At 50.3% G+C, this 115,343-nt stretch carries 109 protein-coding genes and 3 tRNA genes (2 of these 112 only partly in view); 33 read left to right on the top strand and 79 right to left on the bottom strand.

The window, feature by feature from the left end; genetic code table 11:
• The 8 genes from ACLPHM_RS06470 to ACLPHM_RS06505 form a co-directional block, all read left to right on the top strand.
• On the top strand, positions 1-491 hold the 3' end of the coding sequence (locus ACLPHM_RS06470; RefSeq protein WP_430220758.1) for a glutamate-5-semialdehyde dehydrogenase. The gene continues 748 nt to the left of window position 1, outside the view; the window shows 491 of its 1,239 coding nt (coding positions 749-1,239); its start codon lies off the left edge, out of view; the stop codon is at positions 489-491.
• 12 nt (positions 492-503) lie between these two features.
• Positions 504-920 carry a CopD family protein gene (locus ACLPHM_RS06475; protein ID WP_430220427.1) on the top strand — a complete coding sequence of 139 codons (417 nt, stop codon included), beginning with the start codon at positions 504-506 and terminating at the stop codon, positions 918-920.
• A gap of 9 nt (positions 921-929) precedes the next feature.
• Positions 930-2,576: a THUMP domain-containing class I SAM-dependent RNA methyltransferase gene (locus ACLPHM_RS06480; protein ID WP_430220428.1), complete on the top strand. Its 1,647-nt coding sequence runs from the start codon at positions 930-932 to the stop codon at positions 2,574-2,576.
• A gap of 102 nt (positions 2,577-2,678) precedes the next feature.
• A complete protein-coding gene (locus ACLPHM_RS06485; protein ID WP_430220429.1) occupies positions 2,679-2,813 on the top strand; it encodes a hypothetical protein in 135 nt (44 codons plus the stop codon).
• 109 nt (positions 2,814-2,922) lie between these two features.
• Entirely contained in the window at positions 2,923-3,462 is a 540-nt protein-coding gene (locus ACLPHM_RS06490) for an RDD family protein (protein ID WP_430220430.1), read from the top strand.
• A gap of 43 nt (positions 3,463-3,505) precedes the next feature.
• Entirely contained in the window at positions 3,506-4,423 is a 918-nt protein-coding gene (hslO, locus tag ACLPHM_RS06495) for an Hsp33 family molecular chaperone HslO (protein ID WP_430220431.1), read from the top strand.
• Between the two features lies 1 nt (position 4,424).
• Positions 4,425-4,805: a diacylglycerol kinase gene (locus tag ACLPHM_RS06500; protein WP_430220432.1), complete on the top strand. Its 381-nt coding sequence runs from the start codon at positions 4,425-4,427 to the stop codon at positions 4,803-4,805.
• 160 nt (positions 4,806-4,965) lie between these two features.
• Positions 4,966-5,826: a hypothetical protein gene (locus ACLPHM_RS06505; RefSeq protein ID WP_430220433.1), complete on the top strand. Its 861-nt coding sequence runs from the start codon at positions 4,966-4,968 to the stop codon at positions 5,824-5,826.
• Here ACLPHM_RS06505 and ftsB read toward each other — a convergent pair.
• The 6 genes from ftsB to ACLPHM_RS06535 form a co-directional block, all read right to left on the bottom strand.
• Complete coding sequence (ftsB, locus tag ACLPHM_RS06510) at positions 5,823-6,107, bottom strand: cell division protein FtsB (RefSeq protein WP_430220434.1); 285 nt, start codon at positions 6,105-6,107, stop codon at positions 5,823-5,825. The genes ACLPHM_RS06505 and ftsB overlap by 4 nt on opposite strands.
• A 50-nt stretch (positions 6,108-6,157) precedes the next feature.
• Positions 6,158-7,444 carry a phosphopyruvate hydratase gene (gene eno / locus ACLPHM_RS06515; protein WP_430220435.1) on the bottom strand — a complete coding sequence of 429 codons (1,287 nt, stop codon included), beginning with the start codon at positions 7,442-7,444 and terminating at the stop codon, positions 6,158-6,160.
• Between the two features lie 198 nt (positions 7,445-7,642).
• Positions 7,643-7,927 (bottom strand): DUF1330 domain-containing protein, encoded by a 285-nt coding sequence (locus tag ACLPHM_RS06520; RefSeq protein WP_430220436.1) that lies wholly within the window; start codon positions 7,925-7,927, stop codon positions 7,643-7,645.
• A gap of 9 nt (positions 7,928-7,936) precedes the next feature.
• Entirely contained in the window at positions 7,937-8,794 is an 858-nt protein-coding gene (gene kdsA, locus ACLPHM_RS06525; RefSeq protein ID WP_430220437.1) for a 3-deoxy-8-phosphooctulonate synthase, read from the bottom strand.
• A gap of 90 nt (positions 8,795-8,884) precedes the next feature.
• A complete protein-coding gene (locus ACLPHM_RS06530) occupies positions 8,885-10,522 on the bottom strand; it encodes a CTP synthase (protein ID WP_430220438.1) in 1,638 nt (545 codons plus the stop codon).
• A 101-nt stretch (positions 10,523-10,623) separates the two neighbouring features.
• Complete coding sequence (locus ACLPHM_RS06535) at positions 10,624-12,429, bottom strand: M24 family metallopeptidase (RefSeq protein WP_430220439.1); 1,806 nt, start codon at positions 12,427-12,429, stop codon at positions 10,624-10,626.
• A gap of 226 nt (positions 12,430-12,655) precedes the next feature.
• Between ACLPHM_RS06535 and ACLPHM_RS06540 the strand changes: the two genes are divergently transcribed.
• Positions 12,656-14,305 (top strand): electron transfer flavoprotein-ubiquinone oxidoreductase, encoded by a 1,650-nt coding sequence (locus ACLPHM_RS06540; protein WP_430220440.1) that lies wholly within the window; start codon positions 12,656-12,658, stop codon positions 14,303-14,305.
• 133 nt (positions 14,306-14,438) lie between these two features.
• On the opposite strand, the gene ACLPHM_RS06545 is transcribed toward ACLPHM_RS06540, so the two are convergent.
• The 4 genes from ACLPHM_RS06545 to ACLPHM_RS06560 form a co-directional block, all read right to left on the bottom strand.
• Positions 14,439-15,326, bottom strand: coding sequence for a DMT family transporter (locus ACLPHM_RS06545; RefSeq protein ID WP_430220441.1), 888 nt, complete (start codon positions 15,324-15,326; stop codon positions 14,439-14,441).
• Position 15,327: 1 nt separating this feature from the next.
• Positions 15,328-16,632, bottom strand: a complete 1,305-nt coding sequence (locus ACLPHM_RS06550) for an MFS transporter (protein WP_430220442.1) — start codon at positions 16,630-16,632, stop codon at positions 15,328-15,330.
• A 101-nt stretch (positions 16,633-16,733) separates the two neighbouring features.
• The gene (gene fghA / locus ACLPHM_RS06555; RefSeq protein ID WP_430220443.1) at positions 16,734-17,585 is read right to left on the bottom strand and encodes an S-formylglutathione hydrolase; all 852 of its coding nucleotides are present in this window, start codon (positions 17,583-17,585) and stop codon (positions 16,734-16,736) included.
• Positions 17,586-17,609: 24 nt separating this feature from the next.
• A complete protein-coding gene (locus tag ACLPHM_RS06560) occupies positions 17,610-18,716 on the bottom strand; it encodes an S-(hydroxymethyl)glutathione dehydrogenase/class III alcohol dehydrogenase (RefSeq protein ID WP_430220759.1) in 1,107 nt (368 codons plus the stop codon).
• Between the two features lie 272 nt (positions 18,717-18,988).
• Here ACLPHM_RS06560 and ACLPHM_RS06565 point away from each other — a divergent pair, with 272 nt between their 5' ends.
• Positions 18,989-19,639: a C40 family peptidase gene (locus tag ACLPHM_RS06565; protein ID WP_430220444.1), complete on the top strand. Its 651-nt coding sequence runs from the start codon at positions 18,989-18,991 to the stop codon at positions 19,637-19,639.
• Positions 19,640-19,712: 73 nt separating this feature from the next.
• Here the strand turns inward: ACLPHM_RS06565 and ACLPHM_RS06570 are convergent, their stop codons facing one another.
• The 3 genes from ACLPHM_RS06570 to lptF all read right to left on the bottom strand — a co-directional run bounded on the left by ACLPHM_RS06570 (position 19,713) and on the right by lptF (position 22,366).
• Entirely contained in the window at positions 19,713-20,045 is a 333-nt protein-coding gene (locus tag ACLPHM_RS06570) for a DUF2325 domain-containing protein (protein WP_135862881.1), read from the bottom strand.
• Positions 20,046-20,224: 179 nt separating this feature from the next.
• Positions 20,225-21,172, bottom strand: coding sequence for a CysB family HTH-type transcriptional regulator (locus ACLPHM_RS06575; protein ID WP_430220445.1), 948 nt, complete (start codon positions 21,170-21,172; stop codon positions 20,225-20,227).
• Between the two features lie 90 nt (positions 21,173-21,262).
• On the bottom strand, positions 21,263-22,366 hold the full coding sequence (gene lptF / locus ACLPHM_RS06580) for an LPS export ABC transporter permease LptF (RefSeq protein WP_430220446.1): 1,104 nt from the start codon (positions 22,364-22,366) through the stop codon (positions 21,263-21,265).
• A gap of 53 nt (positions 22,367-22,419) precedes the next feature.
• On the opposite strand from lptF, the gene ACLPHM_RS06585 reads away from it, so the two are divergent.
• From ACLPHM_RS06585 to ACLPHM_RS06595, 3 genes are all read left to right on the top strand, one after another.
• Positions 22,420-23,922, top strand: a complete 1,503-nt coding sequence (locus tag ACLPHM_RS06585; protein WP_430220447.1) for a leucyl aminopeptidase — start codon at positions 22,420-22,422, stop codon at positions 23,920-23,922.
• A complete protein-coding gene (locus tag ACLPHM_RS06590; RefSeq protein WP_135861721.1) occupies positions 23,919-24,356 on the top strand; it encodes a DNA polymerase III subunit chi in 438 nt (145 codons plus the stop codon). Before ACLPHM_RS06585 ends, ACLPHM_RS06590 begins: the two co-directional genes overlap by 4 nt.
• Positions 24,357-24,425: 69 nt before the next feature.
• Positions 24,426-25,136: a Bax inhibitor-1/YccA family protein gene (locus tag ACLPHM_RS06595; RefSeq protein ID WP_430220448.1), complete on the top strand. Its 711-nt coding sequence runs from the start codon at positions 24,426-24,428 to the stop codon at positions 25,134-25,136.
• A 638-nt stretch (positions 25,137-25,774) separates the two neighbouring features.
• On the opposite strand, the gene rarD is transcribed toward ACLPHM_RS06595, so the two are convergent.
• The 19 genes from rarD to ACLPHM_RS06690 form a co-directional block, all read right to left on the bottom strand.
• Entirely contained in the window at positions 25,775-26,677 is a 903-nt protein-coding gene (gene rarD, locus ACLPHM_RS06600; RefSeq protein WP_430220449.1) for an EamA family transporter RarD, read from the bottom strand.
• Positions 26,677-27,291: a PIN domain-containing protein gene (locus tag ACLPHM_RS06605; RefSeq protein WP_430220450.1), complete on the bottom strand. Its 615-nt coding sequence runs from the start codon at positions 27,289-27,291 to the stop codon at positions 26,677-26,679. The genes rarD and ACLPHM_RS06605 overlap by 1 nt, the downstream gene beginning before the upstream one ends.
• Positions 27,288-27,881: a DNA repair protein RecO gene (gene recO / locus ACLPHM_RS06610; protein ID WP_430220451.1), complete on the bottom strand. Its 594-nt coding sequence runs from the start codon at positions 27,879-27,881 to the stop codon at positions 27,288-27,290. The genes ACLPHM_RS06605 and recO overlap by 4 nt, the downstream gene beginning before the upstream one ends.
• The gene (era, locus tag ACLPHM_RS06615; protein WP_430220452.1) at positions 27,874-28,767 is read right to left on the bottom strand and encodes a GTPase Era; all 894 of its coding nucleotides are present in this window, start codon (positions 28,765-28,767) and stop codon (positions 27,874-27,876) included. The genes recO and era overlap by 8 nt, the downstream gene beginning before the upstream one ends.
• A complete protein-coding gene (rnc, locus tag ACLPHM_RS06620) occupies positions 28,764-29,522 on the bottom strand; it encodes a ribonuclease III (RefSeq protein ID WP_430220453.1) in 759 nt (252 codons plus the stop codon). Before rnc ends, era begins: the two co-directional genes overlap by 4 nt.
• Complete coding sequence (gene lepB, locus ACLPHM_RS06625) at positions 29,522-30,406, bottom strand: signal peptidase I (protein ID WP_430220454.1); 885 nt, start codon at positions 30,404-30,406, stop codon at positions 29,522-29,524. The genes rnc and lepB overlap by 1 nt, the downstream gene beginning before the upstream one ends.
• Positions 30,407-30,426: 20 nt before the next feature.
• The gene (gene lepA, locus ACLPHM_RS06630) at positions 30,427-32,220 is read right to left on the bottom strand and encodes a translation elongation factor 4 (protein ID WP_430220455.1); all 1,794 of its coding nucleotides are present in this window, start codon (positions 32,218-32,220) and stop codon (positions 30,427-30,429) included.
• A 134-nt stretch (positions 32,221-32,354) separates the two neighbouring features.
• Complete coding sequence (locus ACLPHM_RS06635; protein WP_430220456.1) at positions 32,355-33,848, bottom strand: DegQ family serine endoprotease; 1,494 nt, start codon at positions 33,846-33,848, stop codon at positions 32,355-32,357.
• Positions 33,849-33,868: 20 nt separating this feature from the next.
• Complete coding sequence (locus tag ACLPHM_RS06640; protein ID WP_430220457.1) at positions 33,869-34,858, bottom strand: MucB/RseB C-terminal domain-containing protein; 990 nt, start codon at positions 34,856-34,858, stop codon at positions 33,869-33,871.
• Between the two features lie 56 nt (positions 34,859-34,914).
• The gene (locus ACLPHM_RS06645; RefSeq protein ID WP_430220458.1) at positions 34,915-35,412 is read right to left on the bottom strand and encodes a sigma-E factor negative regulatory protein; all 498 of its coding nucleotides are present in this window, start codon (positions 35,410-35,412) and stop codon (positions 34,915-34,917) included.
• Between the two features lie 12 nt (positions 35,413-35,424).
• A complete protein-coding gene (rpoE, locus tag ACLPHM_RS06650; protein ID WP_430220459.1) occupies positions 35,425-36,027 on the bottom strand; it encodes an RNA polymerase sigma factor RpoE in 603 nt (200 codons plus the stop codon).
• Positions 36,028-36,519: 492 nt separating this feature from the next.
• Positions 36,520-37,752, bottom strand: coding sequence for a beta-ketoacyl-ACP synthase II (fabF, locus tag ACLPHM_RS06655; protein ID WP_430220460.1), 1,233 nt, complete (start codon positions 37,750-37,752; stop codon positions 36,520-36,522).
• 147 nt (positions 37,753-37,899) lie between these two features.
• Positions 37,900-38,139, bottom strand: a complete 240-nt coding sequence (gene acpP, locus ACLPHM_RS06660) for an acyl carrier protein (RefSeq protein ID WP_135861708.1) — start codon at positions 38,137-38,139, stop codon at positions 37,900-37,902.
• A 187-nt stretch (positions 38,140-38,326) separates the two neighbouring features.
• Positions 38,327-39,067, bottom strand: a complete 741-nt coding sequence (gene fabG, locus ACLPHM_RS06665; protein ID WP_430220461.1) for a 3-oxoacyl-ACP reductase FabG — start codon at positions 39,065-39,067, stop codon at positions 38,327-38,329.
• 3 nt (positions 39,068-39,070) lie between these two features.
• A complete protein-coding gene (fabD, locus tag ACLPHM_RS06670; RefSeq protein WP_430220462.1) occupies positions 39,071-40,003 on the bottom strand; it encodes an ACP S-malonyltransferase in 933 nt (310 codons plus the stop codon).
• A gap of 69 nt (positions 40,004-40,072) precedes the next feature.
• On the bottom strand, positions 40,073-41,047 hold the full coding sequence (locus tag ACLPHM_RS06675) for a beta-ketoacyl-ACP synthase III (protein WP_430220760.1): 975 nt from the start codon (positions 41,045-41,047) through the stop codon (positions 40,073-40,075).
• Positions 41,048-41,068: 21 nt separating this feature from the next.
• A complete protein-coding gene (gene plsX / locus ACLPHM_RS06680) occupies positions 41,069-42,151 on the bottom strand; it encodes a phosphate acyltransferase PlsX (protein ID WP_430220463.1) in 1,083 nt (360 codons plus the stop codon).
• 42 nt (positions 42,152-42,193) lie between these two features.
• Positions 42,194-42,376, bottom strand: coding sequence for a 50S ribosomal protein L32 (gene rpmF / locus ACLPHM_RS06685; RefSeq protein ID WP_430220464.1), 183 nt, complete (start codon positions 42,374-42,376; stop codon positions 42,194-42,196).
• 73 nt (positions 42,377-42,449) lie between these two features.
• Complete coding sequence (locus tag ACLPHM_RS06690; RefSeq protein ID WP_430220465.1) at positions 42,450-42,968, bottom strand: YceD family protein; 519 nt, start codon at positions 42,966-42,968, stop codon at positions 42,450-42,452.
• A gap of 91 nt (positions 42,969-43,059) precedes the next feature.
• Here ACLPHM_RS06690 and ACLPHM_RS06695 point away from each other — a divergent pair, with 91 nt between their 5' ends.
• Complete coding sequence (locus ACLPHM_RS06695; protein WP_430220466.1) at positions 43,060-43,641, top strand: Maf family nucleotide pyrophosphatase; 582 nt, start codon at positions 43,060-43,062, stop codon at positions 43,639-43,641.
• Positions 43,642-43,658: 17 nt separating this feature from the next.
• Entirely contained in the window at positions 43,659-44,372 is a 714-nt protein-coding gene (locus ACLPHM_RS06700; RefSeq protein WP_430220467.1) for an SAM-dependent methyltransferase, read from the top strand.
• A gap of 14 nt (positions 44,373-44,386) precedes the next feature.
• Here ACLPHM_RS06700 and ACLPHM_RS06705 read toward each other — a convergent pair whose 3' ends face one another.
• Both ACLPHM_RS06705 and ACLPHM_RS06710 read right to left on the bottom strand, forming a co-directional pair.
• Positions 44,387-45,040, bottom strand: coding sequence for an HAD family hydrolase (locus ACLPHM_RS06705; protein WP_430220468.1), 654 nt, complete (start codon positions 45,038-45,040; stop codon positions 44,387-44,389).
• A complete protein-coding gene (locus tag ACLPHM_RS06710) occupies positions 45,037-46,005 on the bottom strand; it encodes an RluA family pseudouridine synthase (protein ID WP_430220469.1) in 969 nt (322 codons plus the stop codon). The genes ACLPHM_RS06705 and ACLPHM_RS06710 overlap by 4 nt, the downstream gene beginning before the upstream one ends.
• 489 nt (positions 46,006-46,494) lie before the next feature.
• Here ACLPHM_RS06710 and ACLPHM_RS06715 point away from each other — a divergent pair, with 489 nt between their 5' ends.
• Entirely contained in the window at positions 46,495-49,737 is a 3,243-nt protein-coding gene (locus tag ACLPHM_RS06715; protein WP_430220470.1) for an Rne/Rng family ribonuclease, read from the top strand.
• A 423-nt stretch (positions 49,738-50,160) separates the two neighbouring features.
• On the opposite strand, the gene accD is transcribed toward ACLPHM_RS06715, so the two are convergent.
• From accD to ACLPHM_RS06735, 4 genes are all read right to left on the bottom strand, one after another.
• Complete coding sequence (gene accD, locus ACLPHM_RS06720) at positions 50,161-51,036, bottom strand: acetyl-CoA carboxylase, carboxyltransferase subunit beta (protein WP_430220471.1); 876 nt, start codon at positions 51,034-51,036, stop codon at positions 50,161-50,163.
• A gap of 112 nt (positions 51,037-51,148) precedes the next feature.
• Positions 51,149-51,967 carry a tryptophan synthase subunit alpha gene (trpA, locus tag ACLPHM_RS06725; RefSeq protein ID WP_430220472.1) on the bottom strand — a complete coding sequence of 273 codons (819 nt, stop codon included), beginning with the start codon at positions 51,965-51,967 and terminating at the stop codon, positions 51,149-51,151.
• Between the two features lie 16 nt (positions 51,968-51,983).
• Entirely contained in the window at positions 51,984-53,183 is a 1,200-nt protein-coding gene (trpB, locus tag ACLPHM_RS06730; RefSeq protein ID WP_430220761.1) for a tryptophan synthase subunit beta, read from the bottom strand.
• Positions 53,184-53,269: 86 nt separating this feature from the next.
• Positions 53,270-55,516, bottom strand: a complete 2,247-nt coding sequence (locus ACLPHM_RS06735) for a RelA/SpoT family protein (protein ID WP_430220473.1) — start codon at positions 55,514-55,516, stop codon at positions 53,270-53,272.
• Between the two features lie 110 nt (positions 55,517-55,626).
• Between ACLPHM_RS06735 and ACLPHM_RS06740 the strand changes: the two genes are divergently transcribed.
• The 5 genes from ACLPHM_RS06740 to nth all read left to right on the top strand — a co-directional run bounded on the left by ACLPHM_RS06740 (position 55,627) and on the right by nth (position 59,476).
• Positions 55,627-56,115, top strand: coding sequence for a flavodoxin family protein (locus ACLPHM_RS06740; RefSeq protein WP_430220474.1), 489 nt, complete (start codon positions 55,627-55,629; stop codon positions 56,113-56,115).
• 241 nt (positions 56,116-56,356) lie between these two features.
• Positions 56,357-56,680, top strand: coding sequence for a ferredoxin FdxA (gene fdxA / locus ACLPHM_RS06745; RefSeq protein WP_430220475.1), 324 nt, complete (start codon positions 56,357-56,359; stop codon positions 56,678-56,680).
• A gap of 207 nt (positions 56,681-56,887) precedes the next feature.
• On the top strand, positions 56,888-58,126 hold the full coding sequence (locus ACLPHM_RS06750; protein ID WP_430220476.1) for a polyhydroxyalkanoate depolymerase: 1,239 nt from the start codon (positions 56,888-56,890) through the stop codon (positions 58,124-58,126).
• Positions 58,127-58,185: 59 nt separating this feature from the next.
• Complete coding sequence (locus ACLPHM_RS06755) at positions 58,186-58,827, top strand: RnfABCDGE type electron transport complex subunit B (protein ID WP_430220477.1); 642 nt, start codon at positions 58,186-58,188, stop codon at positions 58,825-58,827.
• 7 nt (positions 58,828-58,834) lie between these two features.
• A complete protein-coding gene (gene nth / locus ACLPHM_RS06760; RefSeq protein WP_430220478.1) occupies positions 58,835-59,476 on the top strand; it encodes an endonuclease III in 642 nt (213 codons plus the stop codon).
• A 115-nt stretch (positions 59,477-59,591) separates the two neighbouring features.
• Here the strand turns inward: nth and ACLPHM_RS06765 are convergent, their stop codons facing one another.
• The 4 genes from ACLPHM_RS06765 to ACLPHM_RS06780 all read right to left on the bottom strand — a co-directional run bounded on the left by ACLPHM_RS06765 (position 59,592) and on the right by ACLPHM_RS06780 (position 64,523).
• On the bottom strand, positions 59,592-60,365 hold the full coding sequence (locus ACLPHM_RS06765; protein WP_430220479.1) for an ABC transporter ATP-binding protein: 774 nt from the start codon (positions 60,363-60,365) through the stop codon (positions 59,592-59,594).
• The gene (locus ACLPHM_RS06770) at positions 60,365-62,209 is read right to left on the bottom strand and encodes a branched-chain amino acid ABC transporter ATP-binding protein/permease (RefSeq protein WP_430220480.1); all 1,845 of its coding nucleotides are present in this window, start codon (positions 62,207-62,209) and stop codon (positions 60,365-60,367) included. The genes ACLPHM_RS06765 and ACLPHM_RS06770 overlap by 1 nt, the downstream gene beginning before the upstream one ends.
• A 5-nt stretch (positions 62,210-62,214) precedes the next feature.
• Positions 62,215-63,252, bottom strand: a complete 1,038-nt coding sequence (locus ACLPHM_RS06775) for a branched-chain amino acid ABC transporter permease (protein ID WP_430220481.1) — start codon at positions 63,250-63,252, stop codon at positions 62,215-62,217.
• A 104-nt stretch (positions 63,253-63,356) separates the two neighbouring features.
• Complete coding sequence (locus ACLPHM_RS06780; RefSeq protein WP_430220482.1) at positions 63,357-64,523, bottom strand: ABC transporter substrate-binding protein; 1,167 nt, start codon at positions 64,521-64,523, stop codon at positions 63,357-63,359.
• Positions 64,524-64,700: 177 nt separating this feature from the next.
• Between ACLPHM_RS06780 and msrB the strand changes: the two genes are divergently transcribed.
• Genes msrB through ACLPHM_RS06800 form a run of 4 tightly spaced genes read left to right on the top strand, consistent with a single transcriptional unit; the run spans position 64,701 to position 66,736 of the window.
• Entirely contained in the window at positions 64,701-65,105 is a 405-nt protein-coding gene (msrB, locus tag ACLPHM_RS06785) for a peptide-methionine (R)-S-oxide reductase MsrB (protein ID WP_430220483.1), read from the top strand.
• Positions 65,102-65,662, top strand: coding sequence for a septation protein A (locus ACLPHM_RS06790; protein WP_430220484.1), 561 nt, complete (start codon positions 65,102-65,104; stop codon positions 65,660-65,662). The genes msrB and ACLPHM_RS06790 overlap by 4 nt, the downstream gene beginning before the upstream one ends.
• Before the next feature lie 18 nt (positions 65,663-65,680).
• The gene (locus ACLPHM_RS06795) at positions 65,681-65,947 is read left to right on the top strand and encodes a BolA family protein (protein WP_430220485.1); all 267 of its coding nucleotides are present in this window, start codon (positions 65,681-65,683) and stop codon (positions 65,945-65,947) included.
• A 12-nt stretch (positions 65,948-65,959) separates the two neighbouring features.
• On the top strand, positions 65,960-66,736 hold the full coding sequence (locus tag ACLPHM_RS06800; protein WP_430220486.1) for a peptidylprolyl isomerase: 777 nt from the start codon (positions 65,960-65,962) through the stop codon (positions 66,734-66,736).
• 64 nt (positions 66,737-66,800) lie between these two features.
• Here the strand turns inward: ACLPHM_RS06800 and ligA are convergent, their stop codons facing one another.
• From ligA to smc, 3 genes are read right to left on the bottom strand one after another with little or no spacing between them, the layout of a single operon-like run.
• Positions 66,801-68,891, bottom strand: coding sequence for an NAD-dependent DNA ligase LigA (gene ligA / locus ACLPHM_RS06805; RefSeq protein WP_430220487.1), 2,091 nt, complete (start codon positions 68,889-68,891; stop codon positions 66,801-66,803).
• Entirely contained in the window at positions 68,888-69,916 is a 1,029-nt protein-coding gene (locus ACLPHM_RS06810) for a cell division protein ZipA C-terminal FtsZ-binding domain-containing protein (RefSeq protein ID WP_430220488.1), read from the bottom strand. The genes ligA and ACLPHM_RS06810 overlap by 4 nt, the downstream gene beginning before the upstream one ends.
• 38 nt (positions 69,917-69,954) lie before the next feature.
• The gene (gene smc / locus ACLPHM_RS06815) at positions 69,955-73,473 is read right to left on the bottom strand and encodes a chromosome segregation protein SMC (RefSeq protein WP_430220489.1); all 3,519 of its coding nucleotides are present in this window, start codon (positions 73,471-73,473) and stop codon (positions 69,955-69,957) included.
• A 262-nt stretch (positions 73,474-73,735) separates the two neighbouring features.
• On the opposite strand from smc, the gene lplT reads away from it, so the two are divergent.
• Positions 73,736-75,055 (top strand): lysophospholipid transporter LplT, encoded by a 1,320-nt coding sequence (gene lplT, locus ACLPHM_RS06820; RefSeq protein ID WP_430220490.1) that lies wholly within the window; start codon positions 73,736-73,738, stop codon positions 75,053-75,055.
• A 15-nt stretch (positions 75,056-75,070) separates the two neighbouring features.
• Here lplT and ACLPHM_RS06825 read toward each other — a convergent pair whose 3' ends face one another.
• The 3 genes from ACLPHM_RS06825 to tsaB are packed head-to-tail and all read right to left on the bottom strand — an operon-like array spanning position 75,071 to position 77,276.
• Positions 75,071-76,015, bottom strand: coding sequence for a uracil-DNA glycosylase (locus ACLPHM_RS06825; protein WP_430220491.1), 945 nt, complete (start codon positions 76,013-76,015; stop codon positions 75,071-75,073).
• A gap of 2 nt (positions 76,016-76,017) precedes the next feature.
• On the bottom strand, positions 76,018-76,479 hold the full coding sequence (gene rimI / locus ACLPHM_RS06830; protein ID WP_430220492.1) for a ribosomal protein S18-alanine N-acetyltransferase: 462 nt from the start codon (positions 76,477-76,479) through the stop codon (positions 76,018-76,020).
• Positions 76,480-76,499: 20 nt separating this feature from the next.
• Positions 76,500-77,276 carry a tRNA (adenosine(37)-N6)-threonylcarbamoyltransferase complex dimerization subunit type 1 TsaB gene (gene tsaB / locus ACLPHM_RS06835; RefSeq protein WP_430220493.1) on the bottom strand — a complete coding sequence of 259 codons (777 nt, stop codon included), beginning with the start codon at positions 77,274-77,276 and terminating at the stop codon, positions 76,500-76,502.
• A 222-nt stretch (positions 77,277-77,498) separates the two neighbouring features.
• On the opposite strand from tsaB, the gene ompR reads away from it, so the two are divergent.
• Both ompR and ACLPHM_RS06845 read left to right on the top strand, forming a co-directional pair.
• The gene (gene ompR / locus ACLPHM_RS06840) at positions 77,499-78,233 is read left to right on the top strand and encodes an osmolarity response regulator transcription factor OmpR (protein ID WP_430220494.1); all 735 of its coding nucleotides are present in this window, start codon (positions 77,499-77,501) and stop codon (positions 78,231-78,233) included.
• 14 nt (positions 78,234-78,247) lie between these two features.
• On the top strand, positions 78,248-79,639 hold the full coding sequence (locus tag ACLPHM_RS06845; RefSeq protein WP_430220495.1) for a sensor histidine kinase: 1,392 nt from the start codon (positions 78,248-78,250) through the stop codon (positions 79,637-79,639).
• Between the two features lie 3 nt (positions 79,640-79,642).
• On the opposite strand, the gene ispF is transcribed toward ACLPHM_RS06845, so the two are convergent.
• Both ispF and ispD read right to left on the bottom strand, forming a co-directional pair.
• Positions 79,643-80,122, bottom strand: coding sequence for a 2-C-methyl-D-erythritol 2,4-cyclodiphosphate synthase (gene ispF, locus ACLPHM_RS06850; protein WP_135861445.1), 480 nt, complete (start codon positions 80,120-80,122; stop codon positions 79,643-79,645).
• Positions 80,123-80,125: 3 nt separating this feature from the next.
• Positions 80,126-80,842 (bottom strand): 2-C-methyl-D-erythritol 4-phosphate cytidylyltransferase, encoded by a 717-nt coding sequence (ispD, locus tag ACLPHM_RS06855; RefSeq protein ID WP_430220496.1) that lies wholly within the window; start codon positions 80,840-80,842, stop codon positions 80,126-80,128.
• 13 nt (positions 80,843-80,855) lie between these two features.
• On the opposite strand from ispD, the gene mfd reads away from it, so the two are divergent.
• The 3 genes from mfd to ACLPHM_RS06870 all read left to right on the top strand — a co-directional run bounded on the left by mfd (position 80,856) and on the right by ACLPHM_RS06870 (position 85,499).
• Positions 80,856-84,329: a transcription-repair coupling factor gene (mfd, locus tag ACLPHM_RS06860; RefSeq protein WP_430220497.1), complete on the top strand. Its 3,474-nt coding sequence runs from the start codon at positions 80,856-80,858 to the stop codon at positions 84,327-84,329.
• A gap of 79 nt (positions 84,330-84,408) precedes the next feature.
• Positions 84,409-84,558 (top strand): hypothetical protein, encoded by a 150-nt coding sequence (locus ACLPHM_RS06865; RefSeq protein WP_430220498.1) that lies wholly within the window; start codon positions 84,409-84,411, stop codon positions 84,556-84,558.
• 89 nt (positions 84,559-84,647) lie between these two features.
• Positions 84,648-85,499: a DMT family transporter gene (locus tag ACLPHM_RS06870; protein WP_430220499.1), complete on the top strand. Its 852-nt coding sequence runs from the start codon at positions 84,648-84,650 to the stop codon at positions 85,497-85,499.
• Positions 85,500-85,572: 73 nt separating this feature from the next.
• Here ACLPHM_RS06870 and serB read toward each other — a convergent pair whose 3' ends face one another.
• The 25 genes from serB to rpsO form a co-directional block, all read right to left on the bottom strand.
• Positions 85,573-86,424: a phosphoserine phosphatase SerB gene (gene serB / locus ACLPHM_RS06875; protein WP_430220500.1), complete on the bottom strand. Its 852-nt coding sequence runs from the start codon at positions 86,422-86,424 to the stop codon at positions 85,573-85,575.
• A 102-nt stretch (positions 86,425-86,526) separates the two neighbouring features.
• Entirely contained in the window at positions 86,527-87,078 is a 552-nt protein-coding gene (locus ACLPHM_RS06880) for a DUF2818 family protein (protein WP_430220501.1), read from the bottom strand.
• Positions 87,079-87,088: 10 nt separating this feature from the next.
• The gene (gene nuoN, locus ACLPHM_RS06885; protein WP_430220762.1) at positions 87,089-88,579 is read right to left on the bottom strand and encodes an NADH-quinone oxidoreductase subunit NuoN; all 1,491 of its coding nucleotides are present in this window, start codon (positions 88,577-88,579) and stop codon (positions 87,089-87,091) included.
• A 9-nt stretch (positions 88,580-88,588) separates the two neighbouring features.
• Positions 88,589-90,091: an NADH-quinone oxidoreductase subunit M gene (locus ACLPHM_RS06890; RefSeq protein ID WP_430220763.1), complete on the bottom strand. Its 1,503-nt coding sequence runs from the start codon at positions 90,089-90,091 to the stop codon at positions 88,589-88,591.
• Positions 90,088-92,094, bottom strand: coding sequence for an NADH-quinone oxidoreductase subunit L (nuoL, locus tag ACLPHM_RS06895; RefSeq protein WP_430220502.1), 2,007 nt, complete (start codon positions 92,092-92,094; stop codon positions 90,088-90,090). Before nuoL ends, ACLPHM_RS06890 begins: the two co-directional genes overlap by 4 nt.
• Positions 92,095-92,110: 16 nt before the next feature.
• Positions 92,111-92,419 (bottom strand): NADH-quinone oxidoreductase subunit NuoK, encoded by a 309-nt coding sequence (gene nuoK, locus ACLPHM_RS06900; RefSeq protein ID WP_430220764.1) that lies wholly within the window; start codon positions 92,417-92,419, stop codon positions 92,111-92,113.
• Positions 92,419-93,054, bottom strand: a complete 636-nt coding sequence (locus ACLPHM_RS06905) for an NADH-quinone oxidoreductase subunit J (RefSeq protein WP_430220503.1) — start codon at positions 93,052-93,054, stop codon at positions 92,419-92,421. Before ACLPHM_RS06905 ends, nuoK begins: the two co-directional genes overlap by 1 nt.
• 18 nt (positions 93,055-93,072) lie before the next feature.
• Positions 93,073-93,561 carry an NADH-quinone oxidoreductase subunit NuoI gene (nuoI, locus tag ACLPHM_RS06910; protein ID WP_135861454.1) on the bottom strand — a complete coding sequence of 163 codons (489 nt, stop codon included), beginning with the start codon at positions 93,559-93,561 and terminating at the stop codon, positions 93,073-93,075.
• Between the two features lie 20 nt (positions 93,562-93,581).
• Positions 93,582-94,655 carry an NADH-quinone oxidoreductase subunit NuoH gene (gene nuoH / locus ACLPHM_RS06915; protein ID WP_166407822.1) on the bottom strand — a complete coding sequence of 358 codons (1,074 nt, stop codon included), beginning with the start codon at positions 94,653-94,655 and terminating at the stop codon, positions 93,582-93,584.
• Positions 94,656-96,986, bottom strand: a complete 2,331-nt coding sequence (gene nuoG, locus ACLPHM_RS06920) for an NADH-quinone oxidoreductase subunit NuoG (RefSeq protein ID WP_430220504.1) — start codon at positions 96,984-96,986, stop codon at positions 94,656-94,658. It abuts the gene before it with no gap.
• 15 nt (positions 96,987-97,001) lie between these two features.
• Positions 97,002-98,366: an NADH-quinone oxidoreductase subunit NuoF gene (gene nuoF, locus ACLPHM_RS06925; RefSeq protein ID WP_430220505.1), complete on the bottom strand. Its 1,365-nt coding sequence runs from the start codon at positions 98,364-98,366 to the stop codon at positions 97,002-97,004.
• Positions 98,363-98,857 (bottom strand): NADH-quinone oxidoreductase subunit NuoE, encoded by a 495-nt coding sequence (nuoE, locus tag ACLPHM_RS06930; protein ID WP_135861485.1) that lies wholly within the window; start codon positions 98,855-98,857, stop codon positions 98,363-98,365. Before nuoE ends, nuoF begins: the two co-directional genes overlap by 4 nt.
• Positions 98,858-98,887: 30 nt before the next feature.
• Positions 98,888-100,141 (bottom strand): NADH-quinone oxidoreductase subunit D, encoded by a 1,254-nt coding sequence (locus ACLPHM_RS06935; RefSeq protein WP_430220506.1) that lies wholly within the window; start codon positions 100,139-100,141, stop codon positions 98,888-98,890.
• A gap of 5 nt (positions 100,142-100,146) precedes the next feature.
• Positions 100,147-100,758, bottom strand: a complete 612-nt coding sequence (locus ACLPHM_RS06940) for an NADH-quinone oxidoreductase subunit C (protein WP_430220507.1) — start codon at positions 100,756-100,758, stop codon at positions 100,147-100,149.
• Between the two features lie 33 nt (positions 100,759-100,791).
• On the bottom strand, positions 100,792-101,268 hold the full coding sequence (locus ACLPHM_RS06945; protein WP_135861460.1) for a NuoB/complex I 20 kDa subunit family protein: 477 nt from the start codon (positions 101,266-101,268) through the stop codon (positions 100,792-100,794).
• A gap of 50 nt (positions 101,269-101,318) precedes the next feature.
• Complete coding sequence (locus ACLPHM_RS06950) at positions 101,319-101,678, bottom strand: NADH-quinone oxidoreductase subunit A (protein ID WP_430220508.1); 360 nt, start codon at positions 101,676-101,678, stop codon at positions 101,319-101,321.
• 743 nt (positions 101,679-102,421) lie between these two features.
• Entirely contained in the window at positions 102,422-103,552 is a 1,131-nt protein-coding gene (locus ACLPHM_RS06955) for a porin (RefSeq protein WP_430220509.1), read from the bottom strand.
• A gap of 460 nt (positions 103,553-104,012) precedes the next feature.
• Positions 104,013-104,097: transfer RNA gene (locus ACLPHM_RS06960), tRNA-Leu, on the bottom strand.
• A gap of 131 nt (positions 104,098-104,228) precedes the next feature.
• Positions 104,229-104,717 carry a preprotein translocase subunit SecG gene (gene secG / locus ACLPHM_RS06965; protein ID WP_430220510.1) on the bottom strand — a complete coding sequence of 163 codons (489 nt, stop codon included), beginning with the start codon at positions 104,715-104,717 and terminating at the stop codon, positions 104,229-104,231.
• 16 nt (positions 104,718-104,733) lie between these two features.
• A complete protein-coding gene (gene tpiA, locus ACLPHM_RS06970) occupies positions 104,734-105,477 on the bottom strand; it encodes a triose-phosphate isomerase (protein WP_430220511.1) in 744 nt (247 codons plus the stop codon).
• Positions 105,478-105,613: 136 nt separating this feature from the next.
• The gene (locus tag ACLPHM_RS06975) at positions 105,614-106,588 is read right to left on the bottom strand and encodes an NAD(P)H-quinone oxidoreductase (RefSeq protein ID WP_430220512.1); all 975 of its coding nucleotides are present in this window, start codon (positions 106,586-106,588) and stop codon (positions 105,614-105,616) included.
• Between the two features lie 98 nt (positions 106,589-106,686).
• A tRNA-Leu gene (locus tag ACLPHM_RS06980) sits at positions 106,687-106,773 on the bottom strand.
• Positions 106,774-106,786: 13 nt separating this feature from the next.
• Positions 106,787-106,876: transfer RNA gene (locus ACLPHM_RS06985), tRNA-Ser, on the bottom strand.
• Positions 106,877-107,100: 224 nt separating this feature from the next.
• A complete protein-coding gene (gene pnp / locus ACLPHM_RS06990; RefSeq protein ID WP_430220513.1) occupies positions 107,101-109,260 on the bottom strand; it encodes a polyribonucleotide nucleotidyltransferase in 2,160 nt (719 codons plus the stop codon).
• Between the two features lie 92 nt (positions 109,261-109,352).
• A complete protein-coding gene (gene rpsO / locus ACLPHM_RS06995) occupies positions 109,353-109,619 on the bottom strand; it encodes a 30S ribosomal protein S15 (RefSeq protein ID WP_135861467.1) in 267 nt (88 codons plus the stop codon).
• Between the two features lie 174 nt (positions 109,620-109,793).
• Here rpsO and ACLPHM_RS07000 point away from each other — a divergent pair, with 174 nt between their 5' ends.
• Positions 109,794-110,303: a hypothetical protein gene (locus ACLPHM_RS07000; protein WP_430220514.1), complete on the top strand. Its 510-nt coding sequence runs from the start codon at positions 109,794-109,796 to the stop codon at positions 110,301-110,303.
• Here the strand turns inward: ACLPHM_RS07000 and pssA are convergent.
• The 4 genes from pssA to ilvB all read right to left on the bottom strand — a co-directional run bounded on the left by pssA (position 110,300) and on the right by ilvB (position 114,508).
• Complete coding sequence (gene pssA / locus ACLPHM_RS07005; RefSeq protein WP_135861469.1) at positions 110,300-111,064, bottom strand: CDP-diacylglycerol--serine O-phosphatidyltransferase; 765 nt, start codon at positions 111,062-111,064, stop codon at positions 110,300-110,302. The genes ACLPHM_RS07000 and pssA overlap by 4 nt on opposite strands.
• 152 nt (positions 111,065-111,216) lie before the next feature.
• The gene (gene ilvC, locus ACLPHM_RS07010) at positions 111,217-112,233 is read right to left on the bottom strand and encodes a ketol-acid reductoisomerase (RefSeq protein ID WP_430220515.1); all 1,017 of its coding nucleotides are present in this window, start codon (positions 112,231-112,233) and stop codon (positions 111,217-111,219) included.
• A 50-nt stretch (positions 112,234-112,283) separates the two neighbouring features.
• A complete protein-coding gene (gene ilvN, locus ACLPHM_RS07015; RefSeq protein ID WP_430220516.1) occupies positions 112,284-112,775 on the bottom strand; it encodes an acetolactate synthase small subunit in 492 nt (163 codons plus the stop codon).
• On the bottom strand, positions 112,772-114,508 hold the full coding sequence (ilvB, locus tag ACLPHM_RS07020; protein WP_430220517.1) for a biosynthetic-type acetolactate synthase large subunit: 1,737 nt from the start codon (positions 114,506-114,508) through the stop codon (positions 112,772-112,774). Before ilvB ends, ilvN begins: the two co-directional genes overlap by 4 nt.
• A gap of 421 nt (positions 114,509-114,929) precedes the next feature.
• Between ilvB and ACLPHM_RS07025 the strand changes: the two genes are divergently transcribed.
• Positions 114,930-115,343: the beginning of an FUSC family protein gene (locus tag ACLPHM_RS07025; RefSeq protein ID WP_430220518.1), read on the top strand. Its footprint extends 1,851 nt past the window's final position; the window shows 414 of its 2,265 coding nt (coding positions 1-414); the start codon lies at positions 114,930-114,932; the stop codon falls past the right edge of the window.

Below are 115,343 nucleotides of genomic sequence, written 5' to 3' on the forward strand. Positions count from 1 at the left end.
GCATTTGTGGCACCACAGAAACCTTGTTGGTACACAATGATGTCGCACCAGCCCTGCTCCCCGATATCGCTAAAGCATTAGCTGATAAAGGCGTAGAGCTACGCGGTTGCGAACGCACCTGTGCTCTTATTAGCCAAGCCATCCCAGCCACCGAAGATGACTGGGAAACCGAGTTCTTGGCCCCCATCCTGGCGATACGCATTGTAGATTCGCTAGACGAAGCTATGGAACACATCAACCGCTACAGTTCCGAGCACACTGAATCCATCGTCACTGAAGATCTGCATGCGGCACGTCGCTTCCAACGCGAAGTCGACTCCAGCTCCGTTTATGTGAATTTACCCACCTGCTTTGCGGATGGTTTTGAATATGGTCTGGGTGCCGAGATTGGCATTTCCACCAACCGTTTGCATGCCCGTGGCCCCGTAGGTCTAGAAGGCCTGACCACACAAAAATGGGTACTCATGGGAGATGGCCAGCTTCGTGGCTAAACGCGCATGTTAATGCTCTGGACTAAAGTTTTTCATATTCTTTTTGTGATGTCCTGGTTTGCAGGGCTGTTTTATCTGCCCCGCATTTATGTGAACCTTGCACAATCACAAGAGCCCGCCGCTACTGCTGTGCTGTTGGGCATGGCTAAACGTTTATACCGTTTCATGTTCCCGCTGGCCGTGTTAACCATTGCCACCGGTCTTGTACTGTTTCTGTATTACGGCATAGGCACTGGCCAAGGTTGGATTCATGCCAAGCTGCTGTTAGTTGCCATACTGGTGATCTACCATTTCTGGTGTGGACGACTGTTGCAACACTTTCAAGCGGGTACTAACCGTCATTCGCACGTGTACTACCGCTGGTTCAACGAAATCCCTGTACTGCTATTGTTGCTCGTGCTGATACTCGTTGTGCTAAAACCTTTTTGATCTTCCTACATGTCAGAACAAGACAAACCTAAAAAAACGCTGTCACTCAAGAAAACCGTTACGGCTGACGTTGACCCTGCTGCGCCCCCAAAACTGCGTAGCGGCGCACGCGCCAAAGTGGCCTTGAACAGACTGCGTCAACAAGCTGCTGATGCGCCTGCTCAAGAAGAGCCTACACGCCCAGCATCGCGCTCCGCCGCAAGCAAACGCCCTACTGGTCGTCCTAATAGCGGCCCGCAAGGTGACAGGGACCGTTCAGACCGCCCTCGTCGTCCTGCAGCAACCGGTGAACAACGAGATCGCTTTGAGCGTCCCAATCGTCGCCCTACTGAGGGAGCATCCTTCAGCCGCCATGATCGCAACGAAGAACGCCCTCAACGACGATCCGCTGCTTACGATGCCCCAGCACGTACACGCAATGATGATGAGCGCCCTGCTAGACGTGCAAGCTCGCGTGATGAGACTCCTCGTTCTAGCGGTGGTTTCCGACGCAAACCAGAGTCCGGTTTCTCTACTACTCAACAATTTCCTGTGTTTGCCCCTTGCCCACAAGGCATGGAAGAAGTATTAGAAGCCGAGTTGCAAGCCTTGGGCTATGAGAATGCCAAAATGGGTAAAGGTGGCTGTCATTTCACCACCGACTGGCAAGGCGTACTCAAAGCCAACTTGTATTCCCGTATCGCCACGCGCATCCTGATACAGCTGGCCAAAGCCCCTGTACATAACGAAGACGATATTTATGCCTTGGCTCACGCTACACCTTGGGAACAATGGTTTGGGCCTGATGACACCTTGCGCGTAGACACCTCCGCCATTCGCAGCCCTATGCAAAGCTTGCAGTTCTGCAACTTGCGCACCAAAGATGCCATTTGCGACCGCTTACGTGAGCGCGAAGGCGCACGCCCCAGCATTGATACCGTACGCCCAGACGCTAAAGTACATCTATTTTTAGATGCCACCAGCGCTACGCTGTACTTGGATACCAGCGGCGAGTCTTTATTCAAACGCGGCTGGCGCCACAACAAAGGTGAAGCACCTTTACGTGAAAACTTGGCTGCTGGCCTGTTAGCACTGTCAGATTGGGACCCTTCTGCCCCATTGATGGACCCATTCTGCGGTAGCGGTACTATCTTGATTGAAGCCGCCTGGATTGCCTTAGGAGCGCCTCCCGGCATCTGGCGTCCTTTCCATTTTGAGCGTCTGCGCATACACGATGACCGTATGTGGCGTGATCTTAAAGAAGAGGCGCGCTCGCGCATTGCCCCTAAACTGGAAGCCCCACTGGTAGGTTACGACCTAGACCCAGCGGTTATTGATGCAGCCAAACGCAACTTAGAACGCGCCCACCTTACCCCCGATACCGTACGTTTCGAGGTAGGTAACGCATTAGAAGCCCTACCTATAGCCGAAGAAGGCTGGCTGATCAGCAACCCCCCTTACGGTGAACGTTTAGAAGGCAACCAAGAAGCCTTCTGGCGTGATTGGTCCGCCTGGTTGAAACAGCATTATGCTGGCTGGAACATCAACGTCATCACGAGTGACCTCACTCTACCCAACCAAATGCGCCTCAAGCCAAAACGCCGTATTCCTCTGTATAACGGCTCGCTGGAGTGCCGCTTGTTCTCGTTTGAAATGGTGGCAGCAGGGTATCGGTAACAAAGCATAGCGGTTGTACAACAACTGCTCTCATAAGACTTGAGCGAAGTTAAGGGTTAACCCTATAATAGGGTTAACCCTTAACCAACTGTGAGTACTATCATGACTCATTACAACGCTCAAGCCGCTATGTCCGACGAACTGGAACGCCAACTGCTAAACGATGCAATGGCAGAGCAAATGCGTTTTCGCCCATTGTTGGCATTGAAAAACCTGTTCCGCTTCTTCTTCAAGTAATCAGAACACGGATGTTTGGGTGACAGTAAATTGCTATTGTCACCGTACTCCCTTTAGTGCCATATTTGCGGGATAATAGTGTTTTACGCTTATTAGGTTACACCGTGTAATGGCCTCCTCAGCAGTACCCGTTTCGCTTCCTGTTCCTAGCCGTCGCCGTCTCTTTGCCTCCATGATGTATGAAAGCATTTTGCTTTTTGGCATCGTTTTTTTGGTTGGCTTAATCTTTGACTACGCGACCAAGAGCTATCACGCTCTGTATTTGCGACATAGTCGGCAATTCCTCATATTCCTCGCTATTGGCCTCTATTTCATGTTGGCATGGCGTCGTGCGGGCCAGACCCTCCCCATGAAAACATGGTATATCAGACTGGAAACCAAACAAGGTACCAAACCTGGCTATGTACAGTTGCTGCTACGCTACCTGCTGATGTGGCCCATTCCTTTGGCCTGTGCACTCTTTGTACAGTATTTGTCCACGCTAACCGGTTACGCCTCCACAGATCTTCTTATTGTTGCCGCTCCTTTCAGCATTTTTGTATGGAGTTGGTTCGACAAAGACGGGCTTTTCATGCATGACCGCCTAGCCGGCACACGGTTGGTAGACCTGCAAGCCAGGATCACCCAACAACAAGCCCAGACAGCCTAATCTCACACGCATTCACCTGCTTTACCCCATTCTGAGCACTTTAATGAACGACGAGTTAAAAAAATATCTATTTGCCGACCGTAGCACCCGAGTACAAACTGTCTATGTAGAAGAAGCCTGGAAAACAGGCATGGAACACCAAGACCTACCCGTTGCGGTACGTACGCTGCTAGGCGAACTGACCGCTGCTGCCATTTTGCTGGCTAGCAACCTTAAGTTCGACGGCTCGTTAGTCCTGCAAGTTCAAGGGGATGGTCCTGTAGCGTTGCTGGTTGTTGAATGCACAGACGAACTGAACATCCGTGCTACTGCCTCATTGCGTGAAGATGCGGTCATTACCGATCAAGCCACCATGCAAGATCTGATCAACCAAACAGGCCAAGGGCGTTTTATTGTGGTGCTGGACCCGTCCGCCCACAACCCGCACATGCAGCCCTATCAAGGTATAGTGCCGCTGACTGGCGAAAGCATCGCTCAAGCGCTGGAAGACTACATGCTGCACTCAGAGCAGCTAGACACACGCATTTGGCTAAATGCATCCGACCATCGCTTAGTAGGCCTATTGCTACAAAAGCTGCCAGGTCAAGGTGGTACACCTGCTGAAGCCAATGTAGAACAAAGCTGGGAACGCGCCCAACACTTGGCTGCCACGATACAACCCGAAGAATTACGCGACTTACATCCACAAACTCTGATTCATAGACTGTTCTGGGAAGAAGAACTACTAGAACTAGAAGGGCTGTCCATACAATGGCATTGCCCCTGCTCCAGAGAAAAAGTCGCCAATATGCTGCACATGCTTGGCAAAGCAGAAGTCGAAGACATACTGCGTGAACGTGACGTAGTGGAGATCTCTTGCAACTTCTGTGGCAAACCCTACCAGTTCGATCCAGTAGATTGCGCCAGCCTTTTCATTGATAATCCAGACAGCTTACAGTCTGGCGATAACACTCTGCATTAACATGAATTCTCCTTATAAAAGCAGCGGTGGATTGCAACGCGTATTCAAAGCCTTTATGTATTCCATACAAGGTTTGCGCGCTGCCGTTCAATATGAAGCCGCCTTCAGGCAAGAGTTGGTCTTAGCCATCATCTTGCTACCCACAGCATTTTTCTTGGGCCGCAACGTCACCGAAGTATTCCTTCTGTGTGCCTGCGTGGTCATCGTATTGGTAGTTGAACTAATCAACAGTGCCATCGAAGCCCTGGCCGACAGCATTAGTCTTGAGCAAAACCCCTTATTGGGCCGCGCCAAAGACTTAGGCAGCGCAGCCGTACTATTAAGCCTCATCCTTACTGCCGCATGGTGGTTATATGTGGTGTGTGACCGTTTCTTTTTCTAAGCAGTATTAGCCAAGGCTAAAACTCACCCTCGCATCACCCGGCTATGATCGTTGCAGGAATACTGAATAGGCGTTTGTCTATTTCACTATTCCTGCCATGACTCCCCTACTTTCCCCATCGAGCAAACAGTCTGGCGCCAGCAGCGTAGAGTTCCTGCTTATGGCAACGGTAATCTGCACCCTGTTAGTCCTTAGCTATGACGCCACCCGTGCATGGATGCTGCGTCAGGTATTGCTGCTGTCCCTACAAGAAAGCGCCAGAGTAGGTGTGACGCTCAACCTGCAACCTACAGCCATGCAATCCCAGTTTGATCGCACCGCAAGCGCCTGGTGGGGCTCTGAAGCACGTCAACAGCACTATTACAAACGATTCTCATCACGCTATGGATTTGACGCGTGGCGACTGTGGCAGCTATCTCCTAGTGACCATGACTTTGCCCAGCATGAAGACAAAACGCTGACCCGGCGCAGCACAACGGGTTACAAGCACATTAGTGTGCGGCATCAGTTGGTACAACACATCAATAACAAGGGGCGTCATACTCAACAAAGCATCTTTGCGGCCAATACACTGCACGCCCAACTCATCTTTTGGTATGAACCTTCTTTAGCGTTTAGCCGCGCTCTGGTACGTCTGTTGTGGCCGACTGACCCCAACCCCTATCTACAACAAGGAAAGACGCAAGGACTAGTGCCTATACGCCTGCATATCAGTTTACCCATGCAAAGCCACCCCATTCAGTGGCCTTTATCTCAACACAGCGCCATACAGCGTGTCAGCAACGCAGCAATAGGTTCGCTCGCATGGCATCCAGAACTGCCGCGTAGCTTTATGACTGGTGAGCACCAAAACACCCCGCCCACACCGGGAAAAGAAACAGGAGCAGAAACGCACCCCTCTACACCCTCATCACCTGAACCCACCATAGATGAGCCCACGCTCACGCCTTCCGTGCCTGAGGAATCCGGTGATTTACTATCAGAAGAAAAAGCCTGTGAAGGCGCAGCGTGCTGCTATTAAGGCGTATTGTCTGGTGGCAGGATTTGCACGTAGATTTCATTATTGTGCAGCAAACCCAGCTCTGACCTGGCACGCTCTTCAATCGCTTGCGTACCACTTTTAAGATCTTGAACTTCGGCCAATAGCGCATTGTTACGCGCTTGTAGTGCAGCATTAATTTCTTGCTGCTCTTCTAATCTGGCCTGCATATCATGCACCCGCTCCCAACCACTCTTACCAAACCACAACGCATATTGCGTAACGAGGTTCAGCACAATCAGAATAAGCAGAAGCAGGCGCATGGGTGTTTCCTATAAGGGGAATGAGAGTGTACCTCATCCCCTTGTGGCGCTTAACGCAAGTTGTAGAAAGCGCTACGACCTGGGTAGGAAGCCACATCAGCCAGTTCTTCTTCGATACGCAGCAACTGGTTGTACTTAGCCATACGATCGGAACGAGACAAGGAGCCTGTTTTGATCTGCATAGCGTTAGTGGCTACAGCGATATCGGCAATGGTGGAGTCTTCGGTTTCACCGGAACGATGAGAGATCACCGCTGTGTAACCATGACGTTTTGCCATTTCGATAGCGGCAAACGTTTCTGTCAGTGTACCGATCTGGTTGATTTTGATCAGGATGGAGTTAGCCACGCCCAGATCAATACCTTCTTTCAGAATTTTGGTGTTGGTCACGAATAGATCATCACCTACCAACTGTACTTTTTTGCCCAGTTGGTTAGTCAAGATTTTCCAACCCTCCCAATCGTCTTCAGCCATACCATCTTCGATAGAGATGATGGGGTACTTGTCGCACCAGCTTTCTAGCAGGTCAACGAACTCTTGTGCTGTCAACGACACGCCGCCTTCGCCTGCCAGATGGTATTTACCATCACGGAAGAACTCAGAGCTTGCGCAGTCCAGACCCAAAGCGATTTGTGAACCAGCTTCGTAGCCAGCATCGTTGATCGCTTGCAGAATCATTTGGATAGCCGCTTCGTGGTTAGCAACGTTAGGGGCAAAACCACCTTCGTCGCCCACCGCTGTGGACATACCTTGTTTGTCGATGATTTTTTTCAGTGCGTGAAATACTTCAGCACCCATACGCAGCGCATCACGGAAACTACGAGCACCTATAGGCAGAATCATGAATTCTTGCATATCCAAGGTGTTGTTAGCGTGTGCACCACCGTTGATCACGTTCATCATCGGTACAGGCATTTGCATTGGGCCGCTACCACCGAAGTAACGGTACAAGGACAAACCTGAATCGTCTGCAGCAGCACGTGCTACAGCCATACTGGCTGCCAACATGGCGTTAGCGCCCAAACGGCTTTTATCTTCAGTGCCATCCAAATCGATCAGAGTACGGTCGATGAATGTTTGCTCTTGCGCATCCAAACCGATCAACGCTTCGGAAATCTCTGTATTCAGGTTTTCAACAGCGCGCAATACGCCTTTACCCAAGTAACGGCTAGCATCGCCATCACGCAGCTCCAGAGCTTCACGCGCACCAGTAGAGGCGCCTGATGGTACGGAGGCACGCCCCATAGCACCAGATTCTAGTAATACGTCACATTCAACGGTTGGGTTGCCACGTGAATCCAGAATTTCACGGCCGATAATATCTACGATAGCACTCATGTTTTGACAGTCCTGCTTTGGTGTTAGCGATAACGCTGATAAAAACGAACCGGACCTGTTGCTGTTGCCACAAATCCGGCAAGAATGTTCATGCTCAGTAATAAGAATTATAAAGTACCTGACTCACCAATCTCTTTATGGTGTGTATGTATTAAAAGTACCTACCCTGTCAGATTCTTTCATCTTATAGTGGGATGGTTACACCCCTTGCACCACATACATAGTCATGTGTGCGGCGCTTTCCCGGGCCTGGCGAGCTGCCAAGTACTCGGGCGAGTTATAGAAAGCTTCAGCAGCTTCCATCGTTTCAAACTCAATGATTACTGTACGCGTAGGGGTGTTGCCTTCCAAGGCCAGAGTTTCCCCACCTCGCGCCAGCAACTTTACGTTATGCGTTGTCATCGCATGCGTAGAAAGCTGCTTGTAAACGTTGTACTGCTCCGGATCTGTTACATCCACATTGGCAATAATATAAGCTGCCATGTTGTCTCCTTACTTCCAGTTGGCTTCCAACAAGCCACCTTCCTGCTTCACGATCTGGTCAATTTCTTTAAGGCTACGCAACAACGCTGGCATTAAATGCAAGGGCACAGCATTAGGGCCATCCGACAGCGCTTTACTTGGATCAGGATGTGTTTCCATAAACAACCCTGACACCCCAACCGCTACTGCCGCACGAGCCAGCACAGGCACAAACTCGCTCTGGCCACCCGATTTACTGCCTTGCCCACCGGGCAACTGTACCGAGTGCGTTGCATCAAACACTACCGGACACGCTGTTTCACGCATGATCGCTAATGAACGCATATCAGACACTAGGTTGTTATACCCAAATGATGCCCCGCGCTCACACACCATAATGGTGTCACCATCACCACCCACTTCTCGGGCAGCCGCGCGCGCTTTTTCTACCACATGCACCATGTCATGCGGTGCCAAAAACTGGCCTTTTTTGATATTGACTGGCTTTAAGGTCGCTGCACAGGCTTGAATAAAGTCTGTTTGGCGGCACAAAAATGCAGGCGTTTGCAGCACATCCACAATGGCGGCCACATCGTCCACTTGCTCTTTATCGTGTACATCGGTCAGTACAGGCACGCCGTAGTGCGCACGTACATCCGCCAGAATCTGCAAACCTTCTTGCATACCTGGGCCACGAAACGAACTGCCGGAGCTGCGGTTCGCTTTATCAAACGAACTTTTATAAATGAATGGAATCCCCAGCTCATCTGTGATTTCTTTCAGCACACCGGCTGTATCAAACGCCATTTGACGTGACTCAATCACACATGGACCAGCGATCAGGAAGAAAGGCCTATTGAGACCAACCTGAAAACCACATAATTCCATAGCAGCTCCTGATAAACAAAACTTGACTCACTAGACGTAGTCCAGTGACGTCTGTTAGCCCGCCATGCAAGCTAACAGACACCTACCACCTTAGCGTGAATTTGCCAAAGCAGCCTTAACATAACTGATGAACAGCGGGTGACCATCGCGTGGTGTAGAGGTGAACTCTGGGTGGAACTGCACACCCATGAACCATGGATGCGTCGGGATTTCCATGATTTCAGGCAGGTTCTCAGTAGGAGTACGTGCACTGATCACCAAACCAGCCTCTTCCAGTCTAGGCACATAAGCGTTATTCACCTCAAAGCGGTGACGGTGACGCTCGTTAACCTCTGGGCCGTAGATGCTCGCAGCACGAGTACCCTCTTTCACTGGGCAACGCTGTGCGCCTTTACGCATCGTGCCACCCAAGTCATCTTCTTGACTACGGTGCTCTACTTTGCCATCACGATCTTGCCATTCGGTGATCAATGCCACTACTGGGTGTGCTGCGGAAGGATCGAACTCTGTACTGTTCGCACCACCCAAACCAGCCACATGACGAGCAAACTCGATCACGGCCAATTGCATACCCAAACAAATACCCAAGTAAGGCACCTTGTTTTCACGGGCATAACGGATTGCCGTAATTTTGCCTTCTGTACCACGCTTACCGAAACCACCAGGTACCAGAATGGCGCTCAGGCCTTCCAAGCACGCTGTGCCATCACGCTCGATGTCTTCGGAATCGATGTACTGAATTTTAACTTTGGTACGTGTGTGTATACCGGCGTGAATCAACGCCTCGCTTAGCGATTTGTAGGACTCTGTCAGCTCCACATACTTACCTACCATACCGATGGTAATTTCGTGCTCTGGGTGCTCCAACGCATCAACCAAGTTATCCCACATGGTCAAATCGGCTGGTGGTGGAGAAATTGCCAACGCATCACATACCAACTGATCCAGACCTTGCTTATGCAACATAGCTGGAATCTTGTAGATGGAAGTGGCATCCCATACGGAGATCACGGCATCCAATGGCACATTGGAGAACATGGAGATCTTGGCACGCTCATCATCTGGAATTTCGCGATCAGCACGACACAACAAAGCGTTAGGGAACAAACCAATTTCACGCAGCTTTTGTACAGAATGCTGTGTAGGTTTGGTTTTCAGTTCGCCTGCAGATTTGATGAATGGCACCAATGTCAGGTGCACCAATGCAGTGTGGTTACGTCCCAGACGCAAGCCCATTTGACGCACAGCTTCCAAGAACGGCAAGGATTCAATATCCCCTACAGTGCCGCCAATTTCAACAATCGCCACATCAGCCTCACCGTTGTAGGCCGCTTTGGCGCCACGCATGATGAAGTCTTGAATTTCATTAGTGATATGAGGAATAACCTGAACGGTTTTACCCAGGTAATCGCCACGACGCTCTTTGCGCAGAACGGATTCATAGATCTTACCGGTGGTGAAGTTATTCACCTTACGCATTTTGGTAGAGATGAATCGTTCGTAGTGTCCTAAGTCCAGATCAGTTTCCGCACCGTCTTCGGTCACGAAGACTTCGCCGTGCTGGAAAGGGCTCATGGTGCCTGGGTCCACGTTGATATAAGGATCCAGCTTGAGCATGGTGACACGCAAACCGCGAGATTCGAGTAACGCGGCCAGTGATGCCGCTGCAATGCCTTTACCCAGAGAGGAGACTACCCCCCCTGTTACAAATACATATTTGGTGGTCATTTCGATAGACGCCTGAGGGTTAGATCAGGCAGTAGCGGGAAATTTGGATTATAACGGCAACCATGGGTCAATTGAAACAAACTGACCCGGCTGCACCTGTTTTACAACAAGGCTTGCGTCTGCTGTTGCAGCCACTCTAAAGCCTCGCCTTGCAAGAGCGGAGACAGGCGTTCACGTACCTCATCGTGGTACGTATTTAGCCACTGCACTTCCTCTTGCGTTAATAAAGAACGTTCGATACAACGCGTATCAATGGGGCATAGCGTTAGGGTCTCAAAACGCAAGAAATCGCCAAACTCTGTGCTGAGCGCTGGCTGCGCTACCACCAAGTTTTCGATACGAATACCCCACTGCCCTGCCCTATATAAACCGGGCTCGTTGGAGGTCACCATGCCCTGCTGCATGGCTACTGGTTTCGCCGGCCTACCACGCCATGAAATGGATTGAGGGCCTTCGTGTACGTTCAAGAAATAGCCTACGCCATGCCCTGTTCCGTGCCCGAACTCCAGCCCCTCACGCCACAACGGCAGTCGAGCCAAAACATCCAGCTGTTGACCAGTTAGCCCCGTAGGAAATACCGCCTGAGACAACTGAATCATGCCTTTCAGCACAAGGGTGAAATCCCGTTTTTCGGCGGCATTAATCTGGCCCACTGGCACCACGCGTGTGATATCCGTAGTACCGCCCCAATACTGACCACCAGAGTCTATCAGCAACAAGCCATCACCTTGAATCCACGCATAGCTTTTCTCTGTGGCTTGGTAATGGGGCATAGCACCATTTGGGCCAAATGCCGCAATAGTACCAAAGCTTGGACTGACAAAACCTGGCTTCGCCGCACGTCTGGCCGTTAGTTCTACGTCCACCTCAATTTCAGATACGGGACGCTCACGCACGGTGCGCTCAAACCATGCAAAAAACTCGCACAATGCCGCACCGTCTTGCTCCATGGCGTCACGTATATGAGCAATCGCTTGTTCGCCTTTAATGGCCTTCAAACTTTGCGATGGGTTCAACGCTTGCAGCCACTGGGCTTGCGGTGCAGCCAACAACGTACCTACAGTGACGCGCTGAGGGTCTACCAAGATAGCAATGTCGTCAGGCAGGTGCGCCAAATCATCAGCCACTTGGGCGTAATCACGCAGCTCAATACCATCTGCACGTAATGCCTTAACCAATGCTGGTGGTACTTTTCCTGCGGCCACATACAAAATAGCACGATCAGCATCTAGCCAGAAATGCGCTAAAAACACCGGGTTGTACGGCACATCACCACCGCGCAAATTCAGCAGCCACGCAATGTCATCCAAACTGGAAATCAAATGGCCATCTACCGCCAAGGCCTGCATCTGCTCACGCACTTGCTGCAACTTCTGGGTACGTGATTCAATCGCATACTCCAACGCATGTTCATACACAGGCGCATGGGGCAATGCGGGGCGCTCAGCCCACATTTGTCCCGGTAAGTCCAACGAGGTTTCTAGACGCAAACCGCTGTCATGAATACGGCTCCAGCTATCAAAACTCTGCATAGACAACACATTGCCGTCTATCGCAACTACATCACCTTCTGCCAAGTGCGCTTCCACCCATGGCAGTGGGTCCAACACACCGGTATCACCTTGGCGCATGAGTGCTATGCCTGAATCACGCAGATCACTCTCGGCTTGCACCCAGTAGCGGCTGTCAGTCCAAAGACCTGCAAAATCTTGGGTGACGAGCAAACTGCCTGCAGAACCGCCAAAACCACTCAGCCACGCTCGTGCTTGCCAATGTTCTGGCAAATACTCGGACAGATGGGGATCAGCAGAAGGGATAAAACATGCCTGCACAGCTGCCTGCTGCATCACGGCACGTAGCGCCTGAATACGGTCACTAATAGAGTGGGAAGCCTTGAGTTTATTCATTTTCCTGACAATCTTGTGCGCTCTGGTAACGAAGTAATGTATACGTTACGCTTAAACCAACAGTATAGCGTTCTAAAACAAACTGTTTGACGATTCTGAAGTTGCTTTTAGACCCGCAAACGGCTGCCTACCCTATAATTGGCAGCATCCTAATATTTTTGTTGCATCGCCGCGTACTTTGCTACGAACGTTGCAACACCATACCTATATCCGGAGGACCTCTTACATGTCTGAACGCGAATCGATGGAATACGATGTGGTCATCGTAGGCGGCGGGCCTGCTGGCCTAGCCACTGCTATCCGCATCAAACAACGTGCCGCCACAGCCAACCAAGACATCAGCGTTTGCGTGTTGGAAAAAGGTGCTGAGATTGGTGCTCACATCCTATCCGGCGCGGTGATGGACCCTCAAGCCCTGACTGAGCTGATTCCAGACTGGAAAGACAAAGGTGCACCCTTAAATATAGAAGTCAACGCAGATAAGTTTGTTTTTTTGGATGAAAAAGGCGCCAAAGAAACCCCCATGTGGATGCTGCCTGACTGTTTTAAAAACCACGGCAACTACATCGTACGACTGGGTGATGTCACCAAATGGTTGGGCGAACAAGCCGAAGCACTGGGCGTGGATATTTTCCCCGGCTTTGCCGCTGCCACCCTGCTTTACACCGAAGATGGTTCAGCCGTTCGTGGCGTCATCACCGGCGATATGGGTGTAGCCCGCGATGGCACACACACCGCGCATTACCAACCCGGTATGGAACTGCTGGCGAAATACACCATTTTCGCAGAAGGTTCTCGTGGTCACCTAGGCCGTCAACTCATCGAGAAATACAAACTTGATGAAGGCAAAAACGCCCAAAGCTACGGTATTGGCATTAAAGAAATGTGGGAAGTTGATCCTTCCCAATCCCAACCCGGCTTGGTAATGCACTTGGCTGGCTGGCCACTGGATTCCGACACTTATGGCGGCGCTTTCTTGTACCACTTGGATAACAATATCGTTGTCGTAGGGTTGGTCGTGGGCTTGGATTACGCTAACCCATGGTTGTCGCCATTTGAAGAGTTCCAACGCTTCAAAACTCACCCATACGTACGCTCTACCTTTGAAGGCGGCAAACGTTTGGCCTACGGCGCTCGCGCCTTGACTGCTGGCGGCCTGCTGTCCTTGCCTAAACTGGTATTCCCCGGTGGCGCACTGGTTGGCTGTGAGGCCGGTTTCTTGAATGCGTCACGCATCAAAGGAAGCCACGCTGCAATCAAATCTGGCATGATGGCCGCTGATGCCATCGTTGACGCTCTGAGCAACAACCGCGAGTACGACGAGCTTAGTGCTTATCCTGCGGCCTTTGAAGACTCTTGGTTGCACGCTGAACTGAACAAAGCTCGTAACTTTAAGCTGTGGTTCAAAAAAGGCCGCACGATGGGTACGTTGATGACAGGTATAGAGCAGTTGGTACTGAAAGGTAAGATGCCTTGGTCACTGCGTAACACCAAACCTGATCATGCATTCCTGCAACCTGCCGCATCGTGTCAGCGTATCGAGTACCCTAAACCAGATGGCAAACTCACCTTTGACCGCCTAAGCTCCGTCTTTATCTCTAACACCAACCACGAGGAAGACGAGCCTATTCACCTGACCCTTAAAGATGCCGCGATTCCAGTCAAACTGAATCTGGCCACCTACGCTGGTCCAGAAGCCCGCTACTGCCCAGCTGGTGTATACGAGTTCATCAAAGGTGACTCAGGCGAAGACCAACTACAAATCAATGCACAAAACTGCGTGCACTGTAAAACCTGTGATATTAAAGACCCTTCCCAAAACATCGTTTGGGTACCACCTCAAGGTGGTGAAGGGCCTGTTTATAACGGGATGTAAGACCTTATTGTCCTAGACGGCTGTACTACGCGACTACGACAAACACTCAGGGGGCGGTGAGAGTAGATTATTTATATCTACCTTCACCGCCCCCTGTTTTATCAGCCATCACCACACAGCCATAACGGCATCGCTAAGCGCTACGCTTTTTACGCCTCGGTAGGTTAATCACCACCAACCCTGTTATCACCAAGACCACACCCAGCTTCGTTAAGGTATCGGGTACTTCGCCCAAAATTGCCCACGCCAACAAAATCGCTAGCACGGGCACACCTAAACTAGACATGCCCGCAACGGTCGCTGATACACGCTGGATCACACTTAGCCATAGCAACCAGCCTACTCCCGAGGCCAACGCCCCCATGTACAGCAAACCTATCACGAGCTCAGGGCCAACCACCCACGGCTGTTGTGGTACGAGCAGCCCCATAGGGATAGTAATCAACGCCCCCATCAGCAACTGCCACACCGTCAGGTTAATAATGTTGGGCTGATGTTTCTCAAACATCACTTTGGACCATACCGCACCGATCCCCCAGCATGCACCTGCTAACAACGCCAACAGCGAGCTTGCCATACCACCCATGCCCTGCCACGGCTTTAACACCATCAACAACCCCACCAAGCCAAAACCTAGCGCGATGAGATACTTGGCATCGGGTTTGTTACCCATGATGCGCCATGAGAAAAACACCACCCAAAATGGCATGGTGTAAGCCAGCAGCACCACCTGTCCTGCACCGCCACTCATCAGCGCAAACTGAGCCAACACTTGGAACCCTACCGTTTGCATCACGGCTATACCAAAGCACAGCCAAAAGGGTGGCATGCTAAAAGGAATACGCCGCCAATACTGCACCGCAAATAAAAAGAAAAATGCGATGACATAACGCGTAGCCACCAAATCAATGGGACCGATGAGTTTGGTCATGGATTTCATCACAATCCAACTCACCCCCCACAGCACTATCGTTAGCCCCATCAACAATAGGGCATTACGGCTTGACTCACTTTGTTCCAACCTAGTCTCCTGTATGCGCGGCTTGTCGCACACCACGCACAAAATCTACTTGTCTCAACCACATCAACGCAACAATAAAAAACAATCCTGTAAACAGCAATGCCAAGCGTTGATTACCTTGGCTTACCCACGCCACAATGCCATACGACAAAGGCCCTACTACCGCTGCCAACTGCACTGCAAAGCTCCACAGTGCATAGAACTCACCTTGCCTACCCGGTGGGGTTAAACCACCCACCATCGCCCTGCCCGCGCTTTGGCTACTCCCTATACATACGCCGGCCAGTGCTGCCGCTATCCAAAACCCCGTCACCGAGGTAGTCACACTGGCTACCACCACCATCACCAACCACCCAAACAACGTGAGTGTCAGCGCTATTTTGTGCCCAATCGCATCTTGTACTGAACCGAAAGTCAGCGCACCAATGGCTGCCGCAATGTTGACTGTAAAAATCAACATCATGGTCTGCCCCATGTTAAAGCCCATAACCTGCGTGGCATACACCGACGATAAGGTGATCACTACTGAAATACCTGCTTGATAGCAGGCACAACAACAAAGCAATCGGTAGAGATCAGGAAAGTGCTCACGACTTTCTATATACGCTCGCCGTATGTGTGCAAACCAATTGTGTGATGCGATGGTTTCCGTTGCCGCTGCGGGCTCTTTTAACCACAGAAAAGCAGGTATGGCCGCCACACTAAACACAGCGGCTGTCAGCACCATCACCCACGGCACATACTGCGACGCTAGCCACCCTTTATCTTCGCCCATTACCACCACAAACAGCGATAACCCCAAGGTCAGCATGCCACCAAAATAGCCAAAACCCCAGCCCCAACCCGACACCCTACCCAGCGCCCCAGGCTTAGCAATGGTAGGCAAAAAAGACGCTACAACGGCTTCGCCTACGCAGTAACAATAGTTGGAGAGCACTAAAAACACCATTGCCCACCACAAGGCACCCGGCCCGGCCCCTGCCAAAAACAGCGTTCCCACCACGCACCCCACCGTGCTGGCGAACAATAAGAAACGTTTACGAGCCCGCCTATCTACCCAAGCGCCCAATGCAGGCATGCTCAGCATGATCAACAGATAAGACAGCGATAACGTGAGTGTCCACGCCAAAGTGCCCCATGCAGCACCCTCAGCCACTACCCCCACAAAATACGCACCAAATACGGAGGTCAATACAACGGTGGTGTAACCCGAGTTAGCAAAGTCATACATTGCCCATGCCCAGAACTCGCGCTTTCTCACCTGTGGCTGAAGGGTATGCGCCAAGCGCCCTGTGGTGTTTTGCATGCCTGCTCGTTGTATGTGAAGTAATAGGACTATATTGCCTGAAAACAGAACACCCTGTTGGCTACAGCATCGTGCCAACAGGGTGTTTAGCCTGCACAGAATCAGGTTAAGCGTTCAGCGTGAAAACGCAAATGATCATCCATAAAGGTGGCAATAAAATAATAGCCATGATCATAGCCAGCATGCCTACGCAAGGTCAGCGGCTGACCTGCTGCTTGGCACGCTGCTTCGAATGCTTCTGGGTACAGTTGCTCAGCCAGAAACTGGTCGCTTAAACCTTGATCTATTAAGATTCCGGCTGGGAAAGGTTGTTGCGACTGCCGCATCAACGCCGACGCATCATGCTGCTCCCATGTTGCACGGTCATCACCTAAATAACCGCTAAAGGCTTTATGCCCCCACGGGCACTTAGTGGGTGCAGCAATAGGAGCAAAAGCAGATACGCTACGGTATTTCTCTGGATGACGCAGTGCCAATACCAATGCCCCATGCCCCCCCATAGAGTGACCAAAAATGCCTACCTTTTTAGCATCACCCGATAACTGCGTTGTAACGATAGTAAATAACTCGTCAGCCACATAGCTTTCCATACGGTAATGCGTAGACCAGGGTGCTTGCGTGGCATCCACATAGAAACCAGCACCCGTGCCGAAATCCCAATGATCGGCCTCGCCAGGTACTTCTGCCCCACGAGGGCTAGTATCCGGCGTAACCAACATCACGCCCAACTGTGCAGCCAAGCGCTGGGCCGCACCTTTGATCATGAAGGTTTCTTCTGTGCACGTTAACCCGGCCAGATAAAACAGCACCGGTACTTTGCCCTGTTTGGCTTGTGGCGGCTCAAACACCGAGAACCGCATAGGTAGCCCAATTGCTTGGGATGCATGTTTATAAAAGCGTTGCACTCCGTCAAAACAACGGTGCTCGCTAATTACTTCAAGCTCTACCGACATAAGGCCATACCCTCCAACTACAAATTAGTACACCACTACTGAGCGAATAGACTCACCACGCTTCATTAAATCGAAGCCCTCGTTGATTTGATCCAACGACAACTTATGCGTGATCAGGTCATCAATATTCAGCTTACCTTCCATGTACCAATCTACCAGTTTAGGTACATCAGTACGACCACGAGCACCACCAAACGCCGAGCCTTTCCATACGCGGCCTGTAACTAGCTGGAATGGACGCGTAGAGATTTCTGCACCAGCTTCCGCCACACCAATAATGATGGACTGGCCCCAACCACGGTGGCAGCACTCTAAGGCTTGACGCATAACTTTGGTGTTACCTATACACTCGAATGAGTAATCGGCACCGCCATCGGTCAATTGGATAATATGATCCACAACGTTTTCTACTTCACTAGGATTAATGAAGTGGGTCATGCCGAACTGTCTAGCCATGGCTTCACGCTCAGGGTTCAGATCTACACCGATGATCTTATCGGCACCTACCATTTTGGCACCCTGAATCACGTTCAGACCAATACCGCCCAAACCAAACACCACCACATTGGCACCGGCTTCTACATTGGCTGTAAACAAGACCGCCCCGACGCCCGTCGTGACACCACAACCTATGTAGCAAACTTTATCAAAAGGTGCGTCAGGACGAATTTTTGCCAATGCAATCTCAGGCACCACAATGTGGTTTGCAAAGGTGGACGTCCCCATGTAGTGGAAAATAGGTTTGCCATCAATAGAGAAACGCGATGTGCTGTCTGGCATCAAGCCTTTACCTTGTGTAGCACGAATGGCTGTACACAAGTTTGTTTTGCGGGACAGACAGGATTTGCACTGACGACACTCAGGGGTATAGAGCGGCACAACGTGATCACCGGCTTTCAGCGACGTCACGCCAGGACCTGTTTCCAACACTACGCCTGCACCTTCATGCCCCAAAATCGCAGGGAACAACCCCTCTGGATCAGCACCCGATAACGTGTAGTAATCCGTATGACAAATACCGGTAGCTTTAATTTCTACCAATACCTCGCCTGCCTTAGGACCTTGCAGGGTGACTTCTTCTATAGTTAGTGGCTCCCCCGCCTTCCAGGCTACGGCTGCGCGTGTTTTCATCATTTTTTCAACTCCAATGTAATGCTAGTGTCAGCTGTTCAGGCAGTCTATTCTGCCCCTGCCTTGAGCACAAGCCCTATAGCCAGCCTGTCAAAAAGGCTTTTTGCTGCGCATTGTCAACGCACTGAAATTTTTATTACGTAATATCTCATTACTAACTGATCTCAGACTACGGTTTACTCGCCCCTAATCTTTGGCTAAACTCTTTTTTCGTTGCTTGTTCAATTTGCTGCACCCCACCAATTGCGGTAAGCCATAACAATACAGCCATCATGTCTACTAAAAAAAATAGCTACTCTCAAATTCGCTCACTGCTCCCTAATCGTGTACTTGGCGCTGCTGCTGTAGGCGCTATGGTATTACTGAGCGGATGTGCAACCCAACAAACCACCTCTAATGATCAAGCCAGTCTAGACGAGCTATTCGTTAGTCTGAGCGCGACGGATAACCAACGTTACCGTACGCAATCTGATCCGCTAGGTGCCTACCTCAAGAATCGAGCGCAAAGCGATATTTATCTAGCTGAACGCCAAGAGCAACCTAGCACAAGTGATTTTGCTGAAGCGGCTCTAGATTTTCTAGGTACTAAATATCGTTATGGTGGTTCGGTTCCTGAAACCGGTTTTGATTGCAGTGGCTTGGTGGGCTACGCCGCTGAAAAATCGCTAGGGCTGAAACTACCTCGACAGTCGGTTGAAATCGCCAAAGAAGGCGAATCAGTACGCCGCAGTGAACTACAAAAAGGCGACTTAGTCTTTTTCAACACACGCGGTACACGCTTCTCTCATGTGGGCATTTACATCGGCAACAATAAATTTGTGCATGCACCCCGTACCGGTGCAGTGGTTCGTGTAGAAGATATGAGTGTTTCGTACTGGACTAAGCGTTATAACGGCGCTCGCCGTCTTACTGCCAGTAACTAACCTGTGTTAGCGCACTAAAAAGCCAGCTCGATTGAGCTGGCTTTTTTGTTTCCGGAGCAAACGTTGTCAGGACTTAGTGCGTCTTCCCACTGTATGGGCATGACTCACAAAAGCCGCCCTGCGTGAGTGCCAACTTCATGCTACATACTGAGCGCCTACAAGCAACGACTTTTACGCCAGAGCGCTGTGCAGCAGCCCTGAAAGTCTTCATGACGTTGTGGCCCAAGAAGTCAGTCAGAAGAATCAGCAACTCAGTGCCTGAAGGCAGTTGCAAAGTCTTTTTTTGATGAGAGGGGTCTCTACCACTTATATGTTGTTTAATCTTGATATTGTGCAGGTTGAGCAGGTCTGGAATGTTCCCTAACCTATCTGCTCCTACCACCACGGCTGTTACCTGATTAGACATGCTTACTCCTTAAAATTGAAAACATGATAAACGATAATCATTATCATTAAGATTGTCAATCTTGAGTATGTAAGAACCGTTACACACTGCCATTATTTTGCTATATACATATAAAAAAACCCCTGGTGTATACACATCAGGGGTTTATCGTACGCAGTCTCATCGCAAAAAGCTCACTCTTACACGGAGCTTTCGCCATCCAAAGCATCTTGCACGACATCACGTGTTAGCGCTGGCGCTAGCATCTCTAGCAGCACATACACATAATCACGCAAGAAAGACCCTGCCTTCACCGCTACACGCGTTTGGTGCTTGCCAAACAAGTGTCCTGCCGACAAACCAACCAACCCTTTGTCACGGCGCGGGTCAAATGCAACGCCAGCGATAATCCCAATACCTAACCCCACATCCACGTAAGTTTTGATCACGTCGGCGTCCAACGCTTCCAACACGATATCAGGGGTGAGGTTTTCATTGGCAAACGCCTCATCGATAGAACGTCTACCCGAGAACGCATGGTCATAGGTCACGATAGGGTATTTAGCCAGCAACTGCAGATTCAAATTCTTAGAGGCTGGTGTGGGAAGCTCAGCCAACTCATGCTCTGGGCTAACAACAATCGTGTGCTCCCACTCGTATACCGGCAATGCCACCAAACCAGGCGTTTTAGACAAGGTCTCCGTCGCTATCGCCACATCCGCTTGTTCGTGTAACACCATGGATGCCAAGTGCGCTGGGCTACCTTCTGCCAACGACAAATGCACCTTAGGAAAGCGTTTTCTGAAAGCAGGAATCACTTTGGGCAGCAAATAACGCGCTTGGGCGTGGGTACATGCAATCACCAACGTACCTTCGTCATCACGGGCAAAGTCATCACTGACTTTTTTCAGATTATCCACTTCGAGCATGATGCGCTCGATGATTTTGGCGACGTCCGCACCTGGGCGAGTAAGCCCCTTAATACGTTTGCCATGTCGTTCGAAAATTTTGATGCCCAGTTCATCTTCAAGCTCAATAATAGCTTTGGAGACACCTGGTTGTGAGGTATAGAGTGAACGAGCCGCTTCAGTCAAATTGTACTGACGGCGTATTGTCTCCCGCACAAATCGGAATTGTTGAAGATTCATAGTAAGCCCCTGTTGTTAGCTTATTATATGGAATAAGGAAGGGGCTTAATATTAATTATAGTTATATACTTAGAGTGTAGAACTAGAAGCCTACGACTGCTTCGGGCGCTTAATACGCATTTTTTGCCAGAACAAAAATACCGCCAAAAGGCTAAACGCACCGTGCACTAATAGCGTCCCCACTGGAAAGCTCAAGGCACCGCTCGCAATCCAGCCGCGCGACAAGTTAATCAAGTTCATATAGAGCAACGCCAACAAACCCGCAATCAAGATATTGCCGGAACGCCCCAGACGCGGGTTCACCGCCCCCAAGGGGATTGCTAACAACGCCAAATTTAAAGCAGCCAGAGGCAAGGCCGAGCGCCACATCACTTGCGATCGCGCCCTATTCGTATCGTCACCGAGCAACTGCGTGGTAGGACGTGCCTTAATTTGCTGCTCGGCACGAGCACGTATCTGCTCACTACTAGTACCTTGTTCGTCACGGTTTTCTAGCCGTACACCGTAATTCTCAAACTCGGTAATGCGGAACCACGGCGTTTTGGGCTTCATGTCATAACGGTAGCCTTCATTCAACACCAAGAAGCGGTCACCATTATCTTCATTTTGTACGTGTGCACTTTTAGCCGTAATGACACTAAACCACTGCGGATCAATCACGCGGGCGACGACCTTACCTAATTCCTCACCCTCACCTAACGGCTCTTCCGTAAAGAACACACGGGCACCGTCTTCCACTTCAATAAACTCACCGGGAGACACTTTACTTAGGTCAGAGCGCAGCTCAAAACGTTGGCGGTATTCAGATATTTGCAGGTAGGCCCATGGGGATGCAAAAAATGTCAGTACCGCAATGAGCAGTGCAATAGGAATCGCACAGGACAGCACCGGGCTAATCCAGCTACGCAATGACAGCCCACTGGCAAACCACACCACCATCTCAGATTCTCTGAAACAGCGCGTGATGGTTGTGAGTACGGCAATGAATAACGAGACCGACAAAATCACCGGCAACGCCGTGATGGAAGAGAACAGCGCCATGCCCAGCACCACGTCGGCACCAATACTGCCACCAGCCGCCTCGCCTACTAGCCTAACCAGCAGTACACTAAGCCATACCACTAGCAAAGTGGATAGCACGACACCTGCGTGGCTCAGGATTTCGGATATAGAACTACGTTTGAACAAAAACATGGGACAATAAGCAGGTTAATGCGACAACAGGCCTGTACTCATAGGAAAATCGTATGGAATTTAGCACACAAAGTTCAGCTTCTTTACATCAGATCAAAACTTCAGCCTTAGCGATAGGTGTATTTACCAATCAGGTTCTTACCCCCGCTGCGGACATTATTGATCGCGCCTCTAATGGTGCCATCCGTAAAGTCCTCAAAAGCGAGTTTAGCGCAAAGTCTGGCTCACACTTGGTATTGCGCAATCTAGAAGGCATCAAAGCCGAGCGTATCGTACTGATTGGCCTGGGTGATCAAGAGAAATACCAAGCTGCACAGCATAAAACCGCTGAAAGCACATTTGCCCAGTACTGCATCCAAGCAAAACTGAGTGAAGCTGTATCCACACTAGCCGGAGTAGACTGCAACGGCACCACACTGCGTCAACGCAGCAGCGGTGCAGCACAAGCTGTTCTGGCCGCCAGCTACCGTTTTGATGCCACATTGAGCACCAAAGCAGAAGCTCTGAAACTTACCAAATACCTACAGTGGGTACCTCGCACGCTGGTTAGCGAATCCAAAGCAGGTTTGGAAGAAGGCACCGCCATCGGTAAAGGGGTTAATTTTACCCGTTTGCTGGCAGATCTGCCTCCCAATATCTGCACTCCTACCTATTTAGCTGAACAAGCCAAGCAATTAGGCAAAACCTACCCTTCACTTAAAGTGGAAGTGCTACAACGCAAACAGATGGAAGCGTTGAAAATGGGCTCTTTCCTTTCCGTGGCTAAAGGCTCTGTAGAACCACCAGTCTTTATCATCATCAAACACAAACCTGCCAAAAAAGCAGCCGCTGAATCTGCTCCACTGGTATTGGTAGGTAAAGGTCTGACGTTTGATGCAGGTGGTATTTCGCTGAAACCTGCTGCCAACATGGACGAAATGAAGTACGACATGGGTGGTGCAGCCAGCGTTATGGGCAGCATGATGGCCGTGGCTGAGTTGAACGTGGATCACGAAGTGATTGGCGTGATCGCCTCGTGCGAAAACATGCCTAGTGGCGCAGCCAACAAACCTGGCGATGTAGTCACCAGCATGGCGGGTAAAACCATCGAAATCCTGAACACCGACGCGGAAGGTCGTTTGGTATTGTGCGATGCCCTTACCTACGTTGAACGCTTCAAACCTGCTGCAGTAGTCGATATCGCTACGCTGACAGGTGCTTGCGTTGTGGCACTGGGTCACATCAACAGTGGTTTGTTCAGCCCAGACGACAGCTTGGCCGAAGAACTGCTCAACGCTGCTAAACAAAGTGGTGACAGCGCATGGCGTATGCCTTTGGATGAACGCTACCAAGAGCAGCTGAAATCCAACTTTGCAGACATCGCCAACATTGGTGGCCCTGCTGCAGGTTCCGTCACAGCTGCATGCTTCTTGCAACGCTTTACCTCAGCCTACCCATGGGCTCACCTGGATGTGGCCGGTACAGCATGGCGCAGCGGCAAAGATAAAGGCGCTACAGGCCGTCCTGTACCTCTGTTGGTACAGTTTGTGCTGGATCGTTGCCAACAGGCCAAATGATTCGCGTAGATTTCGCCTTTGATGCCAGAGACAGGCTACGCACTGCTTGCGATGTGATTCGCAAGCACTATGTGCGTGGCCGACGAGTCATCGTTTATCTCAACGATGACCGTGCTCTGGCACGCTTTGAACACTTGCTGTGGGGTTTTGAGCCCACGGCGTTTATCCCGCATGTGCGAGCAGAAGACCCACTAGCTAGTACCACGCCGGTGATACTCTGCCACACAGACCCCGACCCTTCGCTTAGTCAGGCTGGTAGTGAACCGGCATGGCTGATCAACCTTGCAGCCACCTGCCCACCTAACAGTGAGCAATTCACCCGTATTCTTGAAATTGTGTCCGATGAACACAAAGATAAAGAAGCCGCACGGAACCGTTGGCGCTGGTACCAATCTAAAGGTTATGACCTGCATGCACACAGCTTGCAACGCTAAAAATCTTGCGTGTTCAGGTAATTGTCAGTTAATCTTTACCCATTTCTCTTAATTACTTAAGGATGCATCATGAGCGACTTTCGTCAATCAAGCCTGCCTGAGCATTCCGGCTCAAGGGCTTCGCAGTCCGCACAGGCTCAAAACCGTGTACTGCGTAATACCTACATGCTGCTGGCAATCTCCATGGTCCCCACTATTCTGGGCGCCTTGATTGGCCTGCGCACTGGCATTAACCAAATCATGGGCAGCAGCCCAGGCATGAGTGCCGTCGTATTCCTAGTTGGTGCGTTCGGTCTGATGTTCATGGTAGAACGTAACAAAAACAGCTCATTGGGCGTAGTGTTCCTGATGGCCTTCACCTTCTTCATGGGCTTGATGCTGTCTCGCTTGCTAGGCTTCGTGCTGGGCATGCAAAACGGCTCGCAACTGATCATGATGGCTTTCGGTGGTACTGCCGCTGTATTTGCCGTAATGGCCAGCGTTGCTGCTACAGCCAAACGTGATTTCAGCGGCATGCAGAAGTTTCTGTTTATCGGCGCAGTGATCCTGATCTTGGCCGCTCTGGGCAACATCTTCTTTCAGATGACAGCTCTGACCTTGGTGGTATCCACCATGGCCATTGGTATCTTCTCTGCTTTCTTGCTGATCGACTTGCAACGCATTATGCGTGGCGGCGAAACCAACTACATCAGCGCAACCTTGGCGGTTTATCTGGATGTGTACAACATCTTCAGTAACCTGCTGGTACTGTTGGGTATTACCGGTGGCAACAACGACTAATCATCGTTGAGACTCACCGCAGAGGCTATGACTAGCCTCTAGAAAACCCTCCCGTAAAACGGAGGGTTTTTTGTTGTATGTATGATGAGGTATGGCCTGCTATACACATGTGAAAGCATCACAGAACCGGACGATGACAGGAGTGTTGTAAGTGAAAGGAAAACTCATACGTGCCACACCCCACATATCAACGATCGACTGCTGTAGCTAGCACTGCGAAAAGTATTTTTTAATTTGACCACCAAATAAAAAAATACTTTCCTCCGTTTTCCCTTCATCGCTTGCAACAGTTTTTAGCATAGTTGCTGTTGAAGATGGTGAGTACTTCTGTAGCCAACGAAAGAGGCATGTTTACCAATTTCTGAAGATGCCTACTTATCCTGTGTTCTGATAATCTCGGCTCTTTCTGCCTTCATCAAACTAACTAAGCTGTATTTTCTGATGGTACAACTGACATTACAGGCAGTCTAAAAGTTTGCTTTTCAACTGAATTAGCCAAGCCAACACCCGACAAGAAAGGGCTGTAAACCTCACCACATTCAAAACAATCGGGGGACGGAGAGGAAACTTTTTTGATTTGGTGTCTCAAATCACAAAAAGTATTCCTGCAGTTCCCAGCGCATGCGATGAATACCGCCTCAACCTACAGCCTCTTTAGCTTTCTGATCTTTACGCCACGCCAAGAAGCCCTCTACGGCCACCAATAGCACCGCTAGCCAAATAGGTATGTAGGTGTACCACTCGTGGCTTTGCACAGGCTCTCCTAGCAGCAAGAAGGCCACCCAGAACAGTAAGACCGGCTCTACATAGCCCAAGATGCCAAATAAGCCCAACGGCAGCAGCCGGCTTGCTGTCAAATAGCCCAACAACGCCAAGGCACTGATGGCACCAAAAACAGGCACCTGCCAATACAAGCGCGCATACTCACCAAACTTCTGCGCCACGCTAATGTCTTGGGTGTACAGAATATAAAAAGAAGGAATCAGCAGAAAGCCGAAATCAAAGAATAGCGAGCTAAGCGAGCCCACCTTCAAATAACGGCGAATCACAAAGTATGGTGGATACCCAAATGCCACCAAGGCTGTTGCCCATGAAAAAGAATAGGTGCGCAGCAACTCGTGTAGCACGCCCACAAACGCTAATGCCACAGCAATACGCTGCAACGTACTGAGCTGCTCTTTGTAGAAAACACGGCCAGTTAACACCATCATCAAGGGCAACAAAAAGTAGCCCATGGAGACTTCCAAAGCCTTGCCGTGCAAAGGCGCCCATACAAACACCCACATTTGCAAACCAAACAAGATGGCGCATATCACTTGCAAGACCATATAACGTATGTCGCTAAACATACGTCGTAGCATCAGCCCTACTTCTGACCAACGCTGTAAGCGCGTGATAAAAATAGCCAGCACAGGAAATCCCAGCAATACACGCCAGGCAAAAATCTCAGTGCCCTCTAGTGGTCGCAGCAGCGTTGCATAGTAATACAGTAGCGCAAACAAAACGGATGCGCCTACCGACAACCCTACCCCTTTTTTCATTACTCACCTATGAGAATCTGTTGCTCATAACAGCGGTTAAAGCGATATAAACGCTCACGCTTTAGTAACGCACTCACACTCAATAACGGCTTATCCGGTGCTCGCACTGCCTCCGGCATAGCCTCTAGCAAGGGCAATAGTAAATGCGCAAATTCAGCCCATAGCCCTTCTAGAAATTGATCGGGCGCCCATAACACTAACCCTAAGCGCCGTAGTTCTGACTTATTAAAATCTTTGAGATTTTTTGTTAATACACCAACTGTTCGCCCAGCAAAGTTTTCTTGCGCTGCTCTGGCCGCTGCAATGACATGCCAGTCTTTAGGATCACTGTAGTGCAAGCCTTCTTTGAAGAGCTGCACATTACCTTGATCCGCCAACGGAAACTCAAGCTGCCATGCATCCCAATCCAACTGTAGCTGCGCCTCAGGCACTTCCCACAGCCTAGAGGCGTTACGTCGCCATTCATCGGCGATGACAGGGCTCCACGCAGGTTGGAATACCTTTGCCCGCGCCAACCCCAAACACAAGTAGCGCAGCACATTGGAAATCATGACACATGCATCCAACACCACCACAGGTGTTGAATCAGTAGTTGATAGGTTTTCTGTAATCATGACTGCAAGTGCAGTAGATCCATCATCACCCCACGCGTACGCAGAGGGCGTCCTAACAACTCATCTAGCCGTTCACGTAACAACGTACGCAAAAAAGGCTCTTGTTCTGCATCATCAAAATCGGGGTACTGCTGATCCAAGCCATAACCCGTTTCTTGAAGCAAAATCCATTCAAATTTTCGCAAAGCCAACGAGGCCTGTTTGGGGTGTCGTGCTAGCTGCGTTAACGCCTGCTCATAGGCTTCAAACAGTACATTATGTGGGTCTTCTTTAGGCAATAAACGTAACAGTAATTCGTTCATATACCAGACCGACATCATGGCTCGACCAGAAAGCACATGCAACCCAGCGCACTCAGCCTGAGTCAGCGTTTTGACTTCATTCGCGCCAGACCAACCCACCTGCAGGGGTTGAAAAACAGACAGTACGGCTCGTAATGCCGAATAGGGGCGCTTGGCCCCTTTGGCTACCAACGACACCGTACCGTATTGTTGGGTAAAAACCTGTATTAATAATGAGGTTTCGCGCCAGGCCATGCTGTGCAGCACATACGCCCGTTCATGCTGCACACGCTGACGCTGTCTACTCATACCCTAGCTCGCGTAGCGATGCCTCCCGGTCAGACCAGCCTTTGCGTACTTTCACGTACACATTCAAAAATACGGGCTTTTCTAACATGCGCTCTATATCTTGACGTGCTTCACTAGCAATACGTTTCATGTGCTCACCACCCGCCCCCAACAAGATGGGCTTATGGCCTTCGCGCTCTACCAGTACACAAGCAGAAATACGAGCACCTTTCTCGTTTTCTTCCCATTCCTCAATCATGACGGTACAGCTATACGGCAGTTCGTCCCCCACCAAGCGGAAGATTTTCTCGCGCATTAATTCTGCCGCGATGAACTTCATGGAACGGTCGGTAAGCGTGTCCTCTTCGAACATAGGCTCACCTTCAGGCAAGTGTGCAGCCACCTCATCCAGCAGCACATCTAACTGCAACCCCTTGGCTGCACTCAGCGGAACCACGGCGGTATAGCTGAATTTTTGGCTAACTTGCGCGATAAACGGCAGTAAGTCAGCCTTATTTTTCAACATATCAACTTTGTTGATCACCAAGATCACTTTGGCATTTTTAGGTAGCAAAGGAATCAACTGCTCATCACCCGGCGTCCACTTACCGGCTTCTACTACCTGAATCACTACGTCCACATCAGCCAAGGCTTGTGTCACCACACGATTCATCATGCGGTTCATGGCACCACCATGACGCGTTTGAAAACCGGGGGTATCCACAAACACAAACTGCGCATCATCGCGTGTTAGCACGCTATGAATACGATGGCGTGTGGTTTGCGCTTTACGCGAAACAATAGAAACTTTGGCGCCAACCAGAGCATTCGTTAACGTAGACTTGCCCACGTTGGGACGCCCTACTACGGCGATAAAACCGCAACGATAGTCTTGCGTAGTGTTCATGATTGCTCCTGACTAACAGCAACCGGCAGGCTCAACTGCGGATTACGGCTGCGTTTTTGACGTCCGGCCTTGCTATCCAAGTAGGCGGACACATGTTCTATGGCCTGCACGGCGGCGGCTTGTTCAGCGGCGCGTCTGCTGCTTCCACTCGCCATAATCGTGATATCCAGTTTTTCTATATAGCACTGCACATCAAAAGTTTGATTGTGTGCGGCACCATGCGTAGCAACCACGGTGTAGAGCGGCAAGGCCAACCTATGGCCTTGCAGTAGCTCTTGCAACAGGGTTTTGGGATCTTTACCCAATGTCTTGGGGTCTATATCCACCATGATGTTCTCAAACTGCCCAGTAATCACTTTAGCCGCTTGATCGAAACCACCATCTAGGTACACAGCACCAAAAATCGCCTCTACGGCATCAGACAAAATGGAGGGACGTCTGAATCCACCACTTTTTAGTTCGCCTTCACCTAAACGCAGGTATTCGGATAGCTCAAGTGTTTGGGCGATATCAGCCAACGTTGCCTGTTTCACCAAATTGGCGCGCAATCTGGACAAGTCACCTTCATCGATTTTCTGAAAGCGTTTGAACAGCAGAGATGCCACCACAAAGTTCAGCACCGAGTCACCTAGAAACTCTAGTCGCTCGTTATGCTTTGCACTATGACTGCGATGCGTCAGCGCCTGTTCAAGCAACGCCTGATCAGAGAACTGATAGTTAATCCGCTGTTCTAGCTTTTGCAATCGTGCTGCCATTATTGAAATCTTCCTATACGGCCAAACTCACCGAAGTTCATCCAGATTAGGAAAGCTCGGCCCACAATGTTTTCATCTGGCACAAAACCCCAATAGCGACTGTCTTGACTGTTATCACGGTTGTCACCCATCACGAAGTAATTACCTTCGGGCACTGTACAGCGCAGACCTGCTGGGAAGTACTCACAGCGATCACGATAAGGGAAGTCAACAATAGGTCGGTAATACTGAGGCGCACGCTTATCCAGCAAGATGTCGTGCTTTACTTTACCCAACTGCTCAACGTACTTACCGGTATAGCGACTGTGATCGGGTTCAAAATAATCACCATCACGCACCTCACTGACTTTATTGCCATTGATGTACAGCGACTTGTCACGATACTCCACCACATCGCCCGGCAAACCTACCACACGCTTGATGTAATCGGTTTCGGGTTCTACAGGGTAGCGAAACACCAAAACATCACCACGCTCAGGCGAACCGGTATCGATGATTTTCTTATTGAGTATGGGCAACCTAATGCCGTACTCGTATTTATTCACCAGAATAAAGTCACCGTTTTGCAACGTAGGCAACATAGAACCTGATGGAATGCGGAACGGTTCAAAAATGAACGAGCGCAAAATAAATACAAACAAGATAACGGGGAAAAAGCTCACACCATACTCTACCCACCATGGCATTTTCATGGCTTTGGCATAAGCATCTTTACGCAGCTTTTCGATCTCGGCAGCGTCCACACCCGGCAAATCGGGAATGGACGACATGGCCTCGCGTGCGCGCTGACGGCGCTTTGCAGACAAGGAAAACTTATTCCATGCCCACACCACACCGGTCAACAATAACAAAATGAATAAAATCAGGGAAAAATCCCAGCGCATGGTTAGTAATCCTTTGTTTATTACTTTTCTTCAACTTGCAGAATTGCCAAGAACGCCTCTTGAGGAATCTCTACGTTCCCCACTTGCTTCATGCGTTTCTTACCTGCTTTCTGTTTTTCCAGCAGTTTTTTCTTACGGGAAATATCACCACCGTAACACTTGGCCAACACGTTTTTACGCAAGGCTTTCACGTTTTCACGGGAAATAATTTCCGCACCAATCGCTGCTTGAATTGCGATATCAAACATCTGACGAGGAATCAGACTACGCATTTTAGAGACCACTTCACGGCCACGGAAACGCGCATTTGCACGGTGCACAATAACTGACAACGCATCAACTCGGTCGCCGTTAATCAGCACATCTACTTTCACCACATCGGCCGAACGGTACTCGATGAACTCGTAGTCCATGGAGGCATAGCCGCGAGAGACTGATTTCAATCTGTCGAAGAAATCCAGAACGATTTCCGCCAAAGGCATTTCATAGACCAGACTGACTTGACGCCCTAAGTACGTCATGTTCTTCTGCACGCCACGCTTGTTATTACAGAGGGTCATCACTGGGCCTACGTAGTCTTGGGGCATCAATAACGACACCTCAACAATAGGCTCACGTATCTCGGCAATATGCCCTACCTCTGGCATGCGTGACGGGCTTTCAATCATTAAGATTTCGCCATCGTTACGCTGAACTTCGTACACAACCGATGGAGCGGTTGTGATGATGTCCATGTCGAACTCTCGTTCTAAGCGCTCTTGCACAATTTCCATGTGCAACAGCCCCAAGAAACCGCATCGGAAACCAAAACCCAATGCTTGAGAAACTTCAGGCTCAAACATCAACGAGGCATCGTTTAACTTCAGCTTTTCTAGCGAATCACGCAGTTGATCGTACTCACTGCTTTCCACAGGGTACAAACCAGCAAACACCTGCGGCTTCACCTCAACAAAACCAGGCAATGGAGCACTAGCAGGCTTACCCGCATGTGTCACCGTATCACCCACTTTGGCATGTTCTAACTCTTTCATGCCCGTGATAATGAAACCTACCTCACCTGCTGACAGCACATCACGAGGTGTGGATTTAGGGGTAAACACACCAATTTGATCTGCATGATGCGTTGCTGCGGTAGACATCAACAGCACTTTATCCTTTTGTCTGAGCGTGCCGTTCACAATACGAACCAGCATCACTACGCCTACGTAGTTATCAAACCAGGAGTCAATAATCAATGCCTGCAATGGCGCATCTGGATCACCTGTAGGTGCCGGAATTTTGTGAACCACCGCTTCTAAAATTTCGTCAATCCCCATACCTGTTTTAGCACTGGCAGGGATAGCTTCAGACGCATCTATACCGATAACGTCTTCTATTTCTTGACGAGCAGCTTCTGGATCTGCAGAAGGCAAATCCATTTTATTCAGTACTGGAATCACTTCCAGATCTTGTTCCAGAGCGGTATAGCAAGTTGCTACCGTTTGCGCTTCCACACCTTGTGATGCATCAACGACTAGCAACGCGCCTTCACACGCTGATAACGAGCGAGAAACTTCGTAGGAGAAGTCAACGTGCCCGGGGGTATCAATCAGGTTCAGATTGTAGACCTTGCCGTCTTTGGCTTTGTAGTGCAAGGCAGCCGTCTGGGCTTTGATCGTAATCCCCCGCTCACGTTCAATATCCATGGAGTCCAAAACCTGTGTGGACATTTCACGATCTTCCAGGCCACCACAACGCTGGATCAGTCTGTCTGCCAACGTGGATTTACCGTGATCGATGTGAGCAATAATGGAGAAGTTGCGAATATGGTCCATAGGCCCAAAAACAAAAAAACAGCGGTTAAAGAAATGCTGCCCGAAACTCAAGATGACCTTGTTTCATGGCAAAAAAGAGGGGCGCTCAGGGCGCCCCCATCTGCATAACAGTTATTTTACCTTTTTACGGCACATTATTCTTCTGGCGTGATTAATACCCATTGTGAGTTGCTGTCACGCACCACCAACACCGCAGCAGCCTTGCCTTTAGCAAGCGCTTTCACCACTTTGTTGTACTGCGAAGGGCTATCAATATCTTGATCATTGATGCGAACAATCACATCACCTTCCATGATACCTGTTTCAGCCGCTGCGCCAGAAGCCTCCGCCACAATCACGCCCGTTTCCAGACCCAACTGCTCTGCCTCAGCTTTGCTCATTGCTTTTACGCTTAAGCCCAAGCGGTCTACATTGCTAGGTGCTGGTGTATTGGTATCGCTGGTTGCAGGTGCACCCGGAATCTCTTCCACGGTGGCTTTGACCGTCATGGATTTACCTTTACGCCATACCTCAACGGGTACTTCAGTGCCTGGTTTTACCGCACCCACAATACGTGGCAAGTCACTCATCTGCTCTACGCGTCTGTCACCAAACTTCAGAATCACGTCACCAGAACGAATGCCGGCTTTCGCTGCTGGGCCATCAGGCTCTACCGCACTGACCAGTGCGCCTTTACCGTCTTCCAAGCCCAACGCTTTAGCAACACCCTCATCAACCTGAGTGATTTGTACACCAATGCGGCCGCGAGTCACTTTACCGTGCTCTTTCAATTGTGCAACAACCTGCATCACTTCATCGATAGGAATGGCTAAGGAAATACCCATGAAGCCACCACTGCGGGAAACAATCTGGGAGTTCATCCCCACCACTTCACCGTGCAGATTGAGCAAAGGACCACCAGAGTTACCTGGGTTCACCGCCACGTCAGTTTGAATGAAAGGCAGGTAATCGCCCGTATCACGATTGATCGCACTCACCACCCCCACCGTGACGGTTGAGTCCAAACCAAAGGGTGAACCAATCGCTACCACCCACTCACCTTTCTTCAAGGCACCTGGGTCACCAATAACCAATGAAGGTAATGACTTGGCTTCAATTTTGATCAGCGCCACATCAGTACGCTCATCGCGACCTACTACGGTGGCTTTGTATTCTTTGCCATCGGTCATGGTCACGAAAATATCATTCGCATCCGCAACCACGTGGTTATTTGTCAGAATATAGCCATCATCCGAGATGATAAAACCTGAGCCCACACCACGAGGTACTACGCGCTCACGCTGTTGAGGTGGCACGGCTTGTCGAGGAGCACCACGCTGTTGCGGAGGAGCCATTCCTGGAGGCGCCATATCAGGGCCAAAGAACCAACGGAACAAATCGTAAGGATCACCCTCGCCGCCTGCACCTTGATACACAGGCACAATTTCTGTGGTGCGAATGTTAACTACGGATTTCTCTGTTTTTTCTACGATGCTAGAGAAATCAGGCAGACTGATGGTGGGAACGGGGCGAGACGCTTCAGCTTCTGCGAAGGCCTGCGGCGTCACCATTGCCACCGCCAGTCCAGCTGCTACAGCAGCCAAAGGAGCGGCCAATTTTTGGTATCCAGAACGAATGACTTGCATCATTAACTCCTATTGAATGAGCGTCAATTTTTTTTGTTAAATGGCACATATTCCACGTTTGCTGCCAAATCGCGCAATGTACTCAACGGGACTTCACCCGTAGCCGTGACCCAATACTCGGCCACTTGCGTACGGTATAAATTCATACTGCCACGGCTAGAGCCGTGATCCTCTTTCATGTATGAACCGTGGTTAGTCACGGGTTCAATAAACACTGAAATAGCAGCCAAGCCATCAGACATCACCAGTTGCACCACTTTCCTGGTAGCCCGCATGGAACGCACGACTTGCGTCACTGGCTCAAAACCGTTGGGATAAGGAATAGCCCATCCCTCAGACACCAAGTCTATATCTTCCATGTAGGCATTTAGCGTGCGCCAACCATCGGTATTGAAGGCTGACTCTAATCCCGACATGGGCATGCGACTGCCATAAGCAATATTGGCAAACGCAATCTGATTGATCACATCACCATTAGCATTCAAGGTTTCAGCCTGCAGCAACAACGAGTTGACCACATCCGCACAAAAACGATAGCCGTATCGTAAGGCATCTTTAGGTTGCAACTCATACACGCGACATTCACGGCCTGCGATACGCTGCACCTCATCAATGACACTGGCAGAATAGTAGGTAGGTAGATTGTCTACGCTTCCCAACAAGATAGCGGGAAAACGATCGGGTCTACGCTTTTCCACAACAATCAGCTTGCGCTCAGGTACGAGGCATAGCACTTCATCGTTATGGCGTAAGTATTCGCGTGGCGTACCATCTAATAGCTCTAAACGTTCACGCTCGCCCGTGCCATCCACCATATGCACCACATTGATGGCTTGCGTAGAGCCATCTTGGGTGTAGGTCACAATGCCGGCGTAATCCAGATTACGTGCCGCTTGTTGAATGTCTTGCAAAAAGAGGAAGCTCTCTGGTGTAGATACACCACCTTGCTCTAGTGCAGCATGCGCTGCCTGCGGCATGAATGAAAGGCCCAGCACGGCCGAGTAGAGCAACATGCCCATACCACGCGCCGTACGTCCTGATCTGGCAGAAAAAACCCAGCCCCTCACCATTACTGCAATGCTCCTTGATCGTAGGACACCTGACGCACAGGCCCCAAACCAGACATATCGCGGTGAGCATCCATGTAATCCCACCATACATCATCAGCGGCAATAGCCAGAACCGGCTCAGACGGCGTGTCACTCAACATACTAGTTGGTGTAGCTATCCATGCAACTGCGGCCACAGCGGCGGCTGCCGCTAGACTGGATAGCCCCACACTGACCGACTTTCTAAAGCGTTTGTGCTGTGGAGCAAAAACGATAGGCTCTTCGTCAATAGCCTTAGAAAGTCGTGCATAAAATTTATCGGAGGGAGTAAGCGCTAATTCTTCGCTACGTAACACATCACCAATCAAGTGATAGGTATCCCAGAGTTGTCGCCCATAAGGCGTATCCAGTTCATCAGCGCGAACTTCTCCCTCGCCGTCCACCCAAGAAGAAACCGTGGCTTCCCAACTAGCCGTTTCTGTCTCTTCTGTAATGATCAACTGTGAATTCTTCACCATGACGTATTCCTTCTACCAACCTCGATCTGTACTACCCGCTTCCCGCACTGGGCGCAATTGATTTGCAATTGCTTCCCTTGCACGGAAGATCCGTGAACGCACCGTACCAATAGGACAGCCCATCGTTTGAGCAATATCCTCGTAGCTCATGCCTTCTATCTCACGCAGAACAATGGCAGTACGCAACTCTTCAGGTAAGGCTGCAATTGCGGCATTAACCGTCTCTACAACCTGCTTGCTTACCATTTCAGACTCAGGGGTGCTGATGTCTGTTAGGTTCTCAATTTGGTCAAAAGTTTCACCTTCGTCGTTTTCTGCAGGATTAATTAACAAAGGTCTACGATTGGCCGACGCCTGCCAGTTGCGTGCCGTATTAATAGCAATACGATATAGCCACGTATAAAACGCACTTTCACCACGAAACTGGGCGAGTGCTCTATAGGCTTTTATAAACGTTTCCTGCGTCACATCTTCGACTTCCGCCGGGTCACGTACCATTCGTGACAACAAACGCATGATGCGACGCTGATACTTCAGCACCAACAAATCAAACGCACGTTTATCGCCTTGTTGTACCCGCTTGACTAGATCAGCATCGACATCACGTTCACTCATGTCGCATCCTTTGATGTGGCTATGTGTCCAAGCATCAAATCACGGTTCAGCTTTTTATTTAAAGCGCGCCATAACGCAGGGCTACAGGTAGAACGCCACACGCTGAAACAGCCACGTTCGGGCTTTGCATCGCACTTATTCAGAGAAAAACTCAATACTATCCACCACGGTGTTCGCCATACTCGCTGCAGGGAACCCATACAATTTTCCGTATGATGTTGTCGCTGTAGCAGCAATTGCCACTGCATACCCTGCCATCCCATCTCTACTATATGGGCATCGTTTTCACGCAAACAATAGCCATATACCACTGCAGCTGCTATAAAAGCCGCCGCTAAGGCATACTCTACCGCAGCGACCTGCCACACAACAGTGAATACACAATAGGACACAAAAGCAGGCAACAAAAAACCCGAGCACCACACCCAGACCGGAGTCTGGGATGCAATAGCTCGGGTTTTAGAGATAACCGACGTTGCCCGTGGCACGGTGTTAGGCGAGACGCTTCACAATCATCGAACCGTTGGTTCCACCGAAACCAAAAGAGTTCGACAACGCAACATCAATCTTCATCTCACGCGCTACGTTCGCGCAGTAATCCAGATCGCAAGCCGGATCTTGATTAAAGATATTGATAGTAGGCGGAGAGATTTGGTTATACACAGCCAAAGTTGTGAATACTGCTTCAATACCACCCGCAGCACCCAACAGGTGACCGGTCATGGATTTAGTCGAGTTCACTACCAGTTTCTTAGCGTGATCACCAAAAGCCAGCTTAATCGCTTCGCTTTCGTTCAAATCACCCAGTGGTGTGGACGTACCATGAGCATTCACATAATCCACAGCAGATGCATCTAAGCCTGCATTACGCAACGCATTTTGCATACCACGTTTAGGACCGTCTTTGTCTGGTGTAGTGATATGGTGAGCATCAGAGCTCATACCGTACCCTACAAACTCACCATAAATGCGAGCGCCACGACGGCGTGCGTGTTCGTACTCTTCCAGCACCAACACACCAGCACCTTCACCCAGCACAAAGCCATCACGATCCTTATCCCATGGGCGAGAAGCCGTTGTAGGATCATCGTTACGTGTGGACAGTGCGCGCATGGCAGCAAAGCCACCAATACCCAGTGGGGACACTGTGGACTCAGCACCACCAGCCACCATCACATCAGCGTCACCGTACTCGATCAAACGAGCGGCATCACCAATGGAGTGCAAGCCTGTTGTACATGCAGACACTACCGCATAGCTTGGGCCTTTAGCACCCAAGATAATAGATAGTTGACCTGAAATCAGGTTAATCAAAGAACCTGGCACAAAAAACGGCGAAATGCGTCGTGCACCACGTTCCAAATAATCTTTTTGTGTATCTTCAATGCGGGGTAAACCACCGATACCGGAGCTCACGATAATACCGATACGTTCGGCGTTTTCCTCGCTAAGCTCTAATCCGGAGTCTTTCCATGCCTGCATACCTGCTGCCACACCATAATGGATAAAGGTATCCATTTGTTTGGCTTCTTTAGCAGTCATGTAATCGGTAACGTCAAAATTCTTAACTTCACCTGCAATCTGAGCATTGATTTCGGATGCATCAAAACGGCTAATGCGCCCAATACCGGAACGACCGTTAGTGATGTTATCCCATGCAGTAGCAATATCGTTGCCGACTGGGGAGATAATGCCCAGTCCAGTAATCACGACACGTCGCTTCACGGATGACTCCTAAAAACAAAAAAAGCGGTCTGGCCAGAACATCAGTGATGTTCTGAGCTGGTTACCAGTACAGAACTGCTCAGCGATGTCCGCCAAAAACCGCCTAAGCGGGGCAAGCAGCTACCTGCCCACACCCTTGATTGTAAATTACTGCTTGCTGTTAGCGTTGATGTAGTCAACAGCTTGCTGAACCGTCGTGATTTTCTCAGCTTCTTCGTCTGGGATTTCGGTTTCGAATTCATCTTCGAGCGCCATCACGAGCTCGACCATGTCGAGCGAGTCGGCACCGAGGTCGTCAAGAAAAGAAGATTCGTTCTTGATCTCGGCTTCGTTAACGCCAAGTTGTTCAGCGACTATCTTCTTGACGCGCTGTTCGATGCTTTCCATGCGGATTCTCCAATTTGGGGATTGCTACCCACGAATTATAGTCAAACACTATGTAAATGTGGGTGTAGGCTATGATAAAAAAATGGCAGCACTAGTAGTGAATAATCAAAATACAGCTTCGATATCTACTAACACGCCCCTTACAAATCAAATAATTTTACCTTAGAACTGAGAACTTCCAAGCTCTTTACATGTACATTCCGCCATTTACATGGACTGTTGTCCCTGTAATGTAGGCTGCATGCGGGCTAGCAAGGAAACTCACAGCGTGGGCAATATCTTCTGGAGCACCTAAACGGCCCAGAGGAATTTGGCTACGTAGTGCGTCAGTTTGTGTTTCACTCAACGCTTTAGTCATATCGGTCTCAATGAAACCTGGCGCTACGCAATTCACCGTAATATTACGACTGCCAAGCTCCCTTGCCAAGGCTCGGGACATTCCTGCCACACCTGCTTTAGCTGCAGCATAATTTGCTTGACCTGCGTTGCCAGAGTAACCCACCACCGACGTGATATTGATGATGCGACCCCAACGTGCTTTAACCATAGGTTTGATTACTGCACGACTCAAGCGGAACACCGCTTTCAGGTTGGTGTCCATCACCACATCGTAATCTTCATCTTTCATGCGCATGGTGAGGTTATCACGCGTAATACCGGCGTTATTCACCAGAATATGCGGGCCACCATACTGCTCGGTCAGCTCTGCAATCAAAGCATCGCAAGCTTGCGCATCAGTCACATCCAACACCACACCACGACCGCCGCCAGCAGCTAGGTTTTCGCTAATTGTTTTAGCACCGGCCTCGGATGTGGCTGTACCAATAACAATCGCGCCTTGTGCTTGCAGTTGCTCGGCAATCGCTTTACCCAAGCCACGAGTTGCCCCAGTGACCAGTGCTACTTTGGATTCTAACAATGCACTCATGATTTATCCTTTTAATGTCGCAATAGCCTGAGCCAGCGAATCGGGGTCGTTCACAGACAGCACTTCCAAGTCACGATCAATACGCTTGATCAGACCAGCCAGCACTTTACCTGGACCGCACTCCACCACATGGGTAATACCCATGGCTTTCATTTTCTGAATAGTTTCTACCCAACGTACAGCGTGCCATGCCTGACGCACCAACGCAGAACGGATAGCGGCAACATCAGCCGGCTCTTCTACGTCTACGTTGTTAATTACCGGCACAGAAGGCGCTTGCATGACCACATCAGCCAATGCACCTTCCAATACGTTTGCAGCAGGTTCTAGCAAGCTAGAGTGGAAAGGAGCGGAAACCGGCAGCAACAGCGCACGTTTAGCGCCTTTTGCTTTAGCCAACTCACATGCACGTTCAACCGCCGCTTTATGACCAGCAATCACTACTTGCGCAGGAGCATTGAAGTTAACGGCCTCTACCACTTCAGACTGAGCCGCTTCAGCACACACTTCGCGCACGGTATCGTCATCCAAGCCCAAAATAGCCGCCATCGCACCCACACCTACGGGTACTGCATCTTGCATGGCGTTAGCACGTACACGTACTAGACGCACCGCATCAGCCAAGCTGAACACGCCAGCCGCTGCCAATGCAGAGTACTCACCCAAGCTGTGACCAGCCATGACTGCTGGAACTGGACCACCCTCTTCTACCCACGCTTTGTACATCGCCAATGAGGCGCTTAACATGGCGGGTTGAGTATTAGTAGTCAGGTTTAAATCTTCTGCAGGACCTTCTGCGATCAAGGCACTCAATGACTGCCCTAGCGCCTGATCCGCTTCTGCCATAACCGCTTGCACAGCAGCGTTATCACGCCACGCGTCTAGCATGCCCACAGTTTGCGAACCTTGTCCGGGAAAAACCAAAGCAAATTTCATAGTTGTTTGTCGTAGAGAGTAGTTATTCACTGCGCGTACAGCACGCCGCACGCGCATCTTATTATAGGTTTACATGCGCACCAGCACAGAACCCCACGTAAAACCACCGCCCACGCCTTGCAGCAAGGCCAGTTTACCCGGCACTAGACGACCATCTTTACGGGCCACATCTAACGCCAACGGTACACTGGCAGCAGAGGTATTCGCATGCTTGTCCAGTGTCACAACTATCTTATCGTCCGACACACCCAACTTGCGACCCAAGAAGCTCAGGATACGCAGGTTTGCTTGGTGAGGGATCATGTAATCGATTTCTTCTAGCGATACACCCGCTTCCTCGCACACTTGATGTGCGGATTGGGTTAACGCATTCACGGCAAATTTAAATACCGCTTGCCCATCCATGCGCAAGAAAGGATCGCCTACCACTTCACCGTAGGAGACATTACCTGCCGCACTCAAAATAGGCATTTTGGTACCATCAGCATGCAATTTAGCCGCCAAGATACCAGGCTCTTCGCTGGCGCTTAATACAACCGCACCCGCACCATCACCGAACAACACGCAGGTACTGCGGTCATTCCAATCGAGGATGCTAGAGAAGGTTTCTGCGCCAATCACCAATACGTTCTTAGCTCTACCCGCTTTGATGTAAACCTCAGCAGTGGTCAATGCATACACAAAACCACTACATACAGCTTGCACATCAAAAGCAGCAGCATTCACAGCGGCAATATTGGCTTGCACCAAACAAGCTGTGCTAGGAAATACAAAATCAGGCGTAGAAGTGGCCAACACGATGAGATCAATATCTGCGGCTTGAACCCCAGCATCCTCTAAAGCGGCCTTAGCTGCCAGTGTCGCCAACTCACTGGTTTTTACACCCCGTTCTGCCAAATGACGCTGCTGTATCCCAGTGCGTTCACGTATCCACTGGTCGGATGTTTCCACGCCACGGGTAGCCAGATCGGCCGCCAAATCATCGTTGGAAACCACCTTGGGAGGCAGATAGCTACCTGACCCAATTATTTTGGCATAGGGCATATACATAAATTCCTGAATACGTTACTGAGGACTTACCGTAGATGAGTGTACATCAAGAACAGGCTCATCCATCTTGTCTTCATTTGAACACTGTAGACGCGCAATTGCTGCTGTCGTCCCTTCCAATAAACCGTTTTTCACGGCTTGGCGTGCTCGCTCTAACGCATAGCCATAGGCATAAGCATCTGCCGAGCCATGGCTTTTAATAACAATACCGCGCAAACCTAGCAAGGCCGCGCCATTGTACTGCCGATTATCAACCCGTTTACCCAAACGTTTCAATACCGGTTTGGCAACTAGACCTGCCGTCATGCTCAGAGCATCGCGCGTAAATTCCTCGCGCAACATACTGGCCACCATTTTAGCCAGCCCTTCCATGGACTTCAGAACCACATTCCCAACAAAACCATCACAAACCACGATATCAACGCTACCTTTACAGATATCGTCACCTTCCACGTTACCTTGGAAGTTCAGTCCGCTATGGCGTAGCAACTCTGCCGCTTGCTTCACGACATCGTTACCCTTAATAACTTCTTCACCAATATTGAGCAGCCCTACAGTAGGACGCTCACGCCCCTCTACTGCAGCGACTAATGCTGTACCCATGATGGCAAACTGCAATAAGTGTTCTGCACTGCAGTCCACGTTCGCACCCAAATCCAATACAGTGGTTGCCCCACCTTTGGAGTTTGGAATAGGCGCTGCGATTGCAGGCCTATCAATGCCTTCTAGGGTTTTCAGCACATACCGGCTGATTGCCATCCACGCACCCGTGTTTCCTGCAGATATACAGGCACCGGCCAGACCATCTTTAACAGCCTGAGCAGCCACTCGCATGGAGGAATCTTTTTTACGACGCAAGGCGACCTCAACAGAATCGTCCATCGTGACGACTTCTGAAGCAGGCAGGATTTGATACCAGTCATCCGACCGGTTACCGTCAGCAGCGAGCTGAGCTTTAATAGCATCAGCATCGCCCACTAGCAGGCATAGAGTATCCGAGTGCCGTTGCGAAAACTGCATGGCAGCAGGAATAGTGACAGGTAAACCTGTATCCCCGCCCATGCAGTCAATGGCGATACGTATTGTTTTTTGTGACATCAAGCGCGCAAACTAGGTGATTGCGAAGCACTCAACAACGCATTAATCGTCGTTTTTAGTATTCAGAACTTTACGGCCACGGTATACGCCGTTAGGGCTGATGTGGTGACGCAAGTGCATTTCACCTGTAGTTGGCTCGATAGCCGTTGCTGGCCCAGCCAACGAATCGTGTGAACGACGCATGCCACGACGTGAAGGGCTCTTTTTGTTTTGCTGAACAGCCATGATAACTCCTGTATACAGGGCAAACCATAAAAAGGCGGCTTACCCTACAAAAAAAATAAATACAAAAAATGAGCTAAGACTTTTTAAGCTTGCCCAACACTGCAAATGGATTGGGTTTCTCTGTTTCCAGCCCAGACGCATCCTCTTCGGACAACGCCCCAGGTAAAGACGGACATACATCATGGCGCGGGATATACGGCAACGCCAAAATAACCTCGTCTTCAATCAATCCAAACAAATCCAGATTTAGTGACGCCAAGACACGATCAGGTGTCTCTACATCATCCTCACCTTCATCCAGCTCGGCTTCTGTGTTCACCACTTCAAAAAGGGTGTCCACCACCACTGGACATTCGTAATCTTGCAGACAACGTTGACACTGCAAGAACATGGAACCGTTCACACTCAAACGAATAAAACGGCGTTCCGTAGTGTCTACACCACCCGAAGCAGACCAATTAAACACCTGGCCCCGCTGCGGCACAAGACCTTCTATGGCGCGAGCAAGCTTTTCTGCTGCTATTTGCCCCGTTCTAGTCTCGTGTTGTTGTGTAAATGTAAAGGTATCCAGAAGGTATTGCTCAGTACTCACAACGGCCTCCGGCATTCCAATAGTAAGGAAAACGTTAGATAATACAGTGCGTAGAGCAGAACCGTCAAACTTTTCACACCAAAAACCACTTATGCGTCTGATTCTGGCATCCAGTTCCCCCTATCGTCGCGAGATGCTTCAACGACTCGCCCTGAACTTCGATATTATCGCACCAAACATAGACGAAACACCACTATCAGGCGAACTTCCCCTTGCCTTGGCATTACGCCTTGCCAAAGAGAAAGCCTTGGCCGTCGCTCAACAACACCCTGACGCGGTGGTTATAGGCTGTGACCAAGTTGCGACGCTAGACACATTGCCCATAGGCAAGGCTGGCTCACATGACAAAGCCTTTGCGCAACTGCAGCAACTGAGCGGAAAAACCATTGCCTTCCACAGCGCCCTCTGCGTTGTACACCGTGACACTATACTGATTGATAGCGTGCCTACACATTGCGCATTTCGCACGCTAAGCGATGACGAAATTACACATTACTTACTGCATGACAAACCCTACGATACCGCTGGCAGCGCCAAAGCCGAAAGCCTAGGCATCGCGCTCATGGAGAGCATGCAATCTGACGACCCTACTGCCATTATTGGTTTGCCACTGATTAGGTTAAATCAATTCCTGCGCCAAGTAGGCATTAACCCTCTTAACCCCACACGCTAACTTACTGGGAATTTATTGTGACTACAGGTCAACTTCACCTCATCCCCGTCGGTTTAGGCGACAGCCCCATACAGAATTGGCTGCCGGCTCAAACCCAGCAGCTTGCTCAATCGCTGACTACGTATATCGCCGAAAATGCCAAAACGGCCCGTGCTTTCCTGAAGCAAGTGGAAACCACCACGCCCATACAAGAAATCACCATTCACACACTGGATAAACGCGGCACATCCGCGCAACAAATTCGTGAGTGGCTACAACCACTCAAAGACGGCGCAAATATAGGCTTGGTATCCGAGGCCGGCTGCCCTGCTGTCGCAGACCCTGGCGCAGCAGTTGTGGCTGCAGCACACGCCATGGGCATTGAAGTCGTGCCCCACGTAGGACCGTCCTCGATTTTGCTAGGCCTCATGGCCAGCGGCCTAGATGGACAGCAATTCGCCTTTCATGGTTACCCACCCGTTAACGCCGCGGAACGCAGCAAAACACTGAAGGACTGGGAGGCCAATTCGCGCAAACACCACCAGACCCAGCTGTTTATTGAAACCCCTTACCGAAACGAAGCGGTATTCAGCGCCCTACTCAGCACACTACAGCCCACGACGCGTTTGTGCATAGGTCGCGCGCTCACCACAGCTGATCAATGGATTTGCACACGCACTGTTGCGCAGTGGGCCAAAGCCAGCCCACCCGAGTTCAATAAACAGCCTACTATCTTTTTGTTTCTAGCTTAGGCAGACATTCCGTCTTAAACGCGCGCCAGCAACAACTCACGCATCGCGGCTACCTTATCCACTTGGAAAGTAGGAGTCGCTTTGCTAAGCGTATCGGGATCATGCGCCCCGTAACTCACGGCTAGGCTATCCATACCCGCATTTTGTGCCATATGCACATCATGCGTGGTATCCCCCACCATAATGACCTGCTCCACTGGCAATTGCATTTCGTCCAATAGCTCATGCAACATTTGCGGATGCGGCTTGCTTTGCGTTTCGTCTGCACAGCGTGTAGCGTAGAAATACTGATCCAGACCCACATTCACCAGCAATCTATCTAAGCCAGGACGACTTTTACCCGTCGCGACAGCCAGCAACACATCACGCTCTTTAAGCTCATCCATCATGTTTTGCATGCCATCAAACAACTTCAACTGCAAATCACGTTGAAAGAAGTGATGGCGATAGCGTTCGATAAAATCAGGCATTTGTTCGGCATTCAGGTCTGGCACCACTCTATATAGTGCCGCCTCTAGCGAGAGCCCAATCACCCAACTCGCAATAGCGCCGCTAGGCACTGGCAGACCCAGATCAGCACTTGCCAACTGAATAGCCGTCACAATGGCGTGGGTAGAATCCATCACCGTACCATCCCAATCGAACACCACTGCACGGTACTGCTTCATTCTGCTTTCTCCAAAATTTTCATAATTTCCACACACTCAGCAGGTAACGGAGCCTCCAGCTTCAATAACTCACCCGACACCGGATGCGCCATTTCTACCCTACCAGCATGCAAGAACATACGTTTAAAGCCCAACCTAGAGAAATGCTCACGCACTTCGTCTGAGCCGTACTTATCATCCCCCACCAGGGGGTAACCCGCGTTAGCCAAGTGCACCCGTATCTGGTGCGTACGTCCTGTACGCAAATCAGCCTCTACCAGACTATAGCGCCCAAAGCGTTTCAATAAATTGACAATGGTGTGCGAAGGCTTACCTTCAGGGTCCACACGTACACGTCGCTCACCGGATGCCGTCATCCATCGCAACAAAGGCTCGCGCAGGTGCTGCCTATCATTGACCCAATCACCGGTGACCAGCGCTTGATAGTGTTTACGCACCACACCTTCACGGAACATGTCGTGCAAACGCACCAATGCCTTTCGACTTTTTGCAATCACCAGCAACCCAGAGGTGTCCCTATCTAATCGATGCGCCAACTCCAACACGCGCTCCTCAGGACGTGCTGACCGCAACTGCTCAATCACACCAAACGACACCCCACTCCCGCCGTGCACTGCCACACCTTCTGGCTTATCAATCACCAGAATATCGCGATCTTCATACACGATAGGAAACACGGCTGGAGGAACATGCCTAGGCGCATCCACTTGCGGTAAACGCATGGGGGGCACACGCAACACATCGCCTGCCTCTAACCTGTACTCGCTGCTTATTCTACCTTTGTTCACGCGCACTTGCCCACTGCGTATAGCGCGGTAAATGTGGCTTTTAGGGACACCTTTACAAAGGCGCAGCAGATAATTATCAACGCGCTGCCCTGCTTCCTCCGCTTCAATTTCTACGAAACGGACGGCTACAACGCCTTTTTCACTATCTAATGGTTTGCTCATGCACAAAAGAGGCATATAATCGCCTCAGCCTATGAAAACTGTGACACCGTCATACGTAGAGATGCAAAGGGTGCGTCTCCGTAGACGACAAAGGTCTAATTGTACTGCCTTAGTGCCAGTTTTCGGGGTCATTTAGTCGCCGGGGCGAGCTCACTGTTCCTGCAAGCATAGAATCTGCATGGCAAACATGACTGCTTGTGTCCCGCGTGCGGCACTGAATTATCTGCGAAAAGTCGTCGCTCTTTAGAATTTAGCACCAGACACGAGCAAAACCCGGGTCTGGCCATTGTTCCAGCAAATATTTTTTGTCAACCACACACGTGATTCTGACCATCCTGCTGCCTGAACCTCGCTCATACATGGGCTCATTGCCCCCACGACAGATTATGGTGGGCACGGCCTGATTGTTCTTGGCCCAAGCCCCCAAGCAGTGACAGTGCTACACACTGAGTGACCCGCGGTCGTGCGTTAGCAATAGCGCACCATGACTACGGAGAATTACTCATGAAACGCATGTTGTTCAATGCAACGCATCAAGAAGAATTACGCGTTGCCATTGTCGACGGTCAGAAACTGATCGATCTCGACATAGAAGCCGCTGGCCGCGAACAGCGCAAAGGCAATATCTACAAAGGGGTTATCACCCGCATTGAACCCGGTCTGGAAGCTTGTTTTGTCAGCTACGGGGAAGAGCGTCACGGTTTTCTGCCCTTCAAAGAAGTTGCCCGCACCTACTTTAAGGAAGGTGTAGACGTACGTACAGCCCGCATTCAAGATGCGCTGCACGAAGGTCAAGAACTGATCATCCAAGTAGAGAAAGAAGAGCGTGGTAACAAGGGTGCAGCCCTCACCACCTTTATCTCTCTGGCCGGTCGTTACTTGGTCTTGATGCCTAACAACCCTCGCGGAGGCGGCGTTTCCCGTCGCGTGGAAGGCGAAGATCGTCAAGAGTTGCGCGAAGCCATCGACCAACTGTCTATCCCTGGCGGCATGAGCATCATCGCTCGTACAGCCGGTATTGGCCGTAGCGTCGAAGAACTGCAGTGGGACTTAAACTACCTGCTGCAACTCTGGACTGCCATTGACACAGCTGCACGCGATAACCGTGCCCCTATCCTGATTTACTTGGAATCCAGCTTGGTAATCCGCGCCATCCGCGATTACTTCTCCCAAGATATCGGCGAAATCCTGATCGATACCGATGACATTTACGAGCAAGCCACTGCCTTTATGAGCGTAGTGATGCCCGATAATGTGCAGCGTGTAAAACGCTACCGTGATGACATCCCGCTGTTCTCCCGTTTCCAAATCGAGAACCAAATCGAAACCGCGTACTCTCGTACCGTGCAGTTGCCATCTGGTGGCGCCGTGGTTATCGATCACACCGAAGCGCTAGTAGCCATCGACGTCAACTCGGCACGCTCTACGCGCGGTGCTGACATCGAAGAAACTGCCTTGCGCACTAACCAAGAAGCCGCTGATGAAGTTGCTCGCCAACTGCGTTTGCGTGACTTGGGTGGCCTGATCGTTATCGACTTTATCGATATGGAAGACAGCAAAAACCAGCGTGCTGTAGAGCAACGTCTGCGTGATGCGCTGCATCTGGATCGCGCCCGTGTACAAATGGGCAAGATTTCGCGCTTTGGTTTGATGGAGCTTTCCCGTCAACGCTTGCGTCCAGCCCTGAACGAAGGCTCTCACATTACTTGCCCACGCTGTACAGGTACTGGCGTGATTCGCGATGCCGAATCTAGCGCCTTGCACGTACTGCGCCTGCTGCAAGAAGAGGCCATGAAAGAAGGTACCGCCGCCATCAACGCCCAAGTGCCTGTTGATGTGGCCACCTACTTGCTGAACGAAAAACGTGCTGATGTTTCCAAAATCGAATCTCGCTTGAATATCAAGCTGACACTGATTCCAAACAAAAACCTGGAAACACCTCACCACATTATTGAGCGACTGCGCCACGATGACGCACGCCTTGATGATGTCGTGTCTAGCTACCAACAAGTACAACAGGCTGAGCAAACCACTGCCCAACCTGCTGCACGCCCACAAGAGGTCAAGAGCCGTCCTGAGGCACTGGTAAAAGGCATCACCCCTGCACAACCAGCACCTACACCAGCTCCTGTCGCAAAAGTAGCCCCTAGCTTCTGGAAGCGTTTGGCTACATGGCTGTTTGGTGAAAAAACACCTGAGCCTGATACCAGTGCTGGCAAAAATGCCAAAAAACCAGGTCGTCGCCCAGCAAACGCCTCCACCAAAGGTGGCGAGCGTAACCCTGAGCAACAACGCCAGCGTCAACGTCAACGTCGCTCATCTCGCCCAAACAGCGACGAGCGCGCCGACAAAACAGTAAGCTCCACTGCGAACCATAACCCTCAAGGTCGCCGCAACGCACCTAAAGAAGAGAAAAACGATGAGCAGTTGGCCGCACCAGTAGCCGCCGTCAGCGCACAAGCCGCTGATCAAGCCTCTGGCGAAACCTCTACCGGCTCACGTCGTCGTCGTGGTAGCCGTGGCCGTCGTCGTGACAACAACGCCGAAGCAAACAAAGCGAATGAGCAAGAGTTGGATCTGCAAGAAGGCGCATCTGCCGAAGCAGACACCACAGCCGCTCCTAGCCCTGTAGTTGCTAAAGACACCACACAAGACGCTGCCGCTAATACAGAAGGCATGGATAACGAAGAAGGTGCAGAAGGCGATGGTAGCGATACTGAACGCCGTCGCAGTCGTCGTCGTCGTAGCCGTCGTAGCCGTCGCGGTACAGAGCAAAGCGCAAACAGCACAGACACCGTTGAAAACGAAGACAGTGCCGCCGCTGAAGATGAAACTGTGGTGACCTATGTGCCACATCAAACACCAAGTTTTGATGCCAATGCATTGCTGGAAACACCACAAGGCGAAGCAGAACAGCCTAGCGAGAGCAGTGCTGCAGTAGTGGCCACACAACAAGCCGAGTTGCCTTTGGCTACAGAAGCTACCAGCGCAGTCGTTGCTGATGAGCCAACTGAGACACAAGCAGCGCCTGTTGCCGTAACCGAGCTAGCGCAATCATCTGGGTTGACCATGATTGAAACCCGCGCAGAAAGCGTGGCTGACGCAGCCAACGCACACACCGAGGCTGAGCCTGCTCCTAAACGTGCGCCACGCACTCGTAAAGTCGCTGCTGTTGCGGCTGAGCCTTTGGTACAGATCGAAACACAAGCCGATGCGCCTGCTGCAGAACATAACGCTGAGCCAGTCAATACGGCTGACGACGTTACACCTGCTGAAGTCGTCGAATCTGTTGAAGCCAATGCGGCGACAGAAGTGGCTGCCGCCCCTGAAGCTACTATCGTTGCGGATGAGCCAGTTGCTGCTGTAGAGCACTCTACTGACGTTACAGAAGCTGCCCACACAACGGTAGAGACTACCGAAGAAAGCAGCACGGTAGTTGAATCCGTTCAAGCAGAAGCTATTGAGGTAGACAGCCCAGCCGTTAGTACTGACGCTGCACCTACTGTTGCTGAAGTGCAAGAAGTAGAAGTACAACACGCTGAGGTAACAGAGACAGCCTCCGTTACTCACAACCACGTTGCTTTGGATGCTCAGCTAGAACAAGCTGGCCTGCAGTTGGTGGAAACATCTGCCACCACTAGCTTCACTTACCAAGCAGCCCCAGTCAAACTGGGCCGCCCACGTAAAGCAGTTGCACAAGCATCTGCTGCGGAACCACTGGAGCAGGTTGAGACCAGCAACTCCTAAGCCGTAGTACGCTATACAAAAAACCCTCTTTGCAAAACAAAGAGGGTTTTTTATTGGCTATGTAAAACCATGCACTCAGCCAACTAGACATAGAAATAAAGATAAAGACAGAACAGGCCCTACCCCATCATTACTCTTGGTACACACTCTTTTCCCTGCTGCTGCTGCGGCGGCGGCTGCCACAACAACAACCCAGAGGCTAGTGACTAGGGGTTATGAGTACTCGCTTTGCACACGAACATCTGACTCTCCTGATGGCATTACCTACCTCTCATCACCAAACAAACATAAAAACCCTCTGGCCAGCATAAATACAAAAAGGGCTGAGAAGCTCAGAATCACGCTCTACACGTATTCTTCACTTACTCAACCCTTTGGGTGTAGCAGAAGCTTAACGCCTCGCTACGGCATTCTTATCGGCGTTTAGGCCTTATGCACAGACTCGGCTGGTTGACGCATCAACAGCGCAACCAAACTAGCGATCTCGTTCTGCATCTCGCGTCTGTCTACAACCATATCGATAGCGCCTTTTTGCATCAAGAACTCAGCACGCTGGAAACCTTCAGGCAGTTTCTCACGCACAGTTTGCTCAATCACACGTGGACCAGCAAAGCCGATCAATGCATTAGGCTCAGCCATTACCACGTCGCCCATAAAGGCAAAACTGGCCGACACACCACCCATGGTTGGGTCGGTCAGAACGCTGATGAATGGCAAACCTGCTTCAGACAATTTGCACAACATGGCATTGGTTTTTGCCATCTGCATCAACGAGAACAAACTTTCTTGCATACGTGCACCGCCTGAGGCCGTCACACATACAAATGCAGAACGGGACTCAATAGCTGCCTGAACACCGCGCACGAAACGCTCACCCACTACAGACCCCATGGAACCAGCCATGAAATCAAAGTTAAATACTGCAGCGACGGCTGGCACGCCCAAAATCGTACCTTGCATAACTACCATGGCTTCGCTTTCGCCTGTATCACGGGTAGCTTGAGTAATACGATCGGGGTATTTTTTGGAATCGCGGAATTTCAGCGGGTCCATTGGACGGGTATTGGAACCGATTTCCACTCTACCGTCTGCATCCAGCAGTACGTCTATACGATCGCGTGCATTGATGCGCATATGGTGCGAGCACTTAGGACATACATGCGATGTGGCCTGCAAGTCTTCTTTGTACAGCACTACCTCACACGACGGGCATTTCACCCACAGCCCCTCGGGAACCCGACGGCTACTTTCGTTGTTACGATTAATGCGTGGAGGCAGAATTTTCTGGAGCCAACTCATGGTGTGATCCTGATAGTAGACGACGCCGCTCACGCCGCCAGCAAATTTTTAACAACATGCACGAATGCAAAAACACAAGTGCATGATTCTATACGGAGAAGCCCTTGTTACGCTAGTTCAATGCTTGTCGAACTTGCGCTAACCACTGTGATGCCGCCTGAATAGCCTGGTCATCACTGTTGTTTTGGGCGTAAGCCGCTTCCATGGTTTCAATCAGCTTACTGCCAATCACCACCGCGTCCGCACACTCCCCTACTCGCTTGGCGCTTTCGGCATCGCGTATACCAAAACCTACACCTACAGGAATATGCACGTGCTTGCGAATAACTTCTAGCTGACGTGCCACCGCATCGGTATCCAAACTACCCGAACCGGTCACACCTTTTAGAGAGACATAATACACATAACCCCGTGCTACCTTAGCGGTGCTTTGCATACGCGCTTCAGTAGACGTAGGGGCTAATAAGAAAATAGGATCCACACCCGCTTGGCTTAACATGCCAGCAAACTCTTGGCATTCTTCGGGTGGATAATCGACGGTCAATACACCATCCACCCCAGCTTCGCCAGCCGCTTGCGCAAAACGCTCTTGCCCCATGGCTTCTATAGGGTTGGCATAGCCCATCAAGACTATAGGCGTGGTGTTATCGTGTTGGCGGAACTCGCGCACCATATCCAGAACCATGCTCAAGCTTACGCCGCGCGCTACAGCACGTTCAGCAGCACGTTGGATAACGGGGCCATCGGCCATAGGATCCGAGAAAGGCACGCCCATCTCGATCACATCAGCACCTGCTTTTACCAGCGCATGCATCAATGGCACGGTAACCGTGACAGATGGATCACCCGCCGTGATATAAGGAATCAAGGCTGCGCGGTTTTCCAGCTTCGCAAAGCAATTGGCCAGTCGTATATTTTTTGTTTCTGACATAGTTAAATCCCGAACCTTACAGGGTGATACCGCTGAACTCAGCAACGGTATGCATATCTTTATCACCACGGCCGGACAAGCTGACCAAAATGATTTTGTCGGACGACAGTGTAGGCGCCATACGTGCGGCACATGCCAAAGCATGTGAGGACTCTAACGCAGGCATAATGCCTTCTACACGGCAGCAATGGTGAAAAGCCTGCAATGCTTCGTCATCGTTCACAATTTGATAAGCAGCACGACCACTATCTTTCAACCATGCATGCTCTGGCCCCACACCGGGGTAGTCCAAACCAGCCGAGATAGAGTGTGTTGCTTGAATTTGCCCGGCGGCATCTTGCAGCACATAAGTACGGTTACCGTGCAACACGCCCACTGTGCCAGCATTTAAGGACGCTGCGTGCTCTGGAGTATCAATACCACGCCCCCCGGCCTCTACACCGACTAGTTTCACATCGTCGTAGTTGATGTAAGGGTAGAAAATCCCCATGGCGTTAGAACCACCGCCCACTGCAGCCACCACGTAATCAGGCTGACGACCCGCATCTACTGGCATCTGCTCAATACACTCTTCGCCAATCACGCTTTGGAAATCACGAACCATCATGGGGTAAGGGTGTGGACCTGCCACAGTACCAATGATGTAGAACGTGTTTTCTACGTTGGTGACCCAATCGCGCATGGCTTCATTCAGCGCATCTTTAAGCGTACGGGAACCGGACTCTACAGGCACCACAGTTGCCCCTAGCAACTTCATGCGGTAAACGTTGGCAGCTTGTCGGCGTATATCTTCGCTACCCATGTACACCACACATTCCAAACCATAGCGAGCTGCAACCGTAGCAGTGGCAACGCCGTGCTGGCCTGCGCCCGTTTCGGCAATGATGCGGGTTTTACCCATACGCTTGGCCAACAAAATTTGACCAATACAGTTGTTTACCTTGTGTGCACCGGTGTGGTTCAAATCTTCGCGTTTAAACCAAATCTGTGCACCACCAAGCTCTTCCGACCATCGACGTGCGTGATACACCGGAGACGGACGCCCTACAAAGTGTTTAAGCTCGTAAGCAAACTCCCGTTGGAACTCGGGATCTTCTTTGTAACGGTCGTAGGCCTCGCGCAATTCATCCAGCGCATGTACCAATGTTTCAGAGACGAAAGAACCACCAAACTTGCCAAAATGGCCGGTGCTGTCAGGTAAGGTATACGATTTCAAGGGTTTACTCGCTTTTATCAGAACCACAGCAATACGAGCCTGCTCCAGACTCGTAGCCAAACAATTATTCTACCAGTACAACCGCACTATTGCCGCACCGCTTCTACGCCGGGAATCTCATTCAGGGCGGTTAGGGCACGTTGAATCTGCTCACCACTGTTTACTTCTACGGTAAAAACCATTTGGCTGAGCGATCGGCGGCTTTGTGTGTTCACACCCACTACGTTTAAACGCAAGCGAGCGAATACTTCGGACACATCTCTAAGCAGGTTAGGATTTTCTTGTGCCTGTATAAAGAGGTCAATGGGGTACAAGGCTTCGCCTGTTGCTCCCCAGGTCACATCTATCACGCGTTCGGGTTGCGTGGCTGACAGCCCTAAAAATGAATGGCAATCGCGTCTATGTATAGACACTCCACGCCCTCGAGTCACGAACCCCACGATCTCATCGGGCGGCGCTGGACGGCAGCAACGGGCTAACTGAGTGAGCAATGAGTCTACACCCACCACTAACACACCACTTTTACCGGTGCGCGTCACACTGGACGTCGCACTATTAAATACCCGCGATGAGTTGTCTTCTTGTACTGCCGCGTCAGAGGGCTGCTTAAAAGCCTGCTCTATCTGGCGCAGACTAAACTCATCTTTCGCAACCGCAACGTATAAGTCATCGGCTTGAGCAAAACCCAAACGTTGAGCCAATTGCTCTAAATTTGTGGCTGTCTTGCCCAACCGCTGCAATTCTTTTTCGACCATAGTCTGGCCTTGGCTCATGCGCTGCTGCAGTTCTACAGCATTAAACCAGGCCCTCACTTTGGCTCTAGAGCGGGGGCTAGCCAAGAAACCTAATTGAGCATTTAACCAATCACGCGAAGGCCCGCCTGATTTGGCTGCAATAATCTCTACCGTTTGCCCCGTTTGCAAACGCGTCAACAACGGCACCATCAGCCCATCAACCTTAGCGCCACGGCAACGGTGGCCCAAGTCTGTGTGCAAGTGATAAGCAAAATCGACGGGGGTCGCCCCCACCGGCAGCTCAATCACACGCGCTTGTGGTGTTAACACATAGACATGCTCAGCCTGCAGGCTTTCCGTTGCGGGTGCGGCCTCTGGCGCAGTTGTAGCACCATCGGCAGTGGGGGTGCTTTTATCCCAGGCCAGCAGTTGGCGCATCCACGCAATTTTCTGCTCATCTGCGGTCGCCGCAACTTTGCCACCAGCGGCACCCGCTTCTTTATAGCGCCAGTGTGCCGCCATCCCGTATTCGGCAAATTCGTGCATTTCTTGCGTACGAATCTGCACCTCAAAACAACGCCCCTGCGCGTCTGCCACAACGGTGTGCAGCGAACGGTAGCCATTAGGCTTAGGACGGGAAATGTAATCATCAAACTCTGCTGGTACCGGCGTCCACATCGCGTGAATCAATGCCAAGGCCGCATAGCAGCTACGCTCGTCCTCTACGATCACACGCAACGCGCGCAAATCAAATAGCTGATCAAAGTCCAGATGCTTATTACGCATCTTGTTCCAAATGCTGTAGATGTGTTTTGGTCTGCCATACACTTCGGCATCCACACCCTCAGCCTTGAGTGCTTCTGACAGTTGCTGCACCACATTTGTGATGAAAATCTCACGTTCTGTGCGTTTTTCTTCCAACTGTTTTGCTATTTGCTTATACACATCTGGCTTGAGAAAACGGAAGGCGAAATCCTCCATCTCCCATTTCACCTGCCAAATCCCTAACCTATTGGCTAAGGGGGTGTACAACTCCATCGTCTCTTTAGCAAAAGCCTCAGGACAGGGTGTTTTGCTAATGGCATACCAGCTTAGGGATTGCAACCTAGAGGCTAGACGCAGCAACACAATACGCAAGTCAACGGCCATCGCGAGCAACATGCGTCGTTTCATTTCTTTTTGATCGCTACCGGGCGCACCGATGTCGCCGGACTGCGCTGTCAACGTACCTAATCGGTATAAGGCGCGCGTGCCTTGCACGAGTTTGGCGACTTCAGGACCAAACTCACGTGATAGGGTTTCGGGACGAGTGTTGTTTTCGTTATCTTCTAGCTCAGGCATCACGGCTAGCAAAGCGCTGGCTCGCGTTACCGCATCTGAGCCTAGCCCGACCAACACCGTCACCATCATGGCCGCGTGGCTATCCAAAGGTTCGCCTGTACTGGCGATACGCCCTGGCAACACCTTGACCACCTTATCCCTCGCTGCAGTTACCAGTTTCTTACCGGCCTCATCCAAATCTGCCGTGCAGGATTCTAACCACACAGCATCAGATAATAGATCGTGAGTATCAGCAGAAGGGAGTAACGGGGAGTGCATAAAATGGGGCCAATGTTCAGAAGCACACTTAAGACCCATATACTAGCGTGGATACCGTTTCACCGCGAGACCCCCTGATGTTATATAGCCCTAAAAAAAAGACATTACTGATGGTCTGGCACTCTAGGACAGGCGCCAGTCAACAAGCCATGCAAGCCGCCTACGATGCTGCCCAACGCGCCCTACATGCGCTTGAAAGCACGGACCACGTTCAGGTACGCAGTGTGCCTGCGGCTGAAGCCACCACTGAAGACTTTCTACTCGCTGATGCCTACCTGTTTTGTGCTCCAGAGAATCTGGCTAGTCTAAGTGGCACAATGAAGGAATGCTTTGATAGGCTGTATTACCCATTACTAGAGCAACTTAATGGCCGCCCTTATACCGCAATCATTAGTGCAGGCACAGACGGGCAAAACGCTTTAAAGCAATTACAACGCATTTGTACTGGATGGCGATTAGAGCAAGCCTGTGACCCCATCATCGTTCTCATGAACGCCAGCAGCACTGACGAAATTTTGGCACCCAAACAATTAACGAGTGCGCAACTCGCTTCTGCTGAACACTGCGGAGAGAACCTAGCGGCCCTACTGTGCTTATAATGGCGGATGCTCTAGATCTTATGACCCAGAGCAAAGACATGCTTAGTCAGATACATTACGCTTGCAAGTAATTTATAGCTATGTACTTACTACCCATAATCTAGGTATGTTGCGCGGGGTTTTGCAGGCTTATTGCAAAATTTTCGTTAAAATCGATCCATTCACCTTATGACACCATAAAACAAGGCGCTTTTATCGCCCGGTGTCCAGTTTCGCTTTCTCTAGCCGGAGTCTCATTACCATGACCCACGTTGTCACCGAAAACTGTATCAAATGCAAATACACTGACTGTGTTGATGTCTGTCCGGTAGACTGTTTTCGTGAAGGTCCGAACTTCTTGGTAATTGATCCAGATGAGTGTATTGACTGCGCTGTCTGTATCCCAGAATGCCCAGCCAACGCTATTTTTGCAGAAGAAGACGTACCAGAGGATCAAGTAAGGTTTATTGCACTGAATGCCGAGCTCAGCCCCGAGTTTGGTATGATCAACCGCTCCAAGAAGCCTTTGGAGGACGCCGACGACTGGAATGGCGTTGAAGGCAAACTGGAGCATTTAGAGCGATAAACTGTTGTTTGAAAACAGCTTTTAAGCCCCTAAAAGAAGCCTATGGCTTCTTTTTTTTGCCTCTAATATTGCTGCAATGCAGCACAAGGATAATACTAAGTATCACAGCAGATAAGCTTCGCATACACTGGCAACTTATCGCCCAGCGGACCCGCCACAAGGTCCATAAAGTGCACAAGCGTTTTACCTCAATAAAAAAGAACATCTATGCTTTACGACCTACATGAATGGCAAAGGTCCATGCTGGCTCCACTGGTGAATCTCTCCAGTCAGGGCTCTGAGTTGTTTTCCAGCCCCTATAGCCCTTGGTCCTACACCCCTGTCTCGCGTCAAATTGCCGCAGGCTATGAATTACTTTATAGACTGGGCAAAGAGTATGAAAAGCCTCAATGGCAAATTCCCGAGGTTAAAGTAGGCAATAAGGTAGTTGCCGTCAGCGAAACCACCGTTTTGCGCCTACCTTTTTGCCAGTTGGTGCATTTTGAGCGCGAGGGCATTACCGAACCTGCACCTAAAATGCTAGTGGTCGCCCCCATGTCTGGCCACCACGCTACGCTATTACGCGATACCGTACGTACCCTACTGCGTGATCACGATGTGTACGTGACTGACTGGATAGACGCCCGTATGGTGCCGCTGTCTGCCGGCTCATTCCATTTGAATGACTATGTGCATTACGTACAGCACTTTTTGCACGAATTAGGTCCTGACACCCACGTCATCGCTGTGTGCCAACCTACGGTTCCGGTATTAGCCGCTGTATCGTTAATGGCAGCTGCCCGCGATGCTAGCCAACCTCGTAGCATGATCTTGATGGGCGGCCCTATTGACCCCCGTCAGTCTCCAACAGCGGTGAACTCGTTAGCGACTACCAAGCCATACTCATGGTTTGAGAACAACCTGATTCATCGCGTCCCGCCTCGTTACGCTGGTGTAGGCCGTAAGGTGTACCCAGGCTTCTTGCAACACACTGGGTTTATTTCCATGAACCCAGACCGACACATGATGTCGCACTACGAGTTCTATCAACACCTGCTTAAAGGTGACGATGAGGACGCCGAAGCACACCGTCGTTTCTATGATGAATACAATGCTGTCATGGATATGAGCGCCGAGTTCTATCTGGACACCATCAAAACCGTGTTCCAAGACTACGCCCTACCGCGTGGCCTATGGGAAGTCGATAACGTTGCTGTACAGCCAGAAAAAATCCAGAACCTGCACCTGCTTACCATTGAAGGTGAGTTAGACGACATCTCTGGCTTGGGACAAACTCGTGCGGCGCAAAAACTGTGCTCCGGCTTGAATGAAGCGCATAAGCAACACTACACTGTGAGTGGCGCAGGACATTACGGTATATTTTCCGGTCGTCGCTGGCGTAATCAGGTATATCCTAAAATACGTGACTTCGTAAAAGCCGCAGAGGCTCACGCCAAAAGCGTCTGACCCAATACTCCTTCTATGCCACACACTTCCAGGGGCCTAAGGGCCCCTGATTGATGTCTATGACCGATCAAATACTCACCCTTACTGAGCGTATTAATGCGCTGCTGCCACAAACCCAATGCACGCGCTGCGGCTACGATGCCTGTTTGCCTTATGCCGAAGCCATTGCCCAGAAAGGTGAAGCCATTAATCGCTGCCCTCCGGGTGGCGAATCAGGCATAGAACAGTTAGCCGCACTCACAGGCCAAGCTGTACAAGCGCTCAACCCAGAATGTGGCACCCATGAAGCACCTACGGTGGCATGGATTGATGAAAAACACTGCATAGGCTGTACGCTCTGTATACAGGCCTGTCCGGTGGATGCCATCCTGGGCGCAAACAAACGCATGCACACCGTCATTAGCGACCGCTGCACCGGCTGTGACCTGTGTTTAGCCCCCTGTCCGGTAGATTGCATCACGATGCTGCCCGCCAACCGTGAGTGGACGTCCGAACTCGCCTCTCAAGCCAAACAACACTACGAAACCCGTAGTAGACGCCTGCAACACAAACACGATGAGTCTGGCTCTATGGCTAGCCGTCTGTTGGCCAACAAACCCAAGGTCGCACTGGAAGCGGACGACCCTGAGCGTCGCAAAGCCAGTATTGCTCAAGCCTTGGCACAAGCACGAGCACGCCGCGCCCAACAACCTACTTCGTGAGTGCTGCATGAATAACGCTATTCGTACTGAGATTTTCACGCGCTTACAAGCAGCTAACCCTCACCCCACTACAGAGCTGGAATACGAAAGCACGTTTCAGCTGTTGATTGCGGTGATCCTATCTGCTCAAGCAACCGATGTATCAGTAAATATTGCTACGCGACGCTTCTTCCCCACGCACGGTACGCCTGCAGGTATTTTAGAGCTGGGTGAAGAAGGCTTAATGGACAAGATCAAAACCATTGGCCTCTTTAGAACCAAAGCCAAGAACGTAATCCGTACCTGTGAGATCTTGCTGGAAAAATACCAAGGCGAGGTTCCAGCAGACCGAGACAGCTTAGAAGCCTTACCCGGCGTAGGTAGAAAAACAGCCAACGTAGTGTTAAATACCGCCTTTGGCTTTCCCACCATTGCTGTAGACACCCATATTTTCCGTGTTAGCAATCGTACTGGTATAGCCAAAGGCAAAAACGTAGTAGAAGTGGAACAGCGTTTAGAGCGATTGATTCCTAAACAGTTTTTGCTAGATGCCCATCACTGGTTGATTTTGCATGGCCGCTATATTTGTGTGGCCCGCAAACCCAAATGCCCGCAGTGCGGTATTTCGGATTTGTGCGAGTTTAAAGAGAAGACATCAATTGGGAAGTAAAGGCTGCAAACCCTTCTATTGCCACCGAAAGACTACTGTCTCGCAACAACGACCAAAGTAAAAACCCTCCATTTTAGTGGAGGGTTTTTACGTTTACACAGCTATCACAAGCTGCTTACTGCTCTTGCTTATCCTGCCCTAAGCCCAAGTAGCTTTCGATGATACGAGAATCATCGCTAAGCTCTCGTGCAGGCCCTTGCATGATCAGCTCAGACGTTTCCAGCACATAGCCATAATCAGCCACCTGCAGCGCCGCACGGGCATTTTGTTCCACCAACAAGATGGATACCCCTGTAGAACGCAAACGGCTAATGATCTTGAAAATTTCTCGCACCACGCGTGGCGCTAAACCCAAGCTAGGCTCATCCAGCATCAAGACTGTAGGACGCGCCATCAGTGCACGGCCTACGGCCAGCATTTGACGCTCGCCACCCGATAGCGTACCTGCTTGCTGTGTACGGCGCTCTTTCAAGCGTGGAAACAGTTCATAGACCTCGTCCATGATGCCGCGCCAGTTGGCCACTTTCTGTCGGTGCAGCCTAAACCCACCCAACAATAAGTTATCTTCCACGGACATACTGCCAAACAGCTCTCGGCGCTCTGGCACCAACGACAGCCCTTCAGCCACACGGCGCTCTACGCTCCATGCTGAAATGTCTTTGTTCTGCAGCAATACATTACCTGTGCTACGGCCATTGGTAGGCAACGCCCCCATGATGGCATTCAGCATGGTGGACTTACCCGCACCATTAGCGCCGATCACGGTCACAATGCTGCCTTTTTCTAGCTGTATAGACGCATTATTCAGTGCGCCTACTTTGCCATAGCGTGCTGATAAGCCTTGTACTTCCAACAACACGGGAGCTTTATCTTGATTCAGTGTGGTCATTACGCACCCTCTACTTCTGGCTGGGTTTCATCCACGTCTAGATCTTCATCCAGACCGCCCAAGTATGCTTGCAGCACCGCAGGGTTTTGCTGCACTTCTTGTGGGGTACCTTCCGCAATACGTGTACCAAAATCCATGACCACAAGATGATCTGTTAAGCGCATCACGAAATCCATGTCGTGCTCAACTAGCAAGATACTCATGCCCTCATCACGCAATTGCGACAACACACGAGCTAGCTCTTGTTTTTCCAAGTAGCGTAGACCTGCCGCTGGCTCATCCAACAAGAGCAACACTGGGTCGGCCGCTAACGCCCGAGCAATTTCCAGAATACGCTGTTGACCCAACGCCAAGTTACCGGCCTCTTCGTACAGGTAGTCACCCAAGCCCACACGAATCAACTGCTTTTTCGCATCGTGCAATAGCTCTGCTTCACTGCGTCTATCCCAGTGCAGCAAGGCTGACAAAATACCCACACGACGGCGCAGGTGAGCGCCCAGTGCTACGTTTTCTAGAACGGTCATGTCAGGGATCAACTGTACGTGTTGAAACGTTCTGGCCATACCCAGTCTAGCAATGTCTCTAGCACGCAGTTTTTCGATGGCTTTGCCCGCAAAACGTACCTCACCACCGCTCAATGGCAGCACACCACTGATCAAGTTAAAGGTGGTACTTTTACCCGCACCGTTAGGACCAATCAGCCCCATGATTTCGCCCGCTTTGAGCGTAAAGCTAATATCGTTTACCGCCACCAAGCCGCCAAACTGTTTGCGCGCTTTATCCACTTCCAGCACCAAGGAACCACGTTCTGGCTTGGCGCGTTGCGGCAAAGGCTCGGCCTGACGTTGTAAGGCCTGCTGCACATCAGCAACCACCTGCGCTTTGTTACGTGTACCCGTAATACGTTGCCATGCGGCGGACAGGTACGGCCAAAGACCGCCTGTAGCGTACTGCAACACAAAGATCATCAAGACACCAAACACGATCAACTCGAAGTTGGTATCCATGGCAAAGAACTTAGGCAACCAGTTCTGAATCTGATCTTTAAGCGTCAAAATCACGGTGGAGCCCAACACGGCCCCCCACACGCTACCCGCACCACCCACCACAGCCATAAACAGATATTCAATGCTGTAGTTCAAGCCGAAAGGACTAGGGCTCACGGCACGTTGGAAGTGCGCATACAACCAACCCGAGATACATGCCAACACAGCCGCATAGACAAAGATGATGGTTTTGTACGCAGGCATATTCACGCCAAAGGACTCCGCCATGTGTTTACCATGACGCAACGCGCGAATTGCACGACCCGGGCGGGAATACAGCAGGTTATGTGTGAGCCACAATGCCAACAGCAAGATTACCCAGATCAGATAGTAGATATGCCTATCTGCCCCTAAGCTCATACCGAACAGGCTCAACGGTTGAATACCGGAAATCCCGTCATGCTGGCCTAAGAAGCTCAGGTTACCGAACAAGTAGTACAACGAGAGTGACCAAGCGATAGTGCCTAAAGGCAGGTAGTGGCCCGACAAACGCAGCGTGATCATACCGATCAGTGCAGAGAACACCAAAGTCAGCGCGATGGCTACCCACAAGCTCACCCATGGTGACAAGCCCAAACGGGTAGTCATGTACGCCGTGGTATAAGCACCAATCCCCACGAAGGCAGCTTGACCAAAAGAGGTCAACCCACCCACACCTGTTAACAACAACAGACCCAGCACAACCAAACTGCTTAGGCCTATGTAATTCATTTGCGTGACCCAGAATGGTGGCACGGCTCCGATCAGCGGGAATACGGCCAACAACAGCACCACGACAGCTAATAACACTCTATTCATGATGCTTAATCCTCATCCTCTACACCACTTGAACTAAAGGAACGCCACAACAGCACGGGGATAATCAGGGTGAACACGATCACTTCTTTGTAGGCACTCGCCCAGAATGAAGCAAACGCTTCTAACACACCAACAAAAATCGCACCGATGGCTGTCAGAGGATAGCTTCCCAAGCCCCCAACAATAGCGGCTACAAAGCCTTTTAGACCGATCAAGAAACCAGTGTCGTAATAAATGGTGGTCACAGGCGCGATTAACATACCCGAGAACGCACCAATCGCTGCAGCCAAACCAAAACTCAAGCGTCCAGCCATGATGGTACTAATACCCACCAAACGCGCACCACGACGGTTCACGGCGGTAGCTCGCAGCGCACGACCATACAACGTACGGCCGAAGAAAATCCATAGTCCGGTAATCAATACCGCACATGACAACAACACAAAGATAGTTTGTGCCGACCAGCTCATATCGCCTAGCATCACTTGGCCATCGAGGAACGACGGTGTACGCCACCCTTCTGCACCAAAGAACACCAGACCTAGCCCTGTCAACGCAAAATGCACGGCCACCGATGTGATCAACAGCACCAACACGCTAGACTCGGACAAACGCTGATACACCAAGCGGTGCAACATAGGCCCTAAAGGCACCACAATAGCCAAGGAGTACAACACAGACAACCACAGCGGAATAGTGCCGCCCACCATGTAGGGGCTCAACAAATACAGCGCAACCGGTAACACCAGTGTCCACGCTATAGTGCGCCAAAAACCTTCAAAGGCTTTATTACGTACAGCACTAAACAGCTCTAGCAAAAACACCAGTACGCCGGCTATCAAGAGCAGCTTCAGCGTGCCAGGCTCCCGCCCATTAATAATGAAGGCCAGCGTTAAGGCCCCGTAGGTGACGAACTCGCCCTGTGGAATAAAAATAACGCGAGTGACGGTAAAGACCAGAACCAGCGCCAACCCCAGCAATGCGTAAATCGCACCGTTAAGCAGCCCGTCCTGCAATAAAATCAGAACTATCGTGCTGTCCATAGCCTTACACCATTAGTACAGGAATTTTCAATCATAACTACACCAAAACGGCAGGAGCATACGCCCCTGCCGTTAGTTCAGAAGCCTAAAAATCTGTATTTTTATTACAGATCAGGCTGGTAAGTCCATTTGCCATCAACCACTTTCACCATGACGCGAGCACGCTCATCCAAACCGGAGTGATCGGTTTCTGTCATGTTGAAAACGCCCTGAGAGGCGGACAAGTCTGTCACCGCTTCGATTGCATCACGCAATGCTTGGCGGAACTCTACTGTACCGGGCTTAGCACCGCTTTCCAGCGCAACAGGAATAGCAGCTACTACCAATTGCCCTGCATCCCACATGTGACCACCAAAGGTGTTTGTGGTGCCTGCACCGTATTTACCTTCGTAAACGGTCTGATAGGCTTTAGCCGATACTTTGGCGGGGTGATCATCTGGCAATTGATCCACCACTAGCAGCGGGCCACTTGGCAAAATGATGCCTTCACAGTCACGACCACATACGCGCAATACGTCGTTATTTGCAGAGCCGTGTGTGTGGTAGATCTGGCCAGTAAAGCCACGGTTTTTCAACTCACGCTGAGGCAGCGCTACTGGAGTACCCGCAGCACCAATCAGCACCGCATCAGGCTTGCTTGCCAGCAGTTTCAGGATTTGGCCTGTCACACTGGTGTCGTTGCGGTTGTAACGCTCAGCAGATACCACGGAAATGCCTTTGGCTTCAGCTGCTTTACGCATTACATCTAACCAACCATCGCCGTAAGCATCGTTAAAACCAATAAAGCCCAAGGTTTTAACACCTTGTTTTTCCATGGTCGCAGCCAAACCTTCAGCCATCAACAAGTCGTTTTGTGGTGTTTTAAATACCCACTTACGCGCGCCTTCCATAGGTTCAATGATGCTAGCGTTAGCCGCCACACTGATCATCGGCACTTGGTTTTCTGCCACCACGTCAATCATGGCCAACGAACCTGGAGTGGCTGACGTACCCAGCACCACATCCACGTTATCTTCCGTTACCAATTTACGGGTATTACGTACTGCTTGCGTAGTGTCAGTGGCATCATCCAGCACCACGTACACAACTTTCTCACCTGCTACTTCAGTAGGCAACAAGCTCACGGTATCGCGCTCAGGAATACCCAGCGATGCTGCTGGACCTGTAGAAGATACAGTAACGCCCACCTTAACTTGAGCCGAAGCAGCCAAAGGAAATGCCAGGGCAATCGCCCCTGCCACCATTGCACGACGCAAAACTCTATACGACATCTCAGCCCCCTTTGCGTGACTAAATTAGACGGAATTGTTATATAAAAAACGGTTGATTATATCGTGATCATTACAATTTATCGCCTAGTAAATACCATGCAAGCTTATACGACACTACAATTGGGCATACACTATGCGCTATAGTTTTGGCCGCTAGTCTCCCACAAGGTATTCGATGTGAACAAAATACGTAAAACGCCAGAGCAATGGCGTGCTCAACTTTCCCCTGAAGCTTATTATGTGACGCGCGAACACGGTACAGAGCGCCCTTATAGTGGTCAGTACTGGAGTACCACCACACCGGGAATTTATCGCTGCGTTGGCTGTCATACTCCTTTATTTGCCTCCGACACTAAATTTGATGCCGGTTGCGGTTGGCCTAGTTATTTTGACGCTATTAATCCCGATAACGTACGAGAAGAAGCCGATTACTCACACGGCATGGTACGTACCGAGATTCTTTGCAATATTTGTGATGCGCATTTGGGGCATGTCTTCCCAGATGGCCCTCCTCCTACTGGTCTACGCTACTGCATCAATTCGGTTGCTTTGACTTTTGAGCCCGAGTCCGATTTATCATGAAAAAACTCCTGTTTGACCTGTTTCCCCTGATTCTGTTTTTCATTGCATTTCGCATGTTCGATTTGTATGTGGCAACAGGTGTGACCATGGCCGCCGTCGCGGTGCAAATCATTTGGCTGAAAATTCGTCAACGCACGATTGAAGCGATGCACTGGATCAATCTGGCAATCATCATGGTCTTTGGTGGGGCCACATTGTTGTTTCAAAATGATGCCTTCATCAAATGGAAACCCACCGTCCTGTACTGGATTTTTGCTGGCGTACTATTAGGTAGTCGTTTGTTCTTACAGCGCAATCTGATGCAAAAACTGATGGGCGCACAAGTCTCACTGCCTACCGCCATCTGGGACAAACTCAATTACAGTTGGGTGCTCTTTTTTATTGCATCTGGCGCACTGAATCTTTACATTGCCTTTTCAGGCCAGTTTACTGAAGAGCAGTGGGTAAGTTTTAAAGCCTTTGGGCTATTAGGTTTGTTGGTGGTTTTTGCGATTGGCCAATCGATTTGGTTGTCCAAACATATCAAAACCCCAGCCGCCAACGATGACCACGTTTAACAGGGCCATTTGATCGTTATGAACGTTACTGAACGCATAGAAGAACTCACCCGCCGTCTGGCTGACCTAGACGCCACACATCTAGAAGTCATTGACGAGTCCCACCTGCATGCCGGACATGCAGGCGCTAAGGGCGGCGCTTCGCACTTTAGACTGATCATAAGTTCACCAAAATTTACGGGGCTAAATACACTGGCGCGTCATCGCCTTGTGTATGATCGGGTATCAGACCTTATGCCTCATCCTATTCACGCGCTATCCATACAGGCTAGCACTAACTCTTAAGAAAGGATCCACATGAAACGATTTGCCGCACTTATGTTGTCCTGCGCAATGGCTGCTCCTTTGTACGCACAAACCGCAGCAACCGTAAATGGCAAGCCCATTTCACAAAAATCCGTGGACGACTTCATCGCTCTGCTGATCGAACAAGGTGCTCAAGATAGCCCCGAGCTGCGTGAGCAAGTGAAGCAAGAAATCATTGGTCGTACCATCATGGTACAAGCGGCTGAAGCGGCTGGCGTAGCCAACCAACCAGCAGTTAATCAAGAAATTGAATTGGCTAAACAAGGCATCATGATTCGTGCCTTGATGTCTGACTACCTGAAGAAAAACCCCGTCACTGACGCTCAGGTATCTGCAGAATACGAAGTACTGAAAAAACAAGAAGCTGGCAAACAAGAATACCGTGTACGCCACATCTTGTTGGATAACGAAGAGCAAGCGAAAACCGTATTGGCCGACTTGAAAGCCAAAAAAACCAACTTTGCTGATGCTGCTAAACAGTACTCCAAAGATCCAGGCTCTGCCACTCGCGGTGGCGATTTGGGTTGGGCCGCCTCATCCAGCTATGTAGCACCTTTTGCTAACGCGGTAACCAATCAGAAAAAAGGCGAGCTTAGCGCTGCGCCCGTACAATCTGATTTCGGTTGGCACATTCTGGTAGTTGAAGACAACCGCCCTATCACTTTCCCTGAGCTAAACGAAGTGAAAGACCAGATCGCGGAAATGATGCGTCAAACCAAACTGGAAGAGTTCCAACAATCTTTGCTGAAAGACGCAAAAGTTGAGTAGTACTTCTACGTTATAGGTATAAAAAAAGCTGGCCTAGGCCAGCTTTTTTTATGGACTATCGCTTTTACTGCATACCCAACAAGGCTTTAAGACCATCCTCGTCTAGCACAGCCACGCCCAACTCTTCTGCTTTACGCAGCTTGCTACCCGCCTCTTCACCAGCCACCACATACGCTGTTTTAGAGGAGACTGATCCGCTCACCTTGCCGCCTGCGCCTAAGATATGGCGCGTCGCTTCGTCACGCGTCCAAGTGGGCATCGTACCTGTCAGTACAAAGGTTTGACCACTTAAGCTTTGCGAACGCTGCCTGCCCTCTGTAGATGCTTCGGGTAAGCGCACACTCACCCCCGCTTCCAACAAACGCTGTACGGCTTCACGGTTGTGGGGTTCAGAGAAGAAGTGCGCAATAGACGCTGCCACTACCGGCCCAACTGCTGACACCTCTAGTAGCTCTTCTTCCGAGGCATCCATAATGCGATCTAAAGACCCAAAATGTTTGGCCACGTCACGCGCTGTGGTTTCACCCACATGACGAATCCCTAAGGCATACAGCAAACGCTCTAGCTCTGGGTTTCTGGCTTCATCTATGGCCTTGATCACATTAGCGGCTGACTTCTGGCCCATACGCGGCAACAGCAGCAGCTCTTCTACCTTTAAGGTGTACAGATCAGCCAAGGTTTTCACACGCTCGCTGTCTACCAATTGCTCGATGAGCTTCTCACCGATGCCATCCATATCCAATGCTTTACGTGATACTGCATGGGCAATGGTTTGCTTACGCTGAGCCGCACACACCAAGCCACCTGTACAACGGGCAATGGCTTCGTCTTCTACACGCTCAATAGCAGAACCACATACGGGGCACTCAGTGGGCATCACAAACGTCGTGGTCCCAATGGGGCGCAACTCAATCAATGAGCGCACGATTTCCGGGATCACATCGCCGGCGCGTCGAATCACCACATGATCGCCCACACGCACGTCTTTACGACGGATTTCATCTTCGTTATGCAGCGTGGCATTAGTGACCGTCACACCACCCACAAAAACCGGTTTTAAACGAGCTACAGGCGTAATCGCCCCGGTACGCCCTACTTGCACATCAATACCCAATACTTCGGTTTGAGCTTCTTCCGCTGGGAATTTATGTGCAATCGCAAAACGCGGAGCCCTCGCCACGAAACCAAGTACGCGCTGCTGGTCTAGATAATTGACCTTGTACACTACCCCATCAATATCAAAGGGCAAGTGCGCACGTTGCTCACCCGTCTGCTGGTAATAGGCCAACAAGCCTTTTACCCCTTTGACGACTTCGTGATTACGATTCACAGGCAAGCCCAATTGACGCAGCCATTGCAACATTTCGGCTTGCGTTGCATAAGGCTCAGCAAACTCGTGCTGTAGCTGTGACAACAAGTCTTGCTGTGGGCTAGGGGTTTGCACACTGATCTCACCCCAACCATAGGCATAGAAACGCAAACGTCGCTGTGCTGTGATACGAGGGTCTAACTGACGCAAACTGCCTGCCGCCGCATTTCTAGGGTTTACAAATACCTTGTCGCGCTTACGCAGTTGCTCTTGATTCAGTGCTTCAAAATCTTCTTTGTTCATGAGCACTTCGCCGCGCACTTCTAGCACGGCAGGCCAACTACCTTCCTTACCCAGCAACCGCAAAGGCACAGACTGTATGGTGCGTATATTGCTGCTGATGTCTTCGCCCGTAGCGCCGTCACCGCGTGTAGAGGCTTGCACCAATACCCCGTCTTCGTAACGTAAGCTCACCGCCAAACCATCAAACTTATATTCGGCGTTGTACTCCACTTGCTCGCCAGGACGTAACAAGCCCGCCGATTGCAAGGTGTCGCTAACACGCTTATCAAAAGCAGTCAGCTCATCCTCATCAAACGCATTGGACAAGGACAACATCGGCACTGCGTGTCTAACCGTAGCAAAACCATTCGCTGGTGCCGCCCCCACGCGCTGTGAGGGAGAGTCCGGTGAAATCCATTCAGGGTGTGCTGCTTCAATCGCCTGCAACTCGCGCATTAATACGTCGTAGTCTGCGTCGGTCACACTAGGCGCATCCAGCACATAATATCTATAGTTGTGCTGGTTAATTTCCTGCCTTAACTTCTCAAGACGCTGCTTAGTCACGCAAACACCCTCGCTGTACGCGACTCACCCGCCACAAACCCTGCTTCTTCCAACTGCTGATACATGGTGTAAAGCTGTTCATCAATCTGTTGATCACTCTGTTCTGAAAAAACTCTACCTTGCTCATCCAGCAATTGCCCGCCCAAACGGGCTGCCAAATCACGGCCCACACTGGCCATGCGGCTAAAGGCTTGGGTATCCATGGGGCTATTTGGCACATCCAGCACCAAATCTAGCCGCTCCACGCTTGCGGACTGCACATCTTCTACGGCTTGGCCATCAAACAAAACGGTGAAACGAGGAATACCCGAATCGGCCAACCACGCCATTTGTCGGCCATAACTCAAAAAACCGGCCTCGCCCAAGGTATTTAATACTCGCTGTACATTGACAGGGCCTTCTAAGCGCACCACCAAGCTCACCACGGCATCCAAACCTGCACACAATGCATCGAGTTGCTGCGCTTGCTGTACTACCAAATGCTGCTCTGGCCCTTCCAAACTGGCATCAAAATGCTGTGCCACGTTTTGTGCTGCTGACCACAAGCTAGACCACTCAATATCGCTTAACGGCCCAGTACGGTTTGCCAACAAGATCGCTAACTGCATGGACACATACTGTTCGGACTCAGCCAAGCGGGTGTGATGATTACCCTCTTCGGTGATGGCAAAAAAACGAATAGGTTTACTGAGATTGCGCAAACAGCTTTGCAAGACTTGCGAGAGTTCGCCGCCTTGCACAGGGTTATTAAAGCTAATGTCTATAACGGCTTCACACGTAGGATCCACCTCATCTACCTGCACGTCGTCCTGAGAGCTTTTTAGACTATCGGCAATACGCACGGTAGGTTCTTTACGCACTGGAGCCGTGCCACCTAATTGCCCCATCAGTGGATCACTTTCAGCTTCTGGCAACTTGGATTGCATTTGGCGACGGACTCGCTGGTCTTGCCACCAGTTAAACACCAGTACAAGAAGAATAATGAGAACACCAGCCGAAATCAGTCCAATTTGTAAATCACTCATCACGCCATCCGTATCCGAAAAATTCGTTAACCTGCCCGTTACGCTTCAGCCATCTGAATCGCAGACTCCACGTCTACGGCCACGATACGTGAAACCCCCTGCTCTTGCATGGTAACCCCAACAAGCTGCTTTGCCATATGCATGGCTATTTTATTGTGAGAAATAAATAAAAACTGCGTTTGGTCACTCATGCTGCTCACCAAACGTGCATAACGTTCAGTATTCGCATCATCCAATGGCGCATCCACCTCGTCCAACAAGCAAAATGGCGCTGGATTCAGCTTAAACAATGCAAACACCAGCGCTGTCGCCGTTAACGCTTTCTCACCACCAGACAATAAGTGAATCGTGCTATTGCGTTTACCTGGCGGCTGCGCCATCACCATCACACCAGCATCTAGTACTTCATCGCCAGTCATGATGAGTTTGGCCTCCCCACCACCAAACAATTTAGGGAATAGCTCACCAAAGTGCCCATTCACTACATTAAAGGTGCCTAGTAACAGCTCTCGAATTTCTTTGTCAATTTTACGGATGGCATTTTCCAGCGTCTCAATCGCTTGTGTCAAATCCTCATGCTGTCCATCTAGGTAGGTTTTACGTTCCTTTGCAGTTGCCAACTCTTCTAGCGCTGCCAAGTTCACAGCACCTAAGGCATCGATCTGCCTAGACACCCGCTGAACTTCGGACTGCAACCACCCTAAACGCTGCCATTGCTCTGGCTTTTCTTGCAGTAACTCACGTAACGCTTGCCTATCTACTTTGCGCTCGTCCAGCATTTCGGTGAATTGTTCTACCGACAATCTGGCGGCTTGCTCTTGCAACTGCAATTCGGTCACTTTTTGACGCAGTGGCTCTACCACCTGTTCTAATCTGGCACGTTCAGTCTCGGCTGTTTTCAGACTACTTGCCACATGCTCTAAGCGCGTACGAGCCACCAACAAATGCTCTTCCCTTTCCGCGCGCAGCATCAACGCCTCTTGTAGGCTTTCTTGTGCCGCGTCCACATCCATCACGGTCAGCTCACCCTGTAAGCCCGATAGCTCTGCCGCCGCACGCTCTAACTGTTCCTTAGCCAAGCGCTGGGTACGCGACAGCTCTTCATAGCGAGCTTGCAATAAGCGCTCTTGGTGACGTATTTCTTGGCTTTGATGTTCTCTATCGCGCCACTGTTGACGAATCTCTTGCAGCTCAGTGCTGACTCGCTCCAACAGCGCCTCTTGATCTTCTAACTGCTCTTGCAAGACCTCACGTTGCGCTTGCAGCTCTTCAGCCTGTAGTTCAGAGTCTTCCAAACTCGCAATGAGTTCTTCCTCTGACTGGCTTAGCTCAAGCAACTCTTGTGACAAACGCTGCAGCCTATCGCTACTTTGCTCGGCCTCTTGGCGCAATCTGGCATGTTCTAACTGTACGGTATGCAAACGCTCGGTAAGCTCGCCCACCCGCAAGCGCAAACTAGGCAACTGTTGTGAAACCTGCTGCCAGCCTTGATGCGCCTTCTGCTCGCTTTCTTTGTATTGCTCCAAATCCAGCTGGCTCGCACGCAACTGCTTTTGCAAGTTCACAATCTCTTGCTGACGCGCCAAAATCCCGGCCTGCGCATCATCAGGTGCATAAAAACGCACAGAGTACTGATCCAACAAATGCCCTTCAGGGCAAACCAACACCTGACCTGACGCGAGAGTCGCAACCTTATCCCACGCTTGCTCTAGGCTAGAGCACACCACCACATGCCCCAACCATGCCTGCAATAACTGCTGCAGTGCAGGATTAGGCAAACGCAACTTAGCCAACAGACTCTCTGCTGGGGCAGCCCCGGTAGGAGCCAAAGCAGGCAAGCTATAAAACTCTACTCGGGCAGGCGGCTCTGAGTTCAGCACCGATTTCAGCACTGTTAGGTCAGCAACCGAGACAGCACCTACGCGATCACGTAACACGGCCTCAACGGCTGTTTCCCAGCCAGGCTCTATGCCTAGCTGCTGCCACAAGCGACTGCCACTCGCTAAGCCATGCTTCTCTAACCATGGCTCTAATTTATCTTGGCGTTGCACATCTTCTTGCAACTGCACCAATGCATTTAGTCTAGCCTCTAGGCGTGCATGTTCAGCTTGATGTTGCTGCAATATTTGTTGCGCCTGCGTACGTGCTGCCTCGTGGCGGGGCAATACGCTCTCTTGTTCTTGCAACGCTTGTTGCGCACTGGCTAGCTGCTGTGACTGCAACTGCTTCTCGCCCTCTAAACGCTGCAATGCATGATCGTCAGGCCCTTGATGCTCTGAACGTTCTTTTTCCAGCCGCTCTTTGCGCAGCAACAATTGCTGGCGCTGACGCTGCATATCTTGTACGGCTTGTGCGCGTACCGCTTGGCTTTGCTCTATACGAGCCAATTGTTGACGCAAGCCATCACGCTTTGCTGACAACTCCTGCAATTGCGCTTCACGTTCAGGCAATAAACCTTGCGCATGCTCAGTCGCCGCTTCTGCCTCAGCCACTCGTATTGCGGCCTCTTCCTGCTGGGCGGCTAATTCTTCCAACTCTGCGGCACAATATTCTTGCTGCTCTTGCCACTCTTGCTGTTGTGCCCCCAACTGCGAGCGTCGACTCTGCATGCGATTACGCGTGTCTTGCACGTGACGTATTTCAGCCTCTAAGCTGCTGACTCTGGTACCCGCTTCATACACGGCGGCCTGCGCTTTGTGTACCGCATCACCCTCATCAAAATGTGATTGACGTAAGGTTTCCAATTGCGCCTCTACGGTTCGCAATCCACCTATAGCCGCTTCTACGTCCGTTTGCGCTTGTTCTATCGCTATGCTTTTCTTTTGCTGATCGTCTTTGGCACTACTTTCACGCTGCAACCATAATAAGTGCTGCTTAAGCTCGCCCTCTTCTTGTAGCGATTTATAGTGCATCGCCACTTCAGCCTGTTTGTGTAGGCGCTCTAGCTGATCCTCTAACTCACCCATGATGTCATCAAGACGGGTCAAGTTCTCACGCGTATCAGACAGCCTGCTTTCAGTCTCTTTGCGCCGCTCTTTATAGCGGGACACACCAGCGGCTTCTTCTAGGTACACGCGCAATTCTTCGGGCTTGGCTTCAATCAGCCTATTGATCATGCCCTGACCAATAATAGCGTAGCCCCTCGCCCCCAGACCGGTACCCAAAAAGATATCGTGGATGTCTCGGCGACGCACTTGCTGATTATTGATGAAATAGCTACTGGTGCCATCGCGTGTCAGCACACGACCTACCGAAATTTCGGAGTAGGTATTCCATTGCCCACCCACACGGCCTTCACTGTTATCAAAGACCAGTTCTACTGAGGCTCGTGCAGAGGGCTTTCTATTGCCACTACCGTTAAAAATAACGTCTTGCATAGACTCGCCCCTCAGTTCTGAGGCCCGAGTTTCACCCAACACCCAACGTACGGCGTCGATAATATTGGACTTTCCACAGCCATTTGGCCCTACTACCCCTACTAACTGGCTAGGAGTAGGAATAACGGTAGGGTCAACAAACGACTTGAATCCAGCAAGTTTTATTTGAGTTAAACGCACGAGTTCAGCAAACAAGCGTTAGCGAAAAGCTAGCAACATCACCGAATTGACACAAATTCACCAATTATCTCGTGATGCTAAAAGCCAAAAACGTAATGATACCGCACACAGCGCCCGCGCCAAATTCTACTCATCAAAATATTGATACTGATATATGATTTGGCTCTTTGGCTTCAATTTTGCATCATACCGCGCCTAGTAAGGCCTACAGGGCTAAGCGCATGCCTTACAATGACGGTAAGGCTACCAATAAGGAAAAATTTTGAAACGAGGTTTTTATCTAGTCATGGGCGCACAAGCATTGTCGTCCATTGCCGACAACGCCTTGCTGATTGCAGCATTTGCCCTGATTGCTGACTTGCAAGGTCCCAGTTGGATGCTTCCCATGATGAAGTGGTGGTTTGCACTTGCCTACGTAGTGCTAGCAGCCTTTGTAGGTGCATTTGCTGATGCGTACCCTAAGGGCCGCGTCATGTTCATCACTAACTCGGTAAAAATCTTAGGCTGTGCCTTGATGTTTGCCTATCAATTCATCTCTAACGATACGGCCATACAGCTGTTCACCATCTTCTTTGCCTACACCCTAGTAGGGATAGGAGCGGCAGCATACTCGCCTGCCAAATACGGCATTGTGACCGAAATGCTGCCCCCTCAGGATTTAGTAAAAGGTAATAGTTGGATTGAAGGCCTTACCGTGTTGTCCATTATTGTGGGTACGGTATTGGGCGGTGTGCTCATCACGCCTGAGGTGTATCACTACCTGCAGCAACTGCCAGGCATTACCAGCATTGCGCAAAACCGCGCAGAGATCGCCATCTTGGTCATTGGTTGTATTTATATTGCCGCAGCGTTGTGCAACTTGATGATCCCCAACACCAATATCAAATACCCCAAACAAAAAACCAACCCTATTGCCTTACTGCGTGACTTCCGTTTTTATGTACTGGTGCTGTGGCGCGACAAGTTGGGTCAGATTTCTCTTGCTGTCACCACCCTATTCTGGGGTGCCGGTGCCACGCTGCAATTGATCGTTATTGAATGGGGTGCGCAGCACTTGGGCTACACCCTTGATGAAGCCACTATCTTGATGGGTGTGGCCGCCTTCGGTACGGTGATTGGTGCTGTCTGTGCTGGCCAAATCCCACTGCGTCACTCGCTTAAAGTGCTACCTATGGGTGTGCTCATGGGCTTGGTAGTATTGTTGATGCCTGTGGTCTACTCACCCTGGGCCGTCTACACTCTGCTACTTATGATTGGCGCCCTGTCAGGCTTCTTTGTCGTGCCTATGAACGCCTTGCTGCAACATCGTGGTCACGTACTACTATCAGCCGGCCACTCCATTGCGGTACAAAACTTCAATGAGCAATTAAACATCTTGTTGATGCTGGCTATCTACAGCTTGATGCTGTGGCTGAACCTGCCTATCAACGTGATTATTGTGATCTTTGGTTTACTAGTTGCCAGCCTGATGCTGTTGTTCATTCGCTGGAGCCGTTATAACCATAACAAGTTCCCACAACTGCGCCGACAAATTGGCCAAAAAGGCCACGGTCGCGCACTAAGCCGCCACCGTTGTCAATAAAAACTGTATTGAGTTTTAGCCCTGTTGATTCAGGGCTTTAACCAACGCTAGATCACGCCACGCATTCGCTTTATGCTGTGGACGCAATAACAGAGCAGCAGGGTGATAGGTCACGATCAACGGAATGGCCTTACCCTGCGGCGACTGCCAGTGATGCACCTTCTCTCGTAGCTCTTCTATATCACTGTTATTGTTCAACAGTTGATTCGCTGCCATTTGCCCCAACACCAACATAAACGCTGGCTGTACTAGCTCTATCTGCTTGAGCGTATAAGGGCTGCACGCTGTAATCTCGTCAGCTTCAGGCATACGGTTATTTAAGGGCCGGCATTTCACCAAATGGGTAATGAAGCTATGCTCTGCCTCACCTAAGCCCACGCTAGTAAGCATGGCTTGCAGCAACTCACCAGCCTGCCCATCAAAGGCAACACCGTGCCTATCGTCCACATCACCTGGCGCATCGGCAATCACTAACCATCGTGCCTGAGGATCCCCTTTGCCAAATACGGCTTGCGAACGCATTTGATGAAGCCCGCACGCTTGACACTGCTGCACAGCCTCTTGTAGCGCTGAGAAAGTATTGGGAATTTCAGCAGGTGCACTCGCCACCGCTACGGTGGAGTCATCTTCTGCGCGTGCATTTTGACGTATGCCAGCCGCTTGGCGCAGAGCCTGAATTGCCGCTTTCAAACCACTTTCAGTTTGAGGCGCTGGCGCTGGTGCTAGTGCTGGTGCTGACGATGATACGTCGGTACGAACTGCCGATTGCTCTACTGCTGGCTCAGCCATAGCTGTAGAACCTGACGTAACCGGCGTTGCTGTGGCTGCCGAGGGCGCGGCTTGGGCTGTCTCTACACTTGCACCTAGGCGATGCAAATGGGTACGCTCCACCCCCAGCTCTTGCAGCCAAGCTAGTTGCACTGAGTTCAATACCACACGCGGTGAAGCCGAAACGTCCATAACTACTCTACGCCCAAATCTTTTTGCAGCAACAACGCATCTTCACGCTGTTGCTCATCTACTGGATAGTAATTTTTGCGCATACCAATCTGGCAATAGCCTCTAGCTGCATAAAACACTTGTGCTTGTTGATTAGACCGTCTGACTTCCAACAAGAGGGCTTCACGCCCTTTTTGGCGCACCAACTGCTCGCCTGCCTCTAGCAAAGCAGAACCCACACCTTGAGATTGCCATGTGGGGTCTACGCCTATCAGCAGCAGCTCACCCACATCAGGCCCCATCATAATAACCATAAAGCCCACAACGGCTGTCTCGACCTCTGCCACAAACATGACATGACAGGCGAGGTAGCTATCACGAAAATTCGCTTCACTCCACGGGAACTGTTGCACCTGCGCTTCAATGCCAGCTACTACCGCCACATCTGCCAGTTTCATTTCTCGAATGGTTACTGCATGGGTCATGTTCAGTATCCTTGTCTCGCTCACGCAGGGCGCCACGCTGCCGCTGGGTTACCGCCCAAGCCCTGCTCGCGCTCTGCGGTCGTAAAGGCGACTTTATCGCGTACGTAACTAGGTGCGGCTAATTCGGCAGCAATACCTTCGCCAGCCAGAAATGCACGTAACCCTAAATGCGCAACAGCTTCAACATCCGGTTTAGCGGTGTCTCCTAGCTGTATACTTGGCATAGCTTGCAGGTTGGCGACGAGATCAGGAAATGCCACCAACGCGTCTCCGCTTACTCGGATAGTACCCTCTTCATTTTCTTGGTTACGTATGTACGTCAACCAATCCGGCAAAACTTGAGCGTCAATTAGTAACGAATTGTAACAGCACGCCCAGGTTTTGGACTTTTCCTCGTACCTATAGGCCGCCACATAGAGCTCTTGCATCCTAGCGTCTAAGGCTACAACCTCTAGTTGACCTGGTACTTTCTCTAGCGCGTCAGCCACAGCCAAGAGCGATGGAATGGGTACAACGGGGCAACCCAATGCAAAGGCTAACCCCTGCGTCACACCACAGGCAACTCGTAATCCTGTAAAGCCTCCGGGGCCTTGCCCAAAGGCGATAGCTGAGATTTCATGCCGTTTTACGCCTGCTTCAGCCAGCACTTCTTCTACCATGGGCAGCAGAAACTCTGCGTGCTCACTGCTACCTTCGTGACGACGTACGTAGAGCTGCGTTGTTTCACCACGCAGGCTTAACAACGCGACGCCACAGACTGATGTTGATGTTTCTAAAGCCAAAATATGTACTTGCATAGCGTTATTTTACGTCTTTTCTGTCATTAACAAAGAACTACAAAACAATTACGAGAAGGGCTTTACAAGCACTGTTACATCTATAAAATTGCACACTAGCGGCCTTTGAAAACACGGCGTTTCGCGATGGTCTTCCCCTAACATTTCGTACACCTGAGTCTGAATCAGTTAAATTTCTGAAACAGCACTGATGCGAACAACACGGAGCCAGTCACCTTCATTATGAATACACAAGCACAACCTTTATCCCGTAAAATTCTCGTCGTCGATGATGATCCCCGACTGCGCGACCTTCTACGCCGTTATCTTTCGGAACAAGGTTTTAATGTTTTTGTTGCTGAGGATGGCAAAGAAATGTCCAAACTCTGGCAACGTGAACACTTCGATCTGTTGGTACTAGACCTAATGCTTCCAGGTGAAGATGGCCTATCAATTTGCCGCCGCTTACGTGGTGGGCATGATAACACGCCCATCATCATGCTTACGGCCAAAGCCGAGGAAATTGACCGTATTGTTGGTCTGGAAATGGGTGCCGACGACTACCTCATCAAGCCCTTCAACCCTCGTGAGTTGCTTGCGCGCGTTAACGCGATTTTGCGCAGACGTGGCACTGAAGAACACCCCGGCGCCCCTAGCCAAGAAAATGAATCCATCGAGTTTGGTCCGTATACATTGAACCTGTCTACTCGCACCCTAACTAAAGGTGAAGAAGTAGTACCTATTACTACTGGCGAGTTCTCTGTACTGAAAGTATTTGCCCGTCATCCAAAAATCCCTCTGTCACGCGATAAGTTGATGGAATTGGCTCGCGGTCGTGAGTATGAAGCATTTGATCGTAGTCTGGACGTACAGATTTCCCGTTTGCGTAAACTGATAGAACCCAACCCTTCTAAACCTATTTTCATTCAGACTGTCTGGGGACTAGGTTACGTATTTATACCGGATGGTGGAAACTGATCTAGACTTGAGGTATGTATACTTCACCACCGCCATCGTCCCCACAAGCCAGATCGCAACAGCGATCTGGTTTTTCTCTTGGCCTATTTAGTCGTTCCTTCCTGCTACTTGCTGCACTGATGCTCATCAGTCTAGGCGCGTGGTTGCAAGTGTTTTTCAGTATGGAAGAAGGCCCTAGAGCCAGACAGATGGCTCAGAGGGTGACAACCGCCGTTAGTATCACCCGTTCTGCATTGATGTATGCCCCGCCACACGTGCGCCCTGCTCTACTGCTGGATCTCGCCACCAAAGAAGGTTTGCGCGTACAGCCACGCGACAGCAATGACACGCTTGAGCCGCTACAACGCTCCAACTACTGGCAAGAGGTATACAGGGAAATCCGTGCAGGCTTAGGCAGCCAAACACTGGTGATGTGGTCGGTAAACCAAATGCCTGGCATTTGGGTGTCTTTTGATATCAATGACGATAAATACTGGCTGGTCTTTGACCGCGAACAATTAAGCCTTACTGCTGGCCCTGAGTGGCTAGGGTGGGCCATTACGGCATTACTGCTAGCCTTGATCGGCGCTGCTGTTAGTGTGCGCTTTGTGAACCATCCTTTGGCACGACTGGCTAAAGTCGCCCAACAGTTGGCGCGTGGCGAAACCCCGTCTCCGCTACCCGAGCGCGGTCCCAATGAAATCCGCGAATTAAACGTTGCCTTTAACCGTATGGCTCGAGACATACGCCAAGCGGAGGCCGACCGAGAAATCATGTTGGCCGGTATTTCACACGACTTGCGCACCCCTCTGGCTCGCATGCGTCTAGAAATTGAGTTGAGCAACGTCAGTGACGAAACGCGCCACGCGATTGACGAAGACTTAGCACAAATCGATCACAGTATTGGTCAGCTCATGGAATATGCCAGACCTGCTGGCGCCGTCCCTGAGGAAGGCATTGATGTTTCCCACGCCTTACAAGAGCTGATAGATAGAGAGCGCTCGCACACAGAAAGTTTGGGTGGCACGCTCACCGCAGAAATTGAAACCGCTCTGCTGGCCCGTATTCAAGCCAACGACTTGAAACGTATAGTCAGTAACTTGATTGAAAACGCTAGACGTTATGGTCGTAGTCCCTTAACCAATCAAGCCAACATACACCTGACGGCCTCAACGCGCGGCAACAGTATAGAAATTACGGTAGAAGACCAAGGGGTGGGGATTGAGCCACATGAGGTACAACGCTTATTGCGTCCCTTCTCTCGTGGTGACACCGCCAGAACCGGCGTGAGTGGTGCCGGCTTGGGGCTATCTATTGTAGAGCGTTTACTTGGCCACGTTAGCGGCACCTTGGAGCTGATTTCACATCCGCCCCAAGGTTTATTAGTGCGCATCACTATTCCACGCTTAAAACGCAGCAGTTCTTAAGCGCTAGTCACGCCACAACAGCACAGCCACTGTGGCGGCTATGCCTTCTTTGCGACCTAAATAACCCAACTCTTCGTTGGTTTTTGCTTTGATGTTGACCCGATCCGTTTCCAAGGATAGATCAGCGGCAATATTCGCCACCATGGCAGCAGCATGCGGGCCAATTTTGGGGGCTTGGGCATGCACGGTAGCATCCACGTTCACGACTTTCCAACCCAAGCCAGCCACCAGTGCCATCGCATCGCGCAACAACACACGGCTGTCAGCCCCTTTGTAGCGAGGGTCGGTATCTGGAAAGTGTCTCCCTATATCCCCAAGCGCAGCCGCACCCAACAGCGCATCAGTCACGGCATGCAGCAATACATCGGCATCAGAGTGCCCTGCCAAACCATGCGTATGCGGAATGGTGACACCACCAATGATCAAATCACGCCCCTCTACCAGAGCGTGCACGTCAAACCCCTGTCCTACACGAATATCCATGGCTTATAACCACCTATCCATCAATTCAAAATCTTCTGGCCACGTCACTTTTAAATTGCGCTTAGAGCCTGGTATTAATAACGGCTGACCACCCTGTAACTCTACCGCAGAGGCTTCATCTGTAATGCTAGCGCCTTGTTGCTGTGCTTTTTGCAAACACTCCAGCAAATAATTAGCTTTGAACATTTGTGGAGTCTGTGCCAACCACAAACCATCACGATCCACCGTTTGCTCACTACGCGCCAGTCGGTCATCTTGCAACGGCCCTTGGCGTTTCACCGTATCGGTTACAGGCCACGCTAGCAGCCCACCTTGATCCTGCTCTAAACACGTAGAAATCAGGCGATCCAAATCTTCCACTGGCACGCCAGGACGCGCGGCATCATGCACCAACGCCCACGTATCATCATCGGCTTTTAAATCTTCTAATGCTTGGCGTACCGTTTGATCACGAGTATCGCCACCACAGTGACGCCACACAGTACGCTCCATACCTTGTAAACAAGATTCCACCCAAGTGTCTTCCCTGCTTACAATAACCCTTATCTGACTAATGCGTGGTTCACGCAATAGCGCTTGCACAGTACGGCGCAACATAGGTTCACCACCTATCAAGGCGTATTGTTTAGGCACTGTGGCGGACAACAACACCGAACCACCTCGGCGAGCCCGCGTACCTACGCCCGCTGCCGGTACAATTGCAATAATTTTTTTACTCATATCATCCCTTACCATGAGCTCCCTGACTTCATCCAACACCTCTGCCGCTCTGTCTTTACCCAGCACTGGCGAGTTGCTGAAATCCCTGAAGCCAGGGCAACGCTATACCCAGTCTTTACCACCTGGTTCTGGCGATGCTTGTCTGCTGGCTGATTTAGCCCAGCGTAGTGCACGCCCCCTAGTCATTCTCTGTGCCAACCCGTTGGATGCATCACGACTGGCCGACGAACTACCTTTATTCATTCCCAGTGTAAACATACGTCAGTTTCCTGACTGGGAAACTCTGCCCTATGATGGTTTTTCACCGCATGAAGCCTTAGTGTCTTCACGGTTGCAAACCATGCATGCCCTGCAGCAAAAAACCGTCGATGTACTAACTGTACCGGTTAGCACGGCCTTGTACCGTTTGGCACCACCGTCCTTTTTAGCCGCTTATACATTTTCGTTTAAGCAAGGCAACAAACTGGATGAAAACCAACTGCGCGAACAGATGGTGCTGGCTAATTATAATCACGTCACCCAAGTTACCGCACCCGGTGAATTCTGCGTACGCGGTGGGCTGATTGATATCTTCCCTATGGGCTCGGCGCTGCCCTACCGGCTGGATTTGTTTGACGATGAAATAGAATCCATACGCGCTTTTGATGCCGACACCCAGCGCAGCCTGTATCCCGTGCCTGAAGTGCAGTTACTACCGGGGCGTGAATTCCCCATGGATGAGGCTGCCCGCACCCTGTTTCGCAGTCGTTTTAGGGAGGTGTTCGAGGGTGACCCTTCCAGAGCTTTACCCTACAAAGACATAGGCAACGGCATTGCGTTTGCTGGCGTGGAATACTACCTACCTCTGTTTTTTGAAGAAACTGCTACCTTATTTGATTACATCAGTGATCAGGCTCTGATAGTAACGCATGGCGATCTCGCTCAAGCTATTGAGCACTTTCACACTGACACACATAGCCGCTACACCTTCTTAAATGCCGACAGAGAGCGCCCTGTACTCTCTCCTCATGCGTTATTCCTGAATGAAACTGAGCTGTACTCACGACTCAAAGAATACCCAAGACTGAGTCTGCAAACTGGCGCTCCCCACCCTGACTTCGAGGCGTTGCCAGAAGTCGCTGTGAACCGTCGTGCCGAAGATCCTGTGGCGGCACTACGTAGAGAGATCACAGACCCCAAACGCCGCACGGTGTTGTGCGCGGACTCTGCGGGTAGACGTGAAACCTTAGGGCAAATGCTGCAAGAGTTTGGTGTACACGTACCATCCATCCCCGCTGACCTGCAAGACTTCCTACAATCAGACGCCCATTTTGCACTGGTAGTAGCGCCGCTTTCCCAAGGCTTTGCCTTGCACGACGCTGCCATTAGCATCCTCACCGAAAACGATTTATATCCAACCCAAGCTCGCGCTCACCGTCGCCGTGGCAAACAAGAAAAAACCACTGATGTGGAAGCCATGGTGCGCGACTTGTCCGAGCTACGTGAAGGCGATCCCGTTGTGCACAGCGAGCACGGTATTGGACGCTACTGCGGCTTGATAGAAATGGATCTAGGCGAAGGCCCAATGGAGCTACTGCATCTAGAGTACGCAAAAGAGGCCACCCTATACGTACCCGTCTCGCAACTGCATCTGATTTCGCGTTACAGCGGTACCGACGCAGACTCTGCACCCTTGCACCAATTGGGTTCAGGGCAATGGGAAAAAGCACGTCGCCGAGCGGCTAAACAAGCGCGAGACACGGCAGCCGAATTGCTAGATTTGTACGCCAAACGTGCGCTGCGCACCGGCAATGAGTACAAGCTCCCCTTTAGTGACTACGAAGAATTTGCGGCAGGCTTCGGTTTTGAAGCCACACCTGATCAACAAGGTGCTATTGATGCGGTGTTGGATGACATGCGCTCTAGCCGCCCAATGGATAGGCTGATTTGTGGTGATGTAGGCTTTGGTAAAACCGAAGTGGCCTTACGCGCTGCGTTTCTCGCGGTAGCAAATGGCATGCAAGTTGCGTTGTTGTGCCCCACAACGCTCTTGGCTGAGCAGCACGCACAAACCTTTACTGACCGTTTTGCCGACTGGCCTGTACGTGTGGCAGAGCTATCGCGCTTTCGCTCAGGCAAAGAAAGCAAGCAAGCCATTGATGGCTTAGCGTCAGGGCAAGTGGACATCGTCATTGGCACGCACAAGATTTTGTCGTCCAGCGTGCAGTTCAAAAACCTAGGCTTAGTGATCATCGATGAGGAACACCGTTTCGGTGTGCGCCAAAAAGAAGCACTTAAAGCGTTACGTGCCGAAGTAGATATACTCACACTCACGGCCACGCCTATCCCCCGTACACTGGGTATGTCACTAGAAGGCATACGTGATTTCTCTGTCATCGCCACAGCCCCACAAAAACGATTAGCCATTAAAACCTTCGTGCGCCGAGAAGACGGTAGCACCATACGCGAAGCGTTATTGCGCGAGCTAAAACGTGGCGGTCAGGTGTACTTCTTGCATAACGAAGTAGAGACCATTCAAAACCGTAGAGCACGATTGGAAGAGCTAGTACCTGAAGCACGTATAGGTGTCGCGCACGGCCAAATGCCAGAGCGAGAGCTAGAAAGCGTAATGAAAGACTTCTATCAAAAACGCTTTAATGTCTTGTTGTGTACCACCATTATCGAAACCGGTATTGACGTGCCGAGTGCAAACACCATTGTGATTCACAGAGCTGATAGGCTGGGCTTGGCACAGCTACACCAGTTACGTGGCCGCGTAGGGCGCTCTCACCATCAAGCCTATGCCTACCTACTCACCCCAGGTGAGGATGCCATTACCAGCAATGCTAAGAAGCGTCTGGAAGCTATTCAAGCCATGGAAGAGCTGGGCTCTGGTTTTTTCTTGGCCATGAACGATTTAGAAATTCGTGGTGCAGGCGAGGTGCTAGGTGAACATCAGTCTGGCAATATCCAAGAAATTGGTTTTTCCATGTACACCGATATGCTGAATACGGCAGTCAAAGCCTTGAAGGCTGGCGAAGAACCCGATTTAGACAGCCCATTTACCAGCGGCTGCGAAGTAAACTTACGCGCTTCAGCATTATTGCCTGCCGATTACTGCCCTGATGTGCATGCCCGCTTAGGCCTATACAAAAAACTGTCGCATGCGGCTGATAACGATGAATTGAACAGCCTGCAAGAAGAACTGATAGACCGTTACGGCCCGCTGCCTGAAGCAGCACAGACCTTGATGGCCGTACACCGCATTCGCTTAGTCGCTGAAGCATTAGGCATTACCAAGGTGGATGTGACAGCTGATTACGCCAATATTCAGTTTTCCAGCAAACCCAATGTTGATCCTATTACCTTGATTGAACTGGTGCAGAAAAACAAACACATACGTTTTTCTGGCCCAGACAAACTGAAGATAGAAATGCCTGCGGATGCAGATTGGAAGCAACGATCACAACAGGTTCTTAACCTCCTGCAACGTATAGGCAGAGCGTAAAAACAACGTGAAACTACTTGCCCACGTAAAAAACACTCGTTATAGTGGGCAAGTACAGTTCACTTTACAGAACCCATTCATGTCATTAACCACACACCACTCTACTCGCGCTTGCCCCACTTGGGCGGCTGGTGTGCGCGTGAATGCGGCTAATCCTCCCCCTCCCTCATCTATAGCACCTCCAGTGATGTCTAGCGTAGTTGTAGCTCGCGTCGTAGCCGTAGTCTAACGACCACCATCACCTCTTCTCGACTATCACGTATCGCCTACAGGGCGACTGATTGTTGACGCATATAGTTTCTATTAGATGAGAACATCATGTCATTTTTGAATCCAGCCTGGTCAGCACACGCGGCCATGGGTTTATTTGTTTTGTTATGGGGCAGTGCTGCCCTCTTCACCCGCTGGGGCCTAGATTACGCCTCGCCTACCGTCTTATTGCTGCTGCGATTTTCGTTAGCCATGGGAGCTTTGCTGCTATTGGGTTTACGTAGACCCATCTGGCCAGCTAAAGGCACTAGACTGCAAGTGGCCAGTACCGGCTTGCTGTTAGTAGGCGGCTACTCCATCTGCTACTTCCAATCCATGGCGCACGGCATTACCCCCGGCCTCTTAGCAACACTCTTAGGTACCCAACCGGTGCTTACGTTGCTGCTGACTGAACGCCGCTTCTCAGTGTGGCGATTAAGCGGTTTGCTGCTTTCTATGGCCGGTTTAGCACTGGTGGTATGGCAAGGTGCCTCCGTCGCGAATATCTCCACGCTAGGCTTGATTTACGGCTTAGGAGCGCTAGCTTGCATCACCTTTGGCTCACTCCAACAAAAGCGTATTCAACAAGCACCTGATGCCGTGCTGCCCCTGCAGTATGTGATGACTCTGCTGCTGTGTGTCGTGGTACTCCCGTTTGAAACCCAAACACTGAGTCTGGACTGGGGCTTGCTCATCCCATTGCTATGGCTAGGCTTAGTAGTTTCTGTGGCGGCACAGTTGCTGCTGTATCGCATGATACGTTCTGGCAACCTCGTCAACATCACTAGCTTGTTTTACTTGGTGCCTGTTGTCACCGTGATTATGGACTATGTGTTTCTAGGCAATGCTCTACCTGCTTTAGCACTGGTGGGGATGGCGGCTATTCTCGCTGGTTTAGCGCTGGTATTTAGAAAAGCCTAAATACTATTCACACAAAAAAGCCTGTATGTGATGAACATGCAGGCTTTTTTATACATACCATAGAGCAAGCTATTTAGAAGCTCAGTCTAAACCAGTTAATGATGCCGTCTAGCGGTGCATGATTCAACGCATAACGTGCTTGCTCTTGCACTACCGGTTTTGCCCGGTAAGCTACCGAGTAATACGCCTTGGCCATCATCTTCAAGTCATTCGCACCATCACCCACAGCAATAATCTGCTCGGGTGTGGCATTCAACTCTGTAGCCAATCTAGTCACGTGATCCGCTTTTGCTTGCGCATCCAAGATATCGCCCAATACACGACCAGTCAACTTGCCATCACGCACTTCTAAAGTGTTAGCGTAGGCTTCATCAATACCCAAGCGTGCTTTCAGTTTTTCAGTAAAGAAGGTGAAACCACCAGACACCAGCAAAGTACGTACACCGTGCTTTTTCGCTTCACCTACTAAACGCTCAGCACCAGCATTCAGATTTAAACGCTGCTCATACACCTGCTGTAATGCAGACTCTGGTACACCTTCCAACAACGCCACACGACGAATCAGGCTTTCAGAGAAATCTTTAATTTCGCCACGCATCGCCGCTTCAGTGATCGCAGATACTTGCTCTTTACGACCCACTGCAGCAGCAATTTCATCAATACACTCGATATTAATGAGCGTGGAGTCCATATCCATCGCCAAGATACGGCACTCGCGCAGCAGTTGAATGTTGTCCAAAAAAGCGAAGTCTATACCCTTACGTTCGCACTCTGCTTTCACTATATCTTTGCAACTCGCATCTGCTTGCAACAGACGCACTACGGTAGGACCAAGCTCCTGCACGCCATTTGCGCTAACCAAAGCAGCGATTTTCTCTATAGCTACAGAATTAAGACATGGAGACTGAAGAATCAGATGTGACATGATACGTACGCACAAAAAGAAAACCCTTTGCTCACACTACCAAACCGAATCAATAGGCATAGTAGTCGTTCAAAGGGTTACAACACGGAAGAAAATAACGTATTAGTACAAACCGTCTGCTGCCATGGATGCTACGCCACGGCGTCGTTTCACCAAGTAGCGAAACACAAAGCCGGGATAGCCTAACACCACATACAAACACAGCCCTATGGCATAGAACTCCCAACGCTGCGGAAATACGTTACCTTGACTGGCTTCAAAGGCAAAACCCAGAACACCCATCAACACAAACAGTATGACAAACTCTATAAGACGTGTAATCACACCTTTTTCAATAGCAGGCTGACTGCGTAGCCAGAAACCTGGCAACCACATCAACACCGCAAACACTACCACCACTGCTGCTACTGTTAACAGAAGCACAGTGCTGCTATTGAAAAAAGCACGGGAAATATAATCGTGCGAGGCATAGGCAGCGGCAGCAACCAGTGCTGCCATCACCACGAAGCGCAACAGCCTAACGGCTGTTGCACCTTCTGCCTCGCCTACTTGGCGCCAAGGCATACAGAACAAGGGACGTTGAATAAGAAAGGGAAGATTAGCCGTTATAAACGCTAGTGCAATCAACACCCAAACTGCCGTACCCTGTCCCATACTTTACCTCTTAGTAGAAAACCAACGAATCGCGGATAACTTGCACACACAGTGCCAGCAAGCCGCTGGGCAGTATACCGTAAACCAGCACCAGCAACCCGTTCAAGGAAAGAATGCCGCCAGTTACCCAACCCAAAGACAGCGGCTCGGCATTTTTCTCTTCTGGTTCGTCGAAGTAAGCTACTTTTACTACACGCAGGTAGTAGAAAGCACCAATCAAAGACATGATCACTGCGACGATCGCAACGCTGATGTAGCCTGCACCCACTACAGCTTGCAGGATCGCCAGTTTGGCGTAGAAGCCTGCCAGCGGAGGAATACCTGCTAACGAGAACATGGACAGCAACAGAACGAATGCCAAGATTGGGTGACGACGGTTCAAGCCTTTGAAGTCATCAATGTTTTCACACTCGAAACCTTGACGGCTCAATACCAACATCAAACCGAAGGTGCTCAGTGTGGTCAGTACATAGATCACTGCGTAGAACAACGATGCACCGTAAGCACCCTCGTTTACCAGACCATCAGCACCTACACCTGCCATGAAACCCAAGAAGATGAAACCCATGTGCGACACAGTAGAGAACGCCAACATACGTTTGAAGTTGGTCTGCATGATCGCAGTCAGGTTACCGATGATCAGCGAAGCAATCGCCAGCAACATCAGCATTGGCTGCCAATCAATAGCAATACCGTGCAACGCTTCGATCAACAGACGCAGTGCCATGGCTACAGCAGCCAACTTAGGCGCAGCAGCAATCACCAACGCTACGGTAGTAGGAGCACCTTGGTACACGTCTGGTGTCCACATGTGGAATGGTGCTGCAGTCAGTTTGAAACCCAAACCAGCCACGATAAACACCACACCAAAAACCAGTGTCAGATGGTTTGCTTCTTCTGTAGAAATTGCAGCAGCGATTTGACCCAGATTCAACGTGCCTGTAGCACCGTAAATCATGGACATACCGTACAAGAAGATACCGGAAGCCAATGCGCCCAGCACAAAGTACTTCATTGCCGCTTCAACTGAAGGCTGGTGCTCACGACGCAAGGCTACCAATGCGTACAACGCAAAGGACATCAGCTCTAGACCCAAGTAGGCCATCAACAAGCTGCCTGCAGAGATCATCAACATCTGGCCCAATAGGGCCATCAGTGTCAGTGTGTAAAGCTCACCACCACTTTTCAGCAGACCACGATCTTCAGCGTAACCACGCCCGTAGATCAACGTCACTGCTACAGCAATGTAGGACACAAACTTCAAGAAGTGTGACAGCGGGTCAACCACATACAAACCACTGAAGGACGTGCCGTACATGTCGGCATTCCACTGCCACAACGTGACACAAGCCACGATCACCAGTGAAACCAGCGACAGCACAAACGTGCTGTGGCGGTTTTCACCTTTGTTAAAAGCATCGAACAGCAGTACCAGTGCTGCTGAAATCAGCAACACAATTTCCGGTAGCGCTAACGCGAAATCAAATGAATTTTCCATAATCTTCCAGGCCTACAGTTTCGATACAGACACATGCTGCAACAGTGCATCAACCGAAACGTGCATGACTTCTGTGAACGGTTTTGGATACACACCCATGTACAACACAGCAATTGCCATCACAGCCATGATGAAGAACTCACGACCACTTAGGTCAGGCATGCTACGCACGTTGTCATTGGTAATGGGGCCGTACGCTACGCGTTTCAGCAACCACAGCGAATAGGAAGCACCGGTAATCAGAGCGGTAGCAGTCAACAAACCAATCCAGAAGTTGTACTGCACTGCACCCATGATCACAGTGAATTCACCGATAAAGCCACTGGTACCTGGCAAACCAGCGTTTGCCATGGAGAACAATACGAAGAAGGTCACAAAACGTGGCATTACACTTACTACGCCACCGTAGTCAGAGATTTCACGTGAGTGCAAACGGTCGTACAGTACACCAATACACAGGAACATTGCGCCAGACACGAAACCGTGGGAAATCATCTGCATGATCGCGCCTTCCATACCGGTGGCGTTGAAGATGAAGAAACCCAGTGTCACGAAACCCATGTGCGCAACGGAGGAGTATGCCACCAGTTTTTTCATGTCTTTCTGAACAATCGCTACCAGACCAATATAGATCACAGCAACCAAAGACAGAGTAATCATGAAACCGGACAGCGTGTGCGATGCATCAGGGGCGATAGGCAACGAGAAACGCAAGAAACCGTATGCCCCCAATTTCAGCATGATCGCTGCCAACACTACGGAACCACCTGTAGGTGCTTCCACGTGAGCATCTGGCAACCATGTGTGTACAGGCCACATTGGAACTTTCACAGCAAATGCCATGAACAGTGCCAAGAAGATCAGAATTTGCGGTTTGATTGGCAACGCCACATCGTGCCACGTTTTGATATCAAAGCTGCCACCGGATACGTTCCACAAGTAGATGAACGCTACTAGGGTCAACAAAGAACCCAGCAAGGTGTACAGGAAGAACTTGAACGATGCGTACACTCGACGTGGACCACCCCATACCCCGATGATGATGTACATAGGGATCAAGGTAGCTTCGAAGAAGATGTAGAACAGCATGCCGTCGGCCGCTGCAAACACACCAATCATCAAACCGGACAAGATCAGGAACGCACCCATGTATTGGGGAACACGATCCTTAATCACTTCCCAGCCTGCCAACACCACAATAATAGTGATGAAGGCTGTCAGCAATACGAACCACAGCGAAATACCATCCACACCCAAGTGGTAGTTGACGGCAAACGTCTCGATCCAGGGAGTCAGTTCTACAAACTGTAGGTCAGCTGTACTAGGGTCGAAACCTGTGTACAGCGGAATTGTTACCAAGAAACTCGCAACCGCACCAATCAGCGCCAGTGTACGCGTGAAGTTAGCACGATCATCGCGCCCCAGTGCCAGCACCAAAAGGCCAGCAACAATGGGCACAAAGATTGCGAGCGATAACCAGGGAAATGTTGAAGACACCATATCGCTTGCCATTATTTAACCGTCAGCACAAAGAATGTCAGGAGCACCACAATACCGATGATCATGGCAAAAGCGTAGTGGTAGATGAAACCGGATTGAATACGGCGAGACACCGCAGCAACCCAACCTACTAAACGCGCGCTACCGTTGACGATCAGACCGTCAATCAGACCTGCATCTGCCCCTTTCCAGAGACCAGTACCCAAACAACGAGCACCGCGAGCAATGACCTGTTCGTTGAACCAGTCCACGTAGTATTTGTTTTCCATGACCTTGTTGATAAACGCAGTGTTGCGTTTGATCGCGGCCGGCACAGCTGGGTTAATCAGGTAGCAATACCATGCTACGACCATACCCGCTACCACCAAGAAGAATGGCAATGTCACAAAGCCGTGCAATGCGTATTCCATCCAACCTTTCCAACCGGAAGCCAACTCAACAATTGCTGGGTGCTCTTCTGGATGAACAGTAATGATGTTGTCAAAGAAACTACCGTACAGCAATGGATCTACAAACCAGATACCGGTAATGATGGATGGCACAGCCAACAACAGCAACGGTACAGTCACCACCCATGGGGACTCGTGTGGATTGCCTTCCAGCGCATGGTGATCGCCCAACGCTTCTTTAGAAGGATTGCGGAAGTTTTCTTTACCGTGGAATACCAAGAAGTACAGACGGAAAGAGTACAGCGATGTCACAAACACGCCAATCAGCACACTGTAGTACGCGAAGTTTGCACCCCACAAACCAGCTTCGGCAGCAGCGTGTGCCGCTTCAATGATGCTTTCTTTGGAGTAGAAACCGGAGAAGAACGGCGTACCAACCAATGCCAACGTACCGATCAAGAATGTGATCCATGTGATAGGCATGTATTTACGCAGCCCACCCATTGCACGGATATCTTGATTGTGGTGCATACCGATAATCACAGAACCGGCACCCAAGAACAGCAACGCTTTAAAGAAGGCGTGTGTCATCAAGTGGAAGATCGCGACGGAGTATGTTGATGCACCCAGTGCCACAGTCATGTAACCCAACTGGGACAATGTGGAGTACGCCACAACACGTTTAATATCGTTTTGGATAATGCCCAAAGCACCCAAGAACAACGCACCAATTGCACCGATCACAATGATCATGGACAACGCCGTGGTGGAGTGTTCGTACACAGGTGAGAAACGAGCCACCATGAAGATACCTGCTGTCACCATCGTCGCCGCGTGAATCAACGCGGAGATAGGTGTAGGACCTTCCATGGAGTCAGGCAACCAAGAGTGCAGAGGCACCTGAGCGGATTTACCCATAGCACCTACGAACAGCGCAATACATGCCACTGTCAGCAATTGCCAGTCTGTACCTGGGAATGTCATGGTACTCAGTTGTGCTACATGCGCGAACACATCGTCGTAACGCATGCTGCCTGTGTAGGCGTACAGCAAACCAATACCCAGCACAAAACCGAAGTCACCAACACGGTTCACCAAGAAGGCTTTCATGTTTGCGAAAATCGCCGTTTTACGCTCGTACCAGAAACCGATCAACAGGTAAGAAACCAGACCCACTGCTTCCCAACCGAAGAACAACTGCAGCATGTTGTTAGACATGACCAGCATCAACATCGAGAAGGTAAACAGCGAAATGTAAGAGAAGAAACGTTGGTAGCCTGGGTCCTCAGCCATATAGCCAATGGTGTAAATGTGCACCATCAGCGATACGGAAGTAACCACAACCATCATCAGCGCAGTCAAGCGGTCAATCAGGAAACCGATTTCCCAGCTTACGTTACCAATAGTGGCCCATGTGTACACAGCACCGTTGTAGGTTTGACCATCAATGGTCTGCATCAACACCATCACCGAACCGATGAAGGAAATCAACACACCCAAAATGGTGATGCTGTGTGCCGCTTTCTTGCCGATAAAACGGCCCAGAAAACCGGTACCAAACAGGCCAGCCACCATGGCCCCGACCAGGGGAGCCAATGCAATGAGTAAATAAAGACTTGGTGAGTTCATAGTATGTGCGATCCCATCAACCCTTGAGCTGGTCAAGTTTGTTTACGCTAATCGATTGCAAGTTACGGAACAGCAATACCAGAATTGCCAGACCTATAGCTGCTTCAGCAGCTGCAACGGTTAACACAAAGAAAACAAAAACCTGCCCTGCAACGTCTCCTGACCAGGTAGAAAATGCAACGAAGTTTATGTTCGCGGAAAGCAGGATCAGCTCGACAGACATCAAGAGGATCAGCAGATTGCGGCGATTAAAAAAGAAACCCAGCAAACCGATAGTAAACAGGACCGCACTTAATATCAGATAGTGCGTCAACCCTAGTGTCATCATTGTTTATCTCCAGCGCTGTTAGTTTCTGAAGCGGTAGACGGTTGTTCCACTTGTGCCGTCATGCTTACTAGACGCAGACGGTCTTCAGCACGAACTTTCACTTGTTTAGAGGAAACCGTACGCTTCACATCGGCACGACGACGCAATGTCAGTGCAATAGCCGCTACCATACCTACCAGCAGGATTACCCCACCAACTTGTACAGCCATCACATACTCGGTGTACATCAGCACACCCAGCACTTTCGTGTTGTTGTAGTTTTCAGGCATTACAGCAGCCGCAGGCGTTTCCACCCAAGCGCGCAACAATACAATCGCCATTTCGGCAATCATAATCAGACCCACAATGGAGCCCACAGGCATATAGGCCTTGAAGTGCTCAGTCATGGACGGCATGCGCACATCCAACAACATGATCACAAACAAGAACATCACCATTACCGCACCAACGTAGACCACGATTAACAATAGGCCCAAGAACTCGGCGCCCATCGTGATCCACAGCATAGCTGCCGTAAAAAAGGTCAAAATCAAATGCAGTACGGCAGTCACTGGACTGCGCGCCGTGACCACACGGAACGCAGCAACCACAATGACCAGCGCCAGCACATAAAACAGAATCGTTGAAAACATGAGTATTCTGCTCCTGTCTTAGCGGTAAGGCGCATCAGCGGCACGTCGCTCAGCAATTTCGGACTCGTAACGGTCACCTACTGCCAACAACATTTCTTTTGTGAAGTACAGGTCACCACGTTTTTCCCCATGGTATTCGTGGATATGTGTTTCCACGATGGAGTCAACTGGGCAACTTTCTTCACAAAAACCGCAGAAAATGCATTTAGTTAAATCGATATCGTAACGCGTGGTACGACGTGTGCCGTCAGCACGCTCATCGGATTCGATGGAGATGGCCAAGGCCGGGCAAACTGCTTCGCATAATTTACAGGCAATGCAGCGCTCCTCACCATTGGGATAGCGGCGCAATGCGTGCAAGCCACGGAAACGCGCCGATGTAGGCGTTTTTTCCTGTGGGTAGTGCAGCGTAATTTTGCGGCGGAAGAAGTAACGCCCGGTTAGACGCATACCCTTCAGCATCTCGGACAGCATCAGGCTGCCAAAAAAGTCTTTAATCGCTTCCATAATTATTTAGCCCCCGAGCCTTATTGCCAAATGTTCCAGGGCGTCTGCATCCAGATCGCGACCACCAATAACCAGATACCTGTCAGCGGGATGAAGACTTTCCAGCCCAAACGCATAATCTGGTCATAGCGGTAACGTGGGAATGTCGCACGGAACCAAATGAACATTGACACTACAACAAAGGTTTTCAGACCCAGCCACAACCAGCCTGGAATCCAGGTAAAGGGTGCAAAGTCAACGATTGGTAACCAACCACCCAAGAACATGATGGATGCCAGAGCCGACAACAAGATCATGTTGGCGTATTCACCCAAGAAGAATAGAGCAAAACCCATACCTGAGTACTCTACCATTGGGCCCGCCACGATCTCGGACTCACCTTCCACCACGTCAAACGGGTGACGGTTGGTTTCTGCCACAGCAGAAATCACGTAAACCACAAACAATGGCAACAGTGGCAACCAGTTCCAAGATAGGAAGTTCAAACCGCTATCGGCAAACATCCCACGGTCTTGACCCAGTACGATTTCGCTTAGGTTCAATGTACCGGATACCAACAAGACAGTAATCAGCACAAAACCAATTGCCAACTCGTAAGACAACACCTGAGCCGCTGCACGCAGACCGCCCAACAATGCGTATTTGGAGTTAGATGCCCAACCGGCCACGATCACACCGTATACACCCAGCGATGTAATCGCCAAGATATACAGCAGACCAGCGTTAATGTTGGCCAATACCACTTCTGGACCAAAAGGAATCACCGCCCATGCCGCTAACGCCGGCATCAGTGTTACAACTGGGCCCAAGAAGAACAGCACTTTGTTGGCCTTACTAGGCACAATCACTTCTTTGGTCAGCAACTTGAACACGTCAGCAAAAGGCTGCAGCAAACCACGTGGACCCACGCGGTTTGGACCTTTACGAACGTGCATGAAACCAATCATCTTACGTTCCCAGTATGTCAGGTAGGCAACGCAGATAATGATCGGCAAAGCGATACATACGATTTTGATCAGTGTCCACACCACATACCATGCGGTAGGACCAATCAAACCTTCGCCGAAGTTTTGAATAGTAGTCAGCAGTTCCATTTAGACACGCTCCACTGTCAGTTGACCGAAGCTGCTTCCCAACGATGCAGTTTCTGCAAACGCGGTCGCAATACGTACGCAACCCGATGCCACCGTGTCATCCAATTGAACTGGCAAGACGGTTTCACCTTGAGCAGAACGTACACGTACACTTTCACCGTCAGCCAGCGACATTTTTTCCAGTGTGACAGCATTCATGCGTGCTGTAGGCAACGCACTTGCAGGTGTTTGCTGCAATGGTTCAGCACGACGTACCAACGCATCAGTGCGGTAAATAGGTACATCAGTGACGCGCTCTAGACCTTCAGCAGCAGCAACCAATGCTGGTTTAGCATTGATAGTGTTGTTCAGGCGGGACTCAATACCAGCTGCCAATACGGTGTCGCGAACGGACTCGGAAGTCTCGTCATCAAAACCATCCAACTGGAACAAGTTACCCAATACACGTAGCACTTTCCAACCTGGACGAGTTTCACCCAGAGGAGCTGCCGCACCTTTGAAGCTCTGTACACGACCTTCAGCGTTCACAAAAGAACCTGAAGTTTCTGTAAAGGGAGCAATTGGCAGCATCACATCAGCCCACTCTTCTGCCGCACTGCGGAATGGAGTCAAGGCTACGGACAACGCTGCTGCTTTCAGTGTTTCCACTGCACGTGCACCGTAGTCGCTATCAAAAGCTGGTTCTGTGTGCAGTACGAAGTAAGCACGCAGGCTTTGCGCCAACATTTGCTCAGCAGTCAATGCACCGTTTGCAGGCACAGCGTTAGCCAAGTAACCGCCAACCGTGTTACCACCTGCAGTCAACCAGCCCAATGTTGCTTTCGCTGCAGTAGCCACTGCAGAAGCATTGGCTGCAATGACGCTAGCTTGATCGCTGGACACTACAACGTTACCCAAGAACACAGCTACTTTCTCGCCGGAGCTCAAGCTCTCAGCAATACGTCGTGCTTCTGCGCTAACTTGAACACCAGCCAACTCGGCAGGAACGGCTACACCAGCAGTTTCAGCCAAGGCTACAGCTACTTCAGCTACTGCATTAGCGATTTGGCTAGGAGCCACTGTCATGCGCTGGTGGATATGCGCAAAATGCGGATCATCAGCAGCAGAATCGATGAAGGACACTTGCGCACCCGCTTTCACAGCCTGACGCAGACGTTGTGCCATCAATGGGTGATCCTTACGCAGGAACGAACCTACGACCAGAACACGATCCAACTCGTTCAACTGAGTCACTGGCATACCCAACCATGGAGTACCTGCCAATGCTTGATCCAAACGTGCATCAATCTGACGCAGACGGAAGTCAACGTTTTCAGAGCCTAGAGCACGCATCAAACGTGCCAACAAGGCCAACTCTTCCGTTGTAGCAGTTGGGCTACCCAAACCACCAATTTGATCTGCACCGAATTTTTCACGTATTGCATTCATCGCGGCCACTACGTGTTGTAGGGCATCGCTCCACGACGCTTCACGCCATGTACCGTCGCTACCACGAATCATCGGATGTGTCAGACGGTCTTCGGTGTACAAACCTGTGTAAGAGAAACGGTCACGGTCGCTGATCCAGCACTCGTTTACCGCGTCATTCTCAAAAGGCACTACACGTAACACGCGGTCCATCTTGGACTGCACAACCAGGTTTGCACCCATGCTGTCGTGCGGGCTGACGGAATGGCGACGAGCCAATTCCCATGTACGTGCTTTGAAGTGGAACGGTTTAGACAACAGCGCGCCAACAGGGCACACGTCAATCATGTTACCGGACAACTCGGACTCTACAGCACGGCCCACGAACGTTGTAATTTCAGCGTGTTCGCCACGATTCAACATACCCACTTCTTGCAGACCAGCGATTTCTTCGCCAGTACGCACACAGCGTGTACAGTGAATGCAACGTTGCATAGCCTCTGTGGAGATCAGTGGACCCATTTCTTTGGCCACGACCACACGTTTTTCTTCCTGATAGCGGGATTCAGAGCCGCCATAACCTACGGCCAAATCCTGCAACTGACATTCACCGCCCTGGTCACAAACCGGGCAATCCAATGGGTGATTAATCAGCAGGAATTCCATCACGCTTTTCTGTGCAGCGATGGCTTTTTCCGAACGTGTACGTACCACCATACCGTTTGTCACTGGTGTCGCACACGCAGGCAAAGGTTTAGGGGCTTTTTCAACATCAACCAAACACATACGGCAGTTAGCCGCAATGCTTAGTTTTTTGTGATAACAGAAGTGCGGCACATACACCCCAGCGTCCTGTGCAGCTTGGATAACCATGCTGCCTTCAGGAGCTTCCAGTTTGATGCCGTCGATGGTGAGTTCTACCATTAGTTCGTCCTGAGCCTACAAATATTTGGGCACCACACAGTCACTGTGCTCGATGTGGTGTGCGAACTCGTCGCGGAAATGTTTGATGAAGCTGCGTACTGGCATAGCCGCCGCATCCCCCAGCGCACAAATCGTACGACCCATGATGTTTTGGGCAATTTCGTCCAACATATCCAGATCTTCAGGTCTACCCTTACCGTTCTCGATACGATGAACCATGCGCCACAACCAACCAGTACCTTCACGGCACGGAGTACATTGACCACAGCTTTCGTGCTGATAGAAGTACGACAAACGCAGCAGGCTTTTCACCATACAACGTGTGTCATCCATCACAATCACCGCACCAGAACCCAGCATAGAGCCTGCTTTGGCGATGGAGTCATAGTCCATGTTTGTGGCCATCATGATGTCTGCTGGTAATACCGGCGCAGACGATCCACCAGGAATCACCGCTTTAAGCTTGCGACCTTCGCGCATGCCGCCAGCCAATTCCAACAGTGTTGAGAATGGTGTGCCCAATGGGATTTCATAATTACCAGGACGTTGCACGTCACCAGAAATTGAGAAAATCTTTGTACCGCCAGCATTAGGCAAACCAATTTCTTGGTAGGCCTGACCACTATTACGGATGATCCAAGGCACTGACGCAAAGGTTTCCGTATTGTTAATGGTGGTCGGTTTGCCGTACAAACCAAAACTAGCTGGGAATGGTGGTTTGAAACGCGGTTGGCCTTTCTTGCCTTCTAATGATTCCAACAAGGCAGTTTCTTCACCGCAAATGTATGCGCCGTAACCGTGGAACGCATGCAATTGGAAGTTGAAATCGGTGCCAAACAGTTTGTCACCCAAGAAACCGGCTTTACGCGCCTGCTCCAACGCTTCTTCAAAGCGCTGGTAGACTTCAAAAATTTCGCCGTGAATGTAGTTATAGCCAACGCTAATGCCCATGGCATATGCAGCAATAGCCATACCTTCAATCACAATATGCGGATTAAAGCGTAGCAAGTCACGGTCTTTAAATGTACCTGGCTCACCTTCATCAGAGTTACACACCAAGTACTTTTGACCTGGCAATGTACGGGGCATAAAGCTCCACTTCAACCCTGTGGGGAAACCCGCACCACCACGACCACGCAACGCAGACGCTTTAACCTCAGCAATCACCTCATCAGGTGTCATGCTTGTCACAACTTTACGCAGAGCCTCGTAACCACCACGCTTAACGTAGTCTTCCAAGCCCCAGTTCGATCCGTCTAGGTCAGCCAACATTTGAGGTTGGATATGGCGGCCATGAAAAATCATGCTGCGCGACAAATCATTGGCGGGATCAGGTGTCAGGCCTTGCGACAGTTGCTTCAAGATATCAGGCGCGCTCATGCCGACTCTCCCTGTTTTCTAAGCCCATCCAACATAGCGTCTATACGCTCAGCTTCCATGCGCACACACATATGCTGGTTATTCACCAACATAACGGGTGAGTCACCACAGGAGCCCATGCATTCGCCAGAAATCACAGTGAACATGCCGTCAGCAGTTGTCTCACCGTACTCCACACCCAGTTTTTCTTTTAGGTATTCACCAGACTTCACGCCATCACGCAACGCGCAAGGCAAGTTGGTGCATACAGAAATGGTGTAGCGGCCAGCAGGACGTGTCTGGAACATGTTGTAGAAGGTAGCTACTTCCTGTACCGCAATCGCTGGTACACCTAAGTAGTTCGCCACGTCTTCAATTACCTCGGTAGACACCCAACCCAATTCCTGCTGGGCAATCGCCAAGGAGGCCATAATGGCTGAGCGTTTTTGGTCATCGGGGAACTTCAACAGTTCCTTGTCGATGCTTTGATAAGCTTTTTCGGAAAGCAGCATAGTTTGATTCCGTTCTTCCATGGTGATGCCTTAGCGGTCGATCTCGCCGAACACGATATCCTGTGTACCAATGATCGTGACAGCGTCAGCAATCATGTGGCCACGGGACATTTCGTCCAGCGACTGCAAGTGCACAAAACCAGGTGCACGAATCTTCATACGGTAAGGCTTGTTACCACCATCTGACACCAAATAAATCCCGAACTCACCTTTAGGATGCTCAACACCAGCGTAAACCTCGCCTGATGGAACGTGCATGCCTTCGGAGAACAATTTAAAGTGGTGGATCAAATCTTCCATACCTGTCTTCATGCGTTCGCGTGAAGGAGGTGCCACTTTATGGTTGTCGGTAATCACTGGACCTGGGTTGTTACGCAACCACTGGATACACTGGCGAATGATGCGGTTACTTTCACGCATTTCAGCCATACGTACCAAATAACGGTCATAACAGTCACCGTTAGTACCCACAGGAATATCGAACTCCATGCGATCGTATACTTCGTAAGGCTGTGTCTTACGTGTATCCCACTCCACACCAGAACCACGCAGCATAGGGCCAGTAAAGCCCAGTGCTTTAGCGCGCTCAGGAGTCACGATACCGACGTCTACCAAACGCTGTTTCCAAATGCGGTTATCCGTCAGCAAGGTGTCGTACTCATCAACACATGCAGGGAAGCGATCGGTAAAGTCTTCCAAGAAATCCAACAACGAGCCTGAACGTGCTTCGTTCATCGCTTTCAGCTCTTTCTCGCTGCGGTATTTATTACCTTGGTACAAAGCCATAGTATCTGGCAGATCACGGTACACACCACCTGGACGGTAGTATGCCGCGTGCAAACGCGCACCAGACACAGCTTCGTATGCATCCATCAAATCTTCACGTTCACGGAACGCGTACAAGAACACCGCCATCGCACCCACGTCTAGCGCGTGCGAACCTACAGACATCAAGTGGTTCAGGATACGGGTAATTTCGTCGAACATCACGCGGATGTACTGAGCACGTAGAGGAACTTCAACCCCTATCAAGCGCTCTACTGCCAAGCAGTAAGCGTGCTCATTCACCATCATAGACACGTAGTCCAAGCGATCCATATAGGGCAATGCTTGCAAGAACGTGCGGTGTTCGGCCAGTTTTTCTGTCGCGCGATGCAACAGACCAATATGTGGGTCAGCGCGTTGAATAACTTCGCCGTCCAATTCAAGTACCAGACGCAGCACACCGTGTGCGGCCGGGTGTTGAGGACCAAAGTTTAGCGTGTAATTCTGAATTTCTGCCATGATACTTAGCGCCCCACTCCGTAATCGTCTTCGCGAACCACACGTGGAATAATTTCACGCGGCTCAATCGTGACAGGCTGATAGATAACCCGTTTCTGTTCTGCGTCGTAACGCATTTCCACATAGCCGGAGATAGGGAAATCTTTGCGGAAGGGATGACCGATAAAGCCGTAATCGGTAAGAATGCGGCGCAGATCTGGGTGACCTTCAAACACAATGCCGTACAAGTCGAAGGCTTCACGTTCGAACCAGTTCACTGTGGGCCATACGTGGAACAGTGTAGGTAAAACGGGGAAGTCATCACCCGGCACAAAGCAGCGTACGCGCATGCGGCAGTTATGTTTAACTGACAGCAAGTGAATCACTACTGCAAAGCGATGTGGGAACAAGGAGGGATCAAAGTCGTAAGTGGGAGCACGCCATGCTGAGTAATCCATACCGCACAGATCCATACAGATTTCAAAGGACAAATCTTTATGGTCACGCAGAGTGGCACAGGTTTGCACCCAATCGCTTACCGGCACTTCTAGTGTCAGTTCATTGCGATCCAGTGTCAGCGCAGCTTCTTCACCAAATACGGCGAGAATGTTTTTTTGTAGCGTTTCTAGTCGTGTCATGATGTACGTACCTAGCTAAAACAGACCCGACGCTTAACGCGCGATGGTGTTGGTTAAACGAATTTTATTCTGCACCTGCAGCAGGCCATAGACCAGCGCTTCGGCAGTGGGCGGACAGCCCGGCACATATACGTCTACTGGCACAATGCGGTCACAACCACGCACAACCGAGTAAGAGTAGTGGTAATAGCCACCGCCGTTAGCACAGGAACCCATGGAAACCACCCAGCGCGGCTCAGCCATCTGGTCGTACACTTTGCGCAAGGCAGGCGCCATTTTGTTGCACAAAGTACCAGCCACAATCATCAAATCAGACTGACGAGGGCTTGGGCGGAAAATGATACCAAATTGGTCCAAGTCATAGCGGGCAGCACCCGCATGCATCATCTCTACCGCACAACAGGCCAGCCCGAATGTCATCGGCCACATGGAACCTGTTTTCGCCCAGTTCAGCAACTTGTCTGCACTGGTAGTGATAAAACCTTCTTTCAAAATGCCGTCTATAGCCATAGTTTTTTGCCTTTAGCAGACGCCTACCCTTGAGGGTATGCGCAAAATGCTTATTCCCAATCCAGGGCGCCTTTTTTCCATTCGTACAAAAAGCCCACTGTCAAAATGCCTAGGAAAACTAGAACAGACCAGAAACCCACCATCCCAATCACGCCGTTGGCTACTGCCCACGGGAACAGGAAAGCAATTTCCAGATCAAACATAATGAACAAAATGGCGATCAGGTAATAGCGGATATCCACCTTCATGCGGGAGTCGCCAAAGGCTTCAAAACCGCACTCATAAGGTGATAGCTTTTCATCGTAAGGACGATGTGGCCCCAAAACACGGCCAGCCGCTAACAATGCCCCACCAATACCCGTCGCAACCAGGACAAATAGCAAGATGGGGAAATAATTCTGCAGATTCATGCAACACACCCATTCACAGTAAGTAAACCCTTGGATTGTAGCATTTTCATCTGCCCTTTGAGCCTATAACCCTTGGGCTAACTCAAATTAGACCGGCCAGACGCTTTTTTATAAAAAAAAAGCTTATGAGCACTGCCTTTTAGGCGCTGTACCAATATTACAACTACGTTGCCACAGCCCGACTTAATTCATTACAAAAGGTGTCAGCTGACTTTTAGCTTAAAGAAAAGTGAGGAAATACAGTGCTTTCACCGTAATAAATGCCACACTCCTACCCTAACACAACGCACCAAAACAACCCAAATAAGCCCTTAACCGAAGCCAACATCAACCCAAAAACACAACCCATCCACAGCTGGAATTTAAGAATTATCAGTCATAGAGTTTGCCCAAAAACAAAACACTCACCGAACTACCAGTTAGCACAGGACAAAGAAACACAGGAGCCTGCACTACACACAACCACCTCTCAAGTGGAATAGACCCTCTACGCCCAGCCTGGGATCACACCCCAACATAACGACGACCAACCAACATACACATGCCGCCACTCCCACTCATCAACCCTCAGCCTCCTCCTCATACCCGCAAAGCATTACAACCATGCGTTAGTCAAAACAAGACTGCATTTATCCTAAGCATAAAAAAAGCCACTCCGAAGAGTGGCTTTTCCATGCCTAAGCATTTCGCATTGGCCTGCCGAAGCAGGCCATCATGATACATGGCTAAGCCATGCGGCATGATTAGAAGCGGTGACGCAGACCTACGATAGCCTGTGTAGCACGTACGTCTTGGAACATGTAGCCTGTACCGTATGTACCAACTGCATATACGTTGGTGCGTTTGGACAGATTGTATGTGTAACCCAAGCTGAACAGGTTCTGAGATTTCTTCTGACCTTCGTATGTATCGTTGTACCAGTCATTGCTGCTAGCACGAGACATTGCCCAACCAGCCATTACTTTACCAGCCGCACCAACAGGAGCACTTACACCAACCGCAAAGTTATTAACTTTGTAGTCTTTCATGTCGTTGCCGCCGCCACCGAAACGTGCATCGAAGTCGTCGTTGAATTTAACGCCACGTGTGGACAGAGTACCGTTACGCTCTTGACCCCAGGCCAAGTGCAGTTTTACAACTTCAAAGTCGTAGCTACCAGCCAAGTTCCAAGCTTGTACGGATTTATCCCAGTTGCTAGCTTTCAGGTTGTCGTAAGACACAGCAACGGCTACAGGACCGTTAGCGTAACGCAGACCTGTAGTTACCAATTTCTGGTTGTCGTCTTTAGGGTTGGCTTGACCTGTATTTTTGATGTTCCACTCTTGCTGACCATCAACGTTGAAGGAATAACCAATAGCGAAGTCAAAACCGTTGAAGTTAGGTGTTGCGTACACAACTGTGTTGTCTGCGCGAACAGTTGCTGCGGAGGTAAATGTTTTACCGATTGCAGCCAACTCCATGGAATCGCCAAATGGGCTAGCGATGTCAGCAATGTAGCGGGAAGCTACGTTTTGTTGACGACCGAAAACCAAGGAACCCCAGCTGTCGCCAGCCAGACCCAGAGTTGCTTCACGACCGAACAAACGATCACCTTGCAGGGATTGGCCGTCTGTCAGTTTGAAACCGCTTTCCAATGTGAAAACAGCACGCAGACCATCGCCCAGATCTTCGCTACCGCGCAGACCCCAACGGTTACCGGACTGAACGCCGTCGTAGAAACCTGTGCGAGTTGCTTTAGCATCAGAATCTTTATCTTTGAACTGTGTGTAACCCAAGCCTGTATCAACGATACCGTACAGAGTTACGGAAGTTTCTGCCTGAGCAACGCCAGCGAAACCGGCCATCAAAGCAGCAGCGAGCAGAGTCTTTTTCATGTATGAAATCTCCGTGGATTTTTTGAGTAAATCAGAGCAGCCACTCACAACATGTAGGTGCTACTGCTCTTTCTAACTCCGCAATGGGAAGTTAGAGCTATTGCATCAAAATTCCGCCGCGTTGACTATTGTTTGATGTGATTACCCTGCATAAAGTCCCTGTTCTGTAGTCTATACACGACAAAAACGTCACTTTACTACAACAAAACCAGGTTTACACCAGACCAACAAGAATCCCTTTTACCTTCAAATAAATTTAAAGCAAATATCTAACATCCTGCCGTAAGTAATTGATTTATCAATGAGTGGAACATAAAAAAGATCACCATCTCTTTCACGCCTGCACTGAGGAAATCAGCACAGAACTCACCCTACAGCAGACCTAGCAGCCACCCCTTGCGGCTGCGGCAACAAAAAATGGGCGCAAAAAAGCCGGGCTAACCCGGCTTCAATGTTTTTTTGGTGTCGATGGCGAGACTCGAACTCGCACAGCTTGCGCCACTACCCCCTCAAGATAGCGTGTCTACCAATTCCACCACATCGACATCTAGAAAGATCGTTATTCTAGCACGATCCCCCACGGGCACAAGCACTTTTGCTATATAAGTGCATCTATTGCCCCACAAACAAAAAGGCCGATCATTGATCGGCCTTTTATATAGAGCAATACAACAGATTATTCTGCCGCAGGCTCTTTTACTTCTTCTGTAGATTCAGCAGACTCAACCACTGGAGCCTCTTCTACTTTGCTTTCAGCCTCAGGCTCAACAGCTTGCGGCACACTTGCTGCCGGAGTTGGCGTTGCTGGAATCACTGGCACGCTGACATCTGGCGCAGCAGGTGTAGTTGGTGCTGGGGTCGACATACCTGGAATGATGGACTCAAAGCCCTGCATCACACCCGATTCGATTTCGGCCTTCGCAGATGGCTTGTAAACCACCCATGCCAAACCCGCAGTAGAAACAAAAAACACAATAGCCGCATACTTGGTCGTGCGCGACAAGAAGTTAGCAGCACCCGCAGCACCAAATACACTGCCAGCTGAACCACTACCAAAAGACGAACCCATGTCCGCCCCTTTACCTTGTTGCAACAACACCAAACCAATAATAGTCAGTGAAGACAATACCTGCACTGCCTGCAAGACTGGTTGAATCCATTCCATGTGATCACTCCGTGGCTTATATCGCCGCTATCGCTAAAAATTCTTCGGCCTTAAGTGCCGCACCACCCACCAATGCCCCATCTATGTCAGGCATGGCGAACAAACTCTGGGCATTTGCTGCATTGACGCTACCGCCATACAACACACGCACCTCTTCAGCACCGCTATTACGCAAGCACTCGCGTATAAACGCATGCACAGCCTGAGCTTGCTCTGGCGTTGCACTTTTACCTGTACCTATGGCCCAAACGGGCTCATATGCTACAACTACTCGCTTCACGACATCCGCACCCAAATCTAGCAAAGGCTGCAATTGTCGCAAGACTACATTATGCGCCTCGCCAGCCTCGTGCTCAGTATCACTTTCACCCACACAAAAAACAGGCGTAATACCACACGATAGAGCCTGCACTGCTTTATCAGCCACCAGCTGATCAGACTCCGCATGACGCTGCCGACGTTCAGAATGCCCGACCAGCACCCACTTACAGGCAAAGTCTTGCAGCATAGCCGCTGACACTTCGCCAGTATAAGCACCTTGTTGCTGATCACTAACGTCTTGTGCACCCCATGAGACCACAGAACCCGCAAGAACCTCTTGCGCTTGAGCCAAATACGGGAACGGCACACAGACAGCCAGCTCACAGGCTTGGCTTGGCCGGTAATGCGCCAACGCCTGCAACAGCACCATGCTGCCACCCAGCGACGCATTCATTTTCCAGTTACCAATAATAAGAGGAGAGCGAGTTGTAGTTGTCATTGACCTCTAGTACCTGAAGGCCAAAGGCCATCACAAATAAAACAACCGATAATTGTAGCGTGTTGCCCAGATTTACGCTTAAAAATTGTGCGCTTTTCGCATCGTCATATTGACTAGCTCTTCATAACACCATTCTTTATGCGCGTAGGATGATTTTCCCAACCTGCTCACCAGCATCCATCATGGCATGCGCCTGTGCGGCATCGGCCATATCAAACACAGCATGCACCTTAACGTTAACAGCACCGCGCTCCAGTAATGGCCACACCTGCTCACGCACCTGCCTAGCCAAATCAGCTTTAAAGTGCTGATCTCGAGCACGCAGTGTTGAGCCGGTAAGCGTTAATCTACGCAACATCATTTGTGCAAAATTAACCTCGCCTTTAGGCGCGCCTTGCAAGGCGATCACCACAATACGACCATCATCTGCCAAGCAACGTATATCTCTATTGATATAGTCGCCCGCCACCATATCCAAAATCACATCCACACCGCGATTATTTGTCGCCTCGCGAACAACCTCTTCAAACACCTGTGTTTTGTAATTAATGCCCGTGGCACCTAATGCATTAATAATCGCCACACGCTCATCACTGCCCGCCGTAGCAAAGACACGATGCCCTTTAGCGACCGCCAGTTGTATGGCCATGACCCCAATCCCGCTTGCACCACCATGCACAAGCAGGGACTCACCATCAGCCAAAGCACCACGATTAAAGATATTGCTCCATACCGTAAACGCCGTTTCGGGTATACCAGCAGCATGAACAGGATCTATACCTTTAGGAATAGGCAAACAATGCTGGGCATCCACGACGCAGTATTGCGCGTAGCCGCCACCTGACAGTAGTGCACACACGCAATCACCTAGCGCATACCCACTAGCTTCTACATCGCCACCCACTATTTCACCAGAAACCTCCAGGCCCGGTATATCAGAAGCCCCCGCAGGCGCAGGATACATACCTTTGCGTTGCATCACATCCGGCCTATTCACGCCAGCCGCGATCACACGCAACAACAACTGCCCCGCTGCAGCTTCCGGCATAGGCCTATCAACCCAGCGCAATACCTCAGGACCACCTGGTTGGGAGATTTCTATAGCTTTCATGATATTCACTACCCTTATACATAGATCTACAGAGAGGTCTATTATGACTCGAACAGAATCAAAAGGATAATAGAGGAGCCCTAAGGCATAAGAGATGTTGGTGCATCCACCCGGAATCGAACCGGGACGATCGTTTGATCGAGAGATTTTAAGTCTCTTGCGTCTACCTATTCCGCCATGGATGCCACACAAACTTTTTGGCGGAAGCGGTGAGATTCGAACTCACGGATGAGTTACCCCATCGCTGGTTTTCAAGACCAGTCCATTCAACCACTCTGGCACGCTTCCAAGTTTGATTTACTGATATTGCACCAATAAGATTGGCTCAAAACAGCAAAGAAGAAAACTATACCGTAAATTTAACTGTTTGTATACGCAGAAAGCCGCAAAATACCCTCTTATTACTCAGCCAATCACGAATCTGCCGTCTACATAAAAAAATCCCGGTGAGCACGAATGCCCAATCCGGGATTTTTGCTTTATGTGGCTAGCTTGCGCTAGCACACAAAGACTTACTCAGCAGCCGTATCAGCTTCTGGTGTTGCAGGCGCAGCCTCACCACCTTGAGCTTCAATACCACCCAAAGCTTTGATAGACAAACGCAGACGACCTTTGTCATCAGCTTCTATCACTTTGAATTTCACCACTTGACCAACTTTCAGCACATCATTCACGTTGGCGATGCGGTAGTTAGCGATCTCAGAGATGTGCAGCAAGCCATCTTTACCTGGCAACACTTGCACAATCGCACCGAAATCCAGAATACGCAGCACTGGGCCTTCGTACTCTTGACCCACTTCCACTTCTGCTGTGATTTCTTTGATACGACGTTCAGCTTCTTGTGCTTTCTCTAGGTCAGCACTAGAAATTGTGATCGTGCCATCGTCACCGATGTCGATCTGCGTACCAGTTTCTTCGGTCAGCGTACGGATAGTCGCGCCACCTTTACCAATCACATCACGGATTTTTTCTGGATTGATTTTTACTGTCAACATACGTGGAGCAAATGCGGACAATTCTGTACGTGCACCTTCCAAGGATGTTTTCATCAGACCCAAGATGTGCATGCGGCCTTCGCGAGCCTGAGCCAATGCAACACTCATGATTTCAGTAGTGATACCTTGAATCTTGATATCCATCTGCAATGCAGTAATACCGTGCTCTGTACCCGCTACTTTGAAGTCCATATCGCCCAGGTGATCTTCATCACCCAAGATATCGGTCAACACAGCAAACTTACCACCATCCTTGATCAGACCCATTGCCACACCAGCAACGTGATCAGTCATAGGCACACCCGCATCCATCATTGCCAATGAGCCACCACACACTGTCGCCATAGAGGACGAACCGTTGGACTCAGTCACTTCAGACACAATACGCAACGAGTATTGGAAGTCTTCCGCTGGAGGCAGCATGTGAGCCAAAGCGCGTTTAGCCAAACGGCCATGACCGATCTCACGACGCTTAGGCGCACCAAAACGGCCTGTTTCGCCTGTAGCAAACGGAGGGAAGTTGTAGTGCAGCATGAAACGATCACGGTACTCACCCATGACGGAATCAATGATCTGCTCGTCTTGGCGTGTACCCAGTGTGGCTACAACCAAGGCTTGCGTTTCACCACGAGTGAACAACACGCTACCGTGAGCACGTGGCAATACGCCAGTACGGATAGAAATAGGACGAACAGTACGTGTATCGCGACCATCAATACGCGGCTCGCCACTCAGAATTTGACTACGAACAATCTGGCTCTCGAAATCAAACAGAATGTTTTCAACACCCACTGAATCAGGAGCAGCTTCGCCTTTTTCTTCCGCAGAAGCAGCCAAGGAATCTTTCACAGATTGGCTGATCTCTTTCAAACGCAATGTACGCGCTTGTTTTTCACGGATTTGGTAGGCCTCTTTCAACTGATCAAAAGCAACAGCGCGCACAGCGCTGATCAATGCTTCGTTAGCTGGCTCTGGCTGCCAATCCCACTCAGGTTTGCCGGCATCTTCAACCAACTCATGAATAGCATTGATCACGTTTTGCATTTGCTCGTGACCAAAGGCAATCGCACCCAACATCACGTCTTCAGACAATTGCTGAGCATCAGACTCAACCATCAACACAGCAGCCTCTGTACCAGCCACAACCAAGTCCAACTTGGATTGCTCTGTTTGCGCTGTAGTTGGGTTCAGTACGTACTGACCATCTACATAACCCACACGCGCTGCACCAGCAGGGCCATTGAATGGAATACCAGAAATAGCCAACGCTGCTGATGCACCGATCAACGCAGGGATAACTGGGTCAATCTCAGGATTAACGGACAGCGCGTGAATGATGATTTGAACTTCGTTGTAAAACCCTTCAGGGAACAACGGACGCAGCGGACGGTCGATCAGACGTGAAGTCAATGTCTCACGCTCTGATGGCTTACCTTCACGCTTAAAGAAACCACCTGGAATACGTCCAGCAGCGTAGGTTTTCTCTACGTAATCCACGGTCAAAGGAAAGAAATCCTGACCGGCTTTAGCTTTTTTAGCACCTACAACGGTTGCCAAAATAACGGTATCTTCAACAGAAACAAGCACGGCACCTGATGCCTGCCGTGCAATTTCACCCGTTTCCAACACAACTTCATGTGCGCCGTACTGGAATTTTTTTGTGACTTTATTGAACATTCACTACGTTCCTTACAATAAAAAACCGTGCGTACCGCAAGAGGTTTCTTGCAGCAAGCACGGTTATTTCGTGCGGGGCATGCCCCGGCATATTACTTACGCAGACCGAGTCTTTCGATCAACGCACGGTAAGCGTCAGGCTTACGATCTTTCAAGTAATCCAACAGTTTACGGCGACGGCTAACCATGCGCAGCAGACCACGACGTGAGTGGTGATCTTTAACGTGGGTTTTGAAGTGCTCTGTCAAATGAGCAATACGTGCCGAAAGCAGCGCTACTTGAACTTCTGGAGAACCAGTATCACCGGCTTTACGTTGGTATTCCGAAACGATTTCGGTTTTTTTAACTACTACTGTCATAACATTATCCTCAAATAACTTGCGATAGAACCGAGGAGCCCTATCGTGTCATCAGCAAAAACACTTTGCTTACGCAAAACAATCTGGAATTATATAGCAAAATGCCTAAGCACGTAAGATTCTTCAATGACGCAATCCCGTAATTAGGCACTGCCACCACAGGAAGTACGAAAAATGCCACGCTTTACCGCCCTACCCTGCATTACTTTTGTCAGCCTATTGATGGCAGGCTGCACCAGTCTAAGCAACGTACCACCAGGCACCGCGTTAGATACAGCCATTAACGAATACGGCACACCCACACAACGCTGCAATAACATCAAACCTGAACTGGTGAACTGGTCTACCCAGCCTATGGGTTACTACGCGTGGACAGCCGAGGTGGATGAACAAAACATTATTTTATCCATACAGCAAATGCTCTCTGATGAAGGCTTTAGACTGCTAGACCAACACGACTGGACCGCTGCCATGATTGCCTGCTGGTATGGCCCACCCGCAGTGGATGAGTTTGCCCGATGGAAAGGCGTGACCTATCGCACGTGGTCATATCGTTACAAGCAAGGCGGCGCGTTTAACTCACTCATGTATATGTACTTCAACGACAAGGGCCAGTTGGTTCACCACCACCCTGGCCCTGATCCTCGCGACATTAACGACGGTATATTTCGCGGTATGGATTAAGCATCCTCGCGGCGCTGCTCAATCAACCTACGCGCACGATGCCAGCGCCACGCCATCACCACCCAACCCGACAGGCCGTACAGCACAAACAAGCCAAACAGCACCACCGGTGGATCGGAAGACACAAACACGAACAACAACACTAGCAACAACATCCCCCAAAATGGCACACTTTTGCTCAACGCAAAGGTTTTGCCACTGTAGAAAGGTGCATTGGAGACCATAGCAACGCCAGCGTAAATTGTGAGAACAAAGGCACTCCACTGCAATACGTGCGTAGAAATCGGCAATTTATTATCCACCGACAGCCACACAAAACCCGCTATCAGCGCAGCTGCTGCAGGACTAGGCAAGCCTTGAAAAAAGCGTTTATCCACAACAGCGATATTGGTGTTGAAACGCGCTAAGCGCAATGCCGCGCCCGCGACAAACACAAATGCCGCTAACCACCCCCACCGACCTAGATCTTGCAGCGCCCATACATACATCACCAATGCAGGCGCCACACCAAAAGAAGTTAAGTCAGCCATGGAGTCATACTGCTCACCAAAAGCGGACTGCGTATTGGTCAGGCGCGCTACTCGCCCATCCATACCATCAAATACCATTGCCAAGAATATGGCTATAGCAGCCACTTCAAACCGCCCATTCATGGCCTGCACGACGGCATAAAAACCGGCGAATAAGTTCGCGGTAGTAAACGCGTTAGGTAAAAGGTAAATACTGCGACGACGTAATTCGTCTGTATTGCGACCGGGCATAATTCAAGCTGAAGGTAAGAAACCAAAGAAACCGCTTAAAAGCAGCTGGGTAAGAATGAGATATTAGCAGCTTATGGGCAATTACAAAAAACAAAAAGGCTGGCACAGGGAGATCCCTAGGCCAGCCTTATGGCGTTAATCACGCCACATGCTTAGTTTTTAGATTTATCAACCAATTTGTTGGCTGCAATCCAAGGCATCATTGCACGCAGTTGTTCGCCCACACGCTCAATCTGAGATTCAGCGTTGATACGACGACGCGATGTCAATGTTGGGGCACCAGCAGTGTGCTCCAAGATGAAGTTTTTAGCGTAAACACCGTTTTGGATGTCGGCCAGAACTTCACGCATTGCTTTACGTGTTTCATCAGTAATGATCTTAGGACCTGTTTCGTACTCACCGTACTCCGCGTTGTTGGAGATGGAGTAGTTCATGTTGGCGATACCGCCTTCGTAGATCAGGTCAACGATCAACTTCAGTTCGTGCAAGCACTCGAAGTAAGCCATTTCTGGCGCGTAACCAGCTTCAACCAATGTATCGAAACCAGCTTTGATCAGTTCAACAGCACCACCACACAGAACAGCTTGCTCACCGAACAAGTCAGTTTCTGTTTCTTCACGGAAGTTTGTTTCGATGATACCGGCACGACCACCACCGTTTGCGCTAGCGTAGGACAGAGCTACATCACGTGCTGCACCAGTTTTATCTTGGTATACAGCGATCAGGTGAGGAACACCACCACCTTGACGGTATGTACCACGTACTGTGTGGCCTGGAGCTTTAGGAGCAACCATGATCACGTCGATATCATCACGTGGCACAACTTGGCCGTAGTGAACGTTAAAGCCGTGAGCAAATGCCAGTGCTGCGCCTGGACGAATGTTTTCAGCAACTTGTGTACGGTACACTTCAGCGATGTTCTCGTCAGGCAACAAGATCATTACTACGTCAGCAATTTTAACGGCTTCAGCCACTTCCATCACTTTCAGGCCAGCGCCTTCAGCTTTGCTCCAAGAAGCACCGCCTTTACGCAAACCAACAACCACATTCACGCCGGACTCATGCAGGTTCAGTGCGTGAGCGTGGCCTTGTGAACCGTAACCGATAATGGTAACTGTACGACCCTTGATCAAGGAAAGGTCACAATCTTTGTCGTAAAAAACTTTCATGGAATCTGCTCCAAATTTTTGTCGCCTTGTGGCGTTTTAATTTAATAAAGTTAAACCTTCAAAACCCGTTCACCACGGCTGATACCTGACACACCGGTTCGTACTGTTTCCAAAATGGAACTGCGATCCAATGCATTGATGAAGGCAGAGATTTTCTCCTGCACTCCAGTCAGTTCAATCGTGTAGGTTTTGTCAGTCACATCAATGATGCTGCCACGGAAAATGTCAGCCATACGTTTGATTTCTTCGCGCTCTTTACCTACCGCACGCACTTTGATGAGCATAAGTTCACGCTCAACGTGTGGGCCTTCGGAAAGATCCACCACCTTCACCACATCAACGAGGCGATTCAGGTGTTTGGTAATTTGCTCAATCACCTCATCGGGACCTATGGTCACAATCGTCATCCTAGACAACGTTGCATCTTCCGTAGGTGCCACAGTCAAGGTTTCAATGTTGTAGCCACGCGCAGAAAACAGACCAACCACACGCGACAATGCACCGGGTTCGTTCTCAATCAGGATGGAAATCACGTGTTTCATAATTCCTCTCCTTTCAAATCTTCTGCACACAACAACATTTCCGTTAAACCTTTACCCGCCTTAACCATTGGCCAGACGTTTTCTGTTTTATCGGTGATGAAGTCCATGAATACCAAGCGGTTTTTATGTTTAGTGAACGCCTCTTGAATGGCAGGTTTCACATCCGCAGGTTTATCAATACGCATACCAACGTGGCCGTAGCTTTCAACCAATTTCACGAAGTCAGGCAACGCATCCATGTAGGATTCCGAATAACGGGAGCCGTAATCGATTTCCTGCCACTGACGCACCATACCCAGACTGCGGTTGTTCAAACACAGCAACTTAGGTGTCATACGATATTGCAGACATGTGGACAATTCTTGGATGTTCATCTGAATAGATGCTTCACCCGTAATCACCGCTACATCTGCATCGGGGTTAGCCATCTGTACGCCCATAGCGTAAGGCAGGCCTACACCCATCGTCCCCAAGCCACCAGAGTTCAACCAGCGACGTGGTTTATTGAAACGGTAGTATTGTGCTGCCCACATTTGGTGTTGGCCCACATCAGAAGTCACGAAGGCGTCGCCACCTGTTACTTCCCACAGAGCTTCTACCACTGACTGAGGCTTAATAACCTCGTCAGAAGGCTTGTAGACTAGGCATTTTTTCTCGCGCCAAATGTTGATCTGCTTCCACCATTGTTCCAGAGCTGTTTTGCTCTTAGTGGATGAGGAACGAACTTGTGCATACTGCTCGTTGAACTCTTTCAGAACTTCCTTAACGCTGCCCACGATAGGCACATCCACTTTCACACGTTTGGAAATGGAGGAAGGATCAATATCAATGTGAACAATTTTGCGAGGTACTTGCATGAAGTGACGAGGATTCGCAATAACGCGATCATCGAAACGCGCACCCACAGCAATCAACACATCACTGTGCTGCATAGCCATGTTTGCTTCATACGTACCGTGCATACCTGGCATACCTACGTACTGATCGCTATTACCTGGGTAAGCACCCAGTGCCATCAGCGTGGTAGTACAAGGTGCACCACAAAGCTCGACTAATTGTTTAACTTCTTCGGATGCATTATCCAAGATAGCGCCGCCGCCCACGTAAATCATGGGACGCTCAGCTGCTGCCAGCATTTGCACCGCTTTTTTGATCTGCCCCTGATGCCCTTTAGAAACAGGCATATAGGAACGCATTTTGACCTCGCCACGCTTAGGCGTGTAGCGAGCCATTGCGGCAGTAATATCTTTGGGGATATCGACCAACACAGGACCTGGACGGCCTGTAGTCGCGATATAGAAAGCTTTGCGAATAGTATCAGCCAGCTCTTTTACGTCACGCACCAAAAAGTTGTGCTTAACGCAAGGGCGCGTAATACCAATAGCATCACATTCTTGAAAAGCATCTTCGCCTATAGACTGGGAACCAACTTGACCACTGATCACCACCATAGGGATGGAGTCCATATAGGCTGTCGCAATACCTGTTACAGCATTGGTCAGACCTGGGCCGCTAGTAACCAGCGCTACACCAACCTTGTTGGAGGAGCGTGAATAAGCATCCGCCGCGTGCACAGCAGCTTGCTCGTGACGCACCAAAACGTGGCGGAATTTGTCCTGCTTGAAAATTGCATCGTAGATGTATAGTACGGCACCACCCGGATAGCCGAAAACGTGTTCTACGCCCTCGTCAGCCAGCGTGCGCACGACTATATCTGCGCCATTGAGTTCCATTATGAAATTCCTTTCAGTCTTGCACTAACTCCCCGACTGGCACTTAAGCCGGAGTCTCAGCCAAATACAGCAACATGATCTGGCGCTTTATGACCCACGGGACCACGCCACCCAGACACACTACTGCTTGACCTGCACTCTTTCGGAAAGTAGCACTTGCGTACAAACGCGATAGCATGAAATGGAAGTCCTGGCATCACACGCTTGTGGCGCGGCCAGCAACAAATAAAAAGGCGCAAAAAAACGGGTTGATGACCCGTGCAAAGAGCCCTACTGCCCCAGCGGATGAGCTAAGGCATCAGGTACTTTACCCTGTTGCCAAATGGCAATCAACTGCAATTGTTGGTAAAGCGCAAATTATCTTCACCCACAGTATGGGTTGGGCATCTTATACTGGTGACTCTGTACGTAGAACCACAACATGAGCACCACTTTCTTTCCTCAGTTACAGCGCTTTCTTTACAGCCACTACTTGTTAGGCGGCCTACGGCAAGCTGCGGGCATTTTGTTGCCTGTTATTGTGCTGGGTGGTGGTTTCCAGTTGTATGGCATGGGGATTATTGCCTCCATGGGAGCGCTATGTGTGGCGGTCATTGACCAACCCGGCGGCCCCAAACGCTATCGCACTAACGAAATGCTGGGCGGCATTGCTCTGGGTACCATTACCGTTGCCTTAACCACCTTTGCTGCTGGGTCGCTATGGGGCACGTGGATACTAGTCCCCCTGCTGTGCTTTTTCTTTTCCATGCTCAATGTGTATGGTCCTCGCGGTGGCTTGATTGGCTTTGCCAGCCTGTTGCTGATGACCCTCAGCCTGCGCGAACCCACCTCTGGC

Origin of the sequence: Paenalcaligenes sp. Me131, from assembly GCF_050487225.1 — a bacterium.
Taxonomy (GTDB): Bacteria; Pseudomonadota; Gammaproteobacteria; order Burkholderiales; family Burkholderiaceae_B; genus Paenalcaligenes.

Bases quoted from the DNA above. Each gene is read 5' to 3' on its own strand.
- ACLPHM_RS06945 (WP_135861460.1), bottom strand. From the start codon at position 101,268: ATGGCTATAGACGGCATTTTGAAAGAAGGTTTTATCACTACCAGTGCA.
- ACLPHM_RS06735 (WP_430220473.1), bottom strand. From the start codon at position 55,516: ATGCACTCCCCGTTACTCCCTTCTGCTGATACTCACGATCTATTATCT.
- ACLPHM_RS06645 (WP_430220458.1), bottom strand. From the start codon at position 35,412: ATGGTGAAGAATTCACAGTTGATCATTACAGAAGAGACAGAAACGGCT.
- rarD (WP_430220449.1), bottom strand. From the start codon at position 26,677: ATGAAAAAAGGGGTAGGGTTGTCGGTAGGCGCATCCGTTTTGTTTGCG.
- nuoI (WP_135861454.1), bottom strand. From the start codon at position 93,561: ATGGAAGCGATTAAAGACTTTTTTGGCAGCCTGATGCTGTCCGAGATG.
- ACLPHM_RS06825 (WP_430220491.1), bottom strand. From the start codon at position 76,015: ATGGACGTTTCGGCTTCACCGCGTGTGGTATTGAACTCAGTGCAACTA.
- rpmF (WP_430220464.1), bottom strand. From the start codon at position 42,376: ATGGCTGTTCAGCAAAACAAAAAGAGCCCTTCACGTCGTGGCATGCGT.
- tpiA (WP_430220511.1), bottom strand. From the start codon at position 105,477: ATGACAACTACAACTCGCTCTCCTCTTATTATTGGTAACTGGAAAATG.
- ilvC (WP_430220515.1), bottom strand. From the start codon at position 112,233: ATGAAAGTTTTTTACGACAAAGATTGTGACCTTTCCTTGATCAAGGGT.
- ispF (WP_135861445.1), bottom strand. From the start codon at position 80,122: ATGGATATTCGTGTAGGACAGGGGTTTGACGTGCACGCTCTGGTAGAG.
- ACLPHM_RS06675 (WP_430220760.1), bottom strand. From the start codon at position 41,047: ATGCCCTATGCCAAAATAATTGGGTCAGGTAGCTATCTGCCTCCCAAG.
- ACLPHM_RS06870 (WP_430220499.1), top strand. From the start codon at position 84,648: ATGTCATTTTTGAATCCAGCCTGGTCAGCACACGCGGCCATGGGTTTA.
- ACLPHM_RS06695 (WP_430220466.1), top strand. From the start codon at position 43,060: ATGCGTCTGATTCTGGCATCCAGTTCCCCCTATCGTCGCGAGATGCTT.
- eno (WP_430220435.1), bottom strand. From the start codon at position 7,444: ATGAGTGCTATCGTAGATATTATCGGCCGTGAAATTCTGGATTCACGT.
- ACLPHM_RS06905 (WP_430220503.1), bottom strand. From the start codon at position 93,054: ATGTTTTCAACGATTCTGTTTTATGTGCTGGCGCTGGTCATTGTGGTT.
- trpA (WP_430220472.1), bottom strand. From the start codon at position 51,967: ATGTCAGAAACAAAAAATATACGACTGGCCAATTGCTTTGCGAAGCTG.
- lepA (WP_430220455.1), bottom strand. From the start codon at position 32,220: ATGGACCATATTCGCAACTTCTCCATTATTGCTCACATCGATCACGGT.
- ACLPHM_RS06570 (WP_135862881.1), bottom strand. From the start codon at position 20,045: ATGTCTAATCAGGTAACAGCCGTGGTGGTAGGAGCAGATAGGTTAGGG.
- ACLPHM_RS06535 (WP_430220439.1), bottom strand. From the start codon at position 12,429: ATGAATAAACTCAAGGCTTCCCACTCTATTAGTGACCGTATTCAGGCG.
- ACLPHM_RS06975 (WP_430220512.1), bottom strand. From the start codon at position 106,588: ATGAAAGCTATAGAAATCTCCCAACCAGGTGGTCCTGAGGTATTGCGC.
- kdsA (WP_430220437.1), bottom strand. From the start codon at position 8,794: ATGGAATTATGTGGTTTTCAGGTTGGTCTCAATAGGCCTTTCTTCCTG.
- ACLPHM_RS07000 (WP_430220514.1), top strand. From the start codon at position 109,794: ATGCCACGCTTTACCGCCCTACCCTGCATTACTTTTGTCAGCCTATTG.
- ftsB (WP_430220434.1), bottom strand. From the start codon at position 6,107: ATGCGCCTGCTTCTGCTTATTCTGATTGTGCTGAACCTCGTTACGCAA.
- fghA (WP_430220443.1), bottom strand. From the start codon at position 17,585: ATGTCGGTAGAGCTTGAAGTAATTAGCGAGCACCGTTGTTTTGACGGA.
- ACLPHM_RS06740 (WP_430220474.1), top strand. From the start codon at position 55,627: ATGGTCTGGCACTCTAGGACAGGCGCCAGTCAACAAGCCATGCAAGCC.
- ACLPHM_RS06595 (WP_430220448.1), top strand. From the start codon at position 24,426: ATGAGCGACTTTCGTCAATCAAGCCTGCCTGAGCATTCCGGCTCAAGG.
- ACLPHM_RS06935 (WP_430220506.1), bottom strand. From the start codon at position 100,141: ATGGCAGAAATTCAGAATTACACGCTAAACTTTGGTCCTCAACACCCG.
- pnp (WP_430220513.1), bottom strand. From the start codon at position 109,260: ATGTTCAATAAAGTCACAAAAAAATTCCAGTACGGCGCACATGAAGTT.
- ACLPHM_RS06765 (WP_430220479.1), bottom strand. From the start codon at position 60,365: ATGACCACACTGAATCAAGATAAAGCTCCCGTGTTGTTGGAAGTACAA.
- lepB (WP_430220454.1), bottom strand. From the start codon at position 30,406: ATGCGCTGGGATTTTTCCCTGATTTTATTCATTTTGTTATTGTTGACC.
- ACLPHM_RS06485 (WP_430220429.1), top strand. From the start codon at position 2,679: ATGACTCATTACAACGCTCAAGCCGCTATGTCCGACGAACTGGAACGC.
- fdxA (WP_430220475.1), top strand. From the start codon at position 56,357: ATGACCCACGTTGTCACCGAAAACTGTATCAAATGCAAATACACTGAC.
- hslO (WP_430220431.1), top strand. From the start codon at position 3,506: ATGAACGACGAGTTAAAAAAATATCTATTTGCCGACCGTAGCACCCGA.
- nuoK (WP_430220764.1), bottom strand. From the start codon at position 92,419: ATGACACTAGGGTTGACGCACTATCTGATATTAAGTGCGGTCCTGTTT.
- ACLPHM_RS06810 (WP_430220488.1), bottom strand. From the start codon at position 69,916: ATGAGTGATTTACAAATTGGACTGATTTCGGCTGGTGTTCTCATTATT.
- secG (WP_430220510.1), bottom strand. From the start codon at position 104,717: ATGGAATGGATTCAACCAGTCTTGCAGGCAGTGCAGGTATTGTCTTCA.
- accD (WP_430220471.1), bottom strand. From the start codon at position 51,036: ATGAGTTGGCTCCAGAAAATTCTGCCTCCACGCATTAATCGTAACAAC.
- mfd (WP_430220497.1), top strand. From the start codon at position 80,856: ATGAGCTCCCTGACTTCATCCAACACCTCTGCCGCTCTGTCTTTACCC.
- ACLPHM_RS06950 (WP_430220508.1), bottom strand. From the start codon at position 101,678: ATGAATCTGCAGAATTATTTCCCCATCTTGCTATTTGTCCTGGTTGCG.
- fabD (WP_430220462.1), bottom strand. From the start codon at position 40,003: ATGAAATTTGCTTTGGTTTTTCCCGGACAAGGTTCGCAAACTGTGGGC.
- nuoH (WP_166407822.1), bottom strand. From the start codon at position 94,655: ATGGAACTGCTGACTACTATTCAAAACTTCGGCGAAGGTTTGATTGGT.
- serB (WP_430220500.1), bottom strand. From the start codon at position 86,424: ATGTCACATCTGATTCTTCAGTCTCCATGTCTTAATTCTGTAGCTATA.
- ACLPHM_RS06795 (WP_430220485.1), top strand. From the start codon at position 65,681: ATGAACGTTACTGAACGCATAGAAGAACTCACCCGCCGTCTGGCTGAC.
- ACLPHM_RS06520 (WP_430220436.1), bottom strand. From the start codon at position 7,927: ATGGCAGCTTATATTATTGCCAATGTGGATGTAACAGATCCGGAGCAG.
- ompR (WP_430220494.1), top strand. From the start codon at position 77,499: ATGAATACACAAGCACAACCTTTATCCCGTAAAATTCTCGTCGTCGAT.
- pssA (WP_135861469.1), bottom strand. From the start codon at position 111,064: ATGCCCGGTCGCAATACAGACGAATTACGTCGTCGCAGTATTTACCTT.
- plsX (WP_430220463.1), bottom strand. From the start codon at position 42,151: ATGTCACAAAAAACAATACGTATCGCCATTGACTGCATGGGCGGGGAT.
- ACLPHM_RS06560 (WP_430220759.1), bottom strand. From the start codon at position 18,716: ATGAAAACACGCGCAGCCGTAGCCTGGAAGGCGGGGGAGCCACTAACT.
- ACLPHM_RS06770 (WP_430220480.1), bottom strand. From the start codon at position 62,209: ATGAATAGAGTGTTATTAGCTGTCGTGGTGCTGTTGTTGGCCGTATTC.
- ispD (WP_430220496.1), bottom strand. From the start codon at position 80,842: ATGAGTAAAAAAATTATTGCAATTGTACCGGCAGCGGGCGTAGGTACG.
- ACLPHM_RS06955 (WP_430220509.1), bottom strand. From the start codon at position 103,552: ATGAAAAAGACTCTGCTCGCTGCTGCTTTGATGGCCGGTTTCGCTGGC.
- ACLPHM_RS06590 (WP_135861721.1), top strand. From the start codon at position 23,919: ATGATTCGCGTAGATTTCGCCTTTGATGCCAGAGACAGGCTACGCACT.
- ACLPHM_RS06865 (WP_430220498.1), top strand. From the start codon at position 84,409: ATGTCATTAACCACACACCACTCTACTCGCGCTTGCCCCACTTGGGCG.
- ACLPHM_RS06475 (WP_430220427.1), top strand. From the start codon at position 504: ATGCTCTGGACTAAAGTTTTTCATATTCTTTTTGTGATGTCCTGGTTT.
- fabG (WP_430220461.1), bottom strand. From the start codon at position 39,067: ATGAGTGCATTGTTAGAATCCAAAGTAGCACTGGTCACTGGGGCAACT.
- ACLPHM_RS06540 (WP_430220440.1), top strand. From the start codon at position 12,656: ATGTCTGAACGCGAATCGATGGAATACGATGTGGTCATCGTAGGCGGC.
- ACLPHM_RS06845 (WP_430220495.1), top strand. From the start codon at position 78,248: ATGTATACTTCACCACCGCCATCGTCCCCACAAGCCAGATCGCAACAG.
- ACLPHM_RS06710 (WP_430220469.1), bottom strand. From the start codon at position 46,005: ATGCCTCTTTTGTGCATGAGCAAACCATTAGATAGTGAAAAAGGCGTT.
- lptF (WP_430220446.1), bottom strand. From the start codon at position 22,366: ATGTTTTTGTTCAAACGTAGTTCTATATCCGAAATCCTGAGCCACGCA.
- ACLPHM_RS06800 (WP_430220486.1), top strand. From the start codon at position 65,960: ATGAAACGATTTGCCGCACTTATGTTGTCCTGCGCAATGGCTGCTCCT.
- era (WP_430220452.1), bottom strand. From the start codon at position 28,767: ATGAACACTACGCAAGACTATCGTTGCGGTTTTATCGCCGTAGTAGGG.
- ACLPHM_RS06705 (WP_430220468.1), bottom strand. From the start codon at position 45,040: ATGAAGCAGTACCGTGCAGTGGTGTTCGATTGGGATGGTACGGTGATG.
- ACLPHM_RS06790 (WP_430220484.1), top strand. From the start codon at position 65,102: ATGAAAAAACTCCTGTTTGACCTGTTTCCCCTGATTCTGTTTTTCATT.
- ACLPHM_RS06550 (WP_430220442.1), bottom strand. From the start codon at position 16,632: ATGCAAAACACCACAGGGCGCTTGGCGCATACCCTTCAGCCACAGGTG.
- ACLPHM_RS06480 (WP_430220428.1), top strand. From the start codon at position 930: ATGTCAGAACAAGACAAACCTAAAAAAACGCTGTCACTCAAGAAAACC.
- ACLPHM_RS06775 (WP_430220481.1), bottom strand. From the start codon at position 63,252: ATGGACAGCACGATAGTTCTGATTTTATTGCAGGACGGGCTGCTTAAC.
- ACLPHM_RS06750 (WP_430220476.1), top strand. From the start codon at position 56,888: ATGCTTTACGACCTACATGAATGGCAAAGGTCCATGCTGGCTCCACTG.
- ACLPHM_RS06490 (WP_430220430.1), top strand. From the start codon at position 2,923: ATGGCCTCCTCAGCAGTACCCGTTTCGCTTCCTGTTCCTAGCCGTCGC.
- ACLPHM_RS06755 (WP_430220477.1), top strand. From the start codon at position 58,186: ATGACCGATCAAATACTCACCCTTACTGAGCGTATTAATGCGCTGCTG.
- ACLPHM_RS06575 (WP_430220445.1), bottom strand. From the start codon at position 21,172: ATGAATCTTCAACAATTCCGATTTGTGCGGGAGACAATACGCCGTCAG.
- ACLPHM_RS06605 (WP_430220450.1), bottom strand. From the start codon at position 27,291: ATGATTACAGAAAACCTATCAACTACTGATTCAACACCTGTGGTGGTG.
- ilvB (WP_430220517.1), bottom strand. From the start codon at position 114,508: ATGGAACTCAATGGCGCAGATATAGTCGTGCGCACGCTGGCTGACGAG.
- ACLPHM_RS06505 (WP_430220433.1), top strand. From the start codon at position 4,966: ATGGCAACGGTAATCTGCACCCTGTTAGTCCTTAGCTATGACGCCACC.
- nuoL (WP_430220502.1), bottom strand. From the start codon at position 92,094: ATGAACTCACCAAGTCTTTATTTACTCATTGCATTGGCTCCCCTGGTC.
- nuoE (WP_135861485.1), bottom strand. From the start codon at position 98,857: ATGCTGCTTTCCGAAAAAGCTTATCAAAGCATCGACAAGGAACTGTTG.
- recO (WP_430220451.1), bottom strand. From the start codon at position 27,881: ATGAGTAGACAGCGTCAGCGTGTGCAGCATGAACGGGCGTATGTGCTG.
- acpP (WP_135861708.1), bottom strand. From the start codon at position 38,139: ATGGAAAGCATCGAACAGCGCGTCAAGAAGATAGTCGCTGAACAACTT.
- ACLPHM_RS06640 (WP_430220457.1), bottom strand. From the start codon at position 34,858: ATGTTGCTCTACTCGGCCGTGCTGGGCCTTTCATTCATGCCGCAGGCA.
- rnc (WP_430220453.1), bottom strand. From the start codon at position 29,522: ATGGCAGCACGATTGCAAAAGCTAGAACAGCGGATTAACTATCAGTTC.
- ilvN (WP_430220516.1), bottom strand. From the start codon at position 112,775: ATGAAACACGTGATTTCCATCCTGATTGAGAACGAACCCGGTGCATTG.
- nuoF (WP_430220505.1), bottom strand. From the start codon at position 98,366: ATGAGCGCGCCTGATATCTTGAAGCAACTGTCGCAAGGCCTGACACCT.
- ACLPHM_RS06530 (WP_430220438.1), bottom strand. From the start codon at position 10,522: ATGACCACCAAATATGTATTTGTAACAGGGGGGGTAGTCTCCTCTCTG.
- nuoG (WP_430220504.1), bottom strand. From the start codon at position 96,986: ATGGTAGAACTCACCATCGACGGCATCAAACTGGAAGCTCCTGAAGGC.
- ACLPHM_RS06715 (WP_430220470.1), top strand. From the start codon at position 46,495: ATGAAACGCATGTTGTTCAATGCAACGCATCAAGAAGAATTACGCGTT.
- ACLPHM_RS06500 (WP_430220432.1), top strand. From the start codon at position 4,425: ATGAATTCTCCTTATAAAAGCAGCGGTGGATTGCAACGCGTATTCAAA.
- ACLPHM_RS06940 (WP_430220507.1), bottom strand. From the start codon at position 100,758: ATGACACGACTAGAAACGCTACAAAAAAACATTCTCGCCGTATTTGGT.
- rimI (WP_430220492.1), bottom strand. From the start codon at position 76,479: ATGACCCATGCAGTAACCATTCGAGAAATGAAACTGGCAGATGTGGCG.
- rpoE (WP_430220459.1), bottom strand. From the start codon at position 36,027: ATGAGTGAACGTGATGTCGATGCTGATCTAGTCAAGCGGGTACAACAA.
- ACLPHM_RS06585 (WP_430220447.1), top strand. From the start codon at position 22,420: ATGGAATTTAGCACACAAAGTTCAGCTTCTTTACATCAGATCAAAACT.
- nth (WP_430220478.1), top strand. From the start codon at position 58,835: ATGAATAACGCTATTCGTACTGAGATTTTCACGCGCTTACAAGCAGCT.
- tsaB (WP_430220493.1), bottom strand. From the start codon at position 77,276: ATGCAAGTACATATTTTGGCTTTAGAAACATCAACATCAGTCTGTGGC.
- ACLPHM_RS06565 (WP_430220444.1), top strand. From the start codon at position 18,989: ATGTCTACTAAAAAAAATAGCTACTCTCAAATTCGCTCACTGCTCCCT.
- rpsO (WP_135861467.1), bottom strand. From the start codon at position 109,619: ATGACAGTAGTAGTTAAAAAAACCGAAATCGTTTCGGAATACCAACGT.
- ACLPHM_RS06780 (WP_430220482.1), bottom strand. From the start codon at position 64,523: ATGTCGTATAGAGTTTTGCGTCGTGCAATGGTGGCAGGGGCGATTGCC.
- ACLPHM_RS06635 (WP_430220456.1), bottom strand. From the start codon at position 33,848: ATGATGCAAGTCATTCGTTCTGGATACCAAAAATTGGCCGCTCCTTTG.
- ACLPHM_RS06880 (WP_430220501.1), bottom strand. From the start codon at position 87,078: ATGGGACAGGGTACGGCAGTTTGGGTGTTGATTGCACTAGCGTTTATA.